Below are 113440 nucleotides of genomic sequence, written 5' to 3' on the forward strand. Positions count from 1 at the left end.
TTCTCCCGGGTGTCCCGGCCGGCGGTGCGCTCGGTGTCCGGGGGGGCCCCCCTTTCACCACCGTCCTTAAAATCGGGGGCCCCTCCTTCGGATCCGACACGCCGACCGTGGGGTTGCGCCACGGGCGGGCGGGTCGAGCCGCCATGATGAGCGGGTGGGGGAGGGACGAGACATCCAGGTCAGCACCGAACCGCCGGCCCGCCGCGCGCCCGCGGCCACGCCGCCGGGCGATCCGCCGACCGGCGCGCGCTGGGACCCGGCGGGCGGCCTGGCCGCGCTGCGCGGCCTGCTGGCCCGGCCGCTGGCCTCCTACTACCTGCTGCTCTCCAGCGCCGGCCTGCTGCTGCTGATCGGCCTCACCATGGTATTCTCCGCGACCAGCGTGCGGGACTACGCCGAGGGCGGTGACGCCGCCGCCTCGCTGACCAAGCAGGCCGTGTTCGCGGTGATCGGCGTCGGCGCGTTCTGGGCCTGCCAGCGGCTGCCCGCGCGCACGTTCCGGGCGGTGAGCCGCCCCGCGCTCGGCGTGGCGGTGGCGCTGCTGCTCCTGCTCAACCTGCTGGTCGCGCTGGAGTCACTGTTCGGGGTGGCGTCCATCGGGCCGTTGAAGGGCGAACTCCTCTCGCTCTCCCTCGGCCCGATCTCGCTTCAGCCGGCCGAGGTGGCCAAGTTCGCGCTGGTGCTGTGGGCGGCGCACGTGCTGGCCCGCAAGGGCGCCGCGCTGGGCTGGTGGCGGGAGCTGGCCACGCCGCTGTTCCCGGTGGTCGGCCTGATCTTCGTACTGGTCGGCTACAACGACCTGGGCAGCATGCTGTGCCTGCTGGCGCTCGTGGTGGGTCTGCTCTGGGCGGCCGGCGTCCGGACCCGGGTCTTCGCCGCGCTCTCCGCGATCGGCCTGGCCGGCATCGGCCTGCTGGTCGCCGCCGCCTCGCTCGGCGCCGGCTCCGGTTCCCGGGACGCCGAGAACTACCGGCTGGGCCGGCTCACCATGTGGCTCGACCCGCCCGATCCGCAGACCTGCATCGAGCTGAAGCTGGAGAACTGCTACCAGCCCATCATGGCCCGGTACGCGATCGGCAACGGCGGCTGGTTCGGCGTCGGTCTGGGCCAGAGCGTCTTCAAGTGGGACTGGCTGCCCGAGGCGCACAACGACTTCATCTTCGCCATCGTCGCCGAGGAGTTGGGCGTGGTGGGCTGCACCGTGATCCTGGTGCTCTTCGCCGTGCTGGCGTACACCGGCATGCGCATCGCCCGCCGGGTGGAGGACCCGTTCCGCCGGCTCGCCGCGGCCGGTGTGACCGCCTGGCTGGTCGGTCAGGCCGTCATCAACATCGGCGGTGTCACCGGGCTGCTGCCGCTGACCGGCGTGCCGCTGCCGTTCATCTCCGACGGCGGCAGCGCGCTGGTGGTGACGCTGGCCGCGATCGGCATGCTGGCCTCCTTCGCCCGCGCCGAGCCGGACGCGGCCCGGGCCCTGAACGCCCGTCCGCCGGCCCGATGGGTCCGACTAGTGTGGGCCCCGTTGCCGCCGCTTCCCGGCCGGCGTCGCCGACCGGCGCCGCCCCCGGCGGACCGAGGGCCCGTGCCCCGGTCCCGACAGCGTCGGCAGGACGATCAGGCCGCGACCCGCGGCGCCCGGTCCGACCGGGCGCGTGCCGGCGCGGCGAACGAGAGGAGACGCTGATGGGTCCGCTGCGTTCGGTGGTGCTCTGCGGAGGGGGCACGGGTGGGCACATCTACCCGCTGCTCGCCTTCGCCGACTGCCTGCGCCGACACGACCCGAGCGTCCGGATCACCTGCCTGGGCACCCCGAAGGGGCTGGAGAACGAGCTGATCCCGCCGGCCGGCTATGACCTGCGGCAGATCCCCGCCTACCAGCTGCCCCGCTCGGTCAACATGAGCCTGGTGCGCACCCCGGACCGGATGTGGAAGGCGGCCCGCGCCGCGGGCAAGGTGATCGACGAGGTGCGGGCCGACGCGGTGGTCGGCTTCGGTGGGTACGTCTCGGTCCCCGGTTACCTGGCCGCGTGGCGGCGCGACCTGCCGATCGTCATCCACGAGGTGAACGTGCCGCCGGGCGTGGCGAACCGGATGGGCATGAAGTTCACCAAGCACGTCGCGGTGGGCTTCCCGCACCAGCCGGCCCAGTCCGAGGCGCTGCGCGACGCGCGGGTGGTCGGGGTGCCGCTGCGCCGCGGCATCGCCGGGCTGGACCGGGTGGCGCTGCGGGACGCCGCCCGCGCGCACTTCGGGCTCCGGCCCGACCTGCCGGTGCTCTTCGTGGCCGGCGGCTCGCAGGGCGCCCGCTCGATCAACCTGGCCGTCTCCGGCGCGGCGAAGGAGCTGGCCCGCAACGGCGTGCAGGTGCTGCACGTGATCGGCGCCCGCAACGAGCCGGTCTCCGTCCCCAGCGATCTGCCGGTGCCGTACGTGACGCTGCCGTACCTGTCCGAGATGGAGCTGGGTTACGCGGCGGCGGACCTGATGCTGGGCCGGGGCGGCGCGATGACCTGCGCCGAGGTGGCCGCGATCGGCCTGCCCACGGTCTACGTGCCCTACCCGCACAGCAACCAGGAGCAGAAGCGCAACGCGCTGCCCGTGGTGGAGGCCGGCGGCGGGCTGCTCGTCGACGACGCCGAGGTGACCCCGGCCTGGGTGGAGCGCACGGTGATCCCGCTGATCCGGGACCCGCGACGCCTCCACGCGATGAGCCACGCCGCGGCCGGCTACGGTCGCCGCGACGGCGACGTGGCGCTGCTGAACTTCGTCTACGAGGCGGTGAGCCGGTGAGCGCGAGGAGTGAGCTTGCGAGCCCCGCAGTCGCGAACAACGGTGGCTCCGTGATGGGCGTCGCCGCGACGGGAAGGTACCCCTCATGAACACCGCGCAGTTCACGCCCGCCGGCACGATGACCGCGGAGGACCTGGGCCGCATCCACCTGATCGGGGTGGGCGGGGTCGGGATGGCCGGGCTGGCCCGGCTCTTCCTCACCCGTGGCCTGCCGGTCTCCGGCAGCGAGCTGCGGGAGTGGCCGTCGCTGGCCGGCCTGCGCGCGCTGGGCGGGACGATCCACTCCACCCACGAGGCGGCCAACCTGGACGGGGTGGACACCGTCGTCTACTCCTCGGCCATCCCGCAGGACCACCTGGAGCTGGTCGAGGCGCGTCGGCGGGGTCTGCGGGTGCTGCACCGCTCCGAGGCGCTGGCGGCGGCGATGACCGGTCGGCGCACGGTGGCGGTGGCCGGCACGCACGGCAAGACGTCCACCACGTCGATGGTGACCATGGTGCTCCAGCAGGCCGGCGTCGATCCGTCCTTCGTCATCGGCGGGGAGATCTCCGAGGTCGGCTCCGGCGCGCACCACGGCACCGGCGAGCACTTCGTGGTCGAGGCGGACGAGAGCGACCGCTCCTTCCTCATCTACCGCCCGTACGTGTCGATCATCACGAACGTCGAGGCGGACCACCTCAACACGTACGGCGACCTGGCCACGCTGGAGGCGGCGTTCGCCGAGTTCGCCCGGCTCACCGACCCGGACGGTTTCGTCGTCACCTGCGCCGACGACGCCGGTGGCCGGCGGCTGGCCGAGACGCTCCGTGCGGAGGGCCGTCGGGTGTGGACGTACGGCGAGTCCGCCGACGCCGACCTGCGGATGAGCGACGTGGTCTCCTCGGCGCAGGGCGTGCGCTACCTGGCCGAGGTCGAGGGCCGGTCGCTGGGCGAGATCCGGCTGCCGATGCCGGGCCGGCACATGGCGCTCAACAGCGCCGCCGCGGTGCTCGCCGCGTACCTGCTGGAGCTGCCGGTGGCGGCGGCGGAGGCCGCGCTCGGCGCGTTCCCCGGCGTGCGGCGGCGGTTCGAGCGCAAGGGCGTGGCGGACGGCGTGCTGGTCTACGACGAGTACGCCTACCACCCCACCTCGATGACGCTGGCGTTGCAGACGCTGCGCGAGGTGGCCGGCGACGGCCGGCTGATCGTGGTCTTCCAGCCCTACCGGCTGTACCGCACCCGCGACCTCCAGGCGGAGATCGCCGCCGCGCTCGGCATCGCCGACGAGTTGGTGCTGTTGGAGGTCTTCGGTCCCGGCGAGCCGCGCCAGCCCGGTGAGGGGTCGGTCGCGCTGATCGAGGCGGTGCCGCTGCCGGCGGACCGGAAGGTCTTCGTCGAGGCGTGGGACGACGTGCCGGCCGAGGTGGCCCGGCGGGCCCGGACCGGCGACGTGGTGGTGACCATGGGCGCGCCGCCGATCTCGCTGATGGGTGACCAGTTGCTGGACGCCCTGCTGGCCCGCGCCGGCGGCGCCACGGCGCTCCGCGCCGGCGTCGGTCCGGACGGCGCGGCGGCCACCGCCGGATGAGTCCCGGCCCGGCCCGGGGCCGCACGCCCGGCCAGGACGGTGGCGCGGGGCGGCGCAGCCCGGTCCGGCGCTGGCAACTGGTCCGGGCCGGGGCGGACGCCGTGCCGCCGTCCACCCGTCGGTTCATGGCCCGGGCCCGGCAGCGGCGGATGCGCGCCGCGTTGCCGTGGGCGTTGGCCGCGGCGGTGGCCGCGTTGGCCGCGCTTGTCGCCTGGACGGTGCTCGGCACCGGGCTGTTCGGCGTCCGTGAGGTGCGGGTGGTCGGCGCGCGGCTGGTCACGGCGGTGGAGATCCGGGACGCCGCGGCGGTTCCGGACGACGCGCCGTTGGCCCGGGTGGACCTGGCCGCGACGGCCCGCCGGGTGGGCACGTTGCCGCCGGTGGCCCGGGCCACGGTGGAGCGGGACTGGCCGGCGACGCTGGTGATCCGGGTCGAGGAGCGGGTGCCGGTGGCCGCGGTGCCGCAGGGCGGGCGCTTCGCCGTGATGGACGCCGCCGGCGTGGTCTTCCAGCGCCTGGACCGGGCCCCGGCCGGGTTGCCGCTGGTCCGGGTGGCCCGGCCGGGGCCGGACGATCCGGGCACCCGGGCCGGGCTGGCGGTGCTCGCCGCGCTCGGGGAGAAGCTGCGCGCGGAACTTGTCACGGTGGACGTGGCCGGGCTGGCCCGGATCACGCTGCTGCTGCGCGACGACCGACAGGTCTTCTGGGGGGACGCCGCGCGCAGCGCGGACAAGTCGGCGGTGGCGACCGCGTTGTTGCCGCGCCGGGCGGACCGGATCGACGTCAGCGCGCCGGACGTGGTCACCTTCCAGTGACCGGTCACTCAGCGAACGGGCAGTGTGTGACCGGTCGCTCGGTCGGCGACACGCCGGAAAGGGTCCTTGGCTCCTGGCGCGGCGGCGCATACGTTGCCCCGAAGAGATCAGTGGTTGACATAACTCTAAGCCTCTAGTAGAGGGTGAGGGTTCTCCTCTGGTCCGGCCAAGCCGTGTGGGGTCGGCCCATGCCAATCTCGAAGGGAAAGGACCGGAGATGACACCTCCGCACAACTACCTGGCGGTCATCAAGGTCGTCGGCATCGGGGGCGGCGGCGTGAACGCCGTCAACCGGATGATCGAGGTTGGGCTCAAGGGCGTCGAGTTCATCGCGATCAACACCGACGCGCAGGCGCTGCTGATGAGCGACGCCGACGTCAAGCTCGACGTCGGCCGGGAACTGACCCGGGGGCTGGGCGCCGGCGCCAACCCGGACGTCGGCAAGAACGCCGCCGAGGACCACCGCGACGAGATCGAAGAGGTGCTCAAGGGCGCCGACATGGTGTTCGTCACCTGCGGCGAGGGCGGCGGCACCGGCACCGGCGGCGCGCCCGTGGTGGCGAACATCGCCCGCAAGCTCGGCGCGCTCACCATCGGTGTGGTCACCCGGCCGTTCTCGTTCGAGGGCAAGCGCCGCCAGGTGCAGGCCGAGGCGGGCATCGAGGAGCTGCGCAACCAGTGCGACACGCTCATCGTGATCCCGAACGACCGGCTGCTCGCGCTCGGCGACCGCAACATCTCCATGATGGACGCGTTCCGCACCGCGGACCAGGTCCTCCTCTCCGGTGTCCAGGGCATCACCGACCTGATCACCACGCCGGGCCTGATCAACCTCGACTTCGCCGACGTGAAGAGCGTGATGAGCGGCGCGGGCAGCGCGCTCATGGGCATCGGCAGCGCGCGGGGCGAGAACCGCGCCGTCGAGGCGGCCGAGGCGGCCATCTCCAGCCCGCTGCTGGAGCAGAGCATGGACGGCGCGCGGGGCGTGCTGCTCTCCATCGCCGGCGGCTCGGACCTCGGCCTGTTCGAGATCAACGACGCGGCGCAGCTGGTCACCGACGCGGCCCACCCGGACGCCAACATCATCTTCGGCGCGGTGATCGACGACGCGCTCGGCGACGAGGTGCGGGTGACGGTGATCGCGGCCGGCTTCGACGGTGGCACCCCGGCCTACAAGGCGGTCGACCCGCCGCGCAAGAGCAACCAGAACCCGCCCACCCAGCCGAACGCGCCGGCGAACCCGCCGGCCACCATGCCGGCGCCGCAGCAGCCGTCCCGCCGGGTGCTCTTCGACGACGTCGACGTGCCCGACTTCCTCAAGAACGGGTCCTGAGCCCCGCCGATGACGGATTCATCCACCGCGGTGCGACCCGAGCGTCGCGCCGAACTCGCGGCCGGGCTGGCCCGGGTCCGGGCCCGGATCGCCGACGCCTGTGCGGCGGCCGGCCGCCACGCCGACGAGGTCACCCTGGTCGCGGTGACCAAGACGTACCCGGCCGCCGACGTGGTCGCGCTGGCCGGGCTCGGTGTGACGGACGTGGGGGAGAACCGGGACCAGGAGGCGGCCGGAAAGGCGGCGGCGGTGGCCGGCGCCGGGGCGGTGCCGCGCTGGCACTTCATCGGGCAGTTGCAGCGCAACAAGGCCCGTTCGGTGGTCCGGTACGCCGACGTGGTCCAGTCGGTGGACAGCGTGCGGCTGGCGGCCGCCCTGGACGCCGCCGCGACCGGTGCCCGGGACCGCCCGCTGGACGTGTTGGTGCAGGTGAGCGTGGACGGTGACCCGGCCCGGGGTGGCGCGCTGCCGGGCGTCGCCGACCCGGAGCGGGGCCTCGACCCGGTGGCCGCCGCGGTGGCCGGGGCGGGCGGGCTGCGGCTGGCCGGCCTGATGGCGGTGGCCCCGCTGGGCTGGGAGCCGGACCGCGCGTTCGCCCGGCTGGCCGAGGTGGCGGCGCGGCTGCGTGCCGACCATCCGGACGCGACGGTGCTGTCGGCGGGGATGAGCGGCGACCTGGAGAGCGCGATCGGTCACGGCGCGACACATGTCCGCGTCGGCAGCGCGTTGCTCGGAATGCGCCCCACGCTGGGGTAGCCTGGCCCGGACGGAAGCAAATTACATCAGTGTTGTTCAGGACGGCGTCTCCCGAAGCCCGGGGGCCGTGGCGGGCGGGCCGCGAACCGCACGTCAGGGGATTGCCGGTCCGGTCCGGTGGGCATGATCGTCCACTCGTGATCAAGCGACACGGCACGGGGGCGCGTGCCGCATGGCGGACGGAAGGGCGCGGGGATGGGTGCACTGCGCAAGGCGGGGGTCTGGCTCGGTCTCGTCGAGGAGGACGACGAGCGGGCGTACGAGGACGGTGGCTACGACAAGAGTGGCTACCGTGACTCGTCGCGCTACCGGTCGAGCCGGTACGCCGAGGAGTTCGCCGACGAGGACGACGAGGAGTCGGAGGAGCCGCCGGCGCCTCGGACCCGGTCCGGTGAGCGGGGCCGGCTGACCGAGCGCGCCACCAGCCGCGCGGTCGACACCGACCGCTCCGAGGTCGAGCGCCCGGAGCGTCCGGAGCGGGCCGAGCGGTCCAGCAGTGTCCGCTCCATCACCCGGTCCTCCGCCGGCGAGGGTTCCGGCTCGTTGTCGTACCACACCCGGGACAATCTGGCCCTGGCGCCGCAGGCCCCGCCGCGCGAGCGGACGGTGGCCCCGGAGGACGAGCAGCGTTACCAGATCACCACGCTGCACCCGACCACCTACCGCGAGGCGCGGACCATCGGCGAGCACTTCCGGGACGGCGTTCCCGTGATCATCAATCTCACCGAGATGGACGAGGCGGACGCCCGCCGACTGGTCGACTTCGCCGCCGGGCTCGCGTTCGGCCTGCGCGGTACGATCGAGCGCGTGACCAACCGGGTGTTCCTGCTCTCACCGGCCAATGTCCAGGTCACCGCGGAGGACAAGGCCAAGATCGCTGAGGGCGGCTTTTTCAGCCTGAGCTAGCCCGCACGACCGAGGGACGTCGCCTGCTGTGTTGTCGATCCTGTTCCAGGTGCTCTACCTGCTGCTGTATTTCTTCCTGCTTGTCCTGTTGGCTCGATTTGTCCTCGGGGCCGTGCTCGCCTACGGCCGTCGCTGGCAACCCGGTCGGGGGGCATCGGCGGGACTGGAAGTCGTGTGGAGCGTCACTGATCCGCCCCTGCGAGCGTTGAGGCGTGTGATCCCACCACTGCGAATTGGTACCGTGAGCATCGACCTGGCCTCCCTTGTGCTCCTGGTTATCCTGTTCGTGCTGATGGAGTTCGTGTTACAGCGCCTGATCGTGGCGTTCGCCTGACCAGAGCGCTTTCGCGGCCGCAACTGACCCGAGGAGTTTCGATGCCGCTGACCCCGGCCGACGTCCACAACGTCGCCTTCAAAAAGCCGCCGATCGGCAAGCGGGGGTACGACGAGGAGGAGGTCGACGCCTTCCTGGACGAGGTCGAGCGTGAGCTGGCCCGTCTGATCGAGGAGAACAACGAGCTGCGCGCCCAGGTGGAGCGCGGCGGTCGGGGTGGCGCACCCGCCGGCCCCGGCGGCGACGCCCGGCTCGCGGCGGAGCTCAACGACGTCAAGGCCCAGCTCGACCGCGTGCAGCGCGACAAGGCGGCCGCCGAGCAGGCGGCCCGCGCGATGCAGGCCGAGCTGGAGCAGGTCCGCACCCAGGGCAGCCCGGTGGGCGTGACCGGGGACGGCGAGCAGCAGGCGCTGCGGGTGCTGATGATGGCCCAGCGCACCGCCGACGACCACGTCTCCGACGCCCGGCGCGAGGCCGACAGCCTGCTCTCCGAGGCCCGGTCCAAGGCCGAGGAGGTCACCCGCGAGGCGCGGGCCAAGGCCGACGCCCTGGAGCGGGACGCCCGCCAGCGGCACCAGGAGGCCATGGGCGGCCTGGACGCCAAGCGCACCGCGCTGTCGAAGCACATCGAGGAGCTCAAGCAGTTCGAGCGTGAGTACCGCACGCGCCTCAAGGCGTACCTGGAGAGCCAGCTGCGGGACCTCGACGGTCGTGGCCAGGGCATCGAGGTCGAGATGAACCGCGAGGGCACCCGTGCCGTCGGCGGCAGCAACGGCCTCGCCACCGCCGGCCTCGCCGGCTCCTTCGGCGGGGGCCGCGGCGCCGGCTCGCTCGAGTCCGGCCGCTGATCCCACGTCGGTGGCCGTCCCCGTGGCGGCCACCGACGGCACCAGTCCGACACGACGCGGCCGGGGGTGAGCCGTGATAGCCGCCAGCGTCCTGCTCATCCTCGTCGCGGTCGTGCTGCTGGTGGTCGGGCTGGCCGGTGGGTCCAGCTCGCTGCTGATCGTCTCGATCGCGGCCAGCCTGCTGTCCGCCGTCGCCTTCGTCGTGTTCGCCCGCCAGGCGGCCGCGGCCCGGGCCGCGGCGGGCCGGGAGGCCGGCCCGCGTTCCCGGACCGTTCCCGCCGGCCCGTCCCCGGACGAGCCGGTGAGCCCGGTCCCGCATCACACGTCCACGGTCGGTGCCGGTGGACCCGGGTGGCGGCAACCGCCCGGTCCGCCGGCGGCCGAGCCCTACGCGCCGCCCGCCCGCGCCTACTCACCGCCGGACGAGCCGGACGCCCGCGCCTACTCACAGCCGGACGCCCGTGGGTTCCCGCCGTCGGACGCCCCGGACGTCCCGTCGTCCGGCGACTATTCCTCGCCGATGGGGCCGGACGTCCCGTCGTCCGGTGCCCACTCGTCGCCGACGGGGTCGGATGCCGCGCCGTTCGTGGCCTACTCGCCGGTCGAGTCGGAGGCCGAGTCGACGCCCACCTCGCCCGCGCCGGGTGGGCCGCTCGCCGGCGATCCGTCGGCCGAGTTCCTCTCCGCCGGGGAGGTCGCCCGGCTGGTGCGACTGCCCGACGAGGTCCGGGTGGTCGACGGCCATCCCCGCTTCCACCTGGCCGACTGTCCCCACCTGGTGGGCCGGCCGGCCGAGTCGTTGCCGGTCGCCGAGGCGGTCGGGCTCGGCTTCACGCCGTGCGCGTACTGCGCCGCCGCCACCACGCTGCTCACCGACGCCCGGCCACGCTGACCATGACGACCGCGGACGCCCCGCTCACCGTCGCGGTGCGCGTGAAGCCCGGCGCGGCCCAGGCCCGGGTGGGCGGCCGGTTCGACGGGCCGTACGGCCCGGCCCTGGTCGTCGCCGTGCACGCGCCGGCGGTGGACGGCCGGGCCACCGAGGCGGCCCGGCGCGCGCTGGCCGACGCGCTCGGCGTCCGGCCGGCGGTGGTGTCGCTGCGGTCCGGCGCGGCCAGCCGGGACAAGCTCTTCCTGGTCGAGCGCCCGGCCGACCGCCTGCCCGAGGTGCTGCGTCGGCTGCGCGACGGCAGCGCGGAATGAGGGTCCGGCGGGCCGGTACGCGATGACGCCGGGGCTGAACCTCGCGCTGCTGGTGGGCGCCGCCGTGCTGCTGGTCGCGGTGGGCGCGGTGCGCTTCTCCACCCGGCTCGGCGTGCCCAGCCTCCTGGTCTACCTGGCGCTCGGCGTGCTCATCGGCGAGGCCGGCCTGGGCATCCGCTTCGACGACGTCGAGCTGACCCGGGTGCTGGGCTTCTGCGCGCTCATCGTGATCATCGCCGAGGGTGGCCTGAGCGCCCGGTGGAGCACGCTGCGGCCGGTGCTCGGCCTGGCGGCCGTGCTCTCCACGGTCGGCGTGGTGGTCAGCATCGTGGTCGTCGGCGTGGTGGTGCACCTGCTGCTCGGCCTGGACTGGCGGCTGGCCCTGCTCTACGGCGCGGTGCTCTCCTCCACCGACGCCGCGGCGGTCTTCGCCACGCTGCGCCGGCTCCGCCTGCCGCCCCGGCTGGTGGCCACGCTGGAGGCCGAGTCCGGGATGAACGACGCCCCGGTGGTCCTGCTGGTGCTGCTGCTGTCCCGGGCCGGCGTGGCGGCGGCCCACCCCTGGTGGTACGAGGTGCTGCTGCTCGGGTACGAGTTGGGCGCCGGCGCGGCGGTCGGCGTGGGCGCGGGCCTGGCCGGGCGGTACGCGCTGCGTCGTGCCGCGCTGCCCTCGGCCGGCCTCTACCCGATCGCGGTGGTGGGCTTCACCGTGCTGGCGTACGCGGCCGGTTCGGTGCTGCACGCCTCGGGCTTCCTCGCCGTCTACGTGGCCGGGGTGCTGCTCGGCAATTCGAACCTGCCGCACCGGCAGGCCATCCTCGGGTTCGCCGACGGGCTGGCCTGGCTGGCCCAGATCGGCCTGTTCGTGCTGCTGGGGCTGCTGGTCTCGCCGACCCGGCTGGACGCGGCGGTGCTGCCGGCCGTGATCACCGGCCTGGCCCTGCTGTTGTTCGCCCGGCCGCTGTCGGTGGCGGTCTCCGCGCTGCCGTTCCGGGTCTCCCGGCGTGAGCAGCTCTTCCTCTCCTGGGCCGGGCTGCGCGGCGCGGTGCCGATCGTGCTGGCCACCATCCCGCTCTCGCTGCGGGTGCCGGGCGCGGACCGGCTCTTCGACGCGGTCTTCGTACTGGTGGTGATCTTCACGCTGCTCCAGGCCGGCACGCTCGCTCCGGCCGCCCGCCGGTTGGGGGTTACCGCGCCGGCGGAGGCGAGCGAGATCCTGCTGGAGACCGCGCCGCTGGAGCGGATGCGGGCCGACCTGCTCCAGCTGGAGGTGCCGCCCGGCTCCCGGCTGGGCGGGGTGCACGTGGACGAGCTGCGGCTGCCGGTGGGCGCGGCGGTCACGCTGGTGCTGCGCGACGGGGTCGGGTTCGTGCCCGGCCCGGACACCCGGCTGAAGGTGGGGGACAGCCTGCTCATCGTGGCCACCGCGGGGGTGCGGGACGCCGCGGAGCGGCGGTTGCGGGCGGTCAGTCGTCGCGGTCGCCTGGCCCGGTGGTTTGGGGAGTACGGCGAGGACCGGACCGGCTGATCTGCTAGCGTTCCTTTTGCCCCGATAGTTGGCACTTCGGGGCGGAAAATCGGAGCGACGGTGCGGCACGTTGTCGGACGCCTGTACGTTCCGTATTCTTGCCAACCTCCGGAGTGCACGGCGGGACGCCGTGTGCCCCGTTCCGTTCGCGGGGGACGCGCCGGTGCCCCCTGCCCACGTACCGCTGACCGCCGCGCCACTGCGGCTGAGGGAGCTGACGATGGCGAAGCCAGCCGACACCAGGACCGCCGGTCGCAAGCCGGTGGCGAAGGCCACCCGCAGCGCGGCGGAGACCGAGAAGATCCGGGCCGCGCTGGCGGCGCGGCGGGACGAGCTCAACGCCGAGTACGATCAGACGCTGAGCGAGATCACCGAGCTGCAGCGCGACCGGCTGACCGACTCGGCCGGGGACGACCAGGCCGACACCGGCACCAAGACGTTCGAGCGTGAGCAGGAGATCTCTCTCGCCAACAGCATCAAGGAGCGGATCACGCAGGTCGAGCGCGCGTTGGAGCGGCTCGACGAGGGTGGCTACGGCTGGTGCGAGCGGTGCGGCAACCCGATCCCGGTGGAGCGGCTCGCCGCGTTCCCGTCGGCCACCCTCTGCGTGAGCTGCAAGCAGCTGGCGGAGCGGCGCTGACGTCGTCCGCTCCCCGGCGGCCGAACCGCAGACGGTGACCGCCACCGTCGCGAACGTCGATGGGGAGCAGATGACCGCAGCACCGCCCGCCGGGCCCGGCACCACCGAGTCGAGGGCCGGCGCCGCGCCCCGCCGCACGGCGGTCGGCCTGCTGCTCGGCGTCGCCCTCTTCTCGCTTCTTGCGGACCTGGGCACGAAGCAGCTCGCGCTCAGCGAGCTGCCCGGCCGGGAGGAGCCGCTGTCGGTGCTCGGCGGCGCCGTCTACTTCACGCTCACCCGCAACAGCGGGGCCGCCTGGAGCATCGGCGCGGACCACACCTGGATCTTCCCGCTGATCACGTTCGCGGTGATCGGGTGGATCGGCTGGATGGCGCTGCGGCTGCGCTCCCTGCCGTGGGCGGTGTCGCTGGGCCTGGTGCTGGGCGGGGCGCTGGGCAACCTCACCGACCGGATCTTCCGGGCGCCGGGGCACTTCGTCGGCCACGTGGTCGACATGATCAGCCTGTTCGGCCCGTACGGCGAGCACTACCCGGTGTTCAACCTGGCCGACAGCTCGCTGGTCTGCGGCGTGGTGCTGGCGGTCTTCCTGGAGCTGACCGGCCGGCAGCGCGACGGCTCCCGGGCCGGCGCGAAACCCACCACCGACGACGCCGCCCGGGCCGACGAGAAGGAGCGCGCGTGACCGCCGCGTACGCCACCGGTGGCGACCACCGTTCCCTGCCGGTCCCGGACGGGCTCGACGGCATGCGGCTGGACCAGGCCGTGTCCCGGCTGTTCGGGCTGTCCCGCACCGCCGCGGCGGCGCTCGTGGACGCCGGGGACGCGCTCGTCGACGGCGTGGCCCGGGCCAACTCGCACAAGGTGAAGGCCGGCGCCTGGCTGGAGGTCACGCTGCCCGCGCCGGTCGCCCCGCCGACCGTGGTGCCGCAGGCGGTGCCCGGCCTGACCGTGGTCTACGCCGACGACGACATCGTGGTGGTCGACAAGCCGGTCGGGGTGGCCGCGCACCCGAGCCCCGGCTGGACCGGCCCGACCGTGATCGGCGGGCTGGCCGGCATCGGCCACCGCATCTCCACCAGCGGCGCCGCCGAACGGCAGGGCGTGGTGCACCGGCTCGACGTGGGCACCACCGGGATCATGGCGGTGGCCAAGAGCGAGCTGGCCTACACGGCGTTGAAGCGCGCCTTCAAGGAGCGCGAGGTGGAGAAGCGCTACCACGCCGTGGTGCAGGGCCACCCGGACCCGCTGCGCGGCACCATCGACGCGCCGATCGACAGGCACCCGCACCACGACTACCGGTGGGCGGTGGTCTCCGGCGGCAAGCCGAGCATCACGCACTACGACACGCTGGAGGCGTTCCCCTCGGCCAGCCTGCTCGACGTGCGGCTGGAGACCGGGCGTACGCACCAGATCCGGGTGCACTTCTCCACCCTGCGGCACCCCTGCGTGGGCGACCTGACCTACGGCGCGGACCCGACCCTGTCGGGCCGGCTCAAGCTGTCCCGGCAGTGGCTGCACGCCCGCTCGCTGAGTTTCCGGCACCCGCGCACCGGCGACGAGGTCACGTTCGTCAGCGACTACCCGGACGACCTGGCCCGGGCGCTGGAGATCCTGCGCGACTGACCGTGGACGACGACGACACCGCGCCGCCGTGCCGCGCGCGTGCCGCGGCGCTCACCTGGCTCGCGCTCGGCTGCGCGCTGCTGGTGCTGGTGGTGGCCGTCGCGCAGCGGCGGGACCGGCCGGTCGGTGACCGCACGGTCGGCGAGGTGACCCGCGTCGGGGTGGCCGCCGGCGGTTCCGTTCCGGCGTACCAGCGGGCCGCCGGTGCGGAGCTGGCCCGGCTGGACGCGCCGGACGGCTGGGCGCTCGTCACGCTCGCCGCCTACCTGACGCCGGCCCGGGTGGCGACCACGTTGGCCGGGACGCCGGTCTCGGCGGTGATCGCGCGCGTGCCGCTGCCCGGCCGGCAGACCGAGATCGTTCGGATCGCCGCGCTGCGGCTGCCCGACGACGTGGTCGGCGGGATGGCCGGGGTCGCCGCACGCAAGGACCGGGAGGCCGCCGACTACCGGGCCCGCGCCGCCGCCCCGGCGGCCACCGCCGATCCCGGGCTCCGTCGGGAGTACGACACCGGCGCGGCGGTCGCGGCCCGGGAGGCGGCCGGCTACCGGGCCGGGTGCGCCTGTGTCTACGCCGCGGTGGTCCGGGCCGCACCGGACGCGCTGCGCGCGCTCGCCGACCGTCCCGGCGTACGGGTGGTGGATCCGGCGCCGGAGGTGACCCGGTTGGACCGGACCGTGTTCACCCCGCCGCTGCCCGAGCAGCGGGACGTGGCCCGGCCACCGGCCGACACCGGCCCGACCGGGGACGGCGGAATGGGCGATTCGTCGGAAGCCGCACCGACAGTGAGCGGACCTTCACCGGCCGGTCGGTCGCCGGTCCCCGGCTCCGCTCCGGCCAATGCCACTCCCACCTCCTGAGACGCCCGGATGCGCGCCGGTCCGCCGGGTGTCACGGTGAGCAGAGCCACCGGGCGATGTGCGGCGCGGGGAGTGGTCCGAATAGGGTTTCGTTCGTAGCCTGTCAGGCGTCAGATCGATGGGCTGGGGGAGGGCGAATCCTTGGACGGCAGCGAGACCGGCTGGGGTCGGCAGGGTGAGCCGGCACCGCGGTGGCGGGCGCTGCTCGACCGGGCCCGGCTCGGCGGTCGTGGCGCGGAGCACGCCGACGCCGACCGGCACGCCGAGGAATCCGTGCCGCCGCCCCCCGAAGCGCTGCCGCGCCGTGGCGCGGGCACCGGCTGGACCGGCCGCGCCGCCGCCGTCGGTCGCGCCGCCGACGGGTCGTACGCCGCCGAGCCCGGCTACCGGGCCGAGGCCACGTTCCGGGTTGACCCGGCCTTCCGCGCCGACCCGCGCCTCGACGGCGAGCCGGCGTACCGGGCGGAACCGGCGTACCGCACCGATCCGGAGCCGCTGGCCGAGCCGTCCTGGCGGGCCGAGCCGTCCTACACCCCGGAACCGCGCGAGCCGTCCTGGCGCGTCGACCCGTCCTACGCCACGGAGTCCCCGGCCGAGCCGCGCGCGGAGCCGTCCTGGCGACCCGAGCCGTCGTACCCCGCGGAGCCGCCGGCCGAGCCGTCCTGGCGGGCCGAGCCGGAGCCGCGCGGGCGGGCCGAGGCGCCCGTCGAGTCGCGATACTCCCTGCTCGACGGCGGCTACCGGCCCGCACCGCCGCCCGCCGAGTCCCGTTACGCGTTGCTGGACCGCGGCCGGTACCGGCCCGGCATCCCGCCGACGCCGGAACCACCCGTCGTGCCCACCCCGCGCCGGCCGGTCGAGGCACGGCCGGGTCGGATCGAGGCGGCCCCGGCGCGGTGGCGCGCCCCGGCGCCCGACGCCGAGCTGGAACGGGCCACCGGCGTGCTCCGCCGCGAGCTGGGCACCCCCCGGGTGCTCGCGTTCGCCAACCCCAAGGGCGGGGTGCACAAGACCACCGCCACCGTGCTCGCCGCCGCGACCGTGGGCAGCGTGCGCGGGCGCGGCGTGCTCGCCTGGGACGACAACGAGCTGCGGGGCACGCTGGGCCTGCGCGCCGGCAGCGCCCGACACGCCCGCACCATCCGCCACCTGGTCCACGACCTCGCGCAGATCGAGATCCTCGACGGCGACACCCTGCTGTCCCACCTCGACGACTACCTGCGGCACGCCGCCGACGGCTCGTACGACGTGCTGGCCGGCGAGGAGAGCCCGCGCTTCGCCCAGCGACTCGACCAGTTCACCGTCAAGCGGGTGCTGGAGCTGCTGCGCCGCACCCACGAGGTGGTCTGCGTGGACACCGGCAACAACGTGGAGAGCCCGAACTGGCGCACCGTCATGCAGGCCGCCGACCAGCTCGTGGTGACCACCGTGCCGCGTGAGGACGCCGCCTTCAGCGCGGACTGGATGCTCGACCTGCTGCACGAGGTGGGCATGGGCGAGCTGGCCGACAACGCGGTCACGTTGATCTCCTGCCCGACGCCGGGGCGCACCTCGCTCCAGGACGACCTGGAACGGCACTTCGCCACCCGTACCCGGGCGGTCACCGTGGTGCCCTACGACCCGGCGCTGGAGACCGGCTCCTCGATCGAGTACCACCAGCTCCAGGCCGAGACCCGGCACGCCTGGCTCAAGGCGGCGGCGGTGATGGTGGAGCCGTTCGCGCGCTGAGCGCCGACCACCGCCCCACGCCGTGCCCGGGCCTGAGAGGATCACCGGGTGAGCCCGGACACCCCTGATCCCGAGCGGACCGCCGACCGTCCCGGCGCCGCGGAGCAGCCGCCCGCCGAGCAGCCGTCCGGCTGGCCCGGTGGCCTTCCGGTGCCCGCCGGCACCCCGGTCACCGCGCCCGGCGCGGCCCCGCTCGCCGGCCATCCGGACGTCGTCCGGGAACTGCCCGGCGCGACGCCCGACCCGCGCCGCGACGGCGGCCGGCCGGTGGCAACGGTCCTCGGCGTGGTGGCGCTGCTCACCGCGCTCGGTGTGCCGCTGGGTCTGCTGTGGGCGTGGGCCGCGCCGGGCACGCCGGTGCGGCAGACGCCGGACGGCGCGGTGTACGCGGTCCCGCAGCCGGAGCAACCGATCGCGGCCGACGGCTGGTTCAGCCTCCTCGCGCTCGGCTTCGGGGTCCTCTCCGCCATCGCGCTGTGGGTGCTGCTGCGCCGCCGGCGCGGCCCGGTCGGCCTGCTCGCGGCCACGCTGGGCGGCCTCGGCGCGGCGGTGGTGGCCTGGCAGGTGGGCCGGCGGATCGGGCTGGGCACCTTCCAGCGGCTGCTGGACACCGCGCCGCCGGGCACCGACTTCACCAAGCCGGCCGACCTGCGCGCCGGCGGGATCGACTGGTTCGGTCCGCTGCCCCTGCCGCACGGCAACCTGCTGCTCGCGGCGTTCGGCGCGGCCGTCACGTACACGCTGCTGGCCGGCTGGTCGCGATGGCCGTCGCTGCGCCCCGAACCGGAGCCCGGTGCGTGGCCGGCCCCGCCCGGCCCGGACGGTGGGTGGCCGGCGGCGTCGGGCCCGGACGGTGCGTGGCCGGCGGCGTCGGGCCCGGACGGCGGTTGGCCGGCCCCGCCCGGCCCGGGCGGCGAGCGGCCACCCGCGTCGGAGGTCGCTGCGTGGCCGGCCGCGTCGGAGGTCGGTGGCCCGGGGCCGGCCGGCCCGGGGGACGGCGACCGGGCGGACCCGCCGGGGTTCAGTTCGGCGCCGGAAGACCCGCCAGCTCGCTGAGCGGCACCGGCACCGCCCGGACCTGACGCAGCAGCGCCGACTCGCGGTTGAGCAGGCGCAGCTCGGCGCGGAGCCGGCCGGGGGTGTCGTCGATGGCGAGCAGTCGCTGTCGGTCGGCGACGGTCAGCGCGGCGGTCGCCGCGACCAGGTGCGACAGCACGGTCGGGTCCTCCGGGAGCTGCTCGGAGATATCCTCCTGGTCCGGCCGGATCAGGCCGAGATAGTGCCGGAACACCGAGATCACCCGGGCCGCCAGCACGTCGGCCACCTCGTCCGGGCCGGTCGGCTCGGGCAGCCACTCCACCTCGGCGGTGAGGTACGGCTCGGCGTCGTCGTCGATCTCGGCGATGCGGAACCGGCGCCGGCCCACCGTGACGATGTCGAACCCGCCGTCGGCCAGCTCGGTGACCTGCCGCAGCTCGGCCGTGCAGCCCACCTCGTGCAGGGTGATCTCGCCGCCGGCCAGCCCGGAGCGGCCCGGCGGCCCGGCCGGCGCGACCTCCCAGCCGGCCTGGATCGCCACCACGCCGAACTCGCGTGGCGCGCCCTCGGGCAGCCCGACCAGGTGGCGGACCAGGGCTCGGTAACGCTCCTCGAAGATGTGCAGCGGAAGGACCAGCCCGGGGAAGAGGACGGTCCCGAGCGGGAACACCGGCAGCCGTGCGCTCACGTGATCGAGCGTAGCTCCCCCGCGCCCGGCCTGCGTGTCCCGGCTCACCGTCCCGGCGTACGGGCGGCCCCGGTGGGTCCGACCGGCGGCGGCCTAGACTCGCAGGTGTGCTGAATCGGATCGACCTGCGCGGCGGGGTGCCCGACCCGCGCCGCCTGCTGCCCCGTGCCCAGCTCGACGTCTCCGTCGCGGTCGAGCGGATCCGCCCCCTCGTCGAGGCGGTCCGCGAGCATGGCTACCCGGCGATCCGGGAGGCCAGCGAGCGGTTCGACGGCGTCGCGCCGGAGCATCTGCGGGTGCCGGTCGAGGTGATCCGCGCCGCCGAGGGCGAGCTGGACCCGCAGGTCCGCGCCGCGCTGCTGGAGTCGATCACCCGGGCCCGCAAGGTCCACGCCGACCAGCGCCGGACCGACCACACCACGACCGTGGTGCCCGGCGGCACGGTGACCGAGCGGTGGGTGCCGGTCGACCGGGTGGGCCTCTACGTCCCCGGCGGCCTGGCCATGTACCCGTCGACGGTGGTGATGAACGTGGTCCCGGCCCAGGCGGCCGGGGTGCGCTCGCTGGTGGTGGCGAGCCCGCCGCAGAAGGACAACGACGGCCTGCCCGACCCGCGGGTCCTCGCCGCCTGCGCGCTGCTCGGCGTGGACGAGGTGTACGCGGTCGGCGGCGCCCAGGCGGTGGCCATGCTCGCGTACGGCGCGACTGTCGACCCGGCCGGAGACGAGCGCTGCGACCCGGTCGACATGATCACCGGTCCGGGCAACATCTGGGTCACCGCCGCGAAGCGGCTGCTGCGCGGCGTGGTCGGCATCGACGCCGAGGCCGGCCCGACCGAGATCGCCGTCCTGGCCGACCACACCGCCGACCCGGCGCACGTCGCCGCCGACCTGATCAGCCAGGCCGAGCACGACCCGCTGGCGGCCAGCGTGCTGGTCACGCCGTCGACCGAGCTGGCCGACGCGGTCGACGCCGAGCTGGCCCGGCAGGTGCCGGCGGCCAAGCACGCCGAGCGGATCGGCACCGCGCTGCGCGGCGAGCAGAGCGGCGTGGTCCTCGTCGACGACCTGGCGGCCGGGCTGCGGGTGGTCGACGCGTACGCGGCCGAGCACCTGGAGATCCAGACCGAGAACGCCCGCGAGTGGGCGTTGCGGGTGCGCAACGCCGGTGCGATCTTCGTGGGCGCCTGGTCGCCGGTGTCGCTCGGCGACTACTGCGCCGGCTCCAACCACGTGCTGCCCACCGGCGGCTGCGCCCGGCACTCCTCCGGGTTGTCCGTGCAGTCCTTCCTGCGCGGCGTCCACCTGGTGGAATACACCGAGCAGGCGCTGCGCGAGGTGGCCCCGCACGTGGTCACGCTGGCCGGCGTGGAGGACCTGCCGGCGCACGGCCAGGCGGTCCGCGTCCGCTTCCCCGGAGACGACTCGTGACCACGCTCGATGACCTGCCGATCCGGGACGACCTGCGCGGACGCTCCCCGTACGGCGCGCCGCAGCTCGACGTGCCGGTGCGGCTGAACACCAACGAGAACTCCTACCCGGTGCCCGAGCCGGTGGTCGAGGCGATCGGCAAGGCGGTCGCGGCCGAGCTGCGTGACCTGAACCGTTACCCGGACCGGGACGCGGTGGCGCTCCGCGCCGACCTGGCCGCGTACCTGGGCCACGACCTCACCGCCGACCACGTGTGGGCGGCCAACGGCTCCAACGAGATCCAGCAGCAGTTGCTCCAGGCGTTCGGCGGCCCCGGGCGCACCGCGCTCGGCTTCACCCCGGCGTACTCGATGCACCCGCTGCTGGCGCTCGGCACCGGCACCGGGTGGATCCCCGGCGTCCGGGGCGCCGACTTCGGGCTGACCGCCGCCGACGCGGTCGACCAGGTGCGCGCGCACCGCCCGGACGTGGTGTTCCTCTGCTCGCCGAACAACCCGACCGGCACCGCGCTCGACCCGGCCGTGGTCGCCGCCGTGCTGGCCGAGGCGCCCGGCATGGTGGTGGTGGACGAGGCGTACGCGGAGTTCGCCCGGCCCGGCACGGTGAGCGCGCTCGCCGTGCTGCCCGGCCACCCCCGACTGGTGGTCACCCGCACCATGAGCAAGGCGTTCGGGTTCGCCGGCGGCCGGCTGGGTTACCTGGCCGCCGACCCGGCGGTGGTGGCGGCGGTGCAGCTGGTCCGGCTGCCGTACCACCTCTCCGCGCTCACCCAGGCCGCCGCCCGGGCGGCGCTGGCGCACCGGGACGCGTTGCTCGGCACCGTCTCCGCGATCATGGTCCAGCGCGACCGGATCGTCGCCGAGCTGCGCGCGCGGGGGCGCCGGGTGGCCGACAGCGACGCCAACTTCGTGCTGTTCGACGTCGGCGGCGACCAGGGCGCCGCCTGGCGTACCCTGCTCGACGCCGGCGTGCTGGTCCGCGACGTCGGCCTGCCCGGCTGGCTGCGGGTCACCGCCGGAACCCCGGCCGAGACCGACGCCTTTCTGTCCGCGATGGAGAAGTTGTCATGAACCGCACCGCCCGGATCGAGCGGGTCACCAACGAGACCAAGGTGCTTGTCGAGATCGACCTCGACGGCACCGGCAAGGCCGACATCGAGACCGGCGTCGGCTTCTACGACCACATGCTGAACCAGATCGCCCGGCACGGCGGCTTCGACCTGACCGTGCACACGGTCGGCGACCTGGAGATCGACGCGCACCACACCATGGAGGACACCGTGCTCGCGCTGGGCACGGCGTTCGACCGGGCGCTGGGCGACAAGGCCGGCATCCGGCGGTACGGCTCGGCCACCGTCCCGATGGACGAGGTGCTGGTACGGGCCGCGGTCGACCTGTCCGGCCGGCCGTACGTGGTGCACGACGAGCCGGCGCTGTCGCCGTACATCGGGCCGGTCTACCCGACCAGCATGACCCGGCACATCTGGGAGTCGTTCGGCCAGTCGGCCCGGGTCACGCTGCACGTGGACGTGCTGCGGGCGGCCCGGCCCGGCGGCCACCCGGACGCGCACCACGTGGTCGAGGCCCAGTTCAAGGCCGTGTCCCGGGCGCTGCGTGAGGCGACCGCGATCGATCCGCGCAGCGCCGGCGTGGTGCCGTCCACGAAGGGTGCGCTCTGATGAGCGCGAGGAACGCAGCGCAGCGGAGTCCCGCAGTCGCGAATGAAAGGCGGCCCCGCCTGTGAAGGTGTTGCCGACGCTGCTGCTGATCCTGGCCGGGGTGCTGGTCGGCGGGACGTGGTCGCTCTACAAGCAGGGCGCCGCCCGCGCCGCCGTGGTGGTCACCGGCCTGCTGGCCGTGCTGGCCACCGCCGGCGGGCTGCTCTGGCTGCTGCCCGGGGAGGGCTGATGGCCCGGCGGGTGGTGGTGCTCGACTACGGCTCGGGCAACCTGCGTTCGGCCGAGCGCGCGCTGGAGCGGGCCGGTGCGGACGTCACCGTGACCGACGACCTGACCGCCGCCGCCGGGGCCGACGGCCTGGTGGTGCCGGGCGTCGGCGCGTACGCCGCGTGCATGGCGGGCATCGAGGCGCTCGGCGCGGGCCCGGTGATCGCCGAGCGGGTGGCGGCGGGCCGCCCGGTGCTCGGCATCTGCGTCGGCATGCAGGTGCTCTTCGAACACGGCGACGAGCACGGCGTCGTGACCAAGGGCCTGGGCCTGCTGCCCGGCGGGGTGACGAAGCTGCCCGCGCCGCGCCTGCCGCACATGGGCTGGAACACGGTGTGCCCGCCGGACGGGTCGGTGCTCTTCGCCGGCCTGCCGGCCGATGCCCGGTTCTACTTCGTGCACTCCTACGGGGTCACCGACCCGGCCGCGCTCGCCGCCGCCGGCGCCGTCGTGACCACCGCGCACCACGGCGGCGACTTCGTCGCGGCGGTGGAGCGGGGGGCGCTGTCCGCCGCCCAGTTCCACCCGGAGAAGTCGGCCGACACGGGCGCGGCGCTCCTGCGCAACTGGCTCGGCACTTTTGAGTAAGGAGCGGGCCCGCCGTCGGGCGGCCCGCGAGGCCGAGCAGGAGCGGGAACGCGCCGTCCGGGCCCGGCGGGTGGCCCGTCGGGAGCGGCGCCGGGCCTGGGTACGCCGGCTGACGCCCCGCCTGCGGCGGGGGCGCACCGGTCGGCTGCGCCGGCACAGCCGGCGGGAGCGGGCGGCCATCGTGCTGCTCACCGCCGTCGCGGTGGTCGGCATCTGGAGTTTCGTCGACGACCTCGCGCTGCGTCTGGCGTTGGTCGTGTTGTTGCTGCTGGTCCTGCCGGCGATCGTGGTGATCGCGTTGGACCGTCGTTGAGGATGCGAGGAGACAACCGTTGAGCCTTGACCTGTTGCCCGCCGTGGACGTCGCCGACGGCCAGGCCGTCCGGCTCGTGCAGGGCGCCGCCGGCAGCGAGACCGCGTACGGCGACCCGCTGGAGGCGGCGCTCGCCTGGCAGTCCGACGGCGCGGAGTGGATCCACCTGGTCGACCTCGACGCCGCGTTCGGTCGGGGCTCCAACGCGGCGCTGCTCGCCGAGGTGGTCGGCAAGCTCGACGTCAAGGTGGAGCTGTCGGGCGGGATCCGCGACGACGAGTCGTTGCGGGCGGCGCTGGGCACCGGGGCGGCCCGGGTCAACATCGGCACCGCCGCGTTGGAGGATCCCGAGTGGTGCGACCGGATCTGCGGCGAGTACGGGGACCGCGTGGCGATCGGGCTGGACGTGCGCGGGCGTACCCTCTCGGCGCGGGGCTGGACCCGCGACGGCGGTGACCTCTACGACGTGCTGGCCCGGCTGGACGCGGCCGGCGCGGCGCGGTACGTGGTCACCGACATCACCAAGGACGGCACCATGCGGGGGCCGAACCTGGACCTGCTGCGCGAGGTGTGCGCGCGCACCGACGCGCCGGTGATCGCCTCCGGCGGGGTGTCCACGCTCGACGACCTGCGGGCGCTGGCCACGCTGGAGCCGGTCGGGGTGGAGGGCGTGATCGCCGGCAAGGCGCTCTACGCCGGCGCGTTCACGGTCGCCCAGGCGCTCGCCACGCTGCGGGCCGGCGCGTGACGATCGAGGTGGGCGGGTCGCCGGTGGTGACCCGGCTCGGCTCGGGCGGCCCGTGGGAGGCGCTCTACGGCTACTCCCGGGTGGTCCGGGCCGGCGCGCTGGCGATCACCGCCGGCTGCACCTCCACGGTGGACGGTCGGGTGGCGCACGTGGGGGACGCGGCGGCGCAGACCGCGCAGGCGATCCGGATCGGCCTGGACGCGCTGGCCGAGGTGGGCGCGGAACCGGCCGACGTGGTCCGGACCCGGATGTACGTGACCGACCGGCTCTACGTCGACGAGGTGGGCCGGGCGCACAACGCGGTGTTCGGCCCGGTTCGTCCGGTGGCGACCATGGTGGTGGTGGCCGGTCTGCTCGACCCGGAGCACCTGGTCGAGATCGAGCTGGAGGCGTGGCTCCCGCACCCCTGACCGCAGAGGCGGTGCGCCCGCTTTCCGGGAAAGAGCGGCTACCGGTGTGAGCGTGCGCACCTGCGCGCAATCAAGTTGTGCACAACTTGATTGCGCGCTACAGTTCGACGGGTGACCGATGATCTGGTGCTACGCCGGCAGGTGTGTTTCGCGCTCTACGCGGCGTCGCGCGCCCTGACCGACGTCTACCGGCCCATCCTCGACGAGCACGGCCTGACCTACCCGCAGTACCTGGTGCTGCTGGTGCTCTGGGAGCGCGACGACGACGCCCCCACGGTCTCCGAGCTCGGCGCGCGGCTCCGGCTCGACTCCGGCACGCTCTCCCCGCTGCTCAAGCGGCTGGAGGGGGCCGGCCTGGTGGTGCGAACCCGCTCGGCCGCCGACGAGCGCCGGGTCGAGGTGGGCCTCACCGATCGGGGCCGGGCGCTGCGGGAGCGGATGGCGGACGTGCCGATGCGGGTGGCCGTGGCCACCGGCCTCACGGCGGCCGAACTGGTCAATCTCCGCGACACGCTCACCCGGGTCACCGAGACGATCCACCGACAGAAGGAGCAGTGACAATGCAGGTCCTCTACACCGCGTCCGCCAAGGCCACCGGCGACGGTCGCGACGGCCACGTCCGCACCTCCGACGGCACCGTCGACCTGAACCTCGCCGTGCCGAAGGAGATGGGCGGCGCCGGCGGCGCGGCCAACCCCGAGCAGCTCTTCGCGGCCGGCTACGCGGCCTGCTTCCACTCCGCGCTGCGCATCGTCGCCCGCCAGGCCAAGGCGGACGTCGCCGGCTCGGTCGTCGAGGCCGAGGTGGGCATCGGCCCGAACGGCAGCGGCGGCTACGGCCTGGCCGTGACACTGGTCGTGGACCTGCCCGCCGTCGAGCGGTCGGCCGCCGAGAAGCTGGTCGAGGCGGCCCACCAGGTCTGCCCCTACTCGAACGCGACCCGCGGCAACATCGAGGTCGCGCTGACCGTCCGGGAGGCCCTGTGAGCGCGAGGAGCGAGCCGGTTCTGCGAGCCCCGCAGTCGCGATCGAAGGAGGCCCTGTGAGCAGCGTGAACCGGGAGATCCACCTGGCGTCCCGCCCCGAGGGCTGGCCGACCGCCGACAACTTCCGGCTGGTCACCACCGAGGTGCCGACGCCGGGGCCGGGTCAGGTCGTGGTGCGCAACCAGTTCATGTCCGTCGACCCGTACATGCGGGGACGGATGAACGACGTCAAGTCGTACGTGCCGCCGTTCGCGCTCGACGCCCCGCTCGACGGCGGCGCGATCGGTGAGGTGGTGGCCGGCGAGGCCGCGGGCGTCAAGCCCGGCGACGTCGTGCTGCACGGCCTGGGCTGGCGCGAGTACGCGCTTGTCGACGCGACGGCCGTCCGCAAGGTCGACGCCGGCCTCGCGCCGGTCAGCGCCTACCTGAGCGTGCTCGGCATGACCGGGCTGACCGCGTACGCCGGGCTGCTCGACGTGGCCGTCATGAAGCCGGGGGAGACGGTCTTCGTCTCCGGCGCGGCCGGCGCGGTGGGCTCGATGGTCGGGCAGATCGCGAAGCTGCGCGGCGCCGGCCGGGTGATCGGCAGCGCCGGCTCCCGGGCGAAGGTCGAGCGGCTCGCCGCGCTCGGCTTCGACGCCGCCTTCGACTACCACGACGGGCCGGTGTACGAGCAGCTCAAGGCCGCCGCCCCGGACGGTGTCGACGTGTACTTCGACAACGTCGGCGGGGAGCACCTGGAGGCCGCGATCGGGGCGATGAACCTGCACGGCCGGGCCGCCATCTGCGGCATGATCGCCCAGTACAACTCGGCCGAGCCGCCGGCCGCCCCGCGCAACCTGGCGTTGGTGATCGGCAAGCGGCTGACGCTGCGCGGCTTCCTCGTCGGCGACCACGGTCACCTGCGCGAGCAGTTCGTGCAGGAGGTGGCCGGCTGGCTGCGCGAGGGTCGCCTGTCGTACGACGAGACGGTGGTCGACGGCATCGAGCAGGCCCCGGACGCGTTCCTCGGCCTGCTGCGCGGCGAGAACCTCGGCAAGATGCTCGTCCGCCTCTGACACCCCACGGAAGCGGCGGTGACCGGCCTCACCGGCCGGCCACCGCCGCTTCCGCGTTGGCTAGGCTTTCCGGCATGACGGTGGCGGTGCGGGTCATTCCGTGTCTGGACGTGGATGCCGGACGGGTGGTCAAGGGCGTCAACTTCGTCGACCTGCGCGACGCCGGCGACCCGGTGGAGCTGGCGGCGGCGTACGACCGGGCCGGGGCGGACGAGCTGACGTTCCTCGACGTCACCGCCTCGTCCAGCGACCGCGGCACGATGCTCGACGTGGTCCGGCGCACCGCCGAGTCGGTCTTCATCCCGCTCACCGTGGGCGGCGGCGTCCGGCAGGTCGCCGACGTGGACACGCTGCTGCGGGCCGGGGCGGACAAGGTCGGCGTGAACACCGCGGCCATCGCCCGTCCGGAGCTGATCGCCGAGATCGCCGACCGGTTCGGCCGCCAGGTGCTGGTGCTCTCGCTGGACGTGCGGCGCGCCCCGGCCGGGGTGACGCCCAGCGGCTTCGAGGTCACCACGCACGGCGGCCGGCGCGGCACCGGCCTGGACGCGGTGGCGTGGGCCGCGCGCGGCGCCGAGCTGGGCGCCGGCGAGATCCTGCTCAACTCGATGGACGCGGACGGCACCAAGGCCGGGTTCGACCTGCCGCTCATCCAGGCGGTCCGGGACGTGGTCGAGGTGCCGGTGATCGCCAGCGGTGGCGCGGGCGCGGTGGCGCACTTTCCGCCGGCGGTCGGCGCGGGCGCCGACGCGGTGCTCGCGGCCAGTGTCTTCCACTTCGGCGAGCTGACCGTCGGCGAGGTCAAGGACGCGCTGCGCGGCGCCGGGCACCCGGTGCGCTGACCCGGGCCGGGCCCACGGGTCACTGCCGCCCGGAGCGCCCCTCCGGGGACCGGCGGGGCATCGGGATGGAGCGGACCACGTACTCCTGCACGGCGGCGGCGTGGTCGTCCTCGGCGAGCTGCCACTCGGACTCGCCCGGCGGGTGCCGGCGGGTCAGCACGCCCTGCACGGTGTCGACAGTGGTGCCGAGCCCGGCGCTGGGCCGGGTGCGCCAGAGCCGTTCACCGTCCGGGGTGACCCGGAACCAGCCGTCGGCGACGCTGACCAGGCCGGCGCCGACGAGCCGCCGGACCGCCCCCTCGACCTCGTGTCGTTCGGGAATGGCCTGGTTGAGGTGGTCGGCGGTGGAGAGGACGTCGGCGAGGCGTACCCCCTCGGGGCGGCGTGTGGCGGCGGCCCGGCGGTGCCGGCCGGCGCCGCTCGCGATGACCAACGCCACGAAGATCCAGGCGTCGCTCCAACGCCATCCGTTGTCCCCCATGCACGAATGATGCCCGCCCGCGACGGCGGAGAAAACACCCGGTTTTCGCGGCGCGCGTCGTCGCAGCTCAGCGCGCTGCGGGCCGGCCCGTACGGTGGCGGTCGGCCCGAACGCGCTCACGCAGCGTAGGCGCGGACCGGTCGGGCCGGGATCGCGAAGATCGGGATGAACAGTTGGGCGAGCGGCCCGATGGCGAGCGCGTAGGCCACCGTGCCGAGACCGACGGTGCCGCCGAGCAGCCAGCCGAGGGCGAGCACGGTCACCTCGATGACGGTCCGGACCAACCGGATCGACAGGCGCGGGCGGCGGGCGACCAGGCCGGTCATCAGGCCGTCACGCGGCCCGGGGCCGAGCCCGGCGCCCAGGTAGAGGCCGGTGGCGGCGCCGTTGGCGACGATGCCGACCACCAGCAGCGCGGCGCGTACCGGCAGGCCCTCGCCGGGCGGCAGCACGGTCAGGGTGCCGTCGACGACCAGCCCGATCACCACCACGTTGCTGATCGTGCCGAGCCCGGGGCGCTGCCGCAGCGGGATCCAGAGCAGCAGCACCACGGCGCCGACGGCGATGGTGACCGTGCCGAAGGAGAGGCCGGTCTGCCGGGCCAGGCCCTGGTGGAACACGTCCCAGGGATCCAGGCCCAGCCCGGACCGGATCATCAGCGCCATGCTGAGCCCGTAGAGGACCAGGCCGGCGTAGAGCTGGGTGAGTCGCCGCACCGGCCGGTCCCGGAGATTGCCAAGCTGTGCCATGCATGCCACCCTAGGGTCCAATCGGCCCAGCCGGAGAGGCCAATCGGGGAGGAGTGGCCATGACAAGCCAGGTGCGCGGTGTCCAATTGGCGCGGCTGCTCGGTCAGTGGCACGCGCTGCCCGGCCGGCGGCGCAGCCCGGACTACGTCGCGCTCGCCGCCGCCGTCCGTGGCCTGCTCGCCGACGGCCGGCTGCCCCTGGGGGTACGCCTGCCGGCCGAGCGGGAACTGGCCGAGGCGCTCCGGATCAGCCGGACCACCGTCACCGCGGCGTACCGGGAACTGCGGGAGAGCGGCCACCTGGCGAGCCGGCGCGGCGCCGGGAGCTGGACCATGCTGCCGGGCACCCACCGGGTGGCCAGCACCGGACTCTGGACGCCGCTCGACGACCGGGACATGATCGACCTCGGGGTCGCCGCGCTCTCCGCCCCGCCGCAGCTCGTCCCCGCCGCCCGCGCGGCGGCCGAGGACCTGCCCCGCTATCTCGGCGGCGCCGGCTACCACCCCACCGGCATCATCGAGCTGCGCGAGGCGGTGGCCCGCGGCTACACCGAGCGTGGCCTTCCCACCAGCCCCGAGCAGATCATGGTCACCAGCGGCACCCAGCACGCGCTGGACCTGGTGCTCCGGCTGGCGCTGTCCCCCGGCGGCGGGGTGCTGGTGGAGTCGCCCACCTACCCCAACGCGCTCGCCGCGCTCGCCGCCCGGCGGGCCCGGATCGCCACGCACGGGCTCTCCGACGACGGGTGGGACGCCGACCTGCTGCTCGGCAGCCTCCGGCAGACCCGGCCCAAGCTGGCGTACGTGATCCCGGAGTTCCACAACCCGACCGGCCACCTGATGGCGGCCGACCTGCGCGAGCGGCTGGTCGGCGCGGCCCACGCCGCCGGCACCGACCTGGTGGTGGACGAGTCCTTCGTCGACCTGCCGCTTGACGACACCCCGCTGCCACCGCCGGTGGCGGTCTTCGACAGGCACTCCCGGGTGATCAGCATCGGCGGGATGAGCAAGCCCTACTGGGGCGGGCTGCGGATCGGCTGGGTCCGCGCCTCCGCGCCGCAGGTGCAGCGGCTGGCCGCGGCCCGGGTCGGGGTGGACATGGCCAGTCCGGTCCTCGACCAGCTCGTCGCGGTGCACCTGCTGGCCCAGGCGCCGGCCATCGTGGCGGCCCGCCGGACCCAGCTCGCCGGCCAGCGGGACGCGCTTGTCGCCGCGCTCGCCGACCGGCTGCCCGACTGGCGGTTCCGGGTGCCGCGCGGCGGCGTCACGCTCTGGGCCGAGCTGGACGGCCCGATCTCCAGCGCGTTGGCCCGGGCGGCCGAGGAGGTCGGCGTACGGCTGGCGCCCGGCCCCCGGTTCGGCCTGGACGGCACGCTGGAGCGGTTCCTCCGGCTGCCGTTCACGCTGCCCGCCGCGGAGCTGGCGGAGGCGGTCGGGCGGCTCGCCGCGGTCCGCTACGACCTGGACCGGGCCGGCCGGCCGCAGTGGCGGGAGCCGAGCGTCATCGCCTGAGCGGCCGTGCCCGTTCCGGTGGTTGCCGGCCGAACCGGATCCCCGCCCGGCGGCGGGACCGCAGACTGCCCGGGTGGGGAACCGGAGCGACGCCCGCTGGTCGTGGGCGCTACGCGCAGCCGCGCCCGGCTCCCGCACCACCCGGTTGGAACTCTTCTACGACCTGGTCTTCGTCTTCGCGTTCCTCAGCGTCACCACGCTGACCGCCAGTGAGCTGACCCCGGTCAACCTCTACCGCTTCCTGTTGGTGCTGGCGCTGCTCTGGTGGTCGTGGACCGGCTTCGCGCGGGTGGGCAACGCCTGCCGCGCCGACCAGGGCATGCTGCCACTGGTCGGCTTCGTGACCGTGGCGGCCACGTTCCTGCTCGTGCTCAGCGCGCCCGGCGCGTTCCAGGACCGCCCGGGCGGCCTGCCCGGCCCGCTGGTCTTCGCCGGTTGCTACTTCGTGATCCGGATGGCCCAGCTCACCGTGTTCGGCCGGGTGGACCGGGCCGACCCGGTGCGTCGTCGACGGTTCCTGCTGCGCGTCCTGGTGCCGGTCGTGGCCACCGTGCTGCTCGTGGCCGCCGGCACCGTCCGGGCCTGGCTGCCCGAGGGTCGGTTCGCGGTCGGGCTGCAACTGGCGCTCTGGACGCTGGCGGTGCTTGTCGAGTACGTGGTCGGCACCACCGTGGCCTGGCACTGGTGGGTGGTGGTCTCGGCCGGACACTGGGCGGAACGGCACGCGCTGATGGTGCTGGTCGCGCTCGGTGAGTCGATCATCGCGCTGGGGCTCGGCCCGAAGACCGGGCTGCCGCTGACCGGCCCGGTGGCGGTGGCCGCGCTGCTCGGCATCGCGATCGTGGCGGCGCTCTGGTGGGCGTACTTCGACACGCTGGCGTTCGCGCTGGAGCAGGCGCTGCACCACGCCCGGGACCGGGACGCCCGGCTGCGGCTGAGCCGCTCGGTCTACACGTTCCTGCACCTGCCGATGGTCACCGGGACGATCCTCTACGCGCTCGGCCTCAAGGACCTGCTCGCCGAGATCGCCGATCCGGACACCCCGTCCTGGGGGTGGTCGTTGGGCGACTTCTGGGGTGGCGTCCTCTTCGGCGGGGTGGCGCTCTACCTGCTCAGCATCGCCGGCTGCTGGTGGTTGGCGGTGCGCGAGCTGCACCGTCCGCTGCTGGTCACGGTGGCGGCGCTGGTCGTGGTCGGCCCGTTCGCGTTCCGGATCCCGGAGGTGGCCGCGCTGGGCGTGCTGGCGGTGCTCGCCGGCGCCGGCGTCACCTGGGAGACGCGCAGCGAGGACGGCCGCCGCCGCCGGGTGCGTCAGCTCGCGCTGGAGGAGCAGGTGGCCGCCGAGGCCGAGCAGAGCCGGTGGCGTCGGGAACACCTGTGACCGGCGCGGGCCGCCGGGGCCGGTCCCGCGCGGGCCGTGCCCCGGGACGGTGGGGCACGGCCGGCGCGGCGCCGGGGGCACGTCACAGCTCGGCGAGCGTGCCCTCGTACATCTTGTCGATCTCGCCGGCGAAGTTGGTCTCCACGCTGCGGCGCTTGATCTTCAGCGACGGGGTGACCTCGCCGTCGGCGATAGTCAGGTCGCGGGGGAGGATCGTCACCTTCTTGATCGTCTCCCAGCGGTTGAGCTTGGCGTTCAGCTCGTCCACGTACCCCTCGACCATCGTCCGCGCCTCGGGCGAGGTGACGATAGTGGTGTAGTCGCGCCCCTCCAGCGGGGTGCCGGCCGCCCAGCCCTTGATCGCGTCCGGGTCCAGCGTCACCAGCATGGTGCAGTAGTTGCGGGCCTGCCCGATCACCACCGCCTGCGAGGTGTACGGGCAGATCGCCTTGAACATGCCCTCGATGTGCGACGGCGCGACGTACTTGCCGCCGGACGTCTTGACCAGGTCCTTCTTGCGGTCGGTGATGCGCAGGTAGCCGTCGTCGTCGAGCGTGCCGATGTCGCCGGTGCGGAAGAAGCCGTCGTCGGTGAACGCCTCGGCGGTCTCCCCGGGCAGGTTGTGGTAGCCACGCATCACCGGCCGGCCCCGGACCAGGATCTCGCCGTCGGTGTCGATCCGGCACTCCAGGTCGCCCATGGCCCGGCCCACGCTGCCGATCTTGAGACCGTCCGGCGGGTTGACGAACGCGCCGGCGCTGGTCTCGGTGAGGCCGTACCCCTCCGAGATGGGCAGGTTGGCGGCGGCGAAGAAGGTGGCGATCTCCTTGCTCAGCGGCGCCGCGCCGGAGACCAGGACCCGCATCCGGCCGCCCAGCCGGGCCTGGAGCTTGCTGAAGACCAGCTTCTCGGCGAGCGCGTACTTCATCCGCAGCCCGGCCGGGACCGGCTTGCCGGCCTGCTCCAGCGCGACCTTCTCCTTGCCGACCGCGACGCCCCAGCCGAAGATCTTCGCCTTCGCGCCGCCCGCGCCCTGCGCGGTGGTGACCGCCTTGTTGTAGACCTTCTCGAAGACCCGGGGCGCGCCGCACATCAGCGTCGGCCGGACCACGCCGAGCAGGTCGACCAGCCGGTCCACCCGGCCGTCGACGTAGGTGGGCAGCCCGACGTGGGTGGCGCCGCAGAGCAGCGTCTTGCCGAACGAGTGGGACAGCGGCAACCACAGGTATTGCAGGTCGTCGACGCGCAGCAGGCCCAGCTCGGCCTGCGCGACGCCCTCCCAGCACCACCCGCCGTGCAGCAGCTCCACGCCCTTGGGCCGGCCGGTGGTGCCCGACGTGTAGATCAGGGTGGCCAGGTGGTCCGGGCCGATGCCGGCGACCAGCTCGTCGATCAGGCCGGGCGTGGCGGCCAGCGCGGCGGCGCCGCGTTCCTCCAGCTCGGCGAGCGTGAGCTGGGGAACGCCGGCCGCCGGGTCGGCCGCGCCGTCGAGGAGCACCACGTGCGTCAGCGCCGGCAACTCCGCACCGGCGATCTTCGCGGCCTGGGCCGGGTTCTCCGCGAACAGCACCCGCGACCCCGAGTCGGCGAGAATGTACGCCGCCTCCTCGGGCTCGGTGGTGGGGTAGACGGTGGTGGTGGCCCCGCCGGCGCACATCACGCCGAAGTCGGCGAGCACCCACTCCAGCCGCGTGTTGGCCAGGATCGCCACCGGGTCCTCGAGGCCCACACCCAGCCCGTGCAGCCCGGCCGCGATCGCCTTGGCGCGCTGCCCGACCTGCTCCCACGTCAACCAGACCGGGCCCGAGTCGTCGGGTGCGGGGTGGGCGAAGGCGTGCCGGTCGGGGGAGTCCGCCACGCGCTTGAGGAACATGTCCGGTACGGAACGGTACGGTACATCGAGAGCCATCGTGGAAGCCGCCTTCAGGGGTGGAGGGACGTGACGGGGGTCACGCCGGTCTGCGGTTACCGAAGAGTATTGCCTGCACCGGGGCAGCGGCTAGTGCGGATCGGCCGGGGTTCGGGCTCAGGCGTACCGGGTGGCGGCGCGGGACCAGTCGTAGGTGGCCCGGATCCAGTCCCGGCGGGTGGCGAGGAAGGCGCGAACCCCGTCGTCGGCGGTGACGGTCAGCGCCGCGTCCCGTTCCGCGTACGCCGCCAGCGCCGCGTTGAACCGGGCCGCCGCCTCGCGCAGCGCCGCCGCCTCGTCCTGACCGGTCTCGCCGGCGATGGTGGTGACCAGGTTGTGCGCCGGCGGGGCGACGCCGCGCTCCTTGCCGTAGGAGAACAGGTCGTTGCACCAGCAGACCAGGTCGGCGGCGAGGACGTCCAACGCGGCCAGCGCCGGATCGGCCCGCCGGGCGGGGCCGGGGCACGCCGGGTGGGCCAGGTCGGTCACCGTGAAGCCGGGGCGTACGCCGCCGGTGTGCCGGCGCATCTGCACGTACTCGGCCACCCCGGGCACCCGCCGGTGCTCCCGGTTGGCCGCCTCCCAGAGCAGCGCCAGCAGGTATTCGCGCAACTGGCCGACCAGGCGCAGCAGCAGCGCGGGCCGCTGCGCGTCGCGGGCCCGCCGGCACAGGTCGTCGAGCGCCACCGCCAGCGGGCCACCGGCCGGGACGGGCGCGGCCGGGTCGCCGTGCCGGTCCAGCACGCTCAGCAGCGCCGCCACGGTGGGGGCCAGCCGGGTGGGGTCCGCGCCCAGGCCGTCGTCGTCGCAGGCGTCGTCCACCACGAACAGCCAGTTGATCAGGTCGGTGAGCAGGCGCAGGCCGGCCGGGGACGCCTCCGGGCCGGCCCGTCCGGCCAGCTCCGCGGCGTGCGCGCCGGCCAGTCGGCGCCGCCCGGCCGGGTCACGGACCAGGCCGAGGTCGCGTACCCAGCCGGCGCTCTCCGCGGTGACCCGCTCGACGGCGGGGTGCCGTCGCGCCGGAAAGGGCGGTTCGTGCAGCGCCGAGAGCGCGAAGCCACGCATCCGTGCCCCCTGTCCGCCGCCCGCGGGGCGGGGCGGCGGGCAGGAGCGTACGGCAGAATCGATCGGCATTCATCACTGGGATGTGCGCTATTCGTGATAGTGCGGTCACGGGATGCCTACGCTCGGTCAGAGTCCCAGCTCGGCCGCGCGCAGCCGCTCCGCGAGCCCGGCCGGGCCCTCCACCTGGACCCGGGCCACCCGCTGCCGGCCGGTGAGGAACAGCACCAGCTCGCCCGGCGCGCCGACCAGCCGCAGCCGCTCGCCGCCCCGGCCGACCCGCAGCTCGCCGTGCCCCGGCGCCTGCACCAGCACCTCGGCCGGAAACCGCCGCAGCGCCATCCGGGCCAGCAGGGCGACCCGCTTCCAGAGCACCGCCTGCTGCCCGGCCGGCAGGTCGCGCGGGTGCCAGCCGGGCCGGGCGCGGCGCACGTCCTCGTGGTGGATGAAGAACTCCATGCCGTTGGCCAGCTCGTCGGTGAGCGGATTGCTCACCGGGCTCCACACCGGCGGGCGGCGGACCCGGGCGACCAGGTCGGCGTACGGACCGGCGGCGACCCGCAGGCGCACCGCCTCGGCGTACCCCCGCAGCGGCGGCAGCAGGATCCCGCCGGCCGCGTCCGGCCGGCGCTCCCGCACCAGCAGGTGCGCCGCCAGGTCACGGGTGTTCCACCCCGCGTTGACCGTCGGCGCGTCCGGTCCCAGTTCCAGCATCAGATCGGCGAGCGCCTCGCGCTCCGCTCGGGCGTACCGCGGCATGGCCCGATCGTAGGCCCGCCCGGCCCGATCGGCGCGCCATGGCCGACGCGGCGTTCCCGGGCCGCCGGTCGCCGCCCGCCGTCCGCCCCCGGTCGGCGCGAACGTGACGGCGGACATATCCCGGCCGGGTCGGCGTACGCGGCGACGAGCGGTAAGGATGGGGGAGAAAACTGTGGCTTACGGCGGGGGAGAGCGTGGCGAGCGGGACAAGTCGGGACGTGCTCGGCAAGGGGCTCAGGGTGCTCGGCCGGGCGATCCGGGAGCAACCCCGGATCTTCGCGGTGGCGGTCAGCGGCAGTGTGCTCTTCGGCCTCCTCGTCATCGCCAGCGCGTACGTGGTCGGCGCGGTGGTCGGCGACGTGGTGGTGCCGGCGGTCGAACGCGGCGCGGTGGCCGGCGGCGCTCTCGCGCTCGCCGCGTCGGCGCTGTTCGGGATCAGCGTGCTGCGGGTGGTCGGCATCTTCGGCCGACGGCTCGGCGCCGGTTACATGCAGTACCGGCTCCAGGCCGCCTACCGTCGCCGGGTCACCCGCCGCTACCTCGACCTGCCGCTGGCCTGGCACCACCGCAACTCCACCGGCACGCTGCTGTCCAACGCCAACTCCGACGTGGAGGCCGCCTGGTACCCGATCGCGCCGCTGCCGTTCGCGGTCGGCACGCTGGTGATGCTGGTCGGCGCCGTGGCCTCGCTGTTCGTCACCGACTGGGCGCTCGCCCTGGTCGGCCTCGCCGTCTTCCCCGCGCTGTTCGCCCTCAACGTGGTCTACTCCCGCCGGATGGCGCCCCGCCAGGCCCGCGCCCAGCGGCTGCGCGCCGAGGTCAGCGGCATCGCGCACGAGAGCTTCGACGGCGCGTTGGTGGTCAAGACCATGGGCCGGGAGTCCCAGGAGACGGCCCGCTTCGCCGCCCGCGCCGGTGACCTGCGCGACGCGTTGATCTCCGTCGGCCGGCTGCGCGGCGTCTTCGACCCGATGCTGGAGACCCTGCCCAGCCTCGGCACGCTCGCCGTGCTGGTGGTCGGCGCGGTCCGGCTCCAACAGGGCGCGATCACGGTGACCGAGCTGGTCAGCGTCGCGTTCCTGTTCACCGTGCTGGCCTTCCCGGTGCGGGCGATCGGCTGGGTGCTGGCCGAGCTGCCGCGCAGCGTCGCCGGCTGGGAGCGGGTCAGCCGGGTCCTGGACGCCACCGGCGAGATGCCGTACGGCGACGTGACGCTCGACCCGGCCCGCCGGGAGCCGGCCACGCTGGGCTTCGCCGACGTCCACTTCGGGTACGAGCCGGCCGAGGCGCACCAGCCCGGCACGGAGGTGCTCGGCGAGGTGACGTTCACGGTGCCGGCCGGGAAGACGGTGGCCCTGGTCGGTCCGACCGGCGCCGGAAAGTCCACCATCGCGTCGCTGGCCGTGCGGCTGGTCGACCCGGACCGTGGCCGCGTCACGCTGGACGGCGTCGACGTGCGCGAGCTGACCGCCGCCTCGCTCGCCGCCACGGTGGCGCTGGTGGCCCAGGTGCCGTTCGTCTTCGACGACACGGTCCGGGCCAACATCACGCTCGACCGGGCCGGCATCGGCGACGACGAGGTGTGGGCCGCGCTGCGGCTGGCCGAGGCGGACGGCTTCGTCGCCGCCCTGCCGGACGGGCTGGACACCATGGTCGGCGAGCGGGGCACCTCGCTCTCCGGCGGGCAGCGGCAACGACTCACGCTGGCCCGGGCGCTCGCCGGCCGGCCCCGGCTGCTGGTGCTCGACGACGCCACCAGCGCCGTCGACCCGCGGGTCGAGGCGGCCATCCTGGCCGGCCTGCGCGCCCCCGGCGACGGGGGCGCGTCGATCCTGGTGGTGGCGTACCGGCGGGCCACCATCGCGCTCGCCGACGAGGTGATCTACGTGGAGCAGGGCCGGGTGGTCGCCCGCGGCACGCACCCCGAGCTGCTGGCCACCGTGCCCGGGTACGCCAACCTGGTCACCGCGTACGAGCAGGCCGAGCAGGAACGCGAGCAGAACCGCACGTACGACGAGGTCACGCCGGTGCCCTCTGGCCTGGAGATGGAGGTGGACCGGTGAGCGCGACCACGAGCACGATCACGGCCGAGCGGGCCGAGTCGACCTGGGGGACGCTGCGGCGCGGATTGGCGCTCTCCCCGGAGCTGAAGACCGGGCTGGCCGCCACGTTGGCGTTGGCGCTTGTCTACATGGTCGGCCGGGTGGCGGTGCCGGTGGCGGTGCAGCGCGGCATCGACCACGGCATCGTCGGCGGGCTCGACCTGGGCGTCATCTCGCTGACCGTGGCGATCACCGTCGCCGTGCTGGTGGTCACCACCACCTGCGGCTACCTGATGATGCGCCGGCTGTTCACGGTCAGCGAGACCGCGCTGGCCGGCGTGCGGACCCGCGCGTTCCGGCACGTGCACGACCTGTCCATGCTGCACCAGCAGTCCGAGCGGCGCGGGTCGCTGGTCTCCCGGGTCACCAGCGACGTCGACCAGATCACCCAGTTCCTCCAGTGGGGCGGCGTGATCCTCCTGGTCAACCTGGGACAGTTGCTGGTGACCACCGCCGTGATGCTGGCGTACTCCTGGCAGTTGACGCTCGTGGTGCTCGTCGCGTTCGCGCCCGCGGTGCTGATCATCCGGCAGTTGCAGCGCCGGCTGGCCGGCGCGTACGGGCTGGTCCGGCAGCGGACCGGCACGCTGCTCGGCGCGATCGGCGAGAGCGTGGTCGGCGCGCCGGTGATCCGGGCGTACGGGATCGCCGGGCGCACCGCCCGCCGGCTGGACGCGGCGATCGACGGGCAGCGGGTGGCCCAGCAGCGGGCCATCCGGATCAGCATCCTGGGCAGCTCGGTCGGCGAGCTGGCCGCCGGCCTGGCGCTGGCCGGCGTGGTGGTGGTCGGGGTGAGCCTGGGCGTCGACCGGACGCTGTCGGTCGGGCAGCTCACCGCGTTCCTGTTCCTGGTCACGCTCTTCATCCAGCCGGTGCAGATCGCCACCGAGGTGCTCAACGAGGCGCAGAACGCGATCGCCGGCTGGCGTCGGGTGCTCGACGTGCTGGACGTCGAGCCGGACGTGGCCGACCCGGGCGAGCGGGGCCGGGAGCTGCCGTCCGGTCCGCTCGACGTCCGCTTCGCCGGGGTGACGTTCGCCTATCCGGGCGGGCCGCCGGTGCTGCACGACGTGACGCTGGACATCGCGGCGAAGAGCCGGGTGGCGGTGGTCGGCGAGACCGGCAGCGGCAAGACCACGTTCGCCAAGCTGCTCACCCGGCTGATGGACCCGACCGAGGGCGAGGTGCTGCTCTCCGGCGTCGACCTGCGTCAGGTCCGCTTCGACTCGCTGCGCGCCCGGGTGGTGATGGTGCCGCAGGACGGTTTCCTGTTCGACGCCACGGTCGGGGAGAACGTCCGGTTCGCCCGCCCGGACCTGTCCGACGCCCGGCTCACCGCCGCCTTCACCGAGTTGGGCCTGGCCGACTGGCTGGACGGGCTGCCGGCCGGGCTGGACACCCCGGTGGGCGAGCGCGGCGAGGCGCTCAGCGTCGGCGAGCGGCAGCTCGTGGCGCTGGCCCGCGCGTACGTGGCCGACCCGGACCTGCTGGTGCTCGACGAGGCGACCAGCGCGGTCGACCCGGCCACCGAGGTGCGCCTGCAACGCACGCTGGACGCGGTGACCCGGGGGCGCACCACGCTGGCCATCGCGCACCGGCTCTCCACCGCGCAGTCGGCCGACGAGGTGATCGTGGTGGACCGGGGCCGGATCGTGCAGCGCGGCCCGCACGAGGAGCTGGTCCGGGACGCCGACTCGGTCTACGCCCTGCTCTTCGCCTCGTGGCTGGAGCAGACCCGCTGACCGGGCCACCCCGAACTCCCGCGATCTTGCACTTTCGGCCCCCGGTAGGGGTGGATCGTCCCTTTTCGTCGGGGCAACAAGCGCAAGATCGCCGCCGGGAAGGATCAGCGCACGTCGCCGGTGAGGTAGCGCTGGACCGTCGGGCCGGCGGCGGCCACCAGGGTCGCCGGCTCGGCGCCGGCGATCGGTTCGAGGCGGAGCACATACCGCATCAGGGCCAGCCCAGCGAGCTGGGTCGCCACCAGCCCGCCACGCAGCGGCAGCTCCGTCGGGTCGACCTCGAGGTGGTCGAGCACCCGCCGCAGCACCTGGGTGACGAGGAACTCCCGCAGCAGGCGGGCGGTCCACTCGTTGCTCACCGCCGAGCGCAGCAACGCCACCCCCGCGGCGCCGACCGGCGAGTCCCATACCTCAAGGAACGTGCGGACGAGCCGCTCGCCGATGCCCTCCGGCCCGCCCGCGAGAACCGTCGGCAGCAGCCGCGCCGGGTCCACCGGGAACGCCATGGCCGCCCGGAACAGCTCCTCCTTGGTGCCGAAGTAGTGGTGCACCAGCGCCGGGTCCACGCCGGCGGCGGCGGCGACCGTCCGAATCGCTGTGGCGTCGAAGCCGCGCTCGGCGAACGCGTCCCGGGCCGCGGCGAGGATCGCCTCCCGGGTGTCCGGGTTGCCGGGCCGCCGCCCGGTGCGACGCGGTCTCCTCGGCTGCGCCGCCGGCTCGGCGTCGCGGCGCGGGGTCATCCGCTGCGCCGGCGCAGCGTGGCGGCGGCCAGCACCAGCGCGACCACCGCCGCGCCGGCCACGATCGCCACGTCGCGCCACATGGTGCCGGTCGGCGCGGCGTGCGCGCCGACCTCCTGGAGCGCCTCGACCGCATACGACAGCGGCAGCGCGTCGCTGACCGCCTGGAGCCAGCCGGCCATCTGGCCGCGGGGCACGAACAGCCCGCAGAGCAGCAGTTGCGGGGCGACCACGACCGGCATGAACTGCACCGCCTGGAACTCGGTGCGGGCGAACGCCGAGCAGAACAGGCCGAGCGCCACGGCCAGCACCGCGTTCACGCCGGCGATCAGCACGACCAGCCACGGGCTGCCGGCGGTGTCCAGCCCGAACACCTGGTAGGCCACCAGCGAGGCGACGGTGGACTGGAGCACCCCGGCCAGCCCGAACGCGATGCCGTAGCCGAAGAGCAGGTCCAGCTTGCCCAGCGGCGTGGTGAGCAGCCGCTCCAGCGTGCCGGTGGTGCGCTCGCGGAGCATGGCGATGCTGGTCACCAGGAACATGATGATGAACGGGAAGAAGCCCAGCATGATCAGCGCGACCCGGTCGAAGGTGCGCGGCGCGCCGGGCGGGGTGGGCTGGTCGACGTACATGAAGTAGACAAGCGTGAGCAGCACCGCCGGCACCACGACGAGCAGCGCGACGGTGCGCCTGTCGTGCCGGAGCTGGCGCAGGATCCGCCCGGTCGTGGCGGCCAGGATGCGCCCGTTCACGAGGTGGCCTCCGACTCGCCGTCGCGGATCAGGCGCAGGAACGCCTCCTCCAGGTCGTCCACGCCGGTGGCGGCGCGGACCGCGGCCGGGGTGTCGTCGGCGACCAGCCGGCCCTCGCGGATCAGCAGCAGCCGGTCGCAGCGGGCCGCCTCGTCCATCACGTGACTGGAGACCAGCAGCGTGGTGCCGGTGGCGGCCATGGCATGGAACCGGGCCCACAGGTCGGCCCGCAGCACCGGGTCCTGGCCGACCGTGGGTTCGTCGAGGACGACCAGCTCCGGGTCGCCGACCAGGGCGCAGGCGAGCGACGCGCGGCTGCGTTGGCCGCCGGAGAGCGTGCCGACCAGTTGGTCGGCCGCCGCGGCCAGCCCGACGTCGGACACCGCCCGGTCGGCGTCGGCGCGGCTCCGGCCCTGGAGCACGGCGAAGTAACGGGCGTTCTCCCGGACCGTGAGGTCGGCGTAGACGCTCGGGGCCTGGGTCAGGTAGCCCACCCGGTGGCGCAGCTCGGCCGTGCCGGCGGGCCGACCGAGCACGTCGACCGTGCCGGCGTCGACCGTCTGCACGCCGACCACCGCGCGCATCAGCGTGGTCTTGCCGCTGCCGCTGGGCCCGAGCAGCCCGGTGACCGTGCCGCGGGGCACGGCGCAGCTGATGCCGTGCAGCACCCGCCGCCCACCCCGGTCGACCACCAGGCCACGGACCGACACCGCGTCGTCCATGTCCGCCTCCGACAATTCATCTACCGTTGAAATCAACGGTAGATGAATTCCACCGGCCGGGCAATGCTGTTGACTTCGAGTGGGCTCGAACTGGAAGCCTGGATCGGTGGACATCGGCATCCGGGAGAAGAGCCTCAGCGTCGGCGAGGCGGCGCAGCGGGTCGGCCTGACCACCTACACGCTGCGCTGGTACGAACAGGAAGGGCTGGTCGCGCCGGTCGGGCGGGACTCCGCCGGCCGTCGGCGCTACACCGAGGCGGACGTCAACTGGCTGTTCCTGCTCCTGCGGCTGCGCCGGACCGGGATGCCGGTGCGCGACATGCGCCGCTACGCCGAGTTGGCCCGGCAGGGCGACCGTACGCTCGGCGCGCGGCGGGCGCTGTTCGAGGCGCACCGGGCCCGGGTGCTGGCCCGGATGGCCGAGCTGACCGAGGATCTCAAGGCCCTCGACCACAAGATCGACGCGTACCGGCAGGCCGAAGAGGAACTGGGCTAAGCCACCCGCACCGGACACCCGGTCCGCCATCGGGCATTGCGCTTGAGATCGGACTTCCGGCACCATGTCGCGGTGGGTCCCGCTTCGTTGCCCGAGTCCGGATTCCTCGACGACTGGGCCACCCGCCTGCGCCGGGCCGCGGACCGACCGGTCGTCGGGATCATGCTGCGCGGCAGCCACGCCCGACGGGCCGCCACCGAGCACAGCGACGTCGACGTGGACGTGCTCGTCGCCACCGACGAGGAGCGTCCCGCCTCGGCGGCCCCGGCCCGCCCCACCGGCGCGTACGCGAGCCGGGACGCCTACCTGGCCGAGTTCGACGGGCGGCTGGTGCACGTCTCGGTGGCCTCCCGGGACGTCCGCTCCTGGGTGCGCCGGCTCGGCCAGCCCGCCGACTGGGCGTTCGGGCTGCCGGTCACCGCGCCCGCCCGGCTGCTCTGGGCGGTCCCGGAGTGGCGCCGCCGGATCGACCTGCCGGTGCTCTGCCAGCCCGCCGACGAGCCGCGCCTGGAGGACCTGATCGCCACGCTGGGCAAGGTGGCCGGGGCGCACTGGGCCGGCGACGCCCCCGGGGTCCGGCTCGCGGCGGCCGACCTGGCCCGGCTCTGCCCCTCGGTGCTCCGGCTGGCCAACCCGGCCGTCCGGGTGGTGTCCCGCCGGGCCGCGCTGACCGCCGCGCTGGACCTGCCGGTGGCCCCGCCCGGCTACCGCGCCGACATGCTGCTCTGCCTCGGGCTGCGCGCCGGTGCCCCGGCCGAGGTCGGGGCCGCCGCCGGCCGCCTGGTCACCGGCATCGTCCCGCTGGTCCGCCCGTACGCCGGGGAGGTCGCCGCGGTGGCCGGCGCGGACCTGGCCGAGGCGCTCGCCGACGGCCGGGTGGACCGCTACCTCGGTCAGCTCAGCCGGACGCTGCACGCGGCGCCACCGGCGACCCGGGACACGTCGACGGTGCCGGCGCCACGTGCGGGAGAATGGTCAACCGTGCCCGCCTCTGACGCGCCCGTGACCGGCGCCTCCGCCCGCTCCGCCGCCGGCCCGGCCCGGCCCTCCCAGCTCGACCCGGCCATCGCGGCCAGGCTCCGCCGCACCCCGGACGGTCTGGTCGCCGCCGTGGTCCGCGCCCACGACTCGGGTGAGGTGCTGATGGTCGCCTGGATGGACGACGAGGCGCTGCACCGCACGCTCACCAGCGGCCGGGCCACCTACTGGTCGCGCAGCCGGGGGGAGTACTGGGTCAAGGGCGCGACCTCCGGCCACCACCAGTACGTCCGCTCGGTCGCGCTGGACTGCGACGGCGACGCGTTGCTGGTCAGCGTGGAGCAGGTGGGCGCGGCCTGCCACACCGGTCACCGCACCTGCTTCTTCACCGAGCTGCCGGTCAGTTCGCCGGGAGTGACCCCGTGACCGACGCCGCGGTCGGCCCGCCCGCCGTCCGGGGCCGGCGCGAGCTGGCGTACGCGGTGCTGCTCTGCCTGGCCGGCGCGGGCCTGGCCGCCTGGGCGGTGACCCGGAGCTGGTCGGCCGATCCGACCGCCGGTGGTTCCCTCGGGCCCGGGCGGTCGGGCCGCACCGGCGCGGACCTGCTGCCGTGGGTGTCGGCGCTGGCCTACGTCGGGTTGGCCGGCGGCGGGGCGGTGCTGGCCACCGGGGGCCGGCCGCGCCGGCTGCTCGGCGTGCTGCTGGCGGTCGTCGGGCTGGCCGTCGCGGTCGGTGGCGGGGTCGGTCTCGGCGAGCCCGGGGTCAGCCGGCTCTGGCCGGCCCTGGTGCTGGCGGGCGGTCTGGCGCTCGCGACAGGCGGGGCGTGCACCGCGTGGCGGGCCGGGCGGTGGCCGGCGATGGGCGCCCGGTACGAGCGGCGGGCCGGGTCGACCGGCCCCGCCGACGCGGACCGGCCGGCGGTCGAACGGGGCACCCGGGACGCGTGGGACGCGCTGGACCGGGGCGAGGACCCGACGGTCAGCTGACCGGCTGGGCCTCGCGCGTCGCCCGGCGGTCCCGGGCCGCGGCCCGGGCGGCGGCCAGCTCGGCCACCAGCCGCTCCAGCTCGCGGCGTTGCGCGGCCCGGGCCCGGTCGGCGCAGACCGCCTCCCAGGCGTTGCCCTGGGCGGTACGCGTCCGGCCGTCACCGGCCACCGCGCGTTCGAGCGTGTGCACCACGCCGACGGCGAGTGCGGCGACGGTTCGGGAGACGGTGGTCAACCCGATGTTCTGGTGCGGCCCGTTGGCGCTCATGGTTCACCCCACACGAGATCGTTCGGCTTCGGTCGGCAGCGGCCTCGTCGAGTCTGCCCTGCGACGATGGTGTCCGGCTCACGTTTCGCCACCGTGAAGCGCAGGTCAACGCTCCCGCACGCGGGGCGACCTGCACAGGGGCGGAAGTCCTTGACCTTGGTCACAGCGGGCCGGACGTCGGGCTGCGAGGTCGGGCCGGGCGTGGTGAGATGGGTCATGGGCGATGGTCGATGCATGCGGTGGCGCTGCGTGACACCGTGTTCACCCGAAGTCGGCCATCATGCCACAGCCCATGTCGTGAGGTGCGCCATACCCCCCGGCACGTGTCGCCAGGTGGCGCCACCTAGCATCGGCCCATGACACCCGGAGAGGGGAGTCCGTTGGTGACTGCTGAGCATGCGCACGCGGAGGGGGACGACGCCGGAGCGGCGCCGTCCGCAGGGGTGCTCGACGAGATCCTGGCCGGGGTGCGCGAGGACGTGGCCCGGCGGCAGGAGCAGCTCCCGCTGGAGCGGATCCGCGAGCTGGCCGCCGCCGCACCGCCGCCGATCGACGCGTACGCGGCGCTGCGCCGACCCGGCGTGGCCGTGATCGCCGAGGTGAAGCGCTCGTCGCCGTCCAAGGGGCGGCTGGCCGAGATCGCGAACCCGGCCGACCTGGCCAGCGACTACGCGGCCGGTGGCGCGCGGGCGATCAGCGTGCTGACCGAGGGCCGCTGGTTCGGCGGGTCGCTGGACGACCTGGCCGCGGTCCGGGCCGCGGTGAACGTGCCGGTGCTGCGCAAGGACTTCGTGGTCTCCAGCTACCAGGTGCACGAGGCCCGCGCGCACGGCGCCGACCTGGTGCTGCTGATCGTCGCCGCGTTGGAGCAGAACGCGCTGGTCGGGCTGCTGGAGCGGATCGAGTCGCTGGGCATGACCGCGCTCGTCGAGGTGCACACCGAGGAGGAGGCGGACCGGGCCCTGGAGGCCGGCGCGCAGGTGATCGGCGTCAACGCCCGCGACCTGCGTACCCTGGAGGTCGACCGGTCGGTGTTCGAGCGGATCGCGCCCGGGCTGCCGAGCCGCGTCGTCAAGATCGCCGAGTCGGGTGTGCGCGGTCCGCACGACCTGATCCGGTACGCCTCGGCCGGCGCCGACGCCGTCCTGGTGGGCGAGGGCCTGGTCACCCAGAAGAGCCCCCGCGAGGCGGTCGCCGAGCTGGTCAACGCCGGGAACCACCCGGCCACGCCCCGCCCGGTGCGCTGACCCGCGCCGGGTCCACCCGAACCGAGAGGACGCCCGCGATGAGCGCCGCACCCGCTGCCGGCCAGGTTCCCGACGCCGCCGGCCACTTCGGCCGGTTCGGCGGCCGGTTCGTCCCCGAGGCGCTGGTCGCCGCGCTGGACGAGCTGGACGCGGCGTACCGCAAGGCGATGGGGGACGAGGAGTTCCTCGCCGAGTTCGACGCGCTGCTGCGCGACTACGCCGGCACCCCCTCGATGCTGTACGAGGCCCGGCGGCTCTCCGCCCAGGTGGGGGCGCGTGTCCTGCTCAAGCGGGAGGACCTCAACCACACCGGCGCCCACAAGGTCCGCAACGTGCTCGGCCAGGCGCTGCTCACCCGGCGGATGGGCAAGCGGCGGGTGATCGCGGAGACCGGCGCCGGCCAGCACGGCGTGGCCACCGCGACCGCCGCCGCGCTGTTCGACCTCGAGTGCGTGGTCTACATGGGCGCGGTGGACACCGAGCGGCAGGCGCTCAACGTGGCCCGGATGCGGATGCTCGGCGCGACCGTGATCCCGGTGACGGCCGGCTCGCGCACGCTCAAGGACGCGATGAACGAGGCGATGCGCGACTGGGTCGCCAACGTCGACACGACCCACTACCTGATCGGCACCGCCGCCGGGCCGCACCCGTTCCCGGAGATGGTCCGGGACTTCGTGCGCGGCATCGGCGTGGAGGCCCGCCAGCAGTGCCTGGACCTGACCGGCGCGCTGCCGGACGCGGTCGCGGCCTGTGTCGGCGGCGGCTCCAACGCGCTGGGCATCTTCCACGCCTTCGTGCCCGACGCCGGGGTGCGGCTCTACGGCTTCGAGGCCGGTGGCGAGGGCGTCGAGTCCGGCCGGCACGCGGCCAGCATCACCGGCGGCTCGTCGGGCGTGCTGCACGGCACCCGCACCTACGTCCTGCAGAACGCCGACGGCCAGACCATCGAGTCGCACTCGATCTCGGCCGGTCTGGACTACCCGGGCGTCGGGCCGGAGCACGCCTGGCTGCACGACACGGGCCGGGCCACCTACCTGCCGGTCGACGACGCCGAGGCGATGGCCGCGTTCGAGCTGCTCTGCCGCACCGAGGGGATCATCCCGGCGATCGAGAGCGCGCACGCGCTGGCCGGCGCCCGCAAGATCGCCCCGGAACTCGCCGCCGAGTTGGGCCGGGAGCCGGTGATCCTGGTCAACCTCTCCGGCCGTGGCGACAAGGACGTGCACACCGCCGGCGCGTACTTCGGCATCCTCGACAAGGAGTGAGAGCGTGAGTCGCATCGGGGTCGCCTTCGACAAGGCCCGGGCCGACGGGCGGGCCGTGCTGGTCGGCTGCATGCCGGCCGGCTTCCCCACGGTCGAGGGCAGCATCGCCGCCATGACCGCCATGGTCGAGGCGGGCGTCGACGTCGTCGAGGTGGAGATCCCCTACTCCGACCCGGTGATGGACGGGCCGGTGATCCAGAAGGCCAGCGACGTCGCGTTGGCCGGCGGCGTGCGCACCGCCGACGCGCTGCGCGTCATCGAGGCGGTGGCCGCGACCGGCGCGCCGGTGGTCACCATGACCTACTGGAACCCGATCGAGCAGTACGGCGTCGACGCGTTCGCCCGTGACCTGGCCGCTGCCGGCGGCACCGGGCTCATCACGCCGGACCTGATCCCCGACGAGGCGGCCGAGTGGCTGGCCGCCTCCGAGGCGCACGGCCTGGACCGGACGTTCCTGGTGTCGCCGTCCTCCACCGACGCGCGCCTGCGGATGACCGCCGAGCACTGCCGCGGTTTCGTCTACGCCACCGCGATCATGGGCGTGACCGGCGCCCGCGCCCAGACCTCCGAGGCGGCGCCGGTCCTGGTCTCCCGGCTGCGCGAGGTCACCGACCTGCCGGTCGGCGTCGGGCTGGGCGTGGGCACCGGCGCGCAGGCCGCCACCGTCGCCGGGTACGCCGACGCGGTGATCGTGGGCAGCGCGCTGGTCCGCTGCGTGCTCGACGCGCCGGACGAGGCCGCCGGCCTGGCCGCGCTGCGGACGCTCAGCGCCGAACTCGCCGAGGGCGTCCGCAACCCGGCCCGCTGACCTCGTCGTCGAATCCTGCCGCACCGGCGGGCCTGGTGCTGGTTCTTCGCCTACGAACTTGATGGCGTGAACGACTCAGGCGGTGCCGGACCACCCCGGGGCTGCGCTGAGCCATCCGTGCCATCAAGCTCGTAGGCAACCGGGGGCACCGGTGGTGGGCGCGCAGGCTGCGGCGCGTCGACACCCGGACAGGGCGGACCGGGGTGCCGCGCACACGGTCCGCACCGGTACCGTGTGCACCCGTGACCCTCGCCCCGATGACTCCCCTGGCGGCCATGCCCAGCCCCAGCACCGCCGTCTGGCAGCTCGGTCCGGTTCCGATCCGGGCGTACGCGCTCTGCATCATTCTCGGCATCGTGGTGGCCTGCGTGGTCACCGAGTACCGACTGCGTCGCCGCGGCGTCGCACCGGGCGCCGTGCTCGACATCGCCGTCTGGGCGGTCCCGGCGGGCATCATCGGCGCCCGGCTCTACCACGTGATCACCTCCCCGGAGAAATACTTCGGCGCCGACGGCCAGCCGCTCAAGGCGTTCGCCATCTGGGAGGGCGGGCTCGGCATCTGGGGCGCGGTGGCCGGCGGCGCGGTCGGCGCCTGGCTCGCCGCCCGTCAGCTCGGCATCCCGCTCTCCGTGGTCGCCGACGCGCTGGCCCCCGGCCTGCCCCTGGCGCAGGCCGTGGGCCGGCTGGGCAACTGGTTCAACAACGAGCTCTACGGCGGGCGGACCAGCCTGCCGTGGGGCCTCGAGGTGCACGTGATGGACCCGGACAATCCGGGTCGCGCGCTCCGCGACGACGCCGGCAACCCGGTCCTGCAACCCGGGCTTTACCATCCGACGTTCCTCTACGAGGCGCTCTGGAACGTCGGCGTCGCCGCGTTGGTGCTGGTGCTCGACCGCAAGCTGCGGTTGGGCCGGGGCCGGGCGTTCGCGCTCTACGTGATGGGCTACACGGCGGGCCGCTTCTGGATCGAGCTGATGCGCACCGACGAGGCCAACCACATCCTCGGCGTACGCCTCAACGTCTGGACCGCGGTGCTGGTCTTCCTCGGCGCGCTCGCCTACTTCGTCCGGGTCCGTGGCCCCCGGGAGTACCTCGTCCCGATCGGTGAGCCGACGGCACCGGCGACGCCGGCCGGCGACGTGTCCCAGGTCGACCTCGCCGCCCGCGAGCCCGCCGCGGCCACGGTGGCGCCGGAGGGCTACCGGGTGGTGACCAGGGACCAGTTCCGCGCGTACCGGGAGACCGGCGCGCTGCCCCCGACGGAGCCCACGGCGACCGACGGCACGGCACTCGACGATGCGGACCGGGCCGACGACGCGGACCGGATCGACGCCGCGGGCCGGGCCGAAGGCGCGGACCGGATCGACGGCGCCGACCGGATCGACGCGGACGCCGGGCGGGCCGACGACGCCGACCGGGCCGACGCGGACGCCGGGCGGGCGCCCGGCGGCGGGCGCCCGGCGGACCGGGACAGCTGAGCGGGGGAGTCATGCGCAGCGCGGTGGTGGTCGGCGCCGGCCTCGGCGGAATGGCGGTGGCCGGCGCGCTGGCCCGCTCCGGGTGGCAGGTCACGCTGCTGGAGCGGGCCGACCGGGTCCGGCCGGAGGCGACCGCCGTGGTGCTCTGGCCGAACGGGGTACGCGCGCTGCGCGCGCTCGGCCTCGGCGACGGGCTGGACGCGATCGCCACGCCGCTGCCCGACGGCGGGATCCGCCGCCCGGACGGGCAGTGGCTGGTGCAGCCCCGCCCCGTCCCGGCCGAGCGGATGCCGGTGGTGGTGCACCGGGAGGACCTGCACGACGCGCTCATCGCCGGGTTGGGCGAGCGGGTGGAGCTGCGTACCGGGGTGACGGTGCGCAGCGTGCGCGCGGTCGCCGGCGAACGGCCGGCGGTGGACGACGGCCGGCACACGTTCTCCGCCGACCTGGTGGTGGCCGCCGACGGCACGGACAGCGAGATCCGGCGGCAGCTCGCCCCGGAGACCGCCGTGGTGAGTTCCGGGTGTGCCGCCTGGCGCGCGGTCATCCCCTGGTACCGCGCCCCGCAGCTCCCCGACGACCAGCCCGTGCACGGCGAGACGCTGGGCGCCGGTTACCGGTTCGTGGCCGCCTCGCTCGGCGAGCGGGGCACCGCCGGGGCGTCGCGCCGGGGCGGCATCTACTGGGTGGCGACCGCCGCCGGCGCACCCCGGCCCGAGCCGCCGGAGATCCAGCTCGCCCTGCTCAAGCGCTGGTTCGCGGGTTGGCCCGCGCCGATCGCCACGCTGTTGGAGGCCACCGATCCGGTCGACGTGGTGCAGCAGGAGGTCCGCGAGCTGCGGCCGTTGCCCCGGTCGTACGGTTTCCCGGTCGGTCCGGGCGGCGTGGTGCTGCTCGGTGACGCCGCGCACGCCATGCCGCCGCACCTCGGGCAGGGCGCCTGCCTGGCGTTCGAGGACGCGGCCACGCTCGCCGGGCTGCTGCGCGAGTCGCGGCTGCCGGACGCGGTGACCGCGTACGACCGGCTGCGCCGTCCCCGGGCGGCGACCATGGTCCGGCAGACCCGCCGGATGTCGGCCGTGTTGCAGACCCGGGGTCGGCTGGCGCTGCGCGCCCGGGACGCCGCGCTGGGCACGATCAGTCCGCGGCTGCGCAACACCGCCGCCGCGGCGGCCGCCGACTGGCAACCACCGTCCTGACCGCCCCGGCGCGGGCTGCGCCAGGGCCGCCGGGGGCGCTCAGATGACCGCGGCCGGCTCGGCGATGCAGGCGGTGCCGACCCGGCGGAAGCCGACCCGCAGGTAGACCCGGGCGATGTCCTCGCTGCCGGCGCTCAGGAAGATCAGGTCGGTGCCGGCGGCGCGCAGCTCCCGGGCCAGCGTGGCGGTCACCGCGGCACCCAGCCCGCGTCGTCGGGCGGACGGCAGGGTGGCCACCCCGGCGATCTCCGCCACGTCGCCGACCCGCATCGCCATGCCGCTGGCCAGCGCGCCGTCGGCCGGGGTGCCGGCGAGCACCGAGACGCGCCGGCCGTCGGCCACCCGGGCCGCCTCCTCGTCCAGCGCGTCGACGTCCAGCCGGGCGAGCGCGGCGTCCCGTTCGGCCGGCCCGGCGTCGCCCCGGGCGGTGCCGCCGTGGGCGAAGCCGACCGCCGCGACGGCCCGGCGCAGCGCGATGTCCGCCGCGAAGCCGGGATCGTCGGGGTCCAGCACCCGCATCGGTACGTCGCTGAGCGTGCCCGGGTCGGGCAGCCGCTCCGCCTCCAGCAGCATGAGCGGCGCCTCCAGCACGGTCAGCCCGGCCGAGCGGGCCACCGCCAGCAGGCTCGGCTGGTGCTCGTGCACCCACTCGAACGCCTCCGGCAGGCCCAGTTCGCGTTGCCGTTCCCGGACCGCGGTCACCTCGGCGAGCGTGGCCGCCTCGGTGGCGCCCGGCCGGGGGCGGGCGTAGAACGGCCAACCGGCCCCGTCCCGGACGAACAGCACCAGGGTGTCGAACTCCTCCACCCGGGCCGCGTCGCGGGGCACCGCGTCGTAGAACCGCTCCAACCGGTCGAGCACGTCAGTACGCACGAGATCCACCGCGCGAGACTACATGTCCCAGCATCTGGAAGTGTGATCAATCTGAACTGGCCTTGCGCGGCACGCCCTAACGTAGACTCAATAAACCCCAGCGGGCCGACGTCGTCCCCTCCATGATCCATCCTGAGTGACGACAGGAGGCCCGGTGGCCTTTCCGTACCCTCTCAGCCCGCAACCGGCCCCGCCGACGACGGGGCTGTACGACCCCGCGTACGAGCATGACGCCTGCGGCGTGGCCTTCGTGGCCGACCTGCACGGGCGGCGTTCGCACCAGGTCGTCGCGAACGGCCTCGGGGCGCTCTGCCGGCTGGACCACCGGGGCGCCCGGGGCGCGGAGCACAACACCGGGGACGGCGCCGGCATCATGATCCAGGTGCCGGACGCGTTCCTGCGCGCGACCGTCGACTTCCCGCTGCCCCCGCCCGGCCAGTACGCGACCGGCCTGGTCTTCCTGCCCGACGACGACGCCGCCGAGGCCCGCGCCCGCCGGGTGGTGGACAAGTACGCGCTGGTCGAGGGCGCCGACGTGCTCGGCTGGCGGGAGGTGCCGACCGACCCGTCCGGCCTGGGGGAGACCGCGCTCGCGGCGATGCCCCGGGTGCGCCAGCTCTTCGTCGCCGCGCACCGGCTGACCGACGCGCCCGCCGGCCCGGCCGGCTCCCCGCTGACCGGGCTCGACCTGGACCGGGTGGCGTTCTGCCTGCGCAAGCAGGTCGAGCGGGAGACCGCCGAGCGGGGCGTGCCCGCCTACTTCCCGTCGCTGTCCGGTCGCACCATGGTGTGGAAGGGCATGCTCACCCCCGACCAGCTCCCGGCGTTCTACCCGGAGCTGACCGACGATCGGGTGGTCAGCGCCATCGCGCTTGTGCACTCGCGGTTCTCCACCAACACGTTCCCGTCCTGGCCGCTGGCGCACCCGTACCGCTTCATCGCGCACAACGGCGAGATCAACACGATCCGCGGCAACCGGAACTGGATGCAGGCCCGGGAGGCGCTGCTGCGCAGCCCCAACCTGTCCGGCAACATCCGCCGCGTCTTCCCGGTCTGCACCCCGGCGGCGTCCGACTCGGCCAACTTCGACGAGGTCCTGGAGCTGCTGCACCTGGCCGGGCGGAGCCTGCCGCACGCGGTGCTGATGATGATCCCGGAGGCGTGGGAGAACGACCCGGACATGCGCGCCGACAAGCGCGCGTTCTACCGCTTCCACGCCAGCCTGATGGAGCCGTGGGACGGCCCGGCCTCGGTCGCGTTCACCGACGGCGAGGTCGTCGGCGCGGTGCTGGACCGCAACGGCCTCCGGCCGGGCCGTTGGTGGCACACCAGCGACGGCCTGGTGGTGCTGGGCAGCGAGGCGGGCGTGCTCGACCTCGACCCGGCCACCGTGGTGGCGAAGGGCCGGCTCCAGCCGGGCCGGATGTTCCTGGTCGACACCGTCAACGGCCGGATCGTCTCCGACGACGAGATCAAGACCGAGCTGGCCGCCGCGCAGCCGTACCAGGAGTGGCTGCACGCCGGCCTGATCGAGCTGGACGACCTGCCCGCCCGCGAGCACACCGTCTACACCCACGACTCGGTACGCCGCCGGCAGCAGACGTTCGGCTACACCGAGGAGGAGCTGAAGATCCTGCTCGGCCCGATGGCCCGCAGCGGCGCGGAGCCGCTCGGCTCGATGGGCACCGACACCCCGATCTCCCCGCTGTCCACCCGGCCGCGGCTGCTCTACGACTACTTCCACCAGCTCTTCGCCCAGGTCACCAACCCGCCGCTGGACGCCATCCGGGAGGAGTTGGTGACCAGCCTGGCGTCCACCATCGGGCCGGAGGGCAACCTGCTCGACCCGGGCCCGGCGAGCTGCCGGCAGATCGTGCTGCCCTACCCGGTGATCGACAACGACGAGCTGGCGAAGATCCTCTCCATCGACGAGGACGGCGACCTGCCCGGCTTCAAGGCGGTCCGGGTCTCCGGTCTCTACCGGATCCGCGACGGCGGCGCCGGCATCAAGGCCCGGCTGACCGAGATCTGCCGGCACGTCTCCGAGGCGATCGAGGACGGCGTCCGCATCCTGGTGCTCTCCGACCGGGACTCCAACGCCGACCTGGCCCCGATCCCGTCGCTGCTGCTCACCGCCGCGGTGCACCAGCACCTGGTGCGCGAGCAGACCCGCACCCAGGTGGCGCTGGTCGTCGAGTCCGGCGACTGCCGCGAGGTGCACCACGCGGCCGTGCTGATCGGGTACGGCGCGGCGGCGGTCAACCCGTACCTCGCGTTCGAGTCGGTGGAGGACATGATCTCCACAGGCATCCTGGCCGGGGTGGACCGGGTGAAGGCGGTCCGCAACTACGTCAAGGCGCTCGGCAAGGGCGTCCTGAAGATCATGTCCAAGATGGGCATCTCGACCGTGTCGTCGTACTGCGGCGCGCAGGTGTTCGAGGCGGTCGGCCTGGACACCCGCCTGGTCGACCGCTACTTCCGCGGCACGCCGAGCACCATCGGCGGCATCGGGCTGGCCGAGATCCACGCCGAGGTGGCCGCCCGGCACGCGCTGGCCTGGCCGGTGCCGGGCACGCAGGCCAGCGACCGGCTGGAGGTCGGCGGCGAGTACCAGTGGCGTCGCGAGGGCGAGCTGCACCTGTTCAACCCGGAGACGGTGTTCCTGCTCCAGCACGCCACCCGCAGCCGCCAGTACGACGTGTTCCGGCAGTACACCGCCAAGGTCGACGAGCTGGCCGCCAAGGCGGGCTCGCTGCGCGGGCTGTTCACGCTGCGCACCGGCGTCCGCCCGGCGGTGCCGCTGGACGAGGTCGAGCCGGCCACCGAGATCGTCAAGCGCTTCGCCACCGGCGCCATGTCGTACGGGTCGATCTCGGCCGAGGCGCACGAGACGCTCGCGATCGCGATGAACCGCCTCGGCGGCAAGTCCAACACCGGCGAGGGCGGCGAGGACGTCGAGCGCCTGCACGACCCGGCCCGGCGTTCGGCGGTCAAGCAGATCGCCAGCGGCCGGTTCGGCGTGACGAGCGAATACCTGGTCAACGCGGACGACCTCCAGATCAAGATGGCGCAGGGCGCGAAGCCCGGCGAGGGCGGCCAGCTCCCCGGCAACAAGGTCTGGCCGTGGATCGCCCGAACCCGGCACGCCACCCCGGGCGTCGGCCTGATCTCCCCGCCGCCGCACCACGACATCTACTCCATCGAGGACCTGGCCCAGCTCGTCCACGACCTGAAATGCGTCAACCCGGCCGCCCGGGTGCACGTCAAGTTGGTCAGCGAGGTCGGGGTGGGCACCGTGGCGGCCGGCGTGGCCAAGCTGAAGGCCGACGTCATCCTGATCTCCGGGCACGACGGCGGCACCGGCGCGTCCCCGCTCAACTCGCTCAAGCACGCCGGCACCCCGTGGGAGCTGGGTCTGGCCGAGGCGCAGCAGACGCTGCTGCTCAACAAGCTGCGCGACCGGGTCACCGTGCAGGTCGACGGTCAGCTCAAGACCGGCCGGGACGTGCTTGTCGCGGCGCTGCTCGGCGCCGAGGAGTTCGGCTTCGCCACCGCCCCGCTGATCGTCGAGGGCTGCGTGATGATGCGGGTCTGCCACCTGGACACCTGCCCGGTCGGCATCGCCACCCAGAACCCGGTGCTGCGCGAGCGGTTCACCGGCCGGCCGGAGTTCGTGGAGAACTTCTTCCTCTTCCTCGCCGAGGAGGTCCGCGGGTACCTGGCCGAGCTGGGCTTCCGCAGCATCTCCGAGGCGATCGGGCAGACCGAGCTGCTGGACGTGGTCGGCGCGATCGACCACTGGAAGGGCCACGGGCTCGACCTGAGTCGGGTCCTGCACCTGCCCGAGCTGCCCGAGGGCGCGGCCCGGCGCGGCGTCCGGACCCAGGACCACGGGCTCGACGTGGCGCTGGACAACCGGCTCATCGAGCTGGCCGGTCCGGCGCTGCGCGACGGCACGCCGGTCCGGGTCGAGGTCGAGGTGCGCAACGAGCACCGCAGCGTGGGCGCGATGCTCGGCGGCGAGGTGACCCGCCGGTTCGGCGGCGCCGGCCTGCCCGACGACACCGTCGAGTTCCTGCTGCGTGGCACCGCCGGCCAGTCGTTCGGCGCGTTCCTGCCGCGCGGCGTGACGCTGCGCCTGCACGGCGACGCCAACGACTATGTCGGCAAGGGCCTGTCCGGTGGGCGGATCGTGGTCCGGCCGGACGCCGCCGCGCCGTTCGTCGATCACGACGCCGAGCCCGGCCACCGCGCCGAGGACCAGATCATCGCCGGCAACACCATCCTGTACGGCGCCACCGGCGGCGAGGTGTTCCTGCGCGGCCGGGTCGGGGAGCGGTTCGCGGTGCGCAACTCCGGCGCGGTGGCCGTGGTCGAGGGCCTCGGCGACCACGGTTGCGAGTACATGACCGGCGGCACGGTGGTGGTGCTCGGGCCGACCGGGCGCAACTTCGCCGCCGGCATGTCCGGTGGCACCGCGTTCGTGCACCGGCTGGACCGGCGGCGGATCAACGCCGAGCTGGTCGACCTGTCGCCGCTGCGCGACGAGGAACGCGACCGCCTGCACGAGCTGGTCCAGCGGCACTTCGCCGAGACCGACTCGGCGGTGGCCGAGGCGCTGCTCAAGCGCTGGCCGGAGGCGGTGGAGGAGTTCACCGCCGTGGTGCCCCGGGACTACCGCCGGGTCATGGAGATCATGCGGGCCGCCGAAGCCGCCGGCCGCGACGTCGACGACGCGGTGATGAGTGCTCTCACCACACCTTCGACCGCGTCCGTGCCGCCCGCGCCGCGGGTGGTCGCCCAGGAGGTGGCCCGTGCCTGACCCGAACGGTTTCCTGCGCTACGACCGGCGGCTGCCCGCCCGCCGTCCGGTCCCGGTGCGGATCACGGACTGGCGGGAGGTCTACCCGCCGGCCGGCGAGGAGCTGATCCGCGAGCAGGCCACCCGGTGCATGGACTGCGGCATCCCGTTCTGCCACGACGGCTGCCCGCTGGGCAACCGCATCCCGGACTGGAACGACCTGGTCCGCACCGGCAACTGGGACGCCGCGGTGGAGTCGCTGCACGCCACCAACAACTTCCCCGAGTTCACCGGGCGGCTCTGCCCGGCGCCGTGCGAGGCGGCCTGCGTGCTCGGCCTGGGCGGCCAGCAGCCGGTCACCATCAAGCAGGTCGAGGTGGAGATCGCCGACGCGGCGGTGGCCCGGGACGGGCTGCGTCCCCGGCCGGCGTCCGTGTCGACCGGCCGGTCGGTGGCGGTGGTCGGCTCCGGCCCGGCCGGCCTGGCCGCCGCGCAGCAGCTCGCCCGCGCCGGTCACACGGTCACCGTGTACGAGCGCGACGACGCCGTCGGCGGCCTGCTCCGCTACGGCATCCCCGACTTCAAGCTGGAGAAGCAGCACGTCGACCGCCGGGTGGCCCAGCTCAGCGCCGAGGGGGTGCGCTTCCGCACCGGCGTCGAGGTCGGCGTCGACGTGACCGCCGAGCAGTTCCGCGCCGAGCACGACGCGGTGGTGCTGGCCTGCGGCGCGTTGCAGGGCCGGGACACCCTCCAGACGCCGGGTCGGGCGCTGCGCGGCGTACACCAGGCGATGTCGCACCTGGTGGCCGCGAACCGGGTGGTGGCGGTGGCCGGCGACGGGCGGCCCGCGCTCGCCACGCTGCCGGACGGCACGCCGATCGACGCGGCCGGCAAGCACGTGGTGATCATCGGCGGTGGCGACACCGCCGCCGACTGCCTCGGCGTGGCCCACCGGCAGGGCGCGGCCGGCGTCCACCAGCTCGACCTCTACCCGCAGCCGCCGACCGAACGCGACGGCGCGCGGGACCCGTGGCCGACCTGGCCGTGGCTGCTGCGTTCCTACCCGGCGCACGAGGAGGGCGGCGAGCGGGTCTTCGCGGTGGCGGTGCAGGAGTTCGTGGACGACGGCACCGGGCAGGTCCGGGCCGTGCGGATCGCCGAGGTGACCGTGGAGAAGGTCGACGGCCGGCGCATCGTCACGCCGCTGCCCGGTTCGGAGCGGGAGATCCCGGCCGACCTGGTGCTGCTGGCGATCGGCTTCGAGGGCACCGAGGAGCAGCCACTGCTGGCCCAGTTCGGGGTGGCCCGCAACGTCCGGGGTGCGATCGACGCCCGGCCCGACTGGCAGGCCGCCGACGGTGTGTTCGTCGCCGGCGACATGCACCGGGGCGCGTCGCTGATCGTCTGGGCGATCGCCGAGGGGCGGGCCGCCGCCGCGGCCGTGCACGCGTACCTGGGCGGGGCGGGCGAGCTGCCCGCCCCGGTCGACCCGGCCCGCCAGCCGCTCGCCGCCCGCTGAGGTGTAAGGCGGGGCCCCCTCTTAACGCATTCGGTAGAGGCGGGGGCCCCGCTTAACACCGGCCGGCCGGGCCGGCTCTCCCTCGGGGAGCGGGCCCGGCCGCTGCCGGTCAGCGGGCGAGCAGGTCGTGCGCCGACCGGATCTTCGTCCAGGAGGCCGGCTGCGCCGGGGCCGCCGAGGTGCGCGCGGTGGCGCCCAGCTCGGGTCGGCCGGCGGTGAACAGCCAGGTGGTGAACACCGCGTCCAGGTCCCGGCCGGAGATCCGCTCGGCGAGCGCCTGGAACTGCTCGATGGTGCCGTTGCCGTACTGCCGCTGGGCCGTCCAGGTGCGCAGGATCCGGAAGAACGCCGGGTCGCCGACGGCCAGCCGGATCTGGTGCAGCGCCATCGCCCCCCGGTCGTAGACCGCGTCGTCGAAGACCCGGCCGGCGCCCGGGTCGCCGGGCAGCACCTGCCAGAACTCCGAGTCGGCCGGGTAGCTGTCGTAGGTGAAGTCGAACAGCTCCTGCGCGGTGCCCTCGTCCTGCTCCTCGGACCAGAGCCACTCGGCGTACGAGGCGAAGCCCTCGTTCAGCCAGATGTTGCGCCAGGCCGCCACCGACACCGAGTCGCCGAACCACTGGTGCGCGTTCTCGTGCACCACCACGTACGGGTTGGCGCCCCGCCGCCAGAAGCCCGGCCCGTAGACCGGTCGGGTCTGCGTCTCCAGCGCGAAGCCGATGCCGTCGACCGGGCCGGCCACGCCGCCCTGCGCCTCGAACGGGTACGGGCCGAACACCCCGCTCTCCCAGTCGACGATCTCGGCGGTGCGTTCGATGCTGGCCCGGGCGGCCGGCAGGCGCTCGCCCAGCGTGGTGCTGTACGCGTTCACCACCGGCTGCCCGTTCGGCGCGGTGTCGGTGACGATGTCGTACTGCCCGATGGCGAGGAACGCCTGGTAGGTGGCGCCGGGCTTGACGCTGCGCCAGCTCCACCGGGTGCGGTTGCCGGCCTCGGGCAGCGGGTCGCGCGGCTGCACGCCGTTGCTGACCACTTCGAGCCCGGTCGGCACCGAGACGGAGATGTCCCAGGTGGCCTTGTCCTTCGGGTGGTCGTTGCTCGGGTACCACCACCAGGCCGACTCGGGCTCGTTCACGGCGAGCGCGCCGTCGGCGGTGCGGGTCCAGCCGGTGTAGCCGTAGACGGTGGTCTCCGACGGGACGCCGGCGTACTTCACCACGACGGTGAGCTGCTGGCCCTTGGCCAGCGGGCGGGCCGGCGTGACGACCAGCTCGTGGTCGCCGGCGCGGGCGAACCCGGCGGCCCAGCCGTTGACCCGGACCGATTCGACGGCCAGCGCGAAGTCGAGGTTGAACCGGGACAGGTCCTTGGTGGCGGTGGCCAGGATCGTGGTGGTGCCGCTGAGCCGGTCGGTGGCCGGCTCGTAACGCAGCCGGATGTCGTAGTGGTCGACGTCGTAGCCGCCGTTGCCGTAGTCGGGGAAGTAGCTGTCGCCCAGCCCGGGACTGCCCGGCGTGGGGGTGGCCGCCGAGACGTGCGGGCGGCCCCATCCGGTCGGGGCGGCCTGGCCGGGTGCGCCGGTCACGGTGGTGACGGCGGTGGTGAGGGTCAGGGCGGCGATCGCCGCCGAGAGTGCACGTGGCACGGGTGGGACTCCCTCCGTCGGGTGTACGCACCGCCAACCTAATCGACACATGTAAACGGATCTGCCCCGAGCCGGTGGCCGGGCTATTCAAATAGTGTCGATGTTTCGGTAGCATTACCGACTAGTAACAAGCACCGTCCCCTCGACCACGCGCGCGGTCAACGGGCTCCACCACCCCTGTCCCGTGGAGGTCCCCCCATGCCCCGTCGCGTCCGTACCGTCTTCGCCGCGGTCCTGGCGGCCGTCCTCGGCGCCGTGCTGCTGCCCGGCGCCGCCCGTGCCGCCACCGTCAACTACGTCGCCCTCGGCGACTCCTACTCCTCCGGCGTCGGCGCCGGGCCGTACGACCTCTCCACCTGCCTGCGCAGCCAGAAGTCGTACGCCCCGCTCTGGGCCGCGGCCCACGCGGTCACCAGCTTCCGCTTTCCGGCCTGCGGCGGCGCGGTCACCGCGGACGTGCTGAACAACCAGGTCGGCCAGCTCAGCACCGCCACCACCCTGGTCACCATCACCATCGGCGGCAACGACGCCGGCTTCGCCGACGTGATGACCGGTTGCCGCTTCGGCAGCACGTCGAGCTGCGAGACCGCGGTGGCCGGGGCCAAGGCGTTCGCCACCGCGACGCTGCCCGCCCGGCTGGACGCCACCTACGCGGCGATCCGGGACCGGGCCCCGAACGCCCGGCTGGTGGTGCTCGGCTACCCGCGGCTGTTCGAGACCGGCTCCTGCGGGCTGCTCGCCATGAGCAGCTACAAGCGCACCATCCTCAACCAGGCCGCCGACGTGCTCAACGGCGTCACGGCCGACCGGGCCGGCGCGGCCGGGGCCACGTTCGTCGACGCGCGGCCGTTCTTCACCGGGCACGGGGTGTGCGCCGCCGACCCGTGGATCCGCGACGTCAGCGGCGTGATCGAGGCGTACCACCCGAACGCCAACGGCTACCGCTACGGCTACCTCGCCGCCCTCACCGCCGCCATCGGCTGAGGTGTAAGGAGGGGCCCCCGGTTAACGCATTCCGCATAGCAGGGGCCCCCTCTTAACAACTCACCGGCTGCCGGGTCAGCGGCCCACCGGCGCCAGCCCGCCGACCGTCTCCGGCAGCGCGGTCGCGGCGGCGGGAGCGCCGGGCGTCACCTGCGGCGGCGCGGTCGCGGCGGCGGGAGCGCCGGGTGCCGCCTGCGGCGGCGCGGTTGCGGTTGCGGGGGCGCCGGGCGTCGCCTGCGGCAGCGCGACCTCCGGCGCCGGCCCGGTGTGCCGCCGGGGTCGGGCGCGGCGGCCGGAGGGCACGGCGAGCGCGGCCAGCGCGGCGGCGAGGGAGATGCCGGTGAGCAGCAGGAAGCCGGCGGTGAAACCGGCCTCCCGGGGCAGCCCGCTCGGCTGCGGGTTGGCGGTGATCACGGTGCTGGCCAGCGCCGCGCCGATCGCGCCGCCGATGGTACGGATGTTGGCGTTCATGCCGGTCGCCGCGCCGGTCTGCGAGGCCGGCACGTTCCCCACGATCAGGTTGGCCATCGAGGCGAACGCCAGCCCGATGCCGAGCCCGACCAGCCCGCCGGCGAGGCCGACCTGCCAGCGGGTGTCGTGCGCGGCGGTGAGCATCGCGGCGGCGGTCACGTTGAACACCGCGCCGGTGCCCAGTTGTGCCTTGGCGCTGAACCGGGACTCCAACCGCCCGGCCAGCAGGCCGGCGGCGAACATGCCGACCAGCATGGGCAGCATGAGCAGCCCGGCCTGGGTGATGCTGGCGCCGAAGCCGTAGCCGGCGCTGGTCGGGATCTGCGTGAACTGTGGCAGGAAGGCGTAGACGGCGAACATCGAGGCGCCGTAGAGCAGCGCCACCAGGTTGGTGGTCCAGACCGCCGGCAGGCGCATCATCCGCAGGTCGATCAGCGGGTTCGCGGCCCGGGCCTCGACCGCCAGCCAGACGGCCAGCAGCACCGCGGCCACGATCAGCAGCCCGGTCACCCGGCCGGAGGCCCAGCCCCAGGCGGCGCCCTTGCTGACCGGCAGCAGCAGCGCCACCAGCCAGCCGGAGAGCAGGACGGCGCTGAGCCAGTTGATCCGCCCCGGGGTGCGTACCGGCGAGCGGGGCACGAACCGGTGCGCGGCCAGCGCGGTCAGGCCGACCACGACCAGCGGGATCCAGAACAGCCAGCGGTAGCCCAGCGTGGCCACGATCGGCCCGGCGAGCACGACGCCCAGGCCGCCGCCGACGGCCACCACCGCCGAGATCGACGCGACCGCCGAGCTGACCCGGGCGGCGGGGAACTCGTCGCGGATGATGCCGAACGACAGCGGGAAGACGGCGCCGCCGATGCCCTGGACCACCCGGGCGGCGATCAGCACGCCGATGTTCGGCGCGACGGCCGCCACCAGGCAGCCCAGCGCGAGCGCGGCGAGCGAGACGACGAGCATCCGCTCCTTGCCGACCATGTCGCCGACCCGGCCGAGGATCGGCGTGAAGATCGACGCGGAGAGCAGGTAGGCGGTCAGCACCCAGGTCACCGTGTTCGGCGACGTGTGCAGGTCGTGCTGGATGGTGGGCAGCACCGGGGTGATCAGCGACTGGAGCATCGCGAAGAAGCCGGTGCCGGCCGCGAGGACGAGGAACGTCATCCGGCGCGAGCCGCGCCGGAAGGTGTCGATCATGTGGGAGAACTCCCGTTCGGTACGAGTCGGTGGCCGCTCGCGCGGTGGGCGGCGATGGCGGCGCGTCGGGCCGGGGCCCACCGGAGTACGCTATCCGGAGGGGTGCCTCCACCAACGTAATGGAGGGGTGCCTCCGTTTGCAAGACGGAAGGAGTGACAGGCGTCATGTCCAGCGCCGACCAGTCGACCGAGGTCTTCGCGCGCCGCCCCAAGCGGGCCGACGCCCGGCGCAACTACGACGCACTGATCGCCGCCGCCCGCGACGTGTTCGGCGAGTGCGGCGCCGGCGCGTCGCTGGAGCAGATCGCCCGCCGCGCCGGCGTCGGCATCGGCACGCTCTACCGCAACTTCCCGCAGCGGCGTGACCTGTTCGAGGCGGTCTACGTCGAGGAGGTGCGCGCGCTCAGCGCCTCCGCCGCCGACCTGGCCGACCTGGACCCGTGGGACGCCCTGGTCGGCTGGCTGCACCGGTTCGTCGCCTACGTCGGCGCGAAGCGGGCGCTGGCCGAGGAGCTGGTGCACGACTCCGACGTGTTCCGGAGCTGCCGCACCGAGATCTACGCGGCCGGTGAGCCGCTGCTGCGCCGCGCCCAGGCCGCCGGGGCGGCCCGCCCCGACGCCGACTTCGACGACGTGGTGCGCCTGATCAGCGGCCTCGCCGCGTACCAGTTCCCGGACCCGGCACAGCGCGACCGCGTGCTGACCATCGCCCTGGACGGCCTGCGTCCGCCGCCGCGCTAGCTGCGGGTGTTAACCGGGGCCCCCTCCTATGCCGCAGGCGTTAAGAAGGGGCCCCTCCTTACATCCCTGGGCGGTTGCGCGCGGAGTCGACAATGGTGCGACACTCGCTGTCACCTGGAGGTGACCATGCGCGAACCGGTGACCCGGCCGCGGCCTGCCCGCGAGCAGCTCCCGGCCGGCGGTCTGGAGTTGCTCACCCTGTTGGCCCGGCTGCTGCGCCGGCCACGTCGCGGGGACCGCCGGCTCCCGCTGCTCTGGCTGCTCCGGCCGGCCGACGACGGCGCGGTGGCCGGCCTGCTGCGCCGCTTCGCCGGCCGGGGCGCCGGGCGCCGGGTGCCGCACGCGGTGCTGGACCTGACCGACCGGCCGCCCACCGACGACGTCGCGACCGCGCTGCGCGAGCTGCACCGGCAGCTCTCGCTGGAGGCGTTCGGCGCGCCCCGGCTGCGGTTCCGGCACTATCCGCTCGCCGACTGGCTGATGCAGCAGACGCTCACGGTCGACGTGGACGCCGCGGACAGCGGCCGGGCCTCGCTGGTGCGCCGGCTGCGCGACTGGCGGGGGCGACGCGTCGGCGTCGGCGAGGACCCGCAGGTGGGCGGCGGCTCCGGGCTCGGCACCGCGCTCCAGGTGTTGCTCTGGCTGCTGCGCCGGGCGGTGCCCAGCGTGGTGTTCCGGATCGCGGTCTCCGGGCGGGTGCCCCTGGTCGGCCGGCAGTACCGCTGGTTCATGCGCCAGCAGTATCTCGCGCCCCGGCAGTCGGTGACGTTCCTCGGCTTCGCCGAGCGGCTCACCGCCGGCTGGCGCGACGGCGAACACCCCGCCCAGGTGGAGAAGCTGCTGCTGCACGCGTTCCTGGAGGACCTGCGGCTGGCCTACCGGCGGCGGTTCTGGCGACCGGGGGACTGGCGGCGCACTGCCTACCCGATGGTGCTGCTCGACGGCGTCCGCCCGGACAACGTCGGGCACACGCTGGTCCGGATCTTCGGCGAGGTCCGCAACGAAACCGGCCGCAACGACCCGCTGCTGGTGGTCGCCGTCGCCACCGACCCGCCGCCGGAACCGGCCGCGTCCCGGCCGGTGGCGCAGGCCGAGGAGGCGTACGAGGACTGGGCCGAGGTGCTGCCGGAACGTCGCCGGCTGCGGCGTACCGGCGCCTGGCTGCTGGTGCTGACGGCGGAGGAGGACGCTGCCGGCGTACCCCCTGGGGTTGCCCCGCCGGCGCTGGTGGCGCCGGATCCGCCGTGGTGGGCGCGGCGGTTCCTGCCGGCGGCGGTGGCCCTGGTGCTGCTCGCCGGTGTGGGCGTCTGGGCGCACGGGCGGTGGGCGTCGGACTGCCGGCCCTGGCCCACCGACCGGGTGAGCGTGCGCCTGGTGGGCGGTGAGTGCGTCGGCTACAGCGACACCGCCGGGCAGGTCTTCAACAGTGAGCCCGGCCAGGACCGGCTGCGCGCGGTGCAGCGGCGCATCTTCGCGCAGAACCGGGCCACCGAGGAGGTGTGGCGGCGCAGCGAGCACCGCCGCCCCTACCTGACGCTCGTCTACCTGGGCAGCCTCACCGGCAACCGGACGCGTGCGGACGAGGAGTCCTACGTCTCCGAGCGGGAGGAGCTGGAGGGCATGGCCACCGCCCAGTACGCGCTGCTGAAGGAGTCGGCGGCGGCGGACGACGCGGCGTTGCTGCACATCGTGGTGGCCAACGCCGGCCGGCAGATGCGGCACGCCGACGACGCGGTACGCATGCTGGAGGGGCTGGCCCGCGACGATCCGACCGTGCTCGGCGTGGTCGGGTTGGTGGACAGCCGCGCCAGCACCGCGGCGGCGCTGCGGGAACTCAACCGGGTCGGCCTGCCGGTGCTCGCGCCCACGCTGTCCGCCGACCGGATGGACGAGAACTCCAGCCTCTACCTGGCCATGTCCGCGCCCAACCGGGAGCAGGCCCGGATGGTCGAGGCGTACGCCCGGCAGGTGCTGCGGGTCGGGGAGGCGCACGTCTACTGGACCACCGGCGAGGGCAGCTCGCTCACCGACGACCTCTACGTCGCCACGCTCGTCGACGGCCTGCGGGAACGGTTCGGCACCCGACTGACCCGGCTCGACGAGTGGCGCAGCGGCCGACGACTGACCCAGGAGTGCGGCTACCCCGGCATGCTCTTCTTCGCCGGCCGCTGGTCGGAGTTCGACGGCTTCCTGCGGGCGCTCAAGGAGTGCGGCGCGGACCCGCCCCGGCACCTGGTCGCCGACGACTCGGTGAACCGCTACATGGCCAACCCGGGGCTGCGCGCCAGCGCGCCGGGCAACCTGCCGGTCACGTACGTTTCGAAGGCGTCGTTGGCCACGTGCACCGCGTTGCGGGCCGCGCAGGCCGCCCGCGACGACGCTCGGGGCAGTTTCCTCACCTGGATCGGCGCGGACGACCTGCTCGACCCGCCGCGCTGCCGCGCCGGGACCGGCCCGCCGGTCGGCGAGCGGGTCAGCCTCGCCTACGACGCCGCGATGATGATGGTGCGCGCGCTGGAGAGTCTCGCCGCCCGGCTGCGGCACGCCGACACCGGCCGCCGCTGGGAGCCGCGCGCGGTCAACCCGGTCGGCGTGCACGCCGAGGTGCTGCGACAGAACGCCGCCGGCGGCTACCCGGGGGTCAGCGGCCTGATCCGGTACGCGCCGGACGCCGGCGAGCCGCTCGCCAAGCGCTTGGCGCTGCTGACCGTGGCGAAGGTGCCCGACGTCGGGGCCGCCCCGGTCGAGGTCTTCCACTGTGGCGTCGCCGACGCCGGCCCCGACCCCGGCTGCCGTACCGCGGCCCGGTAGTGAGTGAATCTTGGTGCGGATATATGGAGGTGACGGATGAACGGTGGGGTGCTGGACGGGTTCCACATCGGAGAGCTGCCGGGCGGGATCGGTGAGGCGGTGTCGGACTTCTCCTCCGAGTGGGAGGACGTCAGCTTCGCCACCCGGGTCTGGGAGCGCCAGGTCGAGGACGGCTACCGCGTCGACCTGCGGGTGCACGTGCTCCGGGGCGAGGGTCTCGTCGATCTGGACGCGGTCCGCGAGTTCCTCGCCGAATACCAGGAGCGTGACCCCGCCACCTGGGAGCTTGCCGACTTCACCCACCCCGACGGGCCCGGCCTGATCGGCGACGCGGAGGCGTTCTGGCTCGCCGGACCCGGAGTCGCGGTGAACGTGCTGGCGGACCCGGAGGTGGTGGACGCCGCCGCGCTCCGGTCGATCGCGGTCGGCGTGGTCAGCACCGACCGGTGAACAGGTGAACACATTCCGGCGTTGTCGACCCCGGCGCGACGGGGGAACGGACTAGCATCTCAGGCATGTCCGCTGCTCATGCCTATGAATTCGAGGTTCCCGAGCACTCGCCTGCCCCCACCGAGGCGGTGGATCGGGCGGTTGACGGCAACGTCGTCTACCTCACCCGCAGCGGCCGTCGTGTCGCCGCCGTCGTGCCAGCCGAACGCACCCGGGACGACATCGAGGTGATCGTCAACGGGCTGCTCGCGGTGGTGGAGCCGATCGTCGAGAGCGACCCGGCGAACGGCGAGCGGCTGCTCCAGACCTGGATCGCCAGCGTGCAGGCAGGCCGGGACGACGAACTGGCTCGGGCCATGGTCGAGGCGTTGCAGGACGTGCTCGACGATCTCCGGGAACTGCCCGATGCGGCTGACCGGCTGGCCGCCTATCGGGCCGGCCAGGTGAGCGGCGTCCCGTGGGAGCAGGCCAAGCGGGAGCTTGATCTGTGACGTGGCAGGTGGAGATCGACCGTCCGGCCCTGAAGCAGATAGCGGCTCTCGACAGGCTCTTGCAGCGGCGCATCATGGCGGCGATCGACAAGCTCGGCTTGGATCCCCGACCACCAGGATGCCGCAAAGTGGTGACCACCGACCTCTGGCGAATCCGGGTGGGCGACCATCGGATCAAGTATGCCGTGGTTGATGAGCGCCTCGTGGTGTTCGTCGTCGAGGTGGTGCACCGCAGCCGCGCCTACTGACGCAAGGACCGCGCCGAACGGGTCGAGACCGAGACGCCTCGTTGGAGGACGCTGGCTCGCTCCCGTCACCCGAGCGAGCGCGGTGAGCGCAGCGGTGCCCAGCCGACGAACCGGGCGAACAGCGCCTGCGGGCTCGGCGCCTCATCCGGGTTGAGGCGGTGCAGCTCCGCAGCCGCGTCGTAGAGCTGCCCGTACAGGTGGACGGAGAGGGCGGTGCGGTCGCCCGCGTACTCGGCCAGCAGGGTGAGTCGGGCCTCCGCGCACGGCCACGGGTGGGCGCAGCGCTTGCAGATCCAGAGCGGGCGTACGGGTGCATGCGGTCGGGTCCCGGTGCTCATGCCGGCACCCGCACCCGGGCGGGGGATGGGCCACTGCTGGGTTTGGCGTCCAGCCAGCGCAGCCCCGCCGGCTGCACGAACAGCTCCCGCTTGGCGACCGCCTCGCCCCTGCCGTTCAGCTCGTACGCCTCGATCCACGCCCAACCGTCGAACGTGGAGCGGTCGGCGATCTCGCGAATGACCCGCACGGTGATCGGGCGGCAGAACTGCACGCTCGCCGCACGGTCGAGGCGCAGCAGGTCTCCCGCCCGAATCGGACGAGCGCTCACCGTGGCTCGTCGGGCCTGGTCGCGACGGCCTTGACCAAGCGGACGACCCGGCGCGGCGGGTACGCGAGGAGGATGTCGGCGTCCTCGATGTCCTGGGCCGAGAGGAAGGGTTCGCCGGGGGACGTGTCGTCGGTGCGCTCGCCCATCGGGCCTCCCGTCGGGGTGCGACGTGCGGGGACAGGTACGCACGCTCGGCCGTCCGGGGGATCGGCCGGCCGAGCGCTCTACGCGGTGGGAACGGACCAACTCCGGCTTGCAGACCAAGGAGAAGGTCGTCTCGAACTTTGTCATACCAGTCTGTACAAGTCAACGATGTACTAGTCCGTAGTTGTCCTGACTACCTGGCTGTGATCGAATGGCGGAGCAGACCAGGGAGAAGACATGCCCGCCAAGCCAAAATGGGCGCAGCTCGCGGACCATATCCGAGAGCAGATCGCGTCCGGTCAACTCGCTCCGGGAGACAAGCTCCCCTCGACCTCGCAGCTCCGCGCTGAGCACGGCGTGTCGGCTGGCGTGGTGCGTCAGGCAGTGCTGGTGCTCCAGACGCAGGGGCTCGTCGAAGGCGTTCACGGCCTCGGGGTCTTCGTCTCCGAGCGAGGCGAGTCCGCCTGACGCCTCGCCGGTCGAGTGCCCCAGGTGACTCTGCGTAAGGCACGTGGCATAGAAAGCGTCTCGACGGTATGCCTCTGCGTCATATTTATGCCCGAGTGTCATACCGCCTCTCGGCGATGTCCCCCGCGGAGTGCAAACGTGAACGCCGGACGGGCGAGCGTCTCATGGACCTGGACACGTTCCAGCGCGCGCCGATCTTGCGCTTTCGGCTGGCGGAACGCGGCTCATGTGCCGCTTTGTCGGGGCGGTGAGTGCAAGATCGGCGTGGCCGGGGTGTCGCGGAGGCTGGCCGCGGTGCGGACGACGCTGGCGATCGGGCGGGAGCGGCTGCCGGCGGGCCAGGCGAGCACCGTGGTGATGTGCGGCGCGTCGACGACGGGTACCGCGACGTGCTGTGGCCACTGCCAGGCGCGGCTGGAGGCCGGGATCACCAGCAGCGTCCGGCCGAGCGCGACGAGTTGGGCGAGCTGCGACTGGGTGCGTACCTCCGGGCCCGGCCCCGCCGGATAGGTTCCGTCGAGCCGGGGCCAGCGCGCGATCGGCAGGTCCGGCACGTGCTGGACCTCCGCGAGCGTGAGCCGGTCGCGGGCGGCGAGCGGATGCCCGGCGGGCAGGATCGCTACCTGCCCTTCGGTGACCAGGTCCTCGGTGTCGAATCCGGCCAGGTCGTCGACGGGGCGGTGCATGATCGCCACCTCGGCGCGGCCGGCGCGCAGCAGCCCGGCCTGCTCGCCGACCTCGCACAGCAGGACCTCGACCGGTGGTGCGCCGGGCTCGCCCGCGAGCGCGTCGAGGAGGCGTTGCAGCAGCTCGTGCGAGGCCCCGGCCTTCGTCACGAGCACCAGCGGTCGCGTCGGGGCCCCGGCCCGTCGGGTACGACTCGCGGCGGCCGTCACCGCGTCGAGGACCTTGCCGGCCTCCCTGAGCAGCACCCGGCCGGCGTCGGTGAGGGCCACGCCGCGCCGGTCCCGGTCGAGGAGCCGGACACCGAGGCGGCGCTCCAGTTGCCGGATCGCGCGGGACAGTGGTGGTTGGGCGATCCCGAGCCGGGCGGCGGCGCGCCCGAAGTGCAGCTCCTCGGCGACCGCGACGAAGTATCGCAGCTCGCGGGTCTCCAGATCGTCCACGGATGCAGGCTAACGCGCCGGTGATACCCGCCGGGTATCACCGCGTACCCTGTCGGTCTTGGCCGTCGGGCCGGCGGCCCGCCAGCATGGGTCGGGTGAACGACACGAAGACCGCGCTGGTCACCGGCGCGAACAAGGGCATCGGCTACGCCGTCGCGGCGGGCCTCGGCGCGCTCGGTTTCACGGTCGCGGTGGGGGCCCGCGACGACGCGCGGCGCGCGGAGGCGGTCGGGCGGCTGCGTACCGCCGGGGTCGACGCGTTCGGGGTGGCGCTCGACGTCACCTCCGAGGACAGCGCAGCCGAGGCCGCGGCCACCGTCGAGCGCACGGCCGGACGGCTCGACGTGCTGGTCAACAACGCGGGCATCTCCGGCCGGTACGACGGGGGCGCGCAGGACCCGACGACGCTGGACCTGGACGTCCTGCGTACCGTCCTCGACACGAACGTGTTCGGGGTGGTCCGGGTGACCAACGCGATGCTGCCGCTGCTGCGCCGGGCGCCCGCACCGCGCATCGTCAACATGTCGAGCAACATGGGCTCGCTGACGCTCGCCACCGGCCCGGTCCTGGCGGCATACGCCCCGTCGAAGACGATGCTCAACAGCATCACCACCCAGTACGCCCGCCGGCTCGCCGACACGAACGTCATCGTCAACGCCGCCTGCCCCGGCTGGGTGGCCACCGACTTCACCAACTTCGCCGGGCCGCGTACCCCCGAGCAGGGCGCCGCGATCGCGCTCCGGCTGGCCACCCTGCCCGACGACGGGCCGCGCGGCGGCTTCTTCGACGACAACGGCATCGTTCCGTGGTAGGCATCGACCGGCGGCCCTGGCAAGGCAGTAACCCGGAAGAACGCTAGATCTTGGAAGCGGAAGGCCCTTCTGGGGGCCATTTTCTTCCAAGATTGCCAACGTCGCCAGTCGTTTGTCCGGGCCAGCCGGCGGCACGCAGGGCGGCTCGTAACTGGTCGAGCACCGATTCCGGGTCGTCGCGCAGGGCCCAGGAGGGGAACCGCAGGATGCGGTCGCCCTCGACCCAGAGATCGTTCTGCCGGCGCATGTCCGCCCAGGCGTGCGCCGGGTCGAGGTGCTGTCCGCCGTCCACCTCGACGTGCACCCGCCACTCGTCGAAGTAGGCGTCGAGGTAGCGTCGCCGGCCCGCGGGGTCGCGCCGGCCCACCTGGCGGGTCGGTTCGGGCAGGCCGGCGCGGCGCACGAGGTCGAGCAGGTTCAACTCGCCCAGCGAATGCGCACCGCCGGCCGCGTCCGTGGCGGTGGACAGGAGGAGTCGCCGGCGGCGGACCCGTGGCATCCGACCCAGCGCCTCGTGCAGGTCGTCACCGCCCACCAGCCGCTGCTGGAACGCCGCCGCGACGATCGCCCGGGCCTGCGCGTCGGAAGGTGCCCACTGGGCCGCGTCGATCACCGATCGGGCAGCCGTCGTCCGGGGCGGCTGACCGACCCGCACCACATCCCCGTCGGGCAGGTGGATGGTCCGGTGTGCGCGTACCCCGACCGGCAGCGGAGCGCGACGGCAGGTGGCGGGCAGGAGCAGATGGACGACGCGGTCCGGAAACCCACGCAGCCCGCCTGCCTGGGCGGCGGTGATGCCGCCGAGCAGCGCGGACGGGCCAGCGGCCAGCACTGCGATCCATCGACGCTGGGCGGGACCCACAGGGCCGTTGTGCGCGACGAGAACAGCACGGTGAGCCTGACGCCATCGACCGGTGGCCACCCGGTGCCGGATCGCCTTGCGCGTGAGATGTGCCCGTGCCTGATTGAGGCTGAGCACGTCGTCCTGACGGAACAACAACCAGGCCAACTCGTCCGCGTCGTCCGACGGCAGTGCCCGCCCCATCCCCGCCCACGAATTCCCCACCCCCCAAGGCTGCCGCCCCCAGGACCCGCCGCGCGCCCCCTGTGGACAACGCTCGTAGATCTTGGAAGAAAAGGGCCCCCGGAGGGGCCGATTCCTTCCAAGATCTACAACCTCAGCGGTGCGCGTTGCTCGGCCGGCCCCACGGGCCGGTGATCGCGAAGACGTAGCCGGGGGTCTGGATGTTGGCGAACAGGATCTTCCCGTCCGCGCTGAACGTCGGCCCGGTGAACTCGCTGTCGTTCAGCTCGTTGCGGGCCAGCGCGTACGCCTTGCCCTGCTCGGTGACGCCGACCAGGTGCGACACGCCCTCGCCGTCCTCGGCCAGGATCACCCCGCCGTACGGGGAGACGGTGATGTTGTCCGGCCCGTCGTAGTTGCCGGTGTCGGCCTCCGGGTCGGGGTTCACGCCGAAGATGGTCTTCAGCGTGACGGTCTGCCGCCGCGGGTCGTAGAACCAGACCTGGCCGTCGTGCTCGTTGACGCTGCCGTCGTCGTGGCGGGCGTAGCTGGCCACGAAGTACGCGCCGCCGTCGCCCCACCAGGCGCCCTCCAGCTTGCGGCTGCGGGTCACCTCGTCGTCGGTGAACTGCTTGCGCACGGACACGGTGCGGGCGTCCCGGTCCGGCACCTCCACCCAGTCGACCTGGTAGCGGGTGCCCGGCGTGGTGGCCTCGGACAGGTCGGCCACGTGCCCGTCGCCGCGCCGGCAGCGCATCGCCTCCAGCGTGCCGGCGGTGGCGCCGTCCGGCCGCTGGGCGAGCGCCCGCAGCGCGCCCTTGCCGGCCCGGAAGCCGGGCGGCGGCGTCCACCGGAAGTAGAGCCCGTTCGGGCCGCCGGCGTCCTCGGTCAGGTAGATCGAGTGGGTGTACGGGTCGACCGCCACCGCCTCGTGGGAGTAGCGGCCCAGGAACGTCAGCGCCACCGGGTCGGTGTTGGCGGACCGGTCGTGCGGGTCGACCTCGAAGACGTACCCGTGGTCCCTGAGGAACTGACCGCCGGCCCGCTGCTCGGTCTCCTCGCAGGTCAGCCACGTGCCCCACGGCGTGATGCCGCCGGCGCAGTTGTTGTGCGTGCCGGCCACGCTGACGTATTCGCGCAGCCGCCGGCCGTGCTTGTCCACCTCGATGGTGGTGGTGCCGCCGCGTGCGCCCGGGTCGTAGGTGAGGCCGGGCAGCGCCGGCACCGGGTAGGGCTCGCTGCCGCCGATCTCGTGGTTGTTGACCAGCACCGAGCCGCGCGGGCCGCGGAAGCAGCCGGTGCCGTCGGCGTCGCTCGGGGTCGGCTGCCCCGATTCCAGCAGCGTCGCGCCGGCCTGGGCGACGACGGTGTACGAGAAGCCGGGCGGCAGCGCCAGCAGGCCGGCCGGCTCCGGGACCAGGTCGCCGTAGCCGACCGCGGGCCGGCACGCGGCGCGGGCCGCCGCCGGCCCGGCGATGGCGTCCAGGTTGCCGGCCACCACGATGCCGAGGCCGCCGGCCGCGCCGCCCAGCAGCGACCGCCGGGAGAGGGGTGAGTTGGAGGTCACGTCGTCGCCTTCCTGTGCACTCGAGGTTGCACTGGCAGGCAAGTCGGGTCGCGGGAACGGCGGGCGGCGGGACCGTCGGCGGTGGGGTGAACAGTGGACGAATCCCGGGTGCCGAGCGCCCCGTGCTCCGATGGCGGGCGTCCGTTAGGGTTCCCTCGATCGCAGACGGCGTCGGAGGGCGGACGGTGAACAGGTTCGCGGCGGCGTACCGGCAGGCGGTCGAACGGCACCGGGCGGCGCGGCGCCACTGGGCGGCCGCCGGGCGGCTGCTGGGGGCGGCCGGGCCGGCCCCGGTCGGCAGCCCCGAGCTGGTCGCCCGGCTGGCCCGCCTGGGCGGGGAGCTGGCCGCCGCGGTGCCCGGCACCGCCCGCGTCGCGACCCACCCCGTGCCGGTACGCCTCGGCGAGGCGACCACCGTCGACGGCGTGTTCCCGGTGCTGGTGCCGGTGGGGGCGGGCGCCCACCTGGCGGTCGACGTGGACGCCCGTGACCCGCGCGTCGGCGAGCTGCTGCGCGCCGTGGTGGTCCGGCTGCTCACCGCCGCCCCGGCCGGCGCGGTCCGGGTGGTCGGCATCGACCAGGCCGCGTTCGGGGCGGCGTTCCTGCCGCTGCGCCCGCTGCACGACGCCGGGGTGCTCGGCGCGGCGGCGACCACCGAGGTGGAGACGGCCGCGCTGCTGGACGCCGCGGAACGACACGCGCGTACCGCCCAGCGGGCCGACCCGGAGGACCGGGAGCTGCTCGTGGTGGTCGCCGCGTCGACGCTGCCGGCCCGGGAGCTGGCCCGGCTGGCCGCGCTCACCCACGCCGGCCCGGCCGCGGCGGTCTGCGTGCTGCTGGCCGGCTACGCAGCGGCCGGTCCGGGCGTGTCCGTGCCGCCGCTGGGGGCCACCACCCAGCTCCGGGTCACCGAGCGCTACACGCTCGTCGGTGACCCTCCGGGCCGCCCGTTCAGCGTCGACGGCAGCGGGCTGGCCGCGCCGGTGGTGCTCGACAACGACCCGTCGCACGCGGTGGTGACCGCGTTGGCCCGCCGGCTCGCCGAGGCCGCCGACGACAGCTCGGTCGTCACGTTCGCCGACCTGCTCCCGGCGCGGCGGTGGACCGAGTCGGCCGGCGCCGGCCTGCGCACGGTGCTCGGCCGCGCCGGGAAGAAGCCGCTGACCGTCGCGTTCGACGACGCCACGCCGCACTGGCTGGTCGGTGGGCGTACCGGTGCCGGCAAGACGGTGCTGCTGCTCGACGTGCTCTACGGGCTGGCCGCCCGCTACTCCCCGGCCGAGCTGCGGCTGATGCTGCTCGACTTCAAGGAGGGTGTCAGCTTCACCGAATTCGTGCCGACCCCGCGCGACCCGTCCTGGCTGCCGCACGCCCGCGCGGTCGGCATCGAGTCCGACCGGGAGTACGGCGTGGCCGTGCTCCGGGAGCTGCGCGCCGAGCTGACCCTGCGCGCCGAGCTGCTGAAGCGGCACGGCGTCAGCCGCCTCGCCGACCTGCCGCCCAACGCCCGCCCGCCCCGCGTCGTCACCGTCGTGGACGAGTTCCACGTGCTGTTCGCCGGCAACGACGCGCTGGCCCGACAGGCCGTCGACCTGATCGAGGAGCTGGCCCGCAAGGGCCGCTCGTACGGCCTGCACCTGGTGCTGGCCAGCCAGAGCACCACCGGCATCGAGGCCCTGTACGGCCGGGCCGAGGCCATCTTCGGTCAGTTCCCGCTGCGCATCGCGTTGCCCGGTGGGGACGCCGTGCTGGACCCGCGCAACGACGCCGCGCGGGGGCTCACGGTCGGCGCCGCCGTGGTGAACACCGCCGCCGGCGCGCCCGGTGCGGACACCGAGGTGGACTTCCCGGACGCGCACGCCGCCGCGGCCGACCTCGCGGCGCTGCGCCACGACCTGCACGCGGCCCGCCCGGAGGGCGCCCTGCCGCCGGCGGTGTTCCGTGGCCACGAGACGCCCCGGCTCGCCGACGATCCGGCGTGGGCGGCGCTGACACCCGGCGCCGACCCGCCGTACGCGCTCCTCGGCCGCGTGGTGGACGTCGCCGGCAGCCCGGCCGGCTTCGCGCTCGACGCGAGCCCGGGCCGGCACCTGGCCGTGGTGGGCACCGCCGCGGCCGGCGCGGAGGTGCTCCGCTCGGCCGTCCTGGCGCTGGCCCGGCAGCACGCGCCGGGCACCGCCCGGTTCCTGTTCGCGCCGTTGGCGCCGGGCACCACCGACCTCGCCGACGACCTGGCGATGACGCTGGCCGCCGCCGGTCACCCGGTCCGCCGGCTGGACACCGACGCGCTGCGCGCGCTCCTCGCCGAACTGGCCGGCGACGTGTCCGGGCCGGGCCGCACCTACCTGACGGTGTTCGGGATGGACGCCGCCGCCGGCACGCTGGCCGCCACCGACCCGGGCACGTTCCGCTCCGGGCACGACGACCTGCGCGCGGTGCTGCGGCACGGTCCGGCACGCGGCGTGCACGTGCTCGGCTGGTGGCGGGGGCTGCGCCGGCTCGCCGACGACCTCGGCGGCAGTGGGCACCGCGACGACGTGACCGGGCTGGTCGCGTTGAACGTGCCGGCCGCCGACCTCGGTCTGCACCTCGGCGTGCACGACCTCGCCTACCAGCCGCGCGACGGCCGCGCCCTGCTGGTCGACCGGCACGAGCACCGGACCGCCCTGATCGTGCCGTTCGCCCCCGAGAGCGACAACCCATGAGTGGATTCGACGAGTACGCGGCCCTGATCCGGGAGCTGTCCACCCGGCAGCGGGGCGGGGAGCGGGCCATCGCCGCCGAGGCGGAGCGCCGGCGTGGCCTCCAGTCCGGGGTGGACGAGGTCGGGCGACGGCTGGCCGCGCAGGGGGAGCGCCTGGACCGGCTCGGGCAGGCGGTCGGCGTACCGATGGGGTCGGTTCCGGACGCGGCGGCCGGTACGCCCGCCGGGCCGGGAAGCGACCCGGCGGCGGAGCTGGCGGCGGCCGGGCGGCTGGCCGACGAGGCGGACCGGCACGGGCAGGAGGCGGAGGCGTTGGCGCGGCGGCCGGTGCTGCTGCCCACCTGGTCCGCGCCGGCCCGGGCGGTCGCGGTGTACGCCGGGTGCGCGCTCGTCGGCTCGGTGTTCATGCTGATCGCGCTGCTCGGTTCGCCGTTGCCGGTGTCCGGGATGGACCTGGTCGCGGCGCTGTCCTGCGCCGGCGTGCCGTTGCTGTCGTTCGTGGCCGGTCAGGTCGTGCTGGCCCGCTGGGGCCGCCCCGCGCTGCCCGACCCCGAGACCCCGGCCGGCCGGTACGTCCCGATGGGCTTCGTGATCTGCGCCCTGGTCTCCCCGTCCCTGTTCTGCCTCTACCTGATCCTCTTCCGCCTCCTCCGCTAACCCCCACCCCACCCCACCCCACCCCGCCCCCACCCCGCCCACCCCGCCCCGCGATCTTGCAGTTTCGGCCCGGGTGATGCGTCTTTCGTGGCTTTTGTCGGGGCGGCAAGTGCAAGATCGCGGAGGTGGGTGGGGCGGGGGTGGGGCGGTAGGGTTGGGGGGGTTGGGCGGGGTGATGTGGGGAGGGCTTGTGAGTGCGGCGGAGGTCATTGCCAGGCTGGCGGCGGCGGCCCGGAAGCTGGACGAGGCGAAGGCCCGTACGGCCGCTGCCGCGCAGGACGCGGCCGAGGCGCGGGCGTTGGTGGCCGGCGCGCTCGAAGGCGCGACGGCGGGGCCGCTGATCGGGGTGATCGACGCCTACCGGCAGGCGCTCGCCCAGGCCGCGCAGGGCGGCGAGCCGGCCCGCCAGCACGTCCAGGAGACCATCGCGAAGGTCCAGGCGCTGGGGAACTGACCGGCCGGGGCGGGCGTCACGGGTCGGTCAGCAGCAGCCAGTCGTCGTCGCGGCGGGTGACGGCGGTGCCGGGCGGCCAGACGTGGCTGACCGATGTCGAGGCGCGGGCCTGGTCGACCAGTGCCCGGCGGGCCAGTGTCGCGCCCTCGAAGCGGGCCCGCCCGTGGAACACGGCCCGGCCGAAGTTGGCCGCGCCCTCGAAGCGGGCGCCCTCGAACCAGGCCTCCGCGCCGAACTCGGTCCAGCGGAACAACGCCATGTCGGCGAAGCGCGCCCGGTGGAAGCCGGCGTACCCGACGAACGTGGTGTGCTCCATGGACACCCCGCCGAGGAAGACCGTTTCCCGGAAGCTGGCGCTGTCGGTGAACCTGGCCCGGTCGAAGCTGATCGGCTGCCGCACCGTGGCGTCCCGGAACGAGACCGGTCCGAGGCTCGCGCCCCGGCAGGACAGCGCGCCGCCGAGGTCGGCCCGCTCGAAGCTCACCCGACCGGTGAGGCGGGCGTCGTCGAGGACGATCTCGGCGTCGCCGGTGAGGTCGTCGAGGACGACGTCGGCGAACTCGGCGGTCAGCCGCAGCCGGCCGTGCGTGACCGCGCCGGCGAAGCTGGTGGTGCCGGTGCAGACCGCGCCGGTGAGGTCGAGGTCCACGAGCGTGCAGCCGGCGGCGTCGAAGTTGTCCAGCCGGGCGCCGGTCAGGTCCAGCGGGATGCCCGGCCACCAGCCGTCCTGGTCCGCGCGCAGGTGCCGGGTCAGCATCCGTTGCGCGGTCCGCCGCACCTCGGTCTCGCGCCTGTCGTCGGGCGCCGGCATCCGCAGGTACGCGCAGATCACCGCCACGGTTGTCGGGCGCTGCGCCGGGTTGTCCTGACCGAGCCGTTCCAGGGCGTGCAGGCCGCCGAGGCGGACCGCCGGGTGGTCGCTGCCGATCAGCTCGATGGCCCGGACGTACAGCTCGGTGAGCCGCCGTTCGGCGGCGTCGTGCTCGGCGGCGGTGGCCTGCCGGTCCTGGTGGCGGGCGGCGGTCTCGGCGACCACTTCGGCGTGCGCCTGCACCCGGTCGCGGTGCGTCTGGTCGCGGGCGGCGACGGACTCCTGGTGCCGCTGGCCGCGTTCGCTGATCCACTGTCGACGGGCGGCGAACAGCAGCGCCACCCCGCCGCCGGTGCCGGCGACCACGGTGAGGCCGGTGCGGATGGCGTCGACGCGCAGCGTGGCCCGGGTGTCGGGTTGACCGGCCCGGTCGGCCTCGGCGAGCAGCCAGTCCAGCACCAGCCAGCCGAGCAGCACGGCCAGCAACAGCCCGAGCAGCGCCGACCACCAGGGCATCACCCGCAGCGGCTTCTCCGGCGGCGGTGGTGGTGGTGGGGTGGACACGGCGCCCAGCATGCCATCGCGGCCCCGGTCGGTGGGGGGCGCCGGCCCCGTCCCGAATGCCGGTTCGTGCGCCAGGTGGAACAACTGGTTACCGGCGCGTAACTTTTCATTGACGTGTGTGAAATCAGACACGCATCATCGTTCCCACGATCGATCGGACCCCACCCGCCCCGCCCGGTTCCCGCCGGGTGCCCCTCCCATCGGAGGTGCAGCCCATGCTGCTCCGAACGATCCTGGCCGCCACCGTCACCGCCACCGCGCTGCTCGTCCCGGCCACCGCCGCCCACGCCGCCGCGCCACCCGCCGCGCCGGGCGCGGTCACCGCCCCCGCCGCCCCGGCCAGCACCGTCACCGCCGCCGAGCGGGCCGCCGCCGCGGCGGCCGACCCGGTGATCGTGGTCGGCGGCCTGATCGGCGTCTCCATCGCGTACGAGCCGATCGCCGCCCGGCTGCGCGCCGACGGCTACCGGGTCTCCATCTACCAGCTGCCGAACCTCGGCTTCGGCGACATCCGCGAATCCGCCCGGGCCCTGTCGTCCTACGTGGACCAGGTCCGCGCCGCCACCGGCGCGAGCCGGGTGGACCTGGTCACCCACTCCGAGGGCGGGCTGGTGAGCCGCTGGTACGTGAAGTTCCTCGGCGGCGCCGCCGCGGTCGACCAGTACGTCAGCCTCGGCAGCCCGCAGTACGGCACGTACGTCGCCAACATCCTCGCCGTCGTCGGGCTGGGCAGTTGCGCCGGCATCGTGGCCTGCCAGCAGATGACCATCGGGTCGAGCTTCCTGGCCGACCTGAACGCCGGCGACGACACCCCGGGGCCGGTCCGCTGGACCACGCTGCGCACCTGGCAGGACGAGCTGGTGCGGCCGGTCGACAACGCGGTGCTCGCCGACGGCGCGACGAACGTGCTGGTGCAGGCGTGGTGCCCGCTACGGGTGGTCGGCCACCTCGGTCTGGTGCTCGACGGCACCACCTACACGGCGGTGCGGCAGGCGTTGGCCGGCGCCGCGATCCGGCCCAACTGTTTCGCGGTCTGAGCCGGCCCGGGCCCGCCCCCGGGTGGGCCCGGCCCGACCGCGCTCACCCCCGGATCAGGTCGGCGGCCCGCCAGGCCAGCGCCGTCACCGGCGCGCTGGTCCAGCCCGCCACCATCGCCGGCAGCACCGACGCGTCCACCACCCGCAGCCCGTCGACGCCGCGTACCCGCAGCTCGGGGTCGACCACGTGATCGTCGTCCGCGCCCATGGCGCAGGTGCCGACCGCGTGATAGCCGCAGTAGCCGTGCGCCACCGCCGCCTCGACGATCTCCTCGTCGGTCCGCGTCGTCAGGCCGGGCACGGTCTCGACCTGGAGCCGCTTGGCGATCGGCCCGGTGGCGAAGAACTCCCGCATCCGGCGGAACAGGTCCACCGCCGTCCGTCGGTCCTGGTCGGTGGTCAGGTAGTTCGCCACGATCGCCGGCGGGACGCGCGGATCGGCGTCGGTGACGGTGAGGCTGCCCTCGCTGTCCGGCCGGGTCACCGTGCCCAGGCACATCACGCCCGGCTCCCGCTCCAGCTCCAGCGCCCGGCCGGGGCGGGGCGGGGCGGCCGAGAACGGCGCCATCAGCAGGTGGCCGTCCGGCCGGTCCAGATCGGGCCGGGACTTCACGTGCGCCGCGACGTCGAGCACCGGCAGCGCCAACGGCCCGCCCCGGGTGAGCAGCCAGCGCAGCGTGGCGCCGGCCTGCCCGAGCGGGCTCGCCAGCCGGGCGTTGTAGCCGCCCGGCTCGGCGAGCCGGTACTGCAACGCGATCGACCGGTGCTCCCGCAGGCCGGCGCCCACCCGGGGGCGGTCGAGCAGCACCGGCACGCCGGCCGCGCGCAGCGTGTCGGCCGGCCCGATGCCGGAGACCTGCAACAGCGCCGGGGTGGCCAGCGCGCCGGCGGCGAGGACCACCGCCCCGGCCGCCCGGTGCTCGACCTCCCGGCCCCGGTGCGCCACCCGTACGCCGACCGCCCGGCCGCCCTCGACCAGCACGCGCAGCACCACGGCGTCGACCACGACGGTCAGGTTCGGTCGGCGCCGCGCCGGGTGCAGGAACGCGTCGGCGGCGCTGACCCGACGGCCGGCGTGGATGGTCGCGGTCGGGTAGCCGATCCGCTCGTCGTCGTCGGCGTCCAGGTCGTCCACCCGACGCCAGCCCAGCTCGACGCCGGTCGCCACCATCTCCTCGGCGAGCGGGTCGGTGCCGGTGGCGACGGAGAGCCGCACCGGCCCGCCGACGCCCCGGTGCGGCGCCGGCCCCAGCGGATGGTCCTCCACCCGCTGGAACACCTGCCGCATCGTCGACCAGCCCCAGCCCAGCGGCGCCAGCGTGTCCCAGTCCCGGGGCGCGCCGCGGCTCCAGATCATGCCGTTGACCGACGTCGAGCCGCCGATCATCCGGCCGCGCTGCCACGTCTCGCGCCGGCCCGGCCCGGTCGCCGCCGGGTAGTGCCAGGCGGTACGCGGGTCGTCCATCAGCCGGGAGAACGCCTTCGGCACCCGCACGAACGGGCTACGGTCCCAGCCGCCCGCCTCGACCAGCAGCACCCGGGTGCCCGGGTCCTCGGTCAGCCGGTCGGCCAGCACACACCCGGCCGCGCCGGCGCCGACCACGACGTAATCGAATTCCACCACTGACAGGACCCCCACTCGCGAGAATCCTTCTGACAGTAGTTTCTCGATCACCGTTGGCAAGTGTCGGGTTTCAGGCCGCCTTCGCCAGCGCCTCGTACTCGTCGTCGGTCAGCTCAACCTCGGCCGCCGCGATGTTCTCCTCCAGGTGCGCCACCGACGACGTACCCGGAATCGGCAGCATCACCGGCGACCGGCGCAACAGCCACGCCAGGGCGAGCTGCGCGGGGCTGGCGCCGTGCCCGGTCGAGATCGCGTCCAGCGGACCGCCCGGCCGGGCCAGGTTGCCGGTGGCGATCGGGAACCAGGGGATGAACGCCAGGTCGTTGCGCTCGCAGTGGGTCAGCACGTCCTCGGCGCTGCGGTCGGCCAGGTTGTAGAGGTTCTGCACGGACACGATCGGGGTGATCGCCCGCGCCGCCTCGATCTGCTCCACCGTCACCTCGGAGAGCCCGATGTGCCGGATCTTGCCCTCCTGCTTGAGCAGCGCCAGCTCACCGAGCTGGTCGGCGAGTGGCACCTGCGCGTCGATCCGGTGCAGCTGGTAGAGCGGGATCGCCTCCAGGCCCAGGTGGCGCAGGCTCAGCTCGCACTGCTGGCGCAGGTACTCCGGGCGCCCCACCGGCCGCCAGTCGCCCGGGCCGGAACGGGTCAGCCCGGCCTTGGTGGCGATCACCAGGTCGTCGGCGTACGGGTGCAGCGCCTCCCGGATCAGCAGCTCGCTCACGAACGGCCCGTACGAGTCGGCGGTGTCGATGAACGTCACCCCCAGCTCGTACGCGCGGCGCAGCACCCGCACCGCCTCCGCCGGGTCCTTCGGGTCGCCCCAGACGCCCGGGCCGGTGAGCTGCATCGCCCCGTAGCCGAGACGGTCGACCCGCAGGTCACCGCCGATCCGGTAGCTGCCCGACGCCTTGGCGGGCTGGTTGCTGGTGGCCATCATGGTCCTCCTGAGATGAGTGGTCCGCCGACCGGAGGATCATTCCCCGAACCGGGCCGCCGAAGCCTGCTCAGCCGAGGTGTCGCAACACCACCAGCGCCTGGTCGTCCTCCGAGCCGGCCAGGTCGTGCAGGAGCGCGTCCGCGATCGCCTCGACCGGCTCGTCCCGCACCGCGGTCAGCGACCGGTGCAGCGCCGCGACGCCCTCGTCGTACGGCCGGCCGCGCCGCTCCACCAGCCCGTCGGTGTACGCGACCAGCACGTCCCCGGGACGGAACGCGACAGTGGTGATCGTCATCGGCCGGTCGACCATGCCCAGCGGCATCGCGTTGGCGGTCTGCACGGTGCGCGGCGGTCGCCCGGCCGGCAGCACCACCGGGTGCGGGTGCCCGGCCCGGGCCACGTGCGCCACGCGGGCCGCCGGATCGACCACCACGACCAGGCAGGTGCCCAGGAACCCGACGCCGAGCAGCTCGGTGAGCCGGAGGAACACCTCCTCCAGCGGCACGCCCATCCGGATCAGCGTGTTCAGCACGGTACGCAACTGGGCCATGTCGGCGGCGGCCTCGACCTGGTGCCCGACCACGTCACCGACCACCACGGCCAGCCGGTCGCCGTCCTGCCGGACCAGGTCGTACCAGTCGCCGCCGAGGTGCAGGCCGCTCATCGCCGGCCGGTAGCGGGTGGCCACCTCCAGGCACCTCGGCGTGGTCAGCGAGGAACTGCGCAGCCGGCCGGCCAGCCGGGTCACCAGGTTGTGCTCGGCGGCGGCCAACCGGACCCGTTCCAGCGTCTGCTCGCACAGGTCGGCGACGGTGTCCAGCAGCGCCAGGTCGCTGTCCCGCAGCGGGCGCTCCCGCCGCCAGCCGAAGCCCAGCGCGGCGATCGGGCGGCGCTCGGCGCCGAACAGCGGCAGCGCCACGGTGGTCACCATGCCGTGCCGGCCGACCGCATCGGGCAGGCCGGGGAACCGGGAGGCGAAGTCGGCGCGGTCGCGCAGCACGATGCGTTCCCCGTGGCGCAGCGCGCGGACGATCGGGCGCGGGTCGTCGACGGTCAGGTCGCGGAACGTGGCGGCCAGCTCGCCCGGCACATCGTCGTGGTACCAGAGCCGGACCCGGCGGCCCTCGTCCCGCATGGCCAGGCCGGGCAGCTCCGCGCCGAACGCGGTGGTGGCGGCGTCCAGGATCACCGCGATCGCCTCGGTGGTGGACCGGGTCATGCTCAACCGGGCCGCGAACCCGGCCATCGCCTGCGCCGACCCGGTCAGCTCGGCCCGTTGCAGCGCCTGACTGCACAGCGCGGCCACCGCGTCGAGGAGACTGTGCAGCGCCTCGTCGTCGGCGACCGGGTCGGCCCAGCGCACCTCCAGCACGCCGAGCGCACCGCCGTCGCCGTCCCGCAACGGCAGGCAGACGCCGGTGGCCCGGCCGTCGCCCAGCGGCAGCGCCGCGTTCTCGCGTACCGCCCGGGCCAGCGGGACGTCGGCGTCGACCGGCAGCCGCTCGGGCGACGCGCCGGCGCCGGCCACGTCGAGCATGGTTCGGCCGGGCAGGGCGATCGCCACCCGCAGCGTGGTGGCGTCCACCACGGCCGGGGCCACCGTGGTCACCACCTCGACGATGGCGTCCCGGCCCCGGGCCGAGCTGAGCGCGCCGGCCAGCCGGGCGAGCGCCTCGGCCCGCCGCAGCGCCTGCTCCGACCGGACGCGGAACAGCCGCAGCTCGGCGCGGGCGGCCGCCAGTTCGGCGCGGGCGGCGTCGAGTTCGGCGCGGGCGGCGGCCGGTTCGGCGGGGTCGGCCGATCGCGGGGTCTCCGTCCCGTCGCGCTCCGTGATCGCCCTGCCCGCGTCCCCGCCGGTGGTGTCGAGGACGTCCGGCCACCGGGCGTCGTCGGGTCCGGTGCTGCTCACCCGGGACCTCCGCTCGGGCGTGGACGTCGGCAGTACCCGAAACGTACCAGCGGCCCGCCCTGGCGGCGATCGTCACGCCGTCCGGTCGGGGCCCTGTCCACGGGCGAGCGCGTCCACCGCGGCGAGATCCCCGGCCGGCGTGTCCGCCAGCGCCAGGTCGTGGAGGAACCGCACCCACACCGGCTCGATGCCCGGCGCGTCGGCGAACAGTTCCGCGGTGAGGCGTCCGCTCGCGTACGCCACCGTGCGCCGGACGAGGCCCTGGACCTCGTCCGGGGTGTGCCACCGGACCTCGCGGGCCGCCGCCGGATCCGGCCGGAGGGTTCCGGCGACCACCGCCCGGTAGAGGAACCAGTGGTGGCCCGTGCCCCGCGGGCCGGCCGGCCGGCGGCAGGCGTTGGGCAGCCAACCCTCCGCCACGAGGTCAAGCGTCCGGACGGTCAGGCCCACCTCTTCGGCGACCTCCTGGCGGGCCGCGTCGGCCGGGGTGCCGTGGTCGTCCACGTGACCGGCGACCGGGGCGATGCCCACCGGCGGGGTGGCCCGGCGCAGCAGCAACAGCCGCCCGGCCGGATCGGCGATCAGCACGCCGACGCTCGTGTTGTCGCAGCGGCGCGGCGGGCCGGCGACCGGCGGCGGGTCACCCCGGTGATTCGTCATCTCTTATCCGATCCACTGTCGCAAGTCAATGCTTGCGTGCGATTCAATTCGGTATACGCTGGCACCGGCTTTATGATAATTGCATCCCGAGTGCCTCCCATGGCGGCGACGGCACGTGTTGAATTCGCACCCCTATAGCCGACCCTTATCGCGTGCGTCGCGACCCCTATATTCGTGCGCGACTACCCCTGAAGGAGTGGGAGCATGAGCGGTCCATCGGTCGCGGAGACTGCCGCGAAAACGGTGCCGGACGATTCCGGCGCGGCCGTTCCCGAAGGTCCCCACCGTTTTCGCGACACCGCGAAGATGATGCGTCTGTCGCAGGGCAACTGGCGCGAGGCGGAGAGCGGGGGCCTGATCAACCTGCACCTCGACTGCCGGCCCGACGGCACCCTGCACGACCCGGAGACGGGCCGCTCGTTCCTCAACCTCAGCTCCTACTCCTACCTCGGGCTGAACACGCACCCCGCGGTGGTGCAGGGGGCGATCGACGCCCTGACCGACCAGGGTTGCGTCGGCCTCGGCATCACGCCCACCCGGATGCGGCCGTCGGTGCTGCGGCAGGCCCAGGACCAGCTCTCCGAGATCTGGCGGGCGCAGTGTCTGCTGGCGATCTCGTGCAGCGTGGCGACCGCCGGACTGCTCCCGTTGGTGTCCTCGGGGCATCTCATCGACGGCCGTCCCCGGGTCACCGTGTTCGACAAGCGCAGCCATTTCTGCATGGACTACGTGAAGCCGATCTGCGCCGACGAGGCGCCCGTGCTGGTGGCCCCGCACAACGACATCGACTTCGTCGAGGCCGCGTGCAAGAAGTACGGGCGGGTGGCCTACGTCGCCGACGGCGCCTATTCCATGGGCGGCCTGGCGGATCTCGACGGCCTGTTGCAGCTCCAGGACCGGTACGGCCTTTTCCTGTGGATGGACGATTCGCACGCCATTTCCGTCATGGGTGACCGGGGAGAGGGCTACATCCGGTCGGCGGTGGACCGGCTCAACGACCTGACCCTCATCACCGGATCGCTGGAGAAGGGCTTCGGGTGTTCCGGCGGCGTGGTGATGCTCCCGGACTCCGTCGACCCCGCCCTGGTCAACACGTTCGCCGGGCCGATGTGTTGGTCGCAGTCCCCGAGCGTCGCCAACATGGGCAGCGTCCTGGCCGCCGCCCGGCTGCACGCCGGCCCGGAGCTGAACGTCCTGCAGACCCGGCTGCGCGCCAACCTCGACTACTTCGACTCACGGGTGCCCAGCGAGTCCGCCGGCAGCATCCTGCCGGTGCGGGCGCTCCCGGTGGGCGACCGCGACCTGGCCGTGGACCTGTCCCGCAGGCTGCTGGACGAGGGTTTCTACTGCGCGCCGGTCTACTTCCCGGTGACCTCCCGGGGCCGCGAGGGACTCCGCGTCATGATCCGGGCCAACCTCGGCGAGGACGACCTGCGCCGCTTCGTCGACCTGCTCGTCGACTGGGTGGTGCCCCACCTGGTGGGGGCGGACGGCGCCGTGGCTGCCGGGGACCCGAGATGACCCTCGTCGAGGGCGTGCCCCGCAGCCGGTCCCGCGGGATCTGTCGTTGCCTGCTCGTCACGCCGGCCACCCGGATGGAACGGTTCCTCGGCAGCGCCTCTGGAGCCGCCGACATCAACCTGCTCGACCTGGAGGACTCCGTGCCGGCGGAGGCCAAGCACGGCGCGCGGCAGGCGGTGGCCCTGCTCGACCCGGCCGAGGTGCCGGACGGATACAGCCTGCGGGTCAACCCGGTCCGATCCCCCGAGGGCGTGCGCGACCTGCACATGGTGCTCGACGCCCGGACCGCCCCGGACATGATCGTGCTTCCGAAGGTGGAGTCGCCGCACGACGTCGAACTCGTCGACGAGGTTCTGGCCGGCGCGGGGATCGACACCGTGCTCTGGGCGATCCTGGAGACCGCGTCCGGGCTGGAGAACGCGATGGCCGTCGCCCGGTCCCGTCCCCGCCTCGTGGCGTTGACCTTCGGCGCGGCCGACTTCTGCGCCGACACCGGCACCGCCATGGAGTGGGAGCCCCTGTTGATGGCCCGGTCCCGGGTCGCGCTGGCCGCGCGCTCGGCGGGGATCGAGGCGGTGGACGGGCCGACCTTCGACCTCGACGACGCCGCCGCGCTCGAGTCCGACGCCCGTCGCGCCGCCGGCCTCGGCTACACCGGCAAGGTGGCCGTGCACCCCGGCCAGGTCGACGCCATCAACGAGGTGTTCACGCCCAGCGCGGCCGACGTCCATCGGGCCGACCGGATCGTGGGGGAGTTCCGCCGCACCGGCGCGAGCATCATCACCATGGACGGCCGGATGCTCGGGCCGCCCTTCCTGCGGCAGGCCGAGAGCACGCTCGCGCGGGCGGGGCGGTCGCGGTGAGGCCGCCGCGCGCCTTCACCGAGGTCTCGCCGGGGCGGTACCGCGAGTCCCGGGGCCTCTACTACGACGAGTTCGACGTCGGTGACGTCATCGAGCACCGACCCGGCCGGACCGTCACCGACGCCGACAACATCTGGATGTCGCTGCTCAGCCTCAACGCCCACCCCCTGCACATCGACGCCGCCTACGCCGAGCAGACCGAGTTCGGCCGTCCCGTCGTGTCGAGCCTGGTGACGCTCGCCATCGTCGGTGGGATGAGCACCAACGGCACCAGCGCGCGGGCGGTGGCCAACCTCGGCTGGGAGGAGATCCGCCTGACCACGCCGGTCTTCGTCGGCGACACCCTCACCGCCGAGTCCGAGGTGGTGGCCAAGCGCCTCTCCCGGTCCCGCCCCGGCACCGGTGTCGTGACGTTCCGGACCCGCGGGCTCAAGTCCGACGGCACCCCGGTCATGACCTTCACCCGCAGCGCGCTGATCCCGTGCGCCGACGGGAGCGGCGCGGCGTGAGCGGGGAGACCGGTCTCGTCCCGTTGGTGCTCGACCGCGACGCGGTCACCGACGCGGCCGACCTGCCCGCGCTGGTCGAGGAGTTGCGCCAGGGGTACGCCGAGGGTCGGCGCGCCGCCGCCCGTACGCCGCTGCGGACCACCGTGACCACCACGGACCCGCCGGCGATGTTCGGCGTCATGCCCTCGGTCAGTGCCCGGGACGGTCTCTTCGTCACGAAGCTGGCCGCGCTGGTGCCGGACCGGCCGGCGGGGGAGCCCGCGATCCACGCGCTCTCGGTGGTGATGTCGACCCGGACCGGGCGACCGCTGGCGGTGCTGGACGGCGCGGCCGTGACCGACCTGCGGTGCGCCGCGGTCACCGCGCTGGTGACCGACGTCTGCACCCCGTCCCGGCCGCTGCACGTCGGCCTGATCGGCAGCGGGGTGCTGGCCCGGCAGCAACTGCGGGGGATGCGCGCGGTACGGCCGATCGCGTCGGTCCGGGTCGCCAGCCGCCGCGCGGCGAACGCCGAGGCGTTCGCCAGGTGGGCGGTCGGCCTGGTCGGCCCGGGGTGCCCGGTCGAGGTCGTCGACGGGCCGGACGACGTGCTCGTCGGGCGCGACGTGATCTGCACCGCGACCGGCTCGGCCGAGCCGCTGGTCACCCGGCTGCCGGCCGGGCCGGTGCACGTCAACTGCATGGGCGCGCACGCGGCGGACCGCCGGGAGGTCGCCGCCGACCTGCTGCGGGAGCACCTGGTCCTGGTGGAGGATCTCGACCTGGCCCTGGCCGAGGCGGGCCCGGCGCACCGGGACGCGACGGATCTCGGCACGCTGCTCGCCGACGTCCCGGCCGACCTGGCGTCCCGCACCACCGTCTTCAGCTCGACCGGCGACCCGTGGGCCGACCTGGTGACCGCCGGGCACGTGCTGCGCCTCGCCCGCGACCGCGCGGCGGTCGGCTGATGCGCGTCCTGGTGACCGGCGCCGCGGGCCGGCTGGGCGGGGCCTGCGTCGCGGCCCTGGCCGACGCCGGGCACGACGTCCGCGCCCTGAAGCACCGGCGTCCGGTGACGCCGGTCCCGGGCCGGCGGATCGAGGTGCGGCAGGGCACGCCGGCGGACCCGGCGACGGCGGCGGACCTCACCCGGGACGTCGACGCGGTGGTGCACTGCGCCTTCCGGTTCGCCGCGCACCCGCCGGCCGACTACCGGCGGGACAACCTGGACGCCGCGCTGCGGCTGATGGAGCACGGACACGCGAACGGGGTCCGGACCTTCGTGCAGGTGTCCAGCGTGATGGTGTACGGGCTGGACCCGGGCGTCGGCACGGATCCGCTGCCCGAGACGCGGTCACCGGCCGACGTCGCCGAGGTGCTGGACCCGTACCCGGCGATGAAGATCGAACTGGAGCGCCGGCTGCGCGAGTCGTCGGAACGGCTCGGCGTGAACCTGGTCGTGGTGCGCCCGGGGATCCTCTTCGACGACCGCACCCCGCCGGTCGTCCGTACCGTCGGTCGGGTCGGCCTGCTGGTCGGCGCCGGCCGCAACCATCTGCCGTTCGTCCACACGGCGGACGTCGCCGACCTGGTCCGGCGGGCGGTGGAGGACGGTCGCCCGGCGGTGTACCACGCCGCGCCGGTCCGACCGGCGCCGGCGCTGCCGTTCGCCCGCGCCTGGTGCCGCCGGCACGCGCCCGGCCTGCGGGTGCTGCCCGTGCCGCGGTCGGCCTACGCGGCGCTGGGCCTGCTGACCTGGTCCGCCGCCCGGGCCCGGGGCCGGCCCGCCCGGTGGCCCAACCTCCGCTACGGGATCCGCCGCGCCACCCGCGACCTGCGGTACGACGTGACCCGGGCCCGCGCGCTCGGCTGGGTCGACACGCACACCCGGACCGTCCAGGAAGGAACCGACCGATGACCGGCACCTGGCCGTTGAGCGAACCGACCCCGGTCACCGACCGCCTGGACGAGGCGTTCCGGCACGTCGACTTCGCCGGCTGCCAGGTGTTCGTCCTGCTGGGGCACCCACGTTCGGACATCGGCAAGGGTCAGCTGGTGGCGCGGCTGGCCGCGCTCGCCCCCGGCCCGGCGACGGTGGTCAAGTTCGACGGCATCCTCAACACCAACGAGCGCGGCAACCATCCCTCGCCGAACGACGACCTGGCCACCTACCGGCGGTTCCTGCCGGGCACCGTGATGGGCTGGCCGAACCAGATCCTCGGCGGCGACGTCCTGCTCTCGTTCCTGCGCGAGTTCGGCGGCACCGACTGGGAACATCTCAGCTTCGTACCGCACCTGAGCCGGTTCTTCCTGCTCACCCTGCACCGGGCCTGGGTCGACGCGGGTCGTCCGGACCACCTGTTCGTGGAGCTCGGTGGCACGGTCTTCGACCAGGAGCTGACCACGTACGCGCTGCCGGCGCTGTCCATGCTGGGCACGTCGGCCAACGCCCGGGTGACCACCGCGCTCCTCTCCGAGCTGCCGGGCGGGTTCGTGGAGCCGAAGACGCGGTCGCTCCAGGACTGCCTGACCGGCAGCCTCCGCTTCGGCCTCCTCTACGACGTGCTCTTCCTGCGCGTGCCGGAGCGGGATCCGGGGGACGACGAACTGGCCGCCCTGGAGGCGGCCGTCGCGGCGAAGCTGCGGCGGCACCTGGTCCACCGGCCCACGCCGCCCCGGCTGGTGGTCGTCCCGACCTTCGAGGGGCCGGCCCTGGACGGGTACCTCGACTACCTGCACCGCCGGCGACACCTCGTCGCCGACCTCGGCCGGCCGGCGGCCGGCGTGACCATCACCGGCGGGTCGGGGCGCCGGTCGGAGGAGACGAGAGAGGGAACGGTCCCATGTGCGGGATAGCTGCCGCCTTCCCCGCCGACCGGGCCGCCGTGGAGGCGGCCCTGGCCGGCATGCGCCACCGCGGCCCGGACGCGACGGCCGTGCTCGACGACCCGCGGTTCACCCTCGGGGTGGTCCGGCTCGCCATCACCGACGTCGCGCACGGGGACCAGCCGCTGCGCTCGCCCGGCGGGCGGGCCTGGGTGGCGTTCAACGGCGCCGTCTACAACCATCGCCGGGTCCTCGACGAGCTGGGCGTGCGGCCACCGTCGGGCAACGACGGCCACGTCGTGGGCGTCCTCTACGAGAAGTACGGGCTGCGCTTCGCCGACCACCTGGAGGGCATGTACGCGGTCTGCCTCTACGACGTGGAGCAGGACGTCCTGGTGGTGGCGGTGGACGGCATCGGGATCAAACCGCTGTACGTGGCGCGCGGGGGCGGGTCCACGTTCGTCAGCAGCACCCCGGAGACCATTCCGGCCGAGCTGCGACCGTTCGCCTGCCGGGTGGCCCCGGGGACCGTGTGGTCCTCGCGCGGGGAGGTCGTCGCCATCGAACCCCGCCCGCGCGAGGGGACGCTGCGGGACCTGGTGGTGACCGCCGTACGGGACCAGATCCCGACCGAGGTGCGGTGGGGCTGCATGCTCAGCGGCGGCCTGGACAGCTCGCTGCTGACCGCGATCGCCGCCCGGGAGGCCGGCCGGGTCAGCACCTTCACCGCCGGCATCGAGGGCAGCCCCGACCTCGACGCGGCGCGGGAGGTGGCGGAACACCTGGGCGCCGACCACCATGAGGTGATCTTCGACGAGACGGAGATCCCCGACCTGCTCGACGCCGTCGTCACGCACACGGTCAGCCCGGACGTCTTCACCGTGCTCGGCGGCGTCGGCACCTGGCTCACCGCCCGCCTCGCCCACGCCGCCGGGGTCAAGGTGCTGCTCTCCGGCGAGGGCGCGGACGAGCTGTTCGGCGGCTACGGCTTCTACGCCGACCTGCCACCGGCCATGGTCGAGCCGTGGATGCGGTTCGAGCAGCAGGACCTGGGCGCGCGGGAGTGCCTGCGGCTGGACCGCTGCGCCATGGCGCACCACGTCGAGGCGCGGGTGCCGTACCTCGACTCGGCGGTGATCGCCCACGCACGGGCCCTGCCGCCGGACCGCAAGATCGACCGTTCGGTGCGGCCGGTGCGGCAGAAGGTCGCGCTCCGGGAGGTCGCGGAGGAGTTCCTCCCGTCCCACCTGGCGCACCGGGTCAAGATGCCGTTCCCCGACGGCGCCGGGTACCTGCACGCCGTCGGACGCTTCGCGGCCGGCCGGATCTCCGGCGCGGACCTGGCCGAGCTGTTCGAGCAGCCGGAGGCCGCCGCCTTCCTCCAGGCCGCGCCGGAGATGCAGGGGTACGGCCTGCGCACCGCCGCCTACCTGTGGCAGCGCTGGAGCGAGCGCTTCGGAGACCTGAGCGCCGACTACCGGGGTCTGGTCCGTCGAGGACTGCTCCGGCGCACCCTGCGCCACGGCGCCTACACCCGGGCGGACTTCCTCGCGGCGCTCGGGTCGTCCGGTCCGGCGGTCGATTGAACACCTACAATTCCCGGTACGAAAGGGACGGACGGCGCGCCCAGCCGTCGGTGACGAGGGAGGCTTGCCGTTTCATGCACGCTGCGCAGGACAGCTCGCTGATGGACCCACCGGCCGCGGCGGGTCCGGACGATCCGGCCGACGGCGGGTCGGACAACGCCTCCCTCGCGGCAGCCCGTAAGCGGTCGCTGGCGATCGAGCAGGAGTTGCGCGAGGACCCGTCCCGGTTCCGGGTGCTGACCGGCGACCGGCCCACCGGCCGGCTGCACGTCGGTCACCTGTTCGGCTCGCTCGAGAACCGGGTGCGGTTGCAGGACGCGGGGGTGGAGACGTTCGTCATCATCGCCGACTACCAGGTCATCACCGACCGGGACGCGGTCGGCCCGGTGGGGGAGCGGGTCCTGTCGCTGGTCACCGACTACCTGGCGGTGGGGCTCGACCCGCGCCGCTGCACCATCTTCACCCACTCCGCCGTACCGGCGCTCAACCAGTTGATGCTGCCGTTCCTCGCCCTGGTCACCGACGCCGAGCTGCGCCGCAACCCCACGGTGAAGGCGGAGCTCGCGGCGACGAACGGTCGGCCCATGTCCGGGCTGATGCTGACCTACCCGGTCCACCAGGCCGCCGACATCCTGTTCTGCAAGGCCAACCTGGTGCCGGTGGGCAAGGACCAGTTGCCGCACGTCGAGCAGACCCGGGTGGTCGCCCGCCGGTTCGACGAGATCTACGGCCGGGCCGACAAGCGGCACGCCGTGTTCCCCCGCCCGGACGCCCTGCTCTCCGAGGCGGTGAGCATCCTCGGCGTGGACGGGCAGAAGATGAGCAAGTCCCGGGGCAACGCGATCGAGCTGGCGATGAGCGCCGACGTCACGGCCAAGCTGATCCGCCGGGCCGTCACGGACAGTGAGCGGACGATCACCTGGGAGCCGCAACGCCGCCCCGAGGTGGCCAACCTGCTGTTGCTCGCCGCGCTCAGCAGCGGCCGGTCGCCGGAGGCCATCGCCGACGAACTGGCCGGCGCCGGCGCCGCGGGGCTGAAGGCCGTGGTCACCGAGGCGGTCAACGAACGGCTCGCCCCGATCCGCAGCCGGCGCGCGGAGCTGGCCGCCGACGAGGGCTACCTGCGGTCGATCCTGGCCGAGGGCAACCGTCGGGCGAACGAGGTCGGCGACGCCACGCTGGCCGAGGTCCGCGACGCCATGGGGATGGTCTACTGAGCCCTCGGGGAGGGGACCCGGTGCACACTTCGACCGGATCGATCGCGTTCGTCAGCATGGGCCACTACCCGTCCGGCTTCCGGGTGGGGGGCATCTCCAACGTCATGGCCGGCTGGGCGCAGGCGCTCAACGGGCGCTACGACGTGCACGTCGTCGCCGTCTACGACACGGTGCCCGACGACCTCGACGAGGCGTTCGCCGCGCACGCGCACCGGTTGGCCGGGGTCCGCAAGCACGCGGTGGGCAGCCCGGCGGAGGCCGCCGAGGTGGTGGCCGGGATGGATCTCGTCTCGCTGCACCAGGAGGCGCACTGGCTGCCGTACCTCCCCCAGGCCGGCCTGATGATGCACAACCCGCCGTGCTTCACGCCCGGCCGGGTGTGGCCGCCCGCCGCCGACCCCGGGGCGCTGCGCGCCGCCATCGCCGGCGCGCCGTCGCGGCAGGCCTGCTCGCGGTGGCTGGCCGGGCTGATCGAGGCCGAGGTCGCCGCCGGGGTGGACGTCGTCACCCCGTTCGTGGCGGCGGAGTTCGTCGGGCAGCCCCGCGTCGAGAAGGGGCGGCACGTGGTGTGGGCGGGACGACTCGTCGCGAACAAGGGCCTGGCCGACGCGGCGACTGTCGCCGGTCGTCTCGGGGTGGAGCTGCGGGTCACCGACGTCACCCCCGGCGTGCTCGACCCGGAGACCGCCGGGTTCCGGGACCGGCTGCGCCGGCTGCCCGGCGTCCGACTGGTCCCGCCGCCGTCGTCCCCCGCCGAGGTGGCCGGCCTGTTCGCGGCGGCCTCGGCGGTGGTCCTGCCGTCGATCGGCGAGCCGTTCGGCATGGTCTCCATCGAGGCGCAGGCCAGCGGCACGCGGACGGTCGTGTACGCCGACGCGGGCCTGCCGGAGACCGTCGGGCCGGCGGCCGTCGCGGTGCCCGTGGGGGACCTCGACGCGCTGACCGCGGCGGTGCGGGACGCGTTGGACGCGCCGGAGGTGCCGGCGGGCAGCCGGGCCTGGGTCGCCGAGCGGTTCAGCCTCGACCGCTCACTCCGGGCGCTGCTGCGCAGCCTCGGTGGTGGTCCCGACCCGGTCGGCGCCGGCGCCCCGGTGCCCGCCCGGACGCCCGGGACCATCGGATGAGCGGCCCGGGCGGTACGCCGCTGCGACTCGGGCTGTACGCGCTGCCGTTCGGCTACGGGCCGGCGAGCAAGGCCGTCGCCGTCGCCCAGGCGGTCCACCGGCGGTTCGGCGACGGGGTGCGCTGGACGTTCGTGTCCAGCGGTCTCGGACTGGAGCTGCTCCGGCGCACCGGGCTGCCGGCCCGGGTCGTGGACACCGGCAGCGTCCACGAGGCCGAGCAGGTCGGCGGTGAGCTGCGGCCGACCCTGGACGCGATGATCGTGGTGATGCACCGGCCGTTGGCCGCCCGCCTGGCGCCGGAGCTGCCGGTGTTCTGCGTCGACAGTCTGGCCTACATGTGGCGGCCGGACTCGTTCGCCGGTTTCCCCGGCATCCGGTCGGTGCGCCGCTACTGGGTGCAGGATCTCTTCGACTCCGTCGAGGTGATGGCCCGCACCGGGGTGCCGAACGTCCGGGCCGTCCCGCCGATCACCGACGTCGGGCCGGAGCCGGCCGACGCCGGGCCGGCGGACCGGGCCGGAGCGCCGTGGGTGGCCAGCCTCGGCGGCCTGCTCAACCCGTACCCGGGCAGCCAACACGTCTACCTCGCGCAGGTGCTGCGCCTGGTCGCCGACGCGTCGGCGGGCCCGCCGGTGGTGCTCACCAGCGCGGGCGCCATCGACCGGTTCGGTGACCTCTTCGCCGGGGTCGACGCCCGTTCGCTCAGCCACGACGCGGCGCTCGCGTTGTTCCGGCGGGCCGGCGCGGTCCTGGCACCCCCGGGGCTGACCACGATCCTGGAGCTGGCCCAGCTCGGCCGTCCGATGCTGCCGCTGCCGCCGGAGAACTACTCGCAGGTGCTCAACCTGCGCCGGTTGCTGCGCCACCACGGCACGGAACTGGGCCCCGCCTGGCGGGTGCTGGACGACGCGTACCGCCCGATCGGGGCCGACCTCCCCGAGGGCGACGGGGTCCGGGCGGTGCACGACCTCAACGAGCGGGTGCTGCCCGATCCGGCCTTCGGCGCGGCGCTCGCCGAGGCGTGGCGGCACCCCGACCAGCGGGACCGGCCGCTCCCCGCGGCGCTGCGCGCCCCGGTCAGCGGCGCCGCGGTCATCGCGGCCGACCTGGCGGACTGCCTCCGGCGCTGACGCCGCCCGCCGGCACCGGCACGGCGGGCGGCGGCGCGGGGGCGTCGGCCCGGTAGCGGCGGCGCACCCGGGCCAGCGCGATCGCCGCCAGGGCGGCCAGCGGCAGGAACACCAGCGGCCCGAGCGGGCTCACCAGCGGAGCGACCACGGTGCTGCCGAGCGCCACCGCGCCGGTGTTCGTCGCCATCGTGACCGCGGCCCCGGTCGCCTGGTCCGCGTCGCCGGCCTCGCCCATCACCAGCGAGGTCAGCGCGGCGTGCGCCAGCGGCAGCGACGCGCCGACCAGCGCCCCGCCGACGATCCAGGCCGGTACGCCCAGCGTGCTCGCGGTCGCCCAGGTGAGCAGGCCGACGGCGAGCAGGCCGAGCCCGAGCTGGGCCAGCCGGCGGTCCGGTATCCGCCGCCGGGCGGCCACGGCCGCCGCACCGGCGGCGGTGAGCGCCACCACCGAGACGGTCACCGAGAAGACCACGGCGGGCAGGTCGGCGGCCCGGATGAGGCGGGCGACGTAGAGCCGGGACGTGTCGCTGGCCAGCGCGTATCCGGCAGCGGCGAGCACGGCGGTGGAGCCGAACAGCCGCCAGGAGGGCCGGGCCGTCGGCGTGTCGGCCGGCCGGGGCGGCGGCGGCCCGACGCCGGACGTGCGCGCCGCGGCCAGCATGATCACCGTGACGGCGAGGAAGGTGACGGAGTTGGCCACCGCCGCGACCGGCACCGGATGGGCGACGGTGGCGATCAGGAGGGCCGCCACCGGCGGCCCGGCGGTGCGGCCGAGCTGGAACTGGATGCTGTCCAGCAGCAACTGGCGGGTCCGGCTCGCGCTGCCCGGCCAGGCGCCGACCAGGGCCAGCCAGGACGGGCCGCCGAAGCCGACCGCGAACGGCGTGACCGAGCAGACGACCGCCACCAGCAGCGCCCGGCGGGTGGACAGCCCGTCGCCGGTGTCCCAGGCCACGACGGCCACCGCCAGACAGCTCGCCGCCTCGACCGCGGACGACCACACCAGGGTACGGACGGGTCCGAGCCGGCGGGCCGCCCGCGCCCCCAGCAGCACACCGGGGATCGTGCCCAGCAGCGCGGAGATCTGCCACACGGCGAGCACCGCCGCCGGCAGGCGGTTGTCGCCAAGCGCCCAGGCGATGTTCACCCACTGGGCCGACGCCGCGGTGTTGGACAGCAGGGCGAAGCACCAGAAAACGGGGAAGGGCACCACCTGGCGAGCCTACCGGCCGGCGGGCCGGACATCGGCTCCCGTCGCTGCCGGATAGGGGTCGTGCGGGGTTGGCAATCCGGCCACCGTGCCCGAAGCTGGCAGCGGCGCCACCGCCGGGTGCGCCCGGACGACGATGGGAACGCGGTGCACTTCGGACTCGGCTTCGACGAGGCGTACGTGCCGCACGCACGGGTCCTCATCGAGAGCATCCTGCGCGAGGGCGCGCTGGCGACGCCCACCTTCTGGCTGGTCACCGATCACGACCTCGGGGCGGACCTGCGCGACGCGGTCCGCCGGCAGGTCGGCGACCGCGGCGAGGTGCGCTTCCGGCCGGTGGACCGGGTCGCGCACCTGCCGCTGTCCACCCGGGACAGCGCACGACACATCTCCCAGGGCATGTACCTGCGGCTGTTTCTGCCGTGGCTGGTGCCCGTCGAGCTGGACCGGCTGGTCTACCTCGACTGCGACATGCTCTGCACGGGGTCGCTGGCCGGGCTCGCCGACGTCGCGCTCGGCGAGGCGGTGGTCGGTGCGGTGCGGGACGCGTACACCCGGCGGCTGGCCGACGGGGGCGCGCTCCCGGGGCTGCGGGAGGAGGCCACGCTGGACCCGCAGGCGCCCTACTTCAACTCCGGCATGTTGCTGATCGACCTCGCGCGGTGGCGCGACGCGGACGTCACCGGCCGCGCGCTCGACTACATCGAGCGGCACGCGGACGCCGCGCGCTACCCCGACCAGGACGCGCTGAACCACGTCCTGTTCGGACGCTGGCTGCGGCTGTCGCACCGGTGGAACCACATGATGGGCTGGCGGCTGGAGCCGGTCTACGGCGGTGACCCGGCGCAGGCGTCCCTGGTGCACTGCGTCGGGCCGAAGAAGTTCTGGACCGACGAGTTCCCCGACTTCAGCGAGTTCGGCCGGCGCTACTGGAAGTACCGCGCGGAGCTGGACGGCTGAGGCGACCCCGGCTCAGGCGAGGAACGGCAACCGCTCCGCCAGGACCGGATCCGCCGCCGGCAGGCCGCTGACGAACCGGTCCACCTCCTCCACCGCCTGGTCGCCGAGCCGGCGCAGCTCGCTGCCCTGCGCGCCGGCGACGTGCGGGGTGACGAGCACGTTCGGCAGGGCGCGCAGGGGATGGTCCAGCGGCAACGGCTCGGGATCGGTCACGTCCAGCACGGCGGAGAGCCGGCCCGTACGCAGGTGCCCGAGCAGCGCCTCCTGGTCCAGCAGCCCGGCCCGGGCGGTGTTGATCAGGGTGGCGCCGTCGGGCAGCAGCGACAGCCCGGCCGCGTCGATCATCCCGGCCGTCTCCGGCGTGAGCGGGGCGTGCAGGCTGACGATCGACGACTCCCGGAGCAGGTGCGCCAGCTCGACGGGGCGTACCCCGAGCCGCTCCGCGTCGTCCGGGTCCAGGAACGGGTCGTGGCAGAGCAGCCGGAAGCCCAGGTCCGACAGGCGGGCCGCCACCAGCCGGCCGACCCGGGACGCGCCGACCAGGCCCACCGTCCGGTCCGCGTTGCCCGTCGCCGGGTAACCGGTGAGCAGGGCGCGGCGGTCCAGGCTGCGCCGGTAGCGGTCGGCGGCGGCGAGGACGTTCTTGCCGGCCAGCAGCACCATCGCCACCGTGTAGTCGGCGACCGGCACCGCGTTGGCCCGCGCCGAGGTGGTGACCCGGACGCCGCGCTCCCACACCGCCGGGTCCAGCAGTTCCTTGACCGAGCCGCCGGTGTGGACCACCGCCCGCAGGCGGGGCATGGCGGCCAGCTCCGCCACGCCGAGGCGTGGGCAGCCCCAGCCGGTCAGCAGCAGCTCGGTGCGGCGCAGCGCCGCCGGGGTGGCGTCGGACCAGCCGGTCCAGGGGTCCGGGGGGAGGCTGACCAGCCGGTCCAGCCGGGCCCGGCTGGTGGGGGCGAAGAGCTGGTCGGGCAGGTCCGCGCGCATCAGCAGGGCGGCCGGGAGCATCCGCGTCCTCCTCAGTAGGCGAAGCTGACGCTGCGGGGCCGGGGCCGGGCCTTGTAGCGCGGCTGCTGCCCCTTCTTCCACAGCAGGCTGGCCAGCTCCACCGGGTGCACCGGGTCGCCGGCCGTCGCCGCCCGGTGGGCCAGCCGCTCACAGATCTCGACCGCCGCGGCCCGCAGCTCGACCTCCGCCGGGCTGCCGTGCGCCAACGGCCGGCCGGCCCGCAGCGAGTCGGCCAGCTCCGCGTCGATCTCCAGCAGCCCGTCCTCGATCAGCACGTGCGGGATGAGGTTGTCCGCGAACGCGGTCAGCCGGCCGAGGTCGGTGAACCGTCGCGCGCCGCCGGGGTCGTGGCACAACGACAGGCCGTACGTCGCGAGCTGGGCCCGCTTGTGGAACGGCACGTCCAGGTCGCCGTGGCGGGAGACGTCCCGCCAGTGCGGCATCCCGGCCAGGATCGCCACCATCGCCGTCGGCGACCCGGCCGCCTCCTCCACCAGCGCCGGGTACTCCCCACCGAACCGGTCCCCGGTGTACGCGCCCAGCTCGTTCCAGGCGGTGGCGAACATGGTCATCAGGGTGAACGCCGGACCCCGCGTGGGTTGGCCGAACATCTCCGCGCAGGCCCGCCCGTCCAGCCCGGCCAGGTACGCGGGGGGCGGCACGCCGTCCCGGCGCACCCGGTCGAGCAGGAGCTGGCCGATGGTCCGGGCGCCGGACAGGCCGGGCAGCTTCACCAGGTGCGGGTGCAGGCCGGAGCCGAAGTTGACGGCGTCGCGGACGATCACGAAGCCGATCCGGGTCCGTTCGTCCGGCAGCCGGGCCAGCCCGGACTCCACCGGCGGCTGGCGGCGCAACTCGTCGAGGTAGCCGGCGTCGACCGGGCGCGCCGACGGCCGGGCGTGGGTGGCCCGGGCCGCCACCGAGGCGGCGGCGACGCGCAGCGCGGCCGGGTGGTCGACGGTGTGGTCCGGCGACGCGGTCCGGCCGGTGGTCTGGTCGGTCATCCACTCTCCTCAGAGCTTCGCGGGACCCAGGGACTCCAGCGCGGCGAGGTGCGACTCCGCCACCCGGGCCCAGTCGTACGTGGCGCGTAGCCGCCCGCTCGCGGCGCGGGCCCGGTCGAGGCGGGCGTCGTCCAGCGAGTCCAGGCAGCGGGTCAGGTCCTCCCGGGTGCGGCCGTACGGGATGGCGGACCCGCCGAGCATCTCGATGAGGAAGGGCCACGGCGACACCAGCGCCGGCAGCCCCCGCCCGATCGCGTCGGCCACGGTGCCGGTGGCCAGCATCTCGCCGTCGCGGAACGGCAGCACCAGCACGTCGATCGCGGCGAGCCGCCGGTTGTACTCGCGGCGGGGCACCAGGTCGTAGGGCACCACCCGGATCCGGGGGTCCGGTGACCGGGGCAGGTCCGGGGTGCCGGAGAGGACCAGCAGTTCGATGTCGTCGCGGGCGGACGCGGCCACCGCGTCGATGACCAGCGCGGTGTCCTTCTCCGGGCGGGGCGCCCCGATCACGCCCAGCCGCAGCGCGCCCGGGCGCAGGCCGTACTCCCGCTCGGTACGGGCCCGGTCGTCGGCGCGGATGTCGGTCATCAGGTCGCCGAAGTGCCCGTGCGGAATCACCCAGTGGCGGGCATCGTCCGGGTAGGGCAGCACGTCACGCGCCCGGTCCCGGCCGCGCGCGCTGTGGTGCACCACGCCGTCGGCGGCCGCCGCCCAGGCCTGGTAGACCGGCCGCCACCGCGGCTGCCGGTCGTGCGGCGTGAGGTTGTGCTGGGTGAGCAGGAGCCGTACCCCGCTGTCCCGGATCGCGTCGATCAGCGCGAGGTGCCCGGCCAGCTCCGCCGGGAGCAGCCGCTCCGGCCAGTGCAGGTGGAACACGTCGACGTCGGCCAGGATCTCCCGGTGCCGGTCGAGCTGCCCGCGGCCCAGCGCCACCTCGTGCACCCGGTCCCGCAGCGGACCGTAGAGCAGGGCGTCGTAGTGGTGGCCGTACGCCGAGCTGGCCACCCGCAGCTTGGGCGTCACCGACCAGGTGAACGCCATCCGGGTGGCCGGCGCCACCTCCACCTGGTGCACGACCGGCAGCTCGCCGAAGTAGCTGCGGTAGGCCGACACGCCCGCCACCTCGACGGTGGTGACCACGTCCGCCGGGCCGACGCCGAACTCGACCCGCAGCGGCCGGGCCGCGGCCTCCGTCACCTGGAGCGCGACCGCCTCCGGCGGCCGGTCGAAGCGCAGCTCCTCGTGCACGTGCAGGGTCCGGCCGCGCACCTCGTACCGGGCGTGACGCGTCGCGGGCACCGGCGGGAGGTCGGCGGGTGTCTGCCGCCTTCCGGGCTCCTGCCAGCGGTGGTGGACCACCTCCAGGCCGCCCGGCCGGTGGACCACCCGGTCGGGCCGGCCGGCGGGCACGACCGTACGCCCGTCCCGCACCGCCACGGGCACGCCGGTGGCGAGCGCGCTGTCCACCGGCACCTCGAACAGGCCGGGCCACTGCGGGGCGGGCAGGTAGTCCGAGACGGTGGACCCGACAAGCGGCAGGACGAACGCGGTCCGCGCCGAGCGGTACGACCAGACGCCGGCGTGGCGGGCGCGGTCGAAGAAGAAGACCGCGTCGCGCGGCCGGCGGGGCGTCGGGCCCGGCATCGGGACGGAGTCCAGCGAGTTCGCCGCGTCCAGCAGCTTGCCGAGGCAGTCGAGGGTCATCTGGAGCCGCCGTGCGGGGCCCCGGTACGCGTAGGTCGACCGGTGCCGGTGGGCCTGGATCAGCCCCTGGTCGAACCAGGGGCGGAGCGCGTCGAACGCGTCGCGGGCCCGGGCCGCCCACTCGTCGCGGCCGGTCGGGGACAGCTCGGGACGACGCGCCACGAGCCCGGCCAGTTCGACGGTGAGGCAGCGGGCCAGCGCCCCGGCGGAGCGGCCCCAGGCGACGGCGCTTCCGCTGTCGGTCACCACGAGATCCACCAGGGCGAGCGCGTCGCGGGCGCCCGCCGCCCAGGCCGGGCCGATCCGGGCGGCCAGCGGCTCGGCGACCGGATACAGGGCCGGGCCGTAGATGTCGAACCGGCCGGAGCCGTCGGTGGAGTCGTCCAACTGCCGACCCGGGGTCTCCTCGATCAGGTCGCGGGTGCGGCGGACCAGGTCGTCCAGCGCCGCGGCGTCCACCGGCAGCCCGAGTTCCGACCGGGCGTGCTCGCACCGGGCCAGCACCGCCGCGTAGTTGCGCGGCGTCCGGGCGTCCAGCCAGCTCTCGTGCGGCCCGGTGTCCACGGCGGCCCGCAGGTGCTCCCGCCGTTCCGGCGGCAGCCGGGGGAGCAGCGCGTTGTCCGCCCACGGGCCGAACCGGCGCAGCGTCTCCGCCACCCGGTAGGAGGCGAACGTGTGGGTCCGCTCGCCGTCGACCGCGCCGAGCACGGTCAGCAACGCGTCGTCGATCGGCGTGCCGGCGAGCCGGGTCACCCCGCCGGCGTGCAGCAGCCCGAGGACGTGGGCGAGGTCGGCGTGCACGTCCGCCTGCACCGGGAATCCGGCGAAGACGCGGGGCACCCGGAAACGCGGCGTGTAGCGCGTCACGAACTCGGTGAGCGTACGGGTCGCGAACCCGCGGAGGGCCTGACCCAGTGAGGACGGCTCCGGGTCGACGTCGGCGTCGCCCGGCGGGCCGGCCAACCACGGTGAGGAGGCCGCGGCCGAGCCCCGGGCGATGTGCACGCGGAAAGATATCAATGCCCCGAAGGTGCTGGCAACGGCGGGACGAACGCCCGGTTCCGGCGGTGACCCGGGCAGTTGCGGCGAGCGACCCCGCGGTGACGCGACCCCGTGCGAGGCTGGACGCGACGGCGGTCAGGAGGTGCGCATGGGCGCCACGCCCCGGCTCGACTTCGCGTTGGACACCTACGAGTGCATCGTGCTCTACCCGGGACCCTCGGGCCGGGCGCTGCCGGAGGAGACCGTGCAGCGGTTGCAGTCCGAGCATCTCCGGCACATGCAGGCGTTGCAGCGGCGCGGCATCGTGCTGATCGACGGCTCGGTGGACGGGCCGGCCCGGGAACCCGACCCGCCGATCGGCTTCGGGCTGGCCCGGACCGGGTCGGTGGACGACGTCCGCAGCGTCATGGAGGCCGACCCGGCGGTGCAGGCCGGGCTCTACCGGGTGGAGGTGCTGACCTTCCTCTGCCCGGCCGGCTCGCTGGAGTTCCCGCTGGTCAAGGCGGAGAGCTGAGGGACTGTCGCGCGGGCGACGGCGGGCCGCCCCGGGTCGGTGCTACGGTCCGGCCCACGCAGCGACCCCGGCACGTCCGGCGCCCGCCGGCCCGGGGTCGGCCGAGGAGTCCGCCATGACCTCCGCCCCGGATGTCCCGCGCGCCACCGACCTGCTCCGCGCGGCGCTCGGCGACCGCCTGCTCACCCCGGCCGACGCCGGCTTCCCGGCCGCCGTGCGGCTCTGGAACGGCGCGCCGGGCGCGGTCCCCGCGCTGGTGGCCCGCGCCCTCGACGCCGCCGAGGTCGCCCTGGCGGTCCGCGTCGCCCGGCGCTGCCACCTGCCGCTGTCGGTCCGGGCCGGCGGCCACGACTGGGCCGGCCGGGCGCTGCGCCAGGGCGGACTGGTCGTCGATCTCACCGCGCTGCGCCGGGTGGACGTCGACCCCGGCGCCGGCGTGGTCACCGTGGGCGGCGGGGCGACGGCCGGTGACGTGCTGGCCGCCCTGCGGCCGTACGACCGGGTCGTCCCCACCGGCGTGGTGCGCGCGGTCGGGATGGCCGGGCTGACCATGGCCGGCGGCTACGGCCCGCTCTGCGGCCGGTACGGGCTGGCGCTGGACAACCTGCTCGGCGCCGAGGTGGTGCTCGCCGACGGCCGGCTGGTGACCGCCGACCCGGCGCACGAACCCGAGCTGTACTGGGCGCTGCGTGGCGGCGGCGGGAACTTCGGCGTGGCCACCGCGCTGCGCTACCGCACGCACCCGCTGGCCACCGTGCTCGCCGGCATGCTGCTGTTCCCGCTCGACCAGGCGACGGCGGTGCTGCGCGGCTACGCCGGCGTGGTGCGGGACGCGCCGGACGAGGTGACCGTGATGGCCGGCTTCCTGCCCGGCCCGGCCGGCGAACCGGTGGTCTTCCTCGCCCCGTTCGTCAGCGGCGACGACCCGGCGGCGGGCCGGGCCGCGGTGGACCGGCTGCGCGCGCTCGGCACGCCGCTGGTCGACCAGGTCGGCCCGCTGGCGTACGAGGACGCGCTGCGCCTGTTCGACGGCGGGATGGCCGACGGCAACCACTACCTGCTGCGGACCCGGTGGCTGGCCCGGGTGGACGAGCCGGTGGTGGCCGCGCTGACCGCGGCGGCCGGCGCGGTCAGCTCGCCGTTCTCGGCGATCGCGCTGCACCACTTCCACGGCGCGGCGGCCCGGGTGCCGATCGGCGGGACCGCGTTCGGGCTGCGTGCCGACCACCTGCTGGTCGAGATCATCGCGGTCTGGACGCCGGGCGGGGACCCGGCGCCGCACCGGGCGTGGGCCGAGCGCACCTCGGCGGCGCTGGCGCCGCACGCGCTGCCCGGCGGCTACCCGAACCTGCTCGCGCCGGAGGAGACCGACCGGGTCCGGCTCGCCTACGGGCCGAACTGGGACCGGCTGCGCCGGGCCAGGCGCCGGTACGACCCGCACGAGGTGTTCTCCGCCGTGCCCACGCTGCCGCCGGCCGACCGGCCCGGACCCCGCGTCGGGCGGTGACGACGGGCGGTACGATTTCCGCCGCGCGGTCGCCGATGCCCGCCACACGACGTTCCGGTGCGGTACGCCTACCGCCCGCCCGCGCGTTTGTTCGCGCGTCGTTGGACAACTGTTCCGCAAGTCCGCAAGGGGTCGGCTGGTGAGCCGACCCGGAGGAGAGACTAGCCTGATGGGCGTGACACGCCGCGCGAAGATTGTCTGCACTCTCGGCCCCGCCACCTCGTCCCCGGAGCGCATCCGGGGGCTCGTCGAGGCCGGCATGAACGTGGCGAGGCTCAACTTCAGCCACGGCAGTCACGCCGACCACGAGTCGGTCTGCCGGATGGTCCGGGAGGCGGCCGAGGCCGCCGGGCAGCCGGTCGCCGTGCTCGCCGACCTCCAGGGCCCCAAGATCCGGCTCGGGCGCTTCGCCGACGGTCCGCACGAGTGGCGCACCGGCGACTCCGTGGTGATCACCAGCGATGAGATCGTCGGCACCAAGGAGCGGGTCTCCTGCACCTACCGCAAGCTGCCGCAGGAGGTGAAGCCGGGCGACCGGCTGCTGATCGACGACGGCCGGGTCGCGGTCGAGGTCAGCGACGTCACCGGCAACGACATCCGCTGCCTGGTCACCGAGGGCGGCCCGGTCTCCAACAACAAGGGCGTCTCGCTGCCGAACGTGGCGGTCAGCGTCCCGGCCATGTCCGACAAGGACGCCGAGGACCTGCGCTTCGCCCTCGGCCTCGGCGTCGACATGGTGGCGCTCTCCTTCGTCCGCTCGCCGGACGACATCAAGCTCGTCCACTCGATCATGGACGAGGAGGGCGTCCGTCGCCCGGTGCTCGCCAAGGTCGAGAAGCCGGAGGCGGTCGACCACCTGGAGGCGATCGTGCTCGCCTTCGACGGCGTCATGGTCGCCCGCGGCGACCTCGGCGTGGAACTGCCGCTGGACCAGGTCCCGCTGGTGCAGAAGCGCGCCGTGCAGCTCTGCCGGGAGAACGCCAAGCCGGTCATCGTGGCCACCCAGATGCTCGACTCGATGATCGAGAACTCCCGCCCGACCCGCGCCGAGGCCTCCGACGTGGCCAACGCCGTGCTCGACGGCGCGGACGCGGTGATGCTCTCCGGCGAGACCAGCGTCGGCAAGTACCCGGTGCTCACCGTCAGCACCATGGCGAAGATCGTCACCACCACCGAGGCCGGCTCCATCGCCGTGCCCCGGCTCCAGCACGACCCGCGTACGCACGGCGGCGCGCTCACCGTCGCCGCGTCGTCGATCGCCCGCGCCATCGGCGCCAAGGCCATGGTGGCGTTCTCGCAGACCGGCGACACCGTCAAGCGGCTCAGCCGGCTGCACTGCGACCTGCCGCTGCTGGCGTTCACGCCGGTGCCGGAGGTGCGCAACCAGCTCGCGCTCTGCTGGGGCGTGGAGACGTTCCTGATGCCGTTCGTGCAGCACACCGACGACATGTTCCGCCAGGTCGACCAGGCGCTGCTCGGCCTGAACCGGGCCAACCCGGGCGACTACGTGGTGATCGTGGCCGGCAGCCCGCCCGGCACGCCCGGCTCCACCAACACGCTGCGCGTGCACCAGCTCGGCTCGCTCGTCGACGCCGCGGCGGCCCGGGCCCTCCAGTGAGTGACGCTCCGGTGGCGACCGGGCAGGCCGCCGTCGACCAGCTCCTGGAGGTGCTGGACCTCGCGCAGACCGGCGAGATGGCCTTCCGCGGGATGAGCCCGCAGGTGGGCCCGCAGCGGGTCTACGGAGGCCAGGTCGCCGGTCAGGCGCTGGTGGCGGCCGGCCGCACGGTCGGCCCGGAGCGGGCCGTGCACTCCCTGCACGGTTACTTCGTGCGGCCCGGCGACCCGGCCGAGCCGATCGACTACCAGGTGGAGAACGTCCGCGACGGCCGGTCCTTCTCGGTGCGCCGCTCGGTGGCGCTCCAGCACGACAAGCCGATCTTCTTCATGTCGGCGTCGTTCCAACGGCAGGAGGAAGGGCTGGACCACCACGCCCCGCTCCCACCCGACGTGCCGGGCCCGGACGACGTGCCCACCATGACCGACCGGCTGTCCCGCTACCCGGAACGGCTCGGCATCTGGGGGCAGATCCCGCGCCCGATCGACGTCCGGTACGTCGGCGAGCCCGGCTGGGTACGCCCCGGCGACCGCCCGGCCGAGCCGCACCAGCGGGTCTGGATGCGCATCGACGGCAAGCTGCCGGACGACCCGCTGCTGCACGCCTGCGCGCTGACGTACGCGTCGGACCTGACGCTGCTCGACTCGGTGCTGTCGGTGCACGGCGAGGTGTGGGGGCCGGGCGGGGTGGTGGGCGCGAGCCTCGACCACGCGCTCTGGTTCCACCGGTCGTTCCGCGCCGACGAGTGGTTCCTCTACGACTGCTGGAGCCCGTCCGCGTCGGGTGCCCGGGGCCTGGCCACCGGCCGGATGTTCACCACCGACGGCCGGCACATCGCCAGCGCCGTGCAGGAGGGGCTGCTGCGCCGGGTGGGTGGCTGACCCGGCAGCCGTGACCGTTCGGCCGAGGGTCGGGAGACCGGGCGGCTGAACAGGCGACTAACCTTGCCGGCATGCGTCTCTCCGCCCGGGTCGACTATGCCCTCCGTGCGGCTGCCGAGCTGGCCTCGGTCGCCGAGGGCACGACCGCCGGGCGGAGCCGGCCGGTGACCGCCGAGCAGATCGCCCGCTCGCAGGACATCCCGCCGAAGTTCCTGGAGAGCATCCTGCTCCAGCTCCGCCGGGGCGGCATCGTGCACGCCCAGCGGGGCCCCGAGGGGGGCTACTGGCTGGCCCGTCCGGCCGGGGAGATCTCCCTGGCCGAGGTGATCCGGGTGATCGACGGGCCGCTGGCGCACGTCCGCGGCCACCGCCCGGAGCAACTCGGCTACCAGGGCGCGGCCCGCGCGTTGCAGGACGTGTGGATCGCGCTGCGGGCCAGCGAGCGGGAGATCCTGGAGCTGGTCACGATCGCCGACGTGGCCACCGGCACGTTGCCCGCCCGGGTCAACGAGCTGGCCGCCGACCCGCGCGCCTGGAGCTGACGGCCGTCCGGCGTGTCCCACCAACCGGATGGGGGACTTGACCCGGGGTGCCTCCGTGCCGCATTGTCGACCAAGTTGATAGGAGATACCGAAAAGTCAGGGGGCGCTCGTGCGCAAGCTGCTGGTACTCGCCCTCGTCGGGCTCCTCGCGCAACTGGTCGACGGCGCGCTCGGCATGGCGTACGGGCTGACGTCGTCGACGCTGCTGCTCTTCGCCGGTGTCGCGCCGGCCGCGGCCTCCGCCTCGGTGCACCTGGCCGAGATCGGCACCACGCTCGCCGCCGGCGTCTCGCACTGGCGCTTCGGCAACGTCGACTGGAAGGTGGTCGGCCGGATCGCGCTGCCCGGCGCGATCGGCGCGTTCGCCGGCGCCACGTTCCTCAGCTCCATCTCCACCGAGTCGGCCGCCCCGTGGATGGCCGCCATCCTGTTCACCCTCGGCGCGTACCTGCTGATCCGCTTCTCCCGGCCGCTGCGCGCCAACCGGGCCGCCGGCCGGCTGCGTAGCCGCTTCCTGGCCCCGCTCGGGCTGGTCGCCGGCTTCGTCGACGCCACCGGCGGTGGCGGTTGGGGGCCGGTCGCCACCCCGGCGCTGCTGGTCTCCGGCCGGATGGAGCCTCGCAAGGTCATCGGCTCGGTGGACACCTCCGAGTTCGTGGTGGCGGGCGCGGCCAGCGTCGGCTTCCTGATCGGCCTCGGCTCGGAGGGCTTCCTGCTGCCCACCGTCGCCGCGCTGCTGATCGGCGGCCTGATCGCCGCGCCGATCGCGGCCTGGCTGGTCCGCATCGTGCCCGCCCAGGTGCTCGGCGCCGTGATCGGCGGCGTGATCGTGCTGACCAACGCCCGCACCCTGCTGCGCGCCGGTGAGTTGGGCGGCCCGGTGCCGGCCCTGGTCTACGCCGTGCTCGGCGCCGGCTGGCTGGTCGCCATGACGCTGGCGGTACGCGCGCTGCGTCGCGCCCGCCGGGCCCGGGCCACGGCCGAGGCGGCGCTCGCCGCGGCGCCGACCCCGTCGGCCGCGGTGGCCGAGGCCTCGGCTCCGTCGGTCGAGGCGGGGGAGCCCCGGCCGCTCGCCGCCGCCGTCGAGGGCTGAGCCTCCCGCGTCGGGGTTGAGCCTTTCGCGTCGGGGGTTGAGAGTCCCGGGTCGAGGGCTGAGCCGCCGGCGTCGCTGACGAGCGGCATCCCGGCCGGCGCGCCGCGATCGTCGGCGTTTCGCCGGCCCGGGGTGGATGCTCTCGCGCGCGATATACCGCTCCGTCATATTTATGCCTCAGTGGTATATCGCCGTTCCGCGAATTGTGGTGCCGAGACGTCACTCTCCGTGGTCGGGATGGAGGGCGAGGTTTCGCCGGGGCGCGGCGTGCTTGTGGGGGTGCGCGGTGGTGGCTACGCTGGCGGAGCGCGGAGCCTAATCATCAACGTCGATGCGTCGACGTTCCCGTCGCGTCAGCGCACGTGCACACTCCCGCCGGTCCGGGCAGGCCGGCGTCGCCGCGTGCCCGACCTTCGCGAAAGGCAACCCCCGTGCACCACACCACCTCACGCCGGCTCGCCCTGCTCGCCGCGGTCTCGGCGGCCACGCTGGCGGCCGGCGTGCTCACCACCGTCACCGCCTCGGCGGCGGCCGCCGCCTGCCGGGTCGACTACCGGATCACCAACCAGTGGGGCGGCGGCTTCGGCGCCGACGTCACCGTGACCAACCTCGGCGACCCGGTCGACGGCTGGACGCTCGGCTGGAGTTTCGCCGCCGGTCAGCAGGTCGCCCAGGCGTGGAACGCCACGGTCAGCCAGTCCGGCGTCCAGGTCACCGCCCGCGACGCCGGCTACAACGCCGCCATCGGCACCGGTGGCACCGCGAACTTCGGATTCAACGCCTCCTGGAACAACGCCAGCAACCCGGCCCCCACCACGTTCACGCTGAACGGCACCACGTGCACCGGCGCGCCCCCGACCGCGACGCCGACGACGTCCGGCCCGACCACTCCGCCGCCCACCACGCCGCCGCCCACCACGCCGCCGCCCACCACCCCGCCGCCCACCACTCCGCCGGCAGGCGCGAAGCAGATGGAGAAGCTCGACCGGGGGCTGGTCAGCGTCCGCTCCGGCAGCGGGAACCTGGTCTCCTGGCGACTGCTCGGCACCGAGACCTCGGGCGTGTCGTTCAACCTCTACCGCGGCGCCACCAAGGTCAACGCGAGCCCGATCACCGGCGCCACCAGCTACCTGGACGGCGGCGCGGCGGCCGGGTCCGCGTACACCGTGCGGGCCGTGGTGAACGGCGCCGAGCAGGCGGCGTCCGCCCCGGCGCTCCAGTTCGCCAACGGCTACCTGGACGTGCCGATCCAGGCCCCGCCCGCAGGCACCACGCCGAGCGGCGAGGCGTACAGCTACTCGGCCAACGACGCCAGCGTGGGCGACCTCGACGGCGACGGCCGCTACGAGTTCGTGCTCAAGTGGGACCCGTCGAACAGCAAGGACAACTCCCAGTCCGGCTACACCGGCAACGTCTACGTCGACGCGTACACCCTGACCGGCGCCCGGCTGTGGCGGATCGACCTGGGTCGCAACATCCGCGCCGGCGCCCACTACACCCAGTTCCAGGTGTACGACTACGACGGCGACGGGGACGCCGAGGTGGCCATGAAGACCGCCGACGGCTCGCGCTCCGGCACCGGCCAGGTGATCGGCTCGTCCTCGGCCGACCACCGCAACTCCAGCGGCTACGTGCTCGCCGGCCCGGAGTACCTGACCATGTTCGACGGGCGCACCGGCGCGGCGCTGTCCACCGTCGACTACGACCCGCCGCGCGGCACGGTCTCGTCCTGGGGCGACTCGTACGGCAACCGGGTCGACCGGTTCCTCGCCGGCACCGCCTACCTGGACGGGCAGCGCCCCTCGCTGATCATGGCGCGTGGCTACTACACCCGCGCGGTGATCGCCGCCTGGGACTTCCGCGACGGCACGCTGCGCAAGCGGTGGACGTTCGACTCCAACGCCTCCGGCAACGGCGCCGCCGCCGGTCAGGGCAACCACCAGCTCTCGGTGGCCGACGTGGACAACGACGGCCGTCAGGAGATCGTGTACGGGGCCGCCACCATCGACGACAACGGCCGGCTGCTCTACTCGACCGGCAACGGGCACGGCGACGCGCTGCACGTCGGCGACCTCGACCCGTCCCGCGCCGGCCTGGAGGTCTTCAAGGTCGACGAGGACGGCAGCAAGCCCAGCTCGTGGATGTCCGACGCGCGTACCGGTCAGCTCCTCTGGCAGACCGCGCCGAACGGCGACAACGGTCGCGGCGTCTCCGACGACATCTGGGCCGGCAGCCCCGGCGCCGAGTCCTGGTCCTCGGCTGTCGACGGCCTGCTCAACACGCGCGGGCAGAACGTCGGCCGCAAGCCGTCCTCGGCCAACTTCCTGATCTGGTGGGACGGCGACCCGGTCCGCGAGCTGCTCGACGGCACCAAGATCGACAAGTATGGCACCGGTGGCGAGACGCGACTGCTCACCGGCAGCAACGTCGCGTCCAACAACGGCACCAAGTCGACCCCGGCGCTCTCCGCCGACCTGTTCGGCGACTGGCGCGAGGAGGTGGTCTGGCGCACCGCCGACAGCTCGGCGCTGCGCGTCTACAGCACGCCGGTCACCACCGGCCTGCGCCTGCCGACGCTGATGCACGATGCGCAGTACCGGGTCGCCGTCGCCTGGCAGAACACCGCCTACAACCAGCCGCCGCACCCGGGCTTCCACCTCGGGGACGGCATGAGCACGCCGGCCGCGCCGAACATCTACCTGCGCTGAAACGGCAGGCACCGGGTCGCCGGCCGCGGAATCCGCTCAGCCGGCGACCCGGTGCACCACACCGCAGCATTCCCGACCCGTCCCGACCGGGAATGCCGTACCACCACCGGGGACAAAGCTATGCGTCCCACGCGACGCTGCGGTGACGTGGCTATGAAGAGCGTGTTTCAGCCTTCGCGGCGCAGGCCACCGGCCACCTTCTCGGCGATCAGCTCGAACGAGCGGACCCGGTCGTCCACGTCGTAGACCATCGCGGTCAGCATCAGCTCGTCGGCGCCGGTGCGCTCCAGCAGCGTCCCGAGCTGCCGGGCCACCGTCTCCGGCGAACCGGTCGCCTGACCGTCGCGACGCTGCGCCACGAACTCCCGCTCCAGCGCGGAGTACGGATAGGCCGCCGCCTCCTCCGGCGTGACCAGCGGCTCCGGCCGCCCCGACCGCAGCTTCAGGAACGACAGCCCGGCCGGCCCGGCCAGCCACTCCGCCCGCTCGTCGGTCTCCGCGCAGACCGCGTTGACCGCCACCATCGCGTACGGCCGGTCCAGCCACTGCGACGGCCGGAAGTGCTGCCGGTAGAGCTGCAACGCCGGGACGGTGTTCTGCGCGCTGAAGTGGTGCGCGAACGAGAACGGCAACCCGAGCAGGCCGGCGAGCTGGGCGCTGAAGCCGCTCGACCCGAGCAGCCACACCTGCGGTGACTGCCCGCGCCCCGGCGTCGCGGTGATCGGACCCGGCTCGGCGCCGGAGAAGTAGTTCATCAGGTCGGCCAGCTCGCGCGGGAAGTGCTCGGCGGACAGGCCCTCCATGGTGCGGCGCAACGCCAGCGCGGTCCCCTGGTCGGTGCCGGGCGCCCGCCCGATGCCCAGGTCGATCCGACCCGGGTGCAGCGCGTCGAGCGTGCCGAACTGTTCGGCCACCACCAGCGGCGCGTGGTTGGGCAGCATCACCCCGCCCGAGCCCAGCCGGATCGTGCTGGTGTGCGCGGCCAGGTGCGCGAGCAGCACCGCCGGCGCCGAACTGGCGATCGCCGGCATGTTGTGGTGCTCGGCCACCCAGAACCGGCGGTAGCCCAGCTCCTCGGTGCGGCGGGCCAGCTCGGTGGTGTGCCGCAGCGCCTCACCGGCGTTGCCGGTCGCGGCCACCGGGGCAAGGTCAAGAACAGACATCGGTACGTCGATCACGAACTGGTGCAACCCGCCCGGTGCCGGAATTGTTCCGTCGGGTGGGTCAGCCCATACCTCGCGCCTGCTCGAAGATCAGACTGGTCTGGGTGTGCTGCACCGCCGGATCGACCGCCAGGTGGTCGAGCACGAAGTCCCGCAACGCGTCCCCGGACGCCGCCCGCACGTGCAGCACGTAGTCCTCCGCGCCGGCCACGTGGAACACCGACACCACCCCGGGCAGCCGCACCGACCGGGCCCGGAACGCGTCCACCGCGGCCCGCTCGTGCGCGGTCAACCGCACCGACACCAACGCCTGCAACGGCAGGCCCACCGCCGCCGGGTCCACCTCGGCGTGGAACCCGCGGATCGCCCCGCACTCCCGCAACGCCCGGGTACGCGTCAGACACGTCGACGGCGCCACCCCCACCCGCTCGGCGAGCGCGTTGTTCGGCAGCCGGCCGTCCGCGGTCAGCTCGGTGAGGATCGCGCGGTCGACGTCGTCGAGCGCGGAGAACGGCCGTACAACATTCGGTGCGAGAGGCATGCCGACATCCTCCACCGAACAAGCTCCGGACGAAAGCGAGATCATCAGAATCTTCTTCGCTCCCCTTGCCCTGACCCGTCGTCATGTTCGACGCTTCCCGGCATGACCGCCGTGGACACCGCAGCCGTGCACGCCGGGCGTGACGACCTCGCCGGGCTCGGCGTCCACGTCCCGCCCATCGACCTCTCCACCACCAACCCGCTGCCCTCGGTCGCCGGCGGCGGCGACGACTACGAGACGCTCGCCACCGGCAACCCGCTCCCGGCCGGCGGCAGCGCCGTCTACCAGCGGCTCTGGAACCCCACCGTGGCCCGCTTCGAGACCGCGCTCGCCCACCTCGAAGGCACCGCCGAGGCGGTCGCCTTCGCCAGCGGCATGGCCGCGCTCACCGCCACCCTGCTCGCCGCCACCCGCGACGGCAAGCGCCACGTCGTCGCCGTCCGCCCGCTCTACGGCGGCACCGACCACGTCCTCGCCATCGGCCTGCTCGGCACCGAGGTCACCTGGGCCCGCGCCGACGACGTCGCCGCCGCGATCCGCCCCGACACCGCGCTCGTCGTCGTGGAGACCCCGGCCAACCCGACGCTCAACCTCGTCGACATCGCCGCGCTCGCCACCGCCGCCGGCGACGTCCCGCTGCTCGTCGACAACACCGTCGCCACACCCGTCCTCCAGCAGCCCGCCCGGCACGGCGCCGCGCTCGTCCTGCACAGCGCCACCAAGAGCATCGGCGGCCACGGCGACGTCCTCGCCGGCGTCGTCGCCTGCGCGCCCGACTGGGCCGCCCGGCTGCGCCAGGTACGCGCCGTCACCGGCGCCGTCCTGCACCCGCTCGGCGCGTACCTGCTGCACCGCGGCCTCCAGACCCTCCCGCTGCGGGTCCGCGCCCAGCAGGCCGGCGCCGAGAAACTCGCCGCCTGGCTCGCCGGCCACCCCGCCGTCGAACGGGTCCACCACCCGTCCCGGCACGACCCGGCCGGGCTGATCGGCCGCCAGATGTCCGGCGGCGGCAGCCTCCTCGCCTTCGAGGTACGCGGCGGCGCGCCCGCCGCGGCCACGGTCGCCGGCGCCTGCGAACTGATCACGCATGCCCTCTCGCTCGGCGGCGTCGACACGCTGATCCAGCACCCGGCGTCGCTGACGCACCGGCCGGTCGAGGGCGACGCCAAGCCGGGCGGCGCGCTGCTGCGCGTCTCGGTCGGGCTGGAGGACCCGGAGGACCTGCGGGCCGATCTGGCGCGGGCGCTGGCGTCGATCTGACGCGCGCCGCTCGCGCGCCCGTGCGGGCGTCCGGTCAGGACTTCGGGCCGACGTGCCGGTCCAGCGCGGCGACCGCCTCCCGGCGCGCGACGGACAGGGACCACGGCAGGTTCATCCGCCAGGCGATGCCGAGCAGGTCGAGGGCCCACTGGCACAGAGCCATGATGTCGGCGGAGCGGTTGGAGAACATGTAGCGGGGATAGACGTACGCCTTCCCGCGAACGACGACCCGGTTGGCGAAACGGCAGCCGTCGGAGTGGAAGAGCCCGCGCAGGAAGTCGCCCGGGTGTGCCTCGACGAGGGTGCGTTGCCAGTCCGCGAGGACGATCGGGCGCTCGTGCTTCTTGCCGGGCCCGTGCTGGGGGAACAGGCACGGCCAATGAAGTGCGGTGCTCTGCACGGCGACACAACCTCGCTTCTGGATGCGCTGCACCTTGTTGGCCAAGACGGCGCGCATCGCGGCGTCGCACAGGTCGATCAGGTTCGGCCAGGCATCCGCGCAATAGATGCGGAGCACCGGCGTTCGGTCCGTGGTGACCAGATGGCCGTCTCCCAGGTAGAGCCCGAGCAGGTAGGCGTAGGCAGCCTGATCGAGTGGACCTTCCTGGTCGGGGCGACAACGGAAGCACCGGACCGCGCTGCCGAAGATCGCCGGTTCAGGCCGGTCGACGCACCAGTGCCAGACTGTGGTGTACGGCAGGGAGAGGCTGCGGGCCACGGAACGGATGTTGCGACCCCGGGCGCGAAGGGCGCGGGCTCGTGCCCGCATCTCGGGAGGATGCACAGCAGCATCCTCGAACAGGTGTATGACAAAAGTGCCGGGAGCGGGATTCGAACCCGCAAGCCCTTTCGGGCAGAAGTGTTTGAGACTTCCGTGTATGCCGTTCCACCATCCCGGCGGGGTGGGGTAACTGTACCCGACTAGGCTCATGCGGGAGCATGGGTGGTGACCGTGCCGAGATCGATGGTGGGAGTGGCTCGTGGGCGAGATGCAGACGGATGCCGAGCGCAAGCGCGTTCTG

General features: G+C 74.4%; 107 protein-coding genes, 1 tRNA gene and 1 pseudogene (1 of these 109 only partly in view). 77 read left to right on the forward strand and 32 right to left on the reverse strand.

The annotated features are described in order from the left end of the window. Positions 1-268: 268 nt before the first annotated feature. From ACLQ2W_RS20265 to ACLQ2W_RS20350, 18 genes are all read left to right on the forward strand, one after another. On the forward strand, positions 269-1684 hold the full coding sequence (locus ACLQ2W_RS20265; protein ID WP_405094285.1) for an FtsW/RodA/SpoVE family cell cycle protein: 1416 nt from the start codon (positions 269-271) through the stop codon (positions 1682-1684). Then, the gene (gene murG / locus ACLQ2W_RS20270) at positions 1684-2790 is read left to right on the forward strand and encodes an undecaprenyldiphospho-muramoylpentapeptide beta-N-acetylglucosaminyltransferase (protein ID WP_425787759.1); all 1107 of its coding nucleotides are present in this window, start codon (positions 1684-1686) and stop codon (positions 2788-2790) included. Before ACLQ2W_RS20265 ends, murG begins: the two co-directional genes overlap by 1 nt. A gap of 85 nt (positions 2791-2875) precedes the next feature. After that, complete coding sequence (gene murC / locus ACLQ2W_RS20275) at positions 2876-4357, forward strand: UDP-N-acetylmuramate--L-alanine ligase (RefSeq protein ID WP_425787760.1); 1482 nt, start codon at positions 2876-2878, stop codon at positions 4355-4357. After that, a complete protein-coding gene (locus ACLQ2W_RS20280) occupies positions 4354-5172 on the forward strand; it encodes a cell division protein FtsQ/DivIB (RefSeq protein WP_425787761.1) in 819 nt (272 codons plus the stop codon). The genes murC and ACLQ2W_RS20280 overlap by 4 nt, the downstream gene beginning before the upstream one ends. A 217-nt stretch (positions 5173-5389) precedes the next feature. Next, complete coding sequence (gene ftsZ / locus ACLQ2W_RS20285) at positions 5390-6505, forward strand: cell division protein FtsZ (protein WP_107157603.1); 1116 nt, start codon at positions 5390-5392, stop codon at positions 6503-6505. A gap of 9 nt (positions 6506-6514) precedes the next feature. After that, on the forward strand, positions 6515-7261 hold the full coding sequence (locus tag ACLQ2W_RS20290; protein WP_425787762.1) for a YggS family pyridoxal phosphate-dependent enzyme: 747 nt from the start codon (positions 6515-6517) through the stop codon (positions 7259-7261). A gap of 195 nt (positions 7262-7456) precedes the next feature. Next, the gene (locus ACLQ2W_RS20295; protein WP_425787763.1) at positions 7457-8167 is read left to right on the forward strand and encodes a cell division protein SepF; all 711 of its coding nucleotides are present in this window, start codon (positions 7457-7459) and stop codon (positions 8165-8167) included. A 28-nt stretch (positions 8168-8195) separates the two neighbouring features. Continuing rightward, a complete protein-coding gene (locus ACLQ2W_RS20300; protein ID WP_091059628.1) occupies positions 8196-8501 on the forward strand; it encodes a YggT family protein in 306 nt (101 codons plus the stop codon). A gap of 41 nt (positions 8502-8542) precedes the next feature. Beyond that, complete coding sequence (locus ACLQ2W_RS20305) at positions 8543-9349, forward strand: DivIVA domain-containing protein (protein WP_107157600.1); 807 nt, start codon at positions 8543-8545, stop codon at positions 9347-9349. Between the two features lie 301 nt (positions 9350-9650). Continuing rightward, on the forward strand, positions 9651-10241 hold the full coding sequence (locus tag ACLQ2W_RS20310; protein WP_425787882.1) for a hypothetical protein: 591 nt from the start codon (positions 9651-9653) through the stop codon (positions 10239-10241). 2 nt (positions 10242-10243) lie between these two features. After that, positions 10244-10552: a DUF167 domain-containing protein gene (locus tag ACLQ2W_RS20315; RefSeq protein ID WP_425787764.1), complete on the forward strand. Its 309-nt coding sequence runs from the start codon at positions 10244-10246 to the stop codon at positions 10550-10552. Positions 10553-10574: 22 nt separating this feature from the next. After that, on the forward strand, positions 10575-12080 hold the full coding sequence (locus ACLQ2W_RS20320; protein WP_405090519.1) for a potassium/proton antiporter: 1506 nt from the start codon (positions 10575-10577) through the stop codon (positions 12078-12080). 220 nt (positions 12081-12300) lie between these two features. Continuing rightward, a complete protein-coding gene (locus ACLQ2W_RS20325; protein ID WP_107157596.1) occupies positions 12301-12720 on the forward strand; it encodes a TraR/DksA family transcriptional regulator in 420 nt (139 codons plus the stop codon). A 70-nt stretch (positions 12721-12790) separates the two neighbouring features. After that, positions 12791-13402: a signal peptidase II gene (lspA, locus tag ACLQ2W_RS20330; RefSeq protein WP_425787765.1), complete on the forward strand. Its 612-nt coding sequence runs from the start codon at positions 12791-12793 to the stop codon at positions 13400-13402. Then, positions 13399-14343: an RluA family pseudouridine synthase gene (locus ACLQ2W_RS20335; RefSeq protein ID WP_107157595.1), complete on the forward strand. Its 945-nt coding sequence runs from the start codon at positions 13399-13401 to the stop codon at positions 14341-14343. The genes lspA and ACLQ2W_RS20335 overlap by 4 nt, the downstream gene beginning before the upstream one ends. 2 nt (positions 14344-14345) lie before the next feature. After that, positions 14346-15203 (forward strand): hypothetical protein, encoded by an 858-nt coding sequence (locus tag ACLQ2W_RS20340; protein ID WP_425787766.1) that lies wholly within the window; start codon positions 14346-14348, stop codon positions 15201-15203. 141 nt (positions 15204-15344) lie between these two features. Next, positions 15345-16931: an ATPase gene (locus ACLQ2W_RS20345; RefSeq protein WP_425787767.1), complete on the forward strand. Its 1587-nt coding sequence runs from the start codon at positions 15345-15347 to the stop codon at positions 16929-16931. Positions 16932-16979: 48 nt separating this feature from the next. Beyond that, positions 16980-17987 carry a DUF2567 domain-containing protein gene (locus tag ACLQ2W_RS20350; RefSeq protein ID WP_425787768.1) on the forward strand — a complete coding sequence of 336 codons (1008 nt, stop codon included), beginning with the start codon at positions 16980-16982 and terminating at the stop codon, positions 17985-17987. Here the strand turns inward: ACLQ2W_RS20350 and ACLQ2W_RS20355 are convergent. Next, positions 17953-18657 (reverse strand): LON peptidase substrate-binding domain-containing protein, encoded by a 705-nt coding sequence (locus ACLQ2W_RS20355; protein WP_425787769.1) that lies wholly within the window; start codon positions 18655-18657, stop codon positions 17953-17955. The genes ACLQ2W_RS20350 and ACLQ2W_RS20355 overlap by 35 nt on opposite strands. 107 nt (positions 18658-18764) lie before the next feature. On the opposite strand from ACLQ2W_RS20355, the gene hisD reads away from it, so the two are divergent. The 12 genes from hisD to hisF all read left to right on the forward strand — a co-directional run bounded on the left by hisD (position 18765) and on the right by hisF (position 26976). After that, positions 18765-20087, forward strand: a complete 1323-nt coding sequence (hisD, locus tag ACLQ2W_RS20360) for a histidinol dehydrogenase (protein WP_281936566.1) — start codon at positions 18765-18767, stop codon at positions 20085-20087. Further along, positions 20084-21157, forward strand: coding sequence for a histidinol-phosphate transaminase (locus ACLQ2W_RS20365; protein WP_425787770.1), 1074 nt, complete (start codon positions 20084-20086; stop codon positions 21155-21157). The genes hisD and ACLQ2W_RS20365 overlap by 4 nt, the downstream gene beginning before the upstream one ends. Next, positions 21154-21765, forward strand: a complete 612-nt coding sequence (gene hisB / locus ACLQ2W_RS20370) for an imidazoleglycerol-phosphate dehydratase HisB (protein ID WP_425787771.1) — start codon at positions 21154-21156, stop codon at positions 21763-21765. The genes ACLQ2W_RS20365 and hisB overlap by 4 nt, the downstream gene beginning before the upstream one ends. A gap of 61 nt (positions 21766-21826) precedes the next feature. Next, a complete protein-coding gene (locus tag ACLQ2W_RS20375) occupies positions 21827-21994 on the forward strand; it encodes a hypothetical protein (protein WP_199199777.1) in 168 nt (55 codons plus the stop codon). Further along, entirely contained in the window at positions 21994-22620 is a 627-nt protein-coding gene (gene hisH, locus ACLQ2W_RS20380; RefSeq protein WP_425787772.1) for an imidazole glycerol phosphate synthase subunit HisH, read from the forward strand. Before ACLQ2W_RS20375 ends, hisH begins: the two co-directional genes overlap by 1 nt. Next, positions 22613-22933, forward strand: a complete 321-nt coding sequence (locus ACLQ2W_RS20385) for a hypothetical protein (RefSeq protein WP_425787773.1) — start codon at positions 22613-22615, stop codon at positions 22931-22933. The genes hisH and ACLQ2W_RS20385 overlap by 8 nt, the downstream gene beginning before the upstream one ends. 19 nt (positions 22934-22952) lie before the next feature. Further along, a complete protein-coding gene (priA, locus tag ACLQ2W_RS20390; RefSeq protein WP_357303148.1) occupies positions 22953-23681 on the forward strand; it encodes a bifunctional 1-(5-phosphoribosyl)-5-((5-phosphoribosylamino)methylideneamino)imidazole-4-carboxamide isomerase/phosphoribosylanthranilate isomerase PriA in 729 nt (242 codons plus the stop codon). Continuing rightward, entirely contained in the window at positions 23678-24091 is a 414-nt protein-coding gene (locus ACLQ2W_RS20395; RefSeq protein ID WP_405090510.1) for a RidA family protein, read from the forward strand. Before priA ends, ACLQ2W_RS20395 begins: the two co-directional genes overlap by 4 nt. A gap of 111 nt (positions 24092-24202) precedes the next feature. Continuing rightward, positions 24203-24649 (forward strand): MarR family winged helix-turn-helix transcriptional regulator, encoded by a 447-nt coding sequence (locus ACLQ2W_RS20400; RefSeq protein ID WP_281936551.1) that lies wholly within the window; start codon positions 24203-24205, stop codon positions 24647-24649. A gap of 2 nt (positions 24650-24651) precedes the next feature. After that, entirely contained in the window at positions 24652-25077 is a 426-nt protein-coding gene (locus tag ACLQ2W_RS20405; protein ID WP_425787774.1) for an organic hydroperoxide resistance protein, read from the forward strand. A 55-nt stretch (positions 25078-25132) separates the two neighbouring features. Continuing rightward, on the forward strand, positions 25133-26134 hold the full coding sequence (locus tag ACLQ2W_RS20410) for an NADP-dependent oxidoreductase (protein ID WP_425787775.1): 1002 nt from the start codon (positions 25133-25135) through the stop codon (positions 26132-26134). 74 nt (positions 26135-26208) lie between these two features. Then, positions 26209-26976 carry an imidazole glycerol phosphate synthase subunit HisF gene (gene hisF / locus ACLQ2W_RS20415; RefSeq protein ID WP_107157581.1) on the forward strand — a complete coding sequence of 256 codons (768 nt, stop codon included), beginning with the start codon at positions 26209-26211 and terminating at the stop codon, positions 26974-26976. Between the two features lie 19 nt (positions 26977-26995). Here the strand turns inward: hisF and ACLQ2W_RS20420 are convergent, their stop codons facing one another. Both ACLQ2W_RS20420 and ACLQ2W_RS20425 read right to left on the reverse strand, forming a co-directional pair. Next, complete coding sequence (locus ACLQ2W_RS20420; protein WP_281936548.1) at positions 26996-27457, reverse strand: hypothetical protein; 462 nt, start codon at positions 27455-27457, stop codon at positions 26996-26998. 116 nt (positions 27458-27573) lie between these two features. Continuing rightward, entirely contained in the window at positions 27574-28206 is a 633-nt protein-coding gene (locus ACLQ2W_RS20425; RefSeq protein ID WP_405090507.1) for a YczE/YyaS/YitT family protein, read from the reverse strand. A gap of 59 nt (positions 28207-28265) precedes the next feature. Here ACLQ2W_RS20425 and ACLQ2W_RS20430 point away from each other — a divergent pair, with 59 nt between their 5' ends. Next, a complete protein-coding gene (locus ACLQ2W_RS20430; protein WP_357304485.1) occupies positions 28266-29717 on the forward strand; it encodes a PLP-dependent aminotransferase family protein in 1452 nt (483 codons plus the stop codon). 73 nt (positions 29718-29790) lie between these two features. Beyond that, the gene (locus tag ACLQ2W_RS20435; RefSeq protein ID WP_425787776.1) at positions 29791-31098 is read left to right on the forward strand and encodes a low temperature requirement protein A; all 1308 of its coding nucleotides are present in this window, start codon (positions 29791-29793) and stop codon (positions 31096-31098) included. A gap of 82 nt (positions 31099-31180) precedes the next feature. Here the strand turns inward: ACLQ2W_RS20435 and ACLQ2W_RS20440 are convergent, their stop codons facing one another. From ACLQ2W_RS20440 to ACLQ2W_RS20450, 3 genes are all read right to left on the reverse strand, one after another. After that, on the reverse strand, positions 31181-33007 hold the full coding sequence (locus ACLQ2W_RS20440) for an AMP-dependent synthetase/ligase (RefSeq protein WP_425787777.1): 1827 nt from the start codon (positions 33005-33007) through the stop codon (positions 31181-31183). A gap of 117 nt (positions 33008-33124) precedes the next feature. Beyond that, positions 33125-34072 carry a terpene synthase family protein gene (locus tag ACLQ2W_RS20445; protein WP_425787778.1) on the reverse strand — a complete coding sequence of 316 codons (948 nt, stop codon included), beginning with the start codon at positions 34070-34072 and terminating at the stop codon, positions 33125-33127. 126 nt (positions 34073-34198) lie between these two features. Then, positions 34199-34828 (reverse strand): TIGR03085 family metal-binding protein, encoded by a 630-nt coding sequence (locus tag ACLQ2W_RS20450; protein WP_425787779.1) that lies wholly within the window; start codon positions 34826-34828, stop codon positions 34199-34201. Between the two features lie 194 nt (positions 34829-35022). Here ACLQ2W_RS20450 and ACLQ2W_RS20455 point away from each other — a divergent pair, with 194 nt between their 5' ends. Then, on the forward strand, positions 35023-36891 hold the full coding sequence (locus ACLQ2W_RS20455) for an ABC transporter ATP-binding protein (RefSeq protein ID WP_425787780.1): 1869 nt from the start codon (positions 35023-35025) through the stop codon (positions 36889-36891). Next, a complete protein-coding gene (locus ACLQ2W_RS20460) occupies positions 36888-38672 on the forward strand; it encodes an ABC transporter ATP-binding protein (protein ID WP_425787781.1) in 1785 nt (594 codons plus the stop codon). The genes ACLQ2W_RS20455 and ACLQ2W_RS20460 overlap by 4 nt, the downstream gene beginning before the upstream one ends. 104 nt (positions 38673-38776) lie before the next feature. Here ACLQ2W_RS20460 and ACLQ2W_RS20465 read toward each other — a convergent pair whose 3' ends face one another. Genes ACLQ2W_RS20465 through ACLQ2W_RS20475 form a run of 3 tightly spaced genes read right to left on the reverse strand, consistent with a single transcriptional unit; the run spans position 38777 to position 40886 of the window. Then, positions 38777-39412 (reverse strand): TetR family transcriptional regulator, encoded by a 636-nt coding sequence (locus tag ACLQ2W_RS20465; protein ID WP_425787782.1) that lies wholly within the window; start codon positions 39410-39412, stop codon positions 38777-38779. Further along, on the reverse strand, positions 39409-40164 hold the full coding sequence (locus tag ACLQ2W_RS20470) for an ABC transporter permease (RefSeq protein ID WP_425787783.1): 756 nt from the start codon (positions 40162-40164) through the stop codon (positions 39409-39411). The genes ACLQ2W_RS20465 and ACLQ2W_RS20470 overlap by 4 nt, the downstream gene beginning before the upstream one ends. Next, positions 40161-40886, reverse strand: a complete 726-nt coding sequence (locus tag ACLQ2W_RS20475; protein ID WP_425787784.1) for an ABC transporter ATP-binding protein — start codon at positions 40884-40886, stop codon at positions 40161-40163. The genes ACLQ2W_RS20470 and ACLQ2W_RS20475 overlap by 4 nt, the downstream gene beginning before the upstream one ends. A 106-nt stretch (positions 40887-40992) precedes the next feature. Here ACLQ2W_RS20475 and ACLQ2W_RS20480 point away from each other — a divergent pair, with 106 nt between their 5' ends. The 4 genes and pseudogenes from ACLQ2W_RS20480 to ACLQ2W_RS20495 all read left to right on the forward strand — a co-directional run bounded on the left by ACLQ2W_RS20480 (position 40993) and on the right by ACLQ2W_RS20495 (position 43346). After that, positions 40993-41382, forward strand: coding sequence for a MerR family transcriptional regulator (locus tag ACLQ2W_RS20480; protein WP_425787785.1), 390 nt, complete (start codon positions 40993-40995; stop codon positions 41380-41382). A gap of 162 nt (positions 41383-41544) precedes the next feature. Beyond that, a pseudogene (locus ACLQ2W_RS20485) lies at positions 41545-42183 on the forward strand (phosphoribosyl-AMP cyclohydrolase); the annotation flags it as partial. 180 nt (positions 42184-42363) lie between these two features. Beyond that, positions 42364-42786 (forward strand): phosphoribosyl-AMP cyclohydrolase, encoded by a 423-nt coding sequence (hisI, locus tag ACLQ2W_RS20490; RefSeq protein WP_281938494.1) that lies wholly within the window; start codon positions 42364-42366, stop codon positions 42784-42786. Further along, positions 42783-43346: a Trp biosynthesis-associated membrane protein gene (locus tag ACLQ2W_RS20495; RefSeq protein ID WP_425787786.1), complete on the forward strand. Its 564-nt coding sequence runs from the start codon at positions 42783-42785 to the stop codon at positions 43344-43346. Before hisI ends, ACLQ2W_RS20495 begins: the two co-directional genes overlap by 4 nt. Here ACLQ2W_RS20495 and ACLQ2W_RS20500 read toward each other — a convergent pair. Further along, a complete protein-coding gene (locus ACLQ2W_RS20500) occupies positions 43339-43614 on the reverse strand; it encodes a hypothetical protein (RefSeq protein WP_107157569.1) in 276 nt (91 codons plus the stop codon). The genes ACLQ2W_RS20495 and ACLQ2W_RS20500 overlap by 8 nt on opposite strands. 443 nt (positions 43615-44057) lie before the next feature. Between ACLQ2W_RS20500 and trpC the strand changes: the two genes are divergently transcribed. From trpC to ACLQ2W_RS20525, 5 genes are all read left to right on the forward strand, one after another. Continuing rightward, positions 44058-44861, forward strand: coding sequence for an indole-3-glycerol phosphate synthase TrpC (gene trpC, locus ACLQ2W_RS20505; protein ID WP_281938492.1), 804 nt, complete (start codon positions 44058-44060; stop codon positions 44859-44861). A gap of 38 nt (positions 44862-44899) precedes the next feature. After that, positions 44900-46126, forward strand: coding sequence for a tryptophan synthase subunit beta (gene trpB, locus ACLQ2W_RS20510; RefSeq protein WP_425787787.1), 1227 nt, complete (start codon positions 44900-44902; stop codon positions 46124-46126). A gap of 4 nt (positions 46127-46130) precedes the next feature. Then, entirely contained in the window at positions 46131-46934 is an 804-nt protein-coding gene (gene trpA, locus ACLQ2W_RS20515; RefSeq protein WP_425787788.1) for a tryptophan synthase subunit alpha, read from the forward strand. Positions 46935-47176: 242 nt separating this feature from the next. Further along, positions 47177-48412, forward strand: coding sequence for a prolipoprotein diacylglyceryl transferase (gene lgt, locus ACLQ2W_RS20520; RefSeq protein WP_425787789.1), 1236 nt, complete (start codon positions 47177-47179; stop codon positions 48410-48412). An 11-nt stretch (positions 48413-48423) separates the two neighbouring features. Then, positions 48424-49611 carry an FAD-dependent oxidoreductase gene (locus tag ACLQ2W_RS20525; protein WP_425787790.1) on the forward strand — a complete coding sequence of 396 codons (1188 nt, stop codon included), beginning with the start codon at positions 48424-48426 and terminating at the stop codon, positions 49609-49611. Between the two features lie 39 nt (positions 49612-49650). On the opposite strand, the gene ACLQ2W_RS20530 is transcribed toward ACLQ2W_RS20525, so the two are convergent. Then, positions 49651-50493 (reverse strand): GNAT family N-acetyltransferase, encoded by an 843-nt coding sequence (locus ACLQ2W_RS20530; RefSeq protein WP_425787791.1) that lies wholly within the window; start codon positions 50491-50493, stop codon positions 49651-49653. Positions 50494-50638: 145 nt separating this feature from the next. Between ACLQ2W_RS20530 and gltB the strand changes: the two genes are divergently transcribed. Continuing rightward, positions 50639-55306 (forward strand): glutamate synthase large subunit, encoded by a 4668-nt coding sequence (gltB, locus tag ACLQ2W_RS20535; RefSeq protein ID WP_425787792.1) that lies wholly within the window; start codon positions 50639-50641, stop codon positions 55304-55306. Next, positions 55299-56804: a glutamate synthase subunit beta gene (locus ACLQ2W_RS20540; RefSeq protein ID WP_425787793.1), complete on the forward strand. Its 1506-nt coding sequence runs from the start codon at positions 55299-55301 to the stop codon at positions 56802-56804. Before gltB ends, ACLQ2W_RS20540 begins: the two co-directional genes overlap by 8 nt. Before the next feature lie 109 nt (positions 56805-56913). Here the strand turns inward: ACLQ2W_RS20540 and ACLQ2W_RS20545 are convergent, their stop codons facing one another. Next, positions 56914-58500, reverse strand: coding sequence for a M1 family metallopeptidase (locus tag ACLQ2W_RS20545; protein WP_425787794.1), 1587 nt, complete (start codon positions 58498-58500; stop codon positions 56914-56916). Positions 58501-58647: 147 nt separating this feature from the next. Between ACLQ2W_RS20545 and ACLQ2W_RS20550 the strand changes: the two genes are divergently transcribed. Then, on the forward strand, positions 58648-59433 hold the full coding sequence (locus tag ACLQ2W_RS20550) for an SGNH/GDSL hydrolase family protein (RefSeq protein WP_425787795.1): 786 nt from the start codon (positions 58648-58650) through the stop codon (positions 59431-59433). A 75-nt stretch (positions 59434-59508) separates the two neighbouring features. Here the strand turns inward: ACLQ2W_RS20550 and ACLQ2W_RS20555 are convergent, their stop codons facing one another. Next, positions 59509-61098, reverse strand: a complete 1590-nt coding sequence (locus ACLQ2W_RS20555) for an MFS transporter (protein ID WP_425787796.1) — start codon at positions 61096-61098, stop codon at positions 59509-59511. A gap of 165 nt (positions 61099-61263) precedes the next feature. On the opposite strand from ACLQ2W_RS20555, the gene ACLQ2W_RS20560 reads away from it, so the two are divergent. The 5 genes from ACLQ2W_RS20560 to ACLQ2W_RS20580 all read left to right on the forward strand — a co-directional run bounded on the left by ACLQ2W_RS20560 (position 61264) and on the right by ACLQ2W_RS20580 (position 65839). After that, the gene (locus ACLQ2W_RS20560) at positions 61264-61839 is read left to right on the forward strand and encodes a TetR/AcrR family transcriptional regulator (RefSeq protein ID WP_425787797.1); all 576 of its coding nucleotides are present in this window, start codon (positions 61264-61266) and stop codon (positions 61837-61839) included. A 126-nt stretch (positions 61840-61965) separates the two neighbouring features. Next, a complete protein-coding gene (locus ACLQ2W_RS20565; protein ID WP_425787798.1) occupies positions 61966-64650 on the forward strand; it encodes a hypothetical protein in 2685 nt (894 codons plus the stop codon). A gap of 36 nt (positions 64651-64686) precedes the next feature. Beyond that, positions 64687-65100: a hypothetical protein gene (locus tag ACLQ2W_RS20570; RefSeq protein WP_425787799.1), complete on the forward strand. Its 414-nt coding sequence runs from the start codon at positions 64687-64689 to the stop codon at positions 65098-65100. Positions 65101-65165: 65 nt separating this feature from the next. Further along, on the forward strand, positions 65166-65591 hold the full coding sequence (locus tag ACLQ2W_RS20575) for a hypothetical protein (protein WP_425787800.1): 426 nt from the start codon (positions 65166-65168) through the stop codon (positions 65589-65591). Further along, positions 65588-65839: a type II toxin-antitoxin system RelE family toxin gene (locus tag ACLQ2W_RS20580; protein WP_425787801.1), complete on the forward strand. Its 252-nt coding sequence runs from the start codon at positions 65588-65590 to the stop codon at positions 65837-65839. Before ACLQ2W_RS20575 ends, ACLQ2W_RS20580 begins: the two co-directional genes overlap by 4 nt. A 65-nt stretch (positions 65840-65904) precedes the next feature. On the opposite strand, the gene ACLQ2W_RS20585 is transcribed toward ACLQ2W_RS20580, so the two are convergent. Genes ACLQ2W_RS20585 through ACLQ2W_RS20595 form a run of 3 tightly spaced genes read right to left on the reverse strand, consistent with a single transcriptional unit; the run spans position 65905 to position 66592 of the window. Then, positions 65905-66177 carry a hypothetical protein gene (locus tag ACLQ2W_RS20585; protein WP_425787802.1) on the reverse strand — a complete coding sequence of 91 codons (273 nt, stop codon included), beginning with the start codon at positions 66175-66177 and terminating at the stop codon, positions 65905-65907. Beyond that, positions 66174-66446, reverse strand: a complete 273-nt coding sequence (locus ACLQ2W_RS20590) for a hypothetical protein (RefSeq protein ID WP_425787803.1) — start codon at positions 66444-66446, stop codon at positions 66174-66176. The genes ACLQ2W_RS20585 and ACLQ2W_RS20590 overlap by 4 nt, the downstream gene beginning before the upstream one ends. After that, complete coding sequence (locus ACLQ2W_RS20595; protein ID WP_425787804.1) at positions 66443-66592, reverse strand: hypothetical protein; 150 nt, start codon at positions 66590-66592, stop codon at positions 66443-66445. The genes ACLQ2W_RS20590 and ACLQ2W_RS20595 overlap by 4 nt, the downstream gene beginning before the upstream one ends. Before the next feature lie 235 nt (positions 66593-66827). Between ACLQ2W_RS20595 and ACLQ2W_RS20600 the strand changes: the two genes are divergently transcribed. After that, complete coding sequence (locus ACLQ2W_RS20600; protein ID WP_425787805.1) at positions 66828-67058, forward strand: winged helix-turn-helix domain-containing protein; 231 nt, start codon at positions 66828-66830, stop codon at positions 67056-67058. Positions 67059-67282: 224 nt separating this feature from the next. Here ACLQ2W_RS20600 and ACLQ2W_RS20605 read toward each other — a convergent pair whose 3' ends face one another. Further along, positions 67283-68176, reverse strand: coding sequence for a LysR family transcriptional regulator (locus ACLQ2W_RS20605; protein ID WP_425787883.1), 894 nt, complete (start codon positions 68174-68176; stop codon positions 67283-67285). A 95-nt stretch (positions 68177-68271) separates the two neighbouring features. Between ACLQ2W_RS20605 and ACLQ2W_RS20610 the strand changes: the two genes are divergently transcribed. After that, entirely contained in the window at positions 68272-68997 is a 726-nt protein-coding gene (locus ACLQ2W_RS20610; protein ID WP_425787806.1) for an SDR family oxidoreductase, read from the forward strand. A gap of 43 nt (positions 68998-69040) precedes the next feature. Here ACLQ2W_RS20610 and ACLQ2W_RS20615 read toward each other — a convergent pair whose 3' ends face one another. Both ACLQ2W_RS20615 and ACLQ2W_RS20620 read right to left on the reverse strand, forming a co-directional pair. After that, the gene (locus tag ACLQ2W_RS20615) at positions 69041-70063 is read right to left on the reverse strand and encodes an endonuclease domain-containing protein (protein ID WP_425787807.1); all 1023 of its coding nucleotides are present in this window, start codon (positions 70061-70063) and stop codon (positions 69041-69043) included. 112 nt (positions 70064-70175) lie between these two features. Continuing rightward, positions 70176-71588: an alkaline phosphatase PhoX gene (locus ACLQ2W_RS20620; RefSeq protein WP_425787808.1), complete on the reverse strand. Its 1413-nt coding sequence runs from the start codon at positions 71586-71588 to the stop codon at positions 70176-70178. A gap of 185 nt (positions 71589-71773) precedes the next feature. Here ACLQ2W_RS20620 and ACLQ2W_RS20625 point away from each other — a divergent pair, with 185 nt between their 5' ends. The 3 genes from ACLQ2W_RS20625 to ACLQ2W_RS20635 all read left to right on the forward strand — a co-directional run bounded on the left by ACLQ2W_RS20625 (position 71774) and on the right by ACLQ2W_RS20635 (position 75403). Beyond that, positions 71774-74293 carry an FtsK/SpoIIIE domain-containing protein gene (locus ACLQ2W_RS20625; RefSeq protein ID WP_425787809.1) on the forward strand — a complete coding sequence of 840 codons (2520 nt, stop codon included), beginning with the start codon at positions 71774-71776 and terminating at the stop codon, positions 74291-74293. Further along, positions 74290-74949 carry a hypothetical protein gene (locus ACLQ2W_RS20630; protein WP_425787810.1) on the forward strand — a complete coding sequence of 220 codons (660 nt, stop codon included), beginning with the start codon at positions 74290-74292 and terminating at the stop codon, positions 74947-74949. The genes ACLQ2W_RS20625 and ACLQ2W_RS20630 overlap by 4 nt, the downstream gene beginning before the upstream one ends. 190 nt (positions 74950-75139) lie before the next feature. Then, on the forward strand, positions 75140-75403 hold the full coding sequence (locus ACLQ2W_RS20635; RefSeq protein ID WP_107157547.1) for a DUF6244 family protein: 264 nt from the start codon (positions 75140-75142) through the stop codon (positions 75401-75403). Positions 75404-75419: 16 nt separating this feature from the next. Here the strand turns inward: ACLQ2W_RS20635 and ACLQ2W_RS20640 are convergent, their stop codons facing one another. After that, positions 75420-76778, reverse strand: a complete 1359-nt coding sequence (locus ACLQ2W_RS20640) for a pentapeptide repeat-containing protein (RefSeq protein WP_425787811.1) — start codon at positions 76776-76778, stop codon at positions 75420-75422. Positions 76779-76993: 215 nt separating this feature from the next. Here ACLQ2W_RS20640 and ACLQ2W_RS20645 point away from each other — a divergent pair, with 215 nt between their 5' ends. Further along, positions 76994-77815 (forward strand): lipase family alpha/beta hydrolase, encoded by an 822-nt coding sequence (locus ACLQ2W_RS20645; protein WP_425787812.1) that lies wholly within the window; start codon positions 76994-76996, stop codon positions 77813-77815. A 43-nt stretch (positions 77816-77858) separates the two neighbouring features. Here the strand turns inward: ACLQ2W_RS20645 and ACLQ2W_RS20650 are convergent, their stop codons facing one another. The 4 genes from ACLQ2W_RS20650 to ACLQ2W_RS20665 form a co-directional block, all read right to left on the reverse strand. Beyond that, the gene (locus ACLQ2W_RS20650; RefSeq protein WP_425787813.1) at positions 77859-79439 is read right to left on the reverse strand and encodes a GMC family oxidoreductase; all 1581 of its coding nucleotides are present in this window, start codon (positions 79437-79439) and stop codon (positions 77859-77861) included. 70 nt (positions 79440-79509) lie between these two features. After that, positions 79510-80376, reverse strand: coding sequence for an aldo/keto reductase (locus ACLQ2W_RS20655; RefSeq protein ID WP_425787814.1), 867 nt, complete (start codon positions 80374-80376; stop codon positions 79510-79512). 70 nt (positions 80377-80446) lie between these two features. Next, positions 80447-82288 (reverse strand): PP2C family protein-serine/threonine phosphatase, encoded by a 1842-nt coding sequence (locus ACLQ2W_RS20660; protein WP_425787815.1) that lies wholly within the window; start codon positions 82286-82288, stop codon positions 80447-80449. A 72-nt stretch (positions 82289-82360) separates the two neighbouring features. Then, on the reverse strand, positions 82361-82948 hold the full coding sequence (locus tag ACLQ2W_RS20665) for an NUDIX hydrolase (RefSeq protein ID WP_425787816.1): 588 nt from the start codon (positions 82946-82948) through the stop codon (positions 82361-82363). A gap of 243 nt (positions 82949-83191) precedes the next feature. On the opposite strand from ACLQ2W_RS20665, the gene ACLQ2W_RS20670 reads away from it, so the two are divergent. The 10 genes from ACLQ2W_RS20670 (at position 83192) to ACLQ2W_RS20715 (ending at position 93703) form a co-directional block, all read left to right on the forward strand. Next, the gene (locus ACLQ2W_RS20670; protein ID WP_425787884.1) at positions 83192-84469 is read left to right on the forward strand and encodes an aminotransferase class I/II-fold pyridoxal phosphate-dependent enzyme; all 1278 of its coding nucleotides are present in this window, start codon (positions 83192-83194) and stop codon (positions 84467-84469) included. Beyond that, positions 84466-85332: an HpcH/HpaI aldolase/citrate lyase family protein gene (locus ACLQ2W_RS20675; RefSeq protein WP_405090466.1), complete on the forward strand. Its 867-nt coding sequence runs from the start codon at positions 84466-84468 to the stop codon at positions 85330-85332. Before ACLQ2W_RS20670 ends, ACLQ2W_RS20675 begins: the two co-directional genes overlap by 4 nt. Further along, entirely contained in the window at positions 85329-85841 is a 513-nt protein-coding gene (locus tag ACLQ2W_RS20680; RefSeq protein ID WP_405090465.1) for a MaoC family dehydratase, read from the forward strand. The genes ACLQ2W_RS20675 and ACLQ2W_RS20680 overlap by 4 nt, the downstream gene beginning before the upstream one ends. After that, complete coding sequence (locus tag ACLQ2W_RS20685) at positions 85838-86788, forward strand: ornithine cyclodeaminase family protein (RefSeq protein WP_425787817.1); 951 nt, start codon at positions 85838-85840, stop codon at positions 86786-86788. The genes ACLQ2W_RS20680 and ACLQ2W_RS20685 overlap by 4 nt, the downstream gene beginning before the upstream one ends. Further along, complete coding sequence (locus ACLQ2W_RS20690; RefSeq protein WP_425787818.1) at positions 86788-87738, forward strand: NAD-dependent epimerase/dehydratase family protein; 951 nt, start codon at positions 86788-86790, stop codon at positions 87736-87738. Before ACLQ2W_RS20685 ends, ACLQ2W_RS20690 begins: the two co-directional genes overlap by 1 nt. Beyond that, positions 87735-88676, forward strand: coding sequence for a hypothetical protein (locus ACLQ2W_RS20695; protein WP_425787819.1), 942 nt, complete (start codon positions 87735-87737; stop codon positions 88674-88676). The genes ACLQ2W_RS20690 and ACLQ2W_RS20695 overlap by 4 nt, the downstream gene beginning before the upstream one ends. After that, on the forward strand, positions 88664-90232 hold the full coding sequence (locus ACLQ2W_RS20700; RefSeq protein ID WP_425787820.1) for an asparagine synthetase B family protein: 1569 nt from the start codon (positions 88664-88666) through the stop codon (positions 90230-90232). Before ACLQ2W_RS20695 ends, ACLQ2W_RS20700 begins: the two co-directional genes overlap by 13 nt. A gap of 74 nt (positions 90233-90306) precedes the next feature. Beyond that, entirely contained in the window at positions 90307-91449 is a 1143-nt protein-coding gene (gene trpS / locus ACLQ2W_RS20705) for a tryptophan--tRNA ligase (protein ID WP_425787821.1), read from the forward strand. Between the two features lie 20 nt (positions 91450-91469). Then, complete coding sequence (locus tag ACLQ2W_RS20710) at positions 91470-92573, forward strand: glycosyltransferase family 4 protein (RefSeq protein WP_425787822.1); 1104 nt, start codon at positions 91470-91472, stop codon at positions 92571-92573. Beyond that, positions 92570-93703 (forward strand): hypothetical protein, encoded by a 1134-nt coding sequence (locus tag ACLQ2W_RS20715; RefSeq protein ID WP_425787823.1) that lies wholly within the window; start codon positions 92570-92572, stop codon positions 93701-93703. The genes ACLQ2W_RS20710 and ACLQ2W_RS20715 overlap by 4 nt, the downstream gene beginning before the upstream one ends. Here ACLQ2W_RS20715 and ACLQ2W_RS20720 read toward each other — a convergent pair. Beyond that, on the reverse strand, positions 93666-94916 hold the full coding sequence (locus ACLQ2W_RS20720) for an MFS transporter (RefSeq protein ID WP_425787824.1): 1251 nt from the start codon (positions 94914-94916) through the stop codon (positions 93666-93668). The genes ACLQ2W_RS20715 and ACLQ2W_RS20720 overlap by 38 nt on opposite strands. Positions 94917-95060: 144 nt before the next feature. Here ACLQ2W_RS20720 and ACLQ2W_RS20725 point away from each other — a divergent pair, with 144 nt between their 5' ends. Continuing rightward, positions 95061-95873: a glycosyltransferase family 8 protein gene (locus tag ACLQ2W_RS20725; RefSeq protein WP_425787825.1), complete on the forward strand. Its 813-nt coding sequence runs from the start codon at positions 95061-95063 to the stop codon at positions 95871-95873. A 12-nt stretch (positions 95874-95885) separates the two neighbouring features. Here the strand turns inward: ACLQ2W_RS20725 and ACLQ2W_RS20730 are convergent, their stop codons facing one another. Genes ACLQ2W_RS20730 through ACLQ2W_RS20740 form a run of 3 tightly spaced genes read right to left on the reverse strand, consistent with a single transcriptional unit; the run spans position 95886 to position 100594 of the window. Next, on the reverse strand, positions 95886-96881 hold the full coding sequence (locus ACLQ2W_RS20730) for a hydroxyacid dehydrogenase (protein ID WP_425787826.1): 996 nt from the start codon (positions 96879-96881) through the stop codon (positions 95886-95888). A gap of 11 nt (positions 96882-96892) precedes the next feature. After that, positions 96893-97885, reverse strand: a complete 993-nt coding sequence (locus tag ACLQ2W_RS20735; protein WP_425787827.1) for a queuosine salvage family protein — start codon at positions 97883-97885, stop codon at positions 96893-96895. Between the two features lie 9 nt (positions 97886-97894). After that, positions 97895-100594, reverse strand: coding sequence for a hypothetical protein (locus ACLQ2W_RS20740; protein ID WP_425787828.1), 2700 nt, complete (start codon positions 100592-100594; stop codon positions 97895-97897). A 145-nt stretch (positions 100595-100739) separates the two neighbouring features. Between ACLQ2W_RS20740 and ACLQ2W_RS20745 the strand changes: the two genes are divergently transcribed. From ACLQ2W_RS20745 to ACLQ2W_RS20775, 7 genes are all read left to right on the forward strand, one after another. After that, entirely contained in the window at positions 100740-101105 is a 366-nt protein-coding gene (locus tag ACLQ2W_RS20745) for a YciI family protein (RefSeq protein ID WP_107157528.1), read from the forward strand. A gap of 115 nt (positions 101106-101220) precedes the next feature. Next, positions 101221-102612 carry an FAD-binding oxidoreductase gene (locus ACLQ2W_RS20750; protein WP_425787829.1) on the forward strand — a complete coding sequence of 464 codons (1392 nt, stop codon included), beginning with the start codon at positions 101221-101223 and terminating at the stop codon, positions 102610-102612. A gap of 169 nt (positions 102613-102781) precedes the next feature. Continuing rightward, positions 102782-104230 carry a pyruvate kinase gene (pyk, locus tag ACLQ2W_RS20755; RefSeq protein WP_425787830.1) on the forward strand — a complete coding sequence of 483 codons (1449 nt, stop codon included), beginning with the start codon at positions 102782-102784 and terminating at the stop codon, positions 104228-104230. Positions 104231-104241: 11 nt separating this feature from the next. Beyond that, positions 104242-105111 (forward strand): acyl-CoA thioesterase, encoded by an 870-nt coding sequence (locus ACLQ2W_RS20760; RefSeq protein ID WP_374709214.1) that lies wholly within the window; start codon positions 104242-104244, stop codon positions 105109-105111. A 71-nt stretch (positions 105112-105182) separates the two neighbouring features. Next, on the forward strand, positions 105183-105653 hold the full coding sequence (locus ACLQ2W_RS20765) for an RrF2 family transcriptional regulator (RefSeq protein WP_425787831.1): 471 nt from the start codon (positions 105183-105185) through the stop codon (positions 105651-105653). Between the two features lie 109 nt (positions 105654-105762). Continuing rightward, complete coding sequence (locus ACLQ2W_RS20770; RefSeq protein ID WP_425787832.1) at positions 105763-106746, forward strand: sulfite exporter TauE/SafE family protein; 984 nt, start codon at positions 105763-105765, stop codon at positions 106744-106746. Positions 106747-107177: 431 nt separating this feature from the next. Beyond that, positions 107178-109454: a cellulose binding domain-containing protein gene (locus ACLQ2W_RS20775; protein ID WP_425787833.1), complete on the forward strand. Its 2277-nt coding sequence runs from the start codon at positions 107178-107180 to the stop codon at positions 109452-109454. A gap of 167 nt (positions 109455-109621) precedes the next feature. Here ACLQ2W_RS20775 and ACLQ2W_RS20780 read toward each other — a convergent pair whose 3' ends face one another. Together ACLQ2W_RS20780 and ACLQ2W_RS20785 are read right to left on the reverse strand one after the other, a co-directional pair. Continuing rightward, a complete protein-coding gene (locus tag ACLQ2W_RS20780; RefSeq protein ID WP_405090448.1) occupies positions 109622-110617 on the reverse strand; it encodes an LLM class flavin-dependent oxidoreductase in 996 nt (331 codons plus the stop codon). 61 nt (positions 110618-110678) lie between these two features. Beyond that, entirely contained in the window at positions 110679-111158 is a 480-nt protein-coding gene (locus ACLQ2W_RS20785) for an Lrp/AsnC family transcriptional regulator (RefSeq protein WP_425787834.1), read from the reverse strand. Between the two features lie 102 nt (positions 111159-111260). On the opposite strand from ACLQ2W_RS20785, the gene ACLQ2W_RS20790 reads away from it, so the two are divergent. Then, positions 111261-112418 carry a trans-sulfuration enzyme family protein gene (locus ACLQ2W_RS20790; protein ID WP_425787835.1) on the forward strand — a complete coding sequence of 386 codons (1158 nt, stop codon included), beginning with the start codon at positions 111261-111263 and terminating at the stop codon, positions 112416-112418. Positions 112419-112452: 34 nt separating this feature from the next. On the opposite strand, the gene ACLQ2W_RS20795 is transcribed toward ACLQ2W_RS20790, so the two are convergent. Then, entirely contained in the window at positions 112453-113187 is a 735-nt protein-coding gene (locus ACLQ2W_RS20795) for a transcriptional regulator (protein ID WP_425787836.1), read from the reverse strand. Between the two features lie 47 nt (positions 113188-113234). Further along, positions 113235-113317: transfer RNA gene (locus ACLQ2W_RS20800), tRNA-Leu, on the reverse strand. A gap of 81 nt (positions 113318-113398) precedes the next feature. Between ACLQ2W_RS20800 and ACLQ2W_RS20805 the strand changes: the two genes are divergently transcribed. Then, positions 113399-113440, forward strand: the start of a protein-coding gene (locus tag ACLQ2W_RS20805) for an ANTAR domain-containing response regulator (RefSeq protein ID WP_405090445.1). The gene runs 582 nt beyond the window's last position; the window shows 42 of its 624 coding nt (coding positions 1-42); its start codon is at positions 113399-113401; its stop codon lies off the right edge, out of view.

The sequence above is a fragment of the Micromonospora sp. DT227 genome, from assembly GCF_049841835.1.
Taxonomy (GTDB): domain Bacteria; phylum Actinomycetota; class Actinomycetes; order Mycobacteriales; family Micromonosporaceae; genus Micromonospora.

Coding starts and splice junctions, on each gene's coding strand:
- ACLQ2W_RS20630 (WP_425787810.1), top strand. CDS start 74,290: ATGAGTGGATTCGACGAGTACGCGGCCCTGATCCGGGAGCTGTCCACC.
- ACLQ2W_RS20525 (WP_425787790.1), top strand. CDS start 48,424: ATGCGCAGCGCGGTGGTGGTCGGCGCCGGCCTCGGCGGAATGGCGGTG.
- ACLQ2W_RS20305 (WP_107157600.1), top strand. CDS start 8,543: ATGCCGCTGACCCCGGCCGACGTCCACAACGTCGCCTTCAAAAAGCCG.
- hisF (WP_107157581.1), top strand. CDS start 26,209: ATGACGGTGGCGGTGCGGGTCATTCCGTGTCTGGACGTGGATGCCGGA.
- ACLQ2W_RS20675 (WP_405090466.1), top strand. CDS start 84,466: ATGACCCTCGTCGAGGGCGTGCCCCGCAGCCGGTCCCGCGGGATCTGT.
- ACLQ2W_RS20695 (WP_425787819.1), top strand. CDS start 87,735: ATGACCGGCACCTGGCCGTTGAGCGAACCGACCCCGGTCACCGACCGC.
- ACLQ2W_RS20765 (WP_425787831.1), top strand. CDS start 105,183: ATGCGTCTCTCCGCCCGGGTCGACTATGCCCTCCGTGCGGCTGCCGAG.
- ACLQ2W_RS20790 (WP_425787835.1), top strand. CDS start 111,261: ATGACCGCCGTGGACACCGCAGCCGTGCACGCCGGGCGTGACGACCTC.
- trpS (WP_425787821.1), top strand. CDS start 90,307: ATGCACGCTGCGCAGGACAGCTCGCTGATGGACCCACCGGCCGCGGCG.
- ftsZ (WP_107157603.1), top strand. CDS start 5,390: ATGACACCTCCGCACAACTACCTGGCGGTCATCAAGGTCGTCGGCATC.
- ACLQ2W_RS20425 (WP_405090507.1), bottom strand. CDS start 28,206: ATGGCACAGCTTGGCAATCTCCGGGACCGGCCGGTGCGGCGACTCACC.
- ACLQ2W_RS20600 (WP_425787805.1), top strand. CDS start 66,828: ATGCCCGCCAAGCCAAAATGGGCGCAGCTCGCGGACCATATCCGAGAG.
- ACLQ2W_RS20560 (WP_425787797.1), top strand. CDS start 61,264: ATGTCCAGCGCCGACCAGTCGACCGAGGTCTTCGCGCGCCGCCCCAAG.
- ACLQ2W_RS20325 (WP_107157596.1), top strand. CDS start 12,301: ATGGCGAAGCCAGCCGACACCAGGACCGCCGGTCGCAAGCCGGTGGCG.
- ACLQ2W_RS20290 (WP_425787762.1), top strand. CDS start 6,515: ATGACGGATTCATCCACCGCGGTGCGACCCGAGCGTCGCGCCGAACTC.
- ACLQ2W_RS20445 (WP_425787778.1), bottom strand. CDS start 34,072: ATGCGTGGCTTCGCGCTCTCGGCGCTGCACGAACCGCCCTTTCCGGCG.
- ACLQ2W_RS20570 (WP_425787799.1), top strand. CDS start 64,687: ATGAACGGTGGGGTGCTGGACGGGTTCCACATCGGAGAGCTGCCGGGC.
- ACLQ2W_RS20430 (WP_357304485.1), top strand. CDS start 28,266: ATGACAAGCCAGGTGCGCGGTGTCCAATTGGCGCGGCTGCTCGGTCAG.
- ACLQ2W_RS20585 (WP_425787802.1), bottom strand. CDS start 66,177: ATGAGCACCGGGACCCGACCGCATGCACCCGTACGCCCGCTCTGGATC.
- ACLQ2W_RS20555 (WP_425787796.1), bottom strand. CDS start 61,098: ATGATCGACACCTTCCGGCGCGGCTCGCGCCGGATGACGTTCCTCGTC.
- ACLQ2W_RS20690 (WP_425787818.1), top strand. CDS start 86,788: ATGCGCGTCCTGGTGACCGGCGCCGCGGGCCGGCTGGGCGGGGCCTGC.
- ACLQ2W_RS20545 (WP_425787794.1), bottom strand. CDS start 58,500: ATGTGTCGATTAGGTTGGCGGTGCGTACACCCGACGGAGGGAGTCCCA.
- ACLQ2W_RS20575 (WP_425787800.1), top strand. CDS start 65,166: ATGTCCGCTGCTCATGCCTATGAATTCGAGGTTCCCGAGCACTCGCCT.
- pyk (WP_425787830.1), top strand. CDS start 102,782: ATGGGCGTGACACGCCGCGCGAAGATTGTCTGCACTCTCGGCCCCGCC.
- ACLQ2W_RS20700 (WP_425787820.1), top strand. CDS start 88,664: ATGTGCGGGATAGCTGCCGCCTTCCCCGCCGACCGGGCCGCCGTGGAG.
- ACLQ2W_RS20565 (WP_425787798.1), top strand. CDS start 61,966: ATGCGCGAACCGGTGACCCGGCCGCGGCCTGCCCGCGAGCAGCTCCCG.
- ACLQ2W_RS20450 (WP_425787779.1), bottom strand. CDS start 34,828: ATGCCGCGGTACGCCCGAGCGGAGCGCGAGGCGCTCGCCGATCTGATG.
- ACLQ2W_RS20610 (WP_425787806.1), top strand. CDS start 68,272: ATGGGTCGGGTGAACGACACGAAGACCGCGCTGGTCACCGGCGCGAAC.
- ACLQ2W_RS20795 (WP_425787836.1), bottom strand. CDS start 113,187: ATGCGGGCACGAGCCCGCGCCCTTCGCGCCCGGGGTCGCAACATCCGT.
- ACLQ2W_RS20730 (WP_425787826.1), bottom strand. CDS start 96,881: ATGCTCCCGGCCGCCCTGCTGATGCGCGCGGACCTGCCCGACCAGCTC.
- ACLQ2W_RS20550 (WP_425787795.1), top strand. CDS start 58,648: ATGCCCCGTCGCGTCCGTACCGTCTTCGCCGCGGTCCTGGCGGCCGTC.
- ACLQ2W_RS20785 (WP_425787834.1), bottom strand. CDS start 111,158: ATGCCTCTCGCACCGAATGTTGTACGGCCGTTCTCCGCGCTCGACGAC.
- hisB (WP_425787771.1), top strand. CDS start 21,154: ATGAACCGCACCGCCCGGATCGAGCGGGTCACCAACGAGACCAAGGTG.
- ACLQ2W_RS20475 (WP_425787784.1), bottom strand. CDS start 40,886: ATGGACGACGCGGTGTCGGTCCGTGGCCTGGTGGTCGACCGGGGTGGG.
- ACLQ2W_RS20655 (WP_425787814.1), bottom strand. CDS start 80,376: ATGGCCACCAGCAACCAGCCCGCCAAGGCGTCGGGCAGCTACCGGATC.
- ACLQ2W_RS20735 (WP_425787827.1), bottom strand. CDS start 97,885: ATGACCGACCAGACCACCGGCCGGACCGCGTCGCCGGACCACACCGTC.
- ACLQ2W_RS20745 (WP_107157528.1), top strand. CDS start 100,740: ATGGGCGCCACGCCCCGGCTCGACTTCGCGTTGGACACCTACGAGTGC.
- ACLQ2W_RS20420 (WP_281936548.1), bottom strand. CDS start 27,457: ATGGGGGACAACGGATGGCGTTGGAGCGACGCCTGGATCTTCGTGGCG.
- ACLQ2W_RS20315 (WP_425787764.1), top strand. CDS start 10,244: ATGACGACCGCGGACGCCCCGCTCACCGTCGCGGTGCGCGTGAAGCCC.
- ACLQ2W_RS20780 (WP_405090448.1), bottom strand. CDS start 110,617: ATGTCTGTTCTTGACCTTGCCCCGGTGGCCGCGACCGGCAACGCCGGT.
- ACLQ2W_RS20405 (WP_425787774.1), top strand. CDS start 24,652: ATGCAGGTCCTCTACACCGCGTCCGCCAAGGCCACCGGCGACGGTCGC.
- ACLQ2W_RS20665 (WP_425787816.1), bottom strand. CDS start 82,948: ATGACGAATCACCGGGGTGACCCGCCGCCGGTCGCCGGCCCGCCGCGC.
- lspA (WP_425787765.1), top strand. CDS start 12,791: ATGACCGCAGCACCGCCCGCCGGGCCCGGCACCACCGAGTCGAGGGCC.
- ACLQ2W_RS20465 (WP_425787782.1), bottom strand. CDS start 39,412: ATGACCCCGCGCCGCGACGCCGAGCCGGCGGCGCAGCCGAGGAGACCG.
- ACLQ2W_RS20280 (WP_425787761.1), top strand. CDS start 4,354: ATGAGTCCCGGCCCGGCCCGGGGCCGCACGCCCGGCCAGGACGGTGGC.
- ACLQ2W_RS20500 (WP_107157569.1), bottom strand. CDS start 43,614: ATGAGCGCCAACGGGCCGCACCAGAACATCGGGTTGACCACCGTCTCC.
- ACLQ2W_RS20715 (WP_425787823.1), top strand. CDS start 92,570: ATGAGCGGCCCGGGCGGTACGCCGCTGCGACTCGGGCTGTACGCGCTG.
- trpB (WP_425787787.1), top strand. CDS start 44,900: ATGAGCGCCGCACCCGCTGCCGGCCAGGTTCCCGACGCCGCCGGCCAC.
- murG (WP_425787759.1), top strand. CDS start 1,684: ATGGGTCCGCTGCGTTCGGTGGTGCTCTGCGGAGGGGGCACGGGTGGG.
- ACLQ2W_RS20595 (WP_425787804.1), bottom strand. CDS start 66,592: ATGGGCGAGCGCACCGACGACACGTCCCCCGGCGAACCCTTCCTCTCG.
- hisH (WP_425787772.1), top strand. CDS start 21,994: ATGGCCCGGCGGGTGGTGGTGCTCGACTACGGCTCGGGCAACCTGCGT.
- ACLQ2W_RS20295 (WP_425787763.1), top strand. CDS start 7,457: ATGGGTGCACTGCGCAAGGCGGGGGTCTGGCTCGGTCTCGTCGAGGAG.
- ACLQ2W_RS20440 (WP_425787777.1), bottom strand. CDS start 33,007: ATGGCTCTCGATGTACCGTACCGTTCCGTACCGGACATGTTCCTCAAG.
- ACLQ2W_RS20320 (WP_405090519.1), top strand. CDS start 10,575: ATGACGCCGGGGCTGAACCTCGCGCTGCTGGTGGGCGCCGCCGTGCTG.
- murC (WP_425787760.1), top strand. CDS start 2,876: ATGAACACCGCGCAGTTCACGCCCGCCGGCACGATGACCGCGGAGGAC.
- ACLQ2W_RS20645 (WP_425787812.1), top strand. CDS start 76,994: ATGCTGCTCCGAACGATCCTGGCCGCCACCGTCACCGCCACCGCGCTG.
- ACLQ2W_RS20750 (WP_425787829.1), top strand. CDS start 101,221: ATGACCTCCGCCCCGGATGTCCCGCGCGCCACCGACCTGCTCCGCGCG.